Raw genomic sequence first — 115,108 nt, forward strand, 5'->3', positions numbered from 1 at the left:
AGGGCGGTGATGCCGGGCAGGTTGATGTCATCGGGGTATTTCCAGCGCGCATCGTATTCTCGAAAACCGGTGGGCGTGATCATGGCGTCACGCAGGAATTCCCAAGTGTTCTGGGAAACGGAAGGAGCGGGTTTTGTCACGATAAACGCCTCGCTTAGAATGTCAGGGGGTGGGTTTTGGCCAAGGCGTCGAACTTCATCAAAGTGGCGATGAGGTTAGGCATCTGGTCAAGATAGATAGAATTGGGCCCATCGCTAGGGGCGGTGTCCGGGTCTTCGTGGGTTTCAAGAAAAACCGCCGCCACGCCAATGGCGACTGCCGCACGGGCCATCACTGGGGCAAATTCACGTTGCCCGCCGGAAGAACCACCAAGACCGCCAGGCTGTGCGACGGAATGGGTTGCATCCATCACCACAGGATAACCTGTCTGGGCCATCTGTGGCAGGCTGCGCATGTCGGCGACCAGCGTATTGTAACCGAAAGCAGTCCCGCGTTCGGTCAATAGAATTTTTCGATTGCCGGTGCTTTCGATCTTTTCAACGATATTGCCCATTTCCCAAGGGGCAAGCCATTGACCCTTTTTCACATTCACTGCTTTGCCGGTATTGCCGGCGGCCAGTAACATATCCGTCTGGCGACAAAGAAAGGCAGGGATCTGCAGGATGTCGACCACCTCGGCGGCGATGGCGCATTGGGCTTCGGTGTGGACATCGGTGAGGACGGGCACAGCATTGGCGCGGGCCACAGAGTGCAGCACGCGCAAACCTTCGTCAATTCCCAGGCCACGCTTTCCTGCCAATGAAGTGCGGTTGGCCTTGTCGTAACTTGCCTTGAAAATATATTGTGCACCAACGGCTTGGCAGGCTTCTTTCATTTGGCCCGCGATCATTTGGGCATGATCCTCGGACTCTAGCTGGCAGGGGCCTGCAATGATCGTAAGCGGGCGGTCATTGCCAATGATAACATCACCGATTTTGACTTGGGTCATGAAGTTACCTGTTCTCTGAGGATCGACGCTGTCAGGGACAACATCAGGTAGATGCCTGCAAAGATCAGGAAAGCCAAGATCGTGTTTTCAAACTTTCGTGGGTAGGTGGGCTCTTCAGGGGCCACGGGTTGCACGGCGACGGTCAGGTAACGCACCTGGCGGTTGGCCTCGGTACGGGCTTGATCCATTGCTGTATGGGCGGATTGCAAGACCAGATCAGCGGCGGCCAGATCGGCTTGGGCCAGTTGCATCTTTACCGCCTGTTCCGCCAGGGAGTTATCACCGGTGGTGCTTGAGTTCATCTTGTCTTTCAACTTGTCGAGCTGTTCCTGCAGGCGGCGCACATCGCCGCGGACGCCATCAACCTTGGCGCGGTTGGGGCGGGCGTTGTCCATCAAGGCGGAGAGTTCGAGTTCTTTCTCGATCAGCAACCCCTCATAGGTCGTGATCTGGGTACGGATGGCGACGATTTCAGCTTGAGGGTCGACACCGTTTTCGACCTGTAGGCGGATCAATGCTTCCTGGGCGTCGCGGCGCTTTTGTTGTGCGGAGTCAAAACCGGCAAGCGCATCGCGCATTCCGTCTTCGCGCTTTTGTTTTGACAGATTGTTGACCCGTTCCTCGGCATATTGAATCAAGCTCGACGAGAAAGAAGCAGAAACATGTGGATCAGCCGCGACCACCTCCATACGGATGACGCCCTCGGTCGGGTCATAGCCAATTTTTACGTTTTTCTTGTATAGCTTAAAGGCTTCTTCATTGGTCGAACCTGCACCCAGTCGCTGGATCGGGTCGATACCTTCATCTGAAAAATGGTTTTTGAAACCAACATCCTGATCAAGGCGCAGCATCGCGTCCTTGGATTGCAGATAGGCTTGGGTTGCGATGCTATCAGCAGAGTTGGCGAACTGTGTGGGCAAGATATTGCCAAACGGGCTTGTGCCGCCGCCACCTTCGCTCTGGATGATCAGGAATTGGCTGTCCGTGGCATACATGGGGGTTGCCACGTTATAGAAATAATATCCGGCGGCAAAGGTCGGCAGCATGACAAAAAATGCGAGACGCACCAGCAACAAGCCCAGCTTGCGCCGCCTGCGGTTGGAAATGTCACGCTGAATGTCAGAGATTTCGCGCGCCCGGCGTGCGGCGGGGCTTGCTTCGGTAGAGGGGAGGTTCATGCCACCGGAAGGTACAGTCTGGGGCAATTGCACGCGTCCTGCAGGCGCGCCGCCCTGTGGTGTATCGCCGTCTTTGCCATCACCCTGCGGGACAACCAGTTCCAGCATGTTTGACCGCTGGAATGGGTCGATCCCCTTGGTTCGTAGCAGGCGCACCGCGTCAAAGTCCGATGTCGGTGCGAGCCCGTGTTTCTGCGCCACGCGCCGTGCCATGCGCAGTTGACGGCCTGTGAGCCCCTCGTGCCGTATGGCGTTTATATCGGTTTCACCTATCACTTCGGCCGCGGAGGACACCTGACCGTCGCGTCCAGGCTGGGAGGAGGAGGGTGCCTCGGCTTGAGTTGCCTGTGCACGCGCGGGTTCTGGCTGTGCTTGCGGGGGCACCGGTCTGGGTGCTGTGCGCACCGGCCTTTCGGTCGCGACCTCTGACTGCGTTGCAGTCTCGGTTTCAGTGGATGTTGTGGGCGTGTTCCGCTTGATACGGAATTTTCTAGCCTTGGGTTTGGTAGTCATACAACTGTTTCGCTTCTTCCAAGGTATCGAACATAATGAACTGGCCATCGATAAGAACGGCGGCAGAGCGGGCGAATTTTTCCAACGTCTCGGGCTGATGCGAAACGATGATGATCGTGGTGGTGCGGAGACGTTCTTGCAGGATTTCTCCTGCTTTTCGGTTAAATTCTACATCTGTTGTTGATGGCATGCCTTCATCAATGAGGTACATGTCAAAATCAAGCGCCAGCATCAAAGCAAAAGAAAAGCGTGACCGCATGCCTGCGGAATAGGTGCCAAGTGGTTGGTCAAAATATTCACCCAAATTGCACAGCCACCGACAGAAACTCTCGACATAGTCGGGATCGAGGCCGTAGAGCCGTGCAATATAACGGGCGTTTTCCATTGCCGACACTTTGCCGACGACACCGCCCATGAATCCCAGGGGAAAGGAAATATTGCACCCGCGCCGGATCTCACCCTCGTCGGGTTTTTCCAAGCCTGCCATCATGTTGATCAGTGTTGTTTTGCCCGTGCCGTTGGGTGCCAAAATGCCCAATGATTTGCCAAGCTCTACTCGGAACGACACTTTGTCCAGGATCACCTTGTGCTGGGTGCCTGTCCAAAAGGACTTTGAAACATTTTCGAATTCCAGCATGCCTGCTCCGGTTGCTGCTTGGGTGACTTGTGTCGCCCCCTTTTAATAGGGATCTGCCCGAGGTCTATATCGCGACTTTGGCGATATTATGTCCTATCTGGAAACAAATGTCCAAGCAGCGTTGGATCGGTCTAGGCAACGGCCTGCCAGGCCAGACCAGCGAAGATTGCGCCCGTCAAGGCAAAGCCCAGATAGGCAGCAAAGACACGTGGTTTGACCAAGGCCCATACGGCAATCGCGGCGGGAATGCAGCTGACGCCACCGGCTATGACAAAGGACATGGCGGCCCCGTTGCTCATGCCTTGCGCCAGCAGCGCGTCGACCAGTGGTACAGCCGCATAACCGTTGAGATATGCAGGTGCACCGACAAAGGCACCCAAAAGGATCGGCATGATTCCCGTGCCACCCAGCAGGCCTGCAATCCAATCGGCGGGGATATACCGCAGCATCAGGGCCTCGATGAGATAGGCAAGGGTAAGCCATTTTGTCAAAAAAATCGCATTGTCACGGGCGGTGTCAACGAAGGTGCCCAGACGATCACTCTGTTTCCAGAATTTCCAGACTGGTTTGCCAGAAAACGGTTTTGATGTTCCGCAACAACTGCTTGCAGCCGGAACTTTACGCAATGGATTAGCGAAAATGGGGGTGTTTGCCATTAACATGACGCTAAATCCCCCCATCATGCCGATGCTGACCGCGGCAAGGGTTTTTGCCAGCGCAAAGTCAAACCCAAGCGTGCCAGAGGTGATGGCGAACATCGCAGGATCCATCAAGGGAGACGCCAGCCAGAAGGCCATGACCGCACCCAGGGGGGCCCCAACCGCAAGCAAGGCAGCGATAAACGGGATGACTTCACATGAACAGAAGGGCGAGATCCCGCCAATCAAGGCCGCCATCACAATCATGCGCGCCGGGTTGCCCTCAAACGCTTTGGCCAACAGGTTTTCGGTGCCAGATGCCTTGAGGTAGGCCACTGCAGACACTGCAAAAAGAATGAAGGGGGCTGTGCCGCCGAGCGCTCTTAAGGTAAAAACGATTGTTTCTGTCAGCGTATCGGGAGCAAACAGTGCGATCGCGGCAAGGATAACGGCGATCACGCCCCATGCACCGGGGTTCCAACGCTTGAATTTTGCGGGGCTATGGGAATGGGTGGTATCAGCCATGAACGTGATCCTTGCAAGGAGCGCTTGCATCAGCGCAACATTCGGTGAGGAGAAAATTGGACAGCGCCTCGATTTCGGAATAGGCCACTGCTGCACAGATCGTGCTGCGGCCTCGGCGTTCCTGTTTCACCAGGCCCGCAGCGGTCAATAATTTCAGATGATGGGTCAGGGTCGAGCCGGTGACTTCCGCGCGTTCCCCCAAAATACCAATGCTCAACCCTTCCGGGCCGGCGCGTACAAGGCAGCGGAGAACAGCCAGTCGTTGTTCGGACCCAAGAGCCGCAAAGCTGGCGGCAGCTAGGGTAAGGGGCGGGATGTTGGGTGATTCTATTTTCATATTCGTAGAAATATAGAAATGATTGTGATCCGCAAGTTTTATTTCTATAATTATCGAAATGATCCTGTCGCAGTTGGGCATCTCAGGATCTGAGCGCAGGGGGCCGGCACATTGTAAATGCAGTAATGAGGGTTTGAGATGAAAGACATACGTGATGATTTGCGGGCTTGTACGATCTGTGCGGAACGCTTTGCTGCAACGGCAACCGGACATCGGCCGAACCCGATTGTCTGGTTTTCGCCCAAAGCCCGCATTCTGATCGCGGGGCAGGCACCGGGTATCAGGGTACATGAAACCCACAAACCTTTTAATGATGCGTCGGGTGATCGTTTGCGCGATTGGTTGGGTTTGGACGCCGTGCAATTTTATGACCAGGACACCCTTGCGATTGTACCGATGGCGTTCTGTTTTCCCGGATATAACGCCAGCGGAAGCGATCTGCCGCCACCTGCGATCTGTGCAAGAACATGGCGGGCAGAGGCCTTGGCAATGTTGCCGGATGTCCGGTTGACGTTGCTGATTGGCGGTTATGCAATGAAGTATCATCTGGACGGATTTACCAAAGTGGGTGATGCAGTAGCGGGTTGGCGGGACCACCCCGAAGGCGTGTTTTGCTTGCCTCACCCCTCGTGGCGCAATACCGGGTGGCTAAAGAAAAATCCGTGGTTCGAAGCAAAGGTGCTTCCGCGTCTACGGGCTGCGGTAAAAGAGGTGCTGAATGGCTGAAACGACTCCACTGGATGATGCACAGGCGGCTATGGTGGCCGCCGAACATGATGACACGGCCCGCTTGCGGTTTTACGAGCGGATTGCGGATGCCGAACTGTTCATGTTGCTTGAGGCGGAACCCGCCGGCGATCAAATCAATCCAGTGTTGTTGGAAGATGGCTATGTTCTGGTCTTTGACCGCGCTGAACGCCTTGCGGCCTATGTAGGTGCCCCAGCACCCTATGTCGCGCTGTCTGGACGTGCGATTGCAGGAATGTTGAATGGTCAGGACCTTGGAATGGCGGTGAACATCGGTGTGGCCCCATCAGAGATATTGCTGCCCGCGGGTGCGATGGCATGGCTGCGTGATACGCTTGCCCATGAGGCCGGGGAGGTCGAGGCACGGATTTCTCAGGTCCTGCCCCCCAAAGGACTTCCTGAAAGACTGATCACCGCGATCGACGCCAAGCTGGCAACCGCCACAGGCATGGCGGCCGGGGCATTTCTGGTTGCGGTAGAGTATCAGGAAGGCGGGCGTGGGCATCTGCTGGCATTTATCGGGGCAATTCCACGGGCTCAGGATGCGCTTGTGCGTGCGGCCTCCGAGGCGTTGACCTTTTCGGGGATAGAAGCGGGGGCGATGGATGTCGGTTTCTTCGATGGTAACGATCCCACGGTTGCGAAACTGGCCAAGGTCGGGCTGCGCTTTGATCTTCCCCAAGGAGAAGGTTTGCAACATACACCGCGGATGCCGCCAGGCTCTGACCCTGCGAAACCGCCAATTCTGAAATAAACTGTACTTTGACGGCTGCCTGGATCACCTGCTGTTCACGTCGGCGCGAGGTCACAGGCTCGTGGGGTGTCATGATGGTGCAACGCCCCTAGTCTCTTAGGTGATACAGCCCCAAACAGGAGTCCATGACATGAACCGTTTCACGCTGACCATTGCCGCCGCCGCAACCGCCCTTTCCCTGGCGGGTGAAGCCTTTGCGGGGGATCAATATATAGATGCGACGGGCTTTGCCGCCTCGGGCTTTGACGTGGTGGCCTATTTTGATCTGGATCCTAGCCCGATCGGGCAACCACAGCCTGCGGCCATTCCCGGAAAGGCTGCCTTTACCGCAGACTACAACGGAGCGACATTTGCCTTTTCGACCAAGGAAAACCGCGACAAATTTGTGGCAGACCCGGCGCAATATGCCCCGCAATATGACGGACATTGTGCCTATGGTGTCTCAAAGGGCGGGAAAGTACCGGGCAATCCGAACTTGTGGCGCATTGTCGACGGAAAATTGTATCTCAATATTACGAAAAATGTTGTGAGCTTTTGGGAGGAAGACATTCCCGGCAACATCAACCTGGCCGAGGGGAACTGGGCCTCGATCGAACCAGAAGCAGGATCGACCAGCCCGATCCCGCGGTACACGTCAACGGCACCCTTGAAGTAATGTCCCCTGCTGGTACCCCCCTGCCAACCGCAGAACCCCCGTCGCAGTCCACACGGCGGGGGCTATTGTTTGCGATGGCAGGAATTGTTGCCCTTGGTGGCATTGGCGCGGCGCAATGGTTCAATGTCACCGCGCAGATGGACCCAGGCGACCTGACCGCGCCCGAAGCGCTGGCAGCGGCAATTGCGGGTGAAATCAAGTTGATTGATATTCGCAGACCGGAGGAATGGGTGCAAACGGGGATTGGTCTTGGCGCGGTGCCGATTGACATGCGCGACGCAGCTTTCATCGATATATTGCTGGCACAAACAGACGGGCGCAGGGACGTGCCTGTGGCATTGATCTGTGCCCGAGGGGTGCGGTCCGCGGCGTTGTCGACGCGTCTGGTGCAGGCAGGGTTCACTCAGGTTCTGGATGTGCCTGAAGGAATGTCAGGGTCAGGCGCGGGGGCTGGGTGGATCAAGCGGGGATTGCCTGTGGTGCAGCCCTAGGTGTGCCTCGCCCGGCGACCTCGAACGGGCAGTGCTCTGCGGGCTGTCCTGTTGCGCCGGTCAACTTTAAGCTGTCCGATAGAAATAGATATGTGATCGACGCACAGACTCCGCTGTGCAGAAATGAAACCTGTCGCCATCGTTGGTCATGCGGCAGGGCGTTCTGCTGTCAGCAAGAGCTTGATCCGCGCCCTTGCAGCGATAGCACGGGTTACGATAGCGGGTTCGCGCAGGGTATAAGGACTGTTAATCGCCAGACGATGGGGTGCGCGGCGGGCTATATTGACGGCGGAGAGCGCTGAAAGCGGTACTGCCAGAAGCAGGCTGGCCGCGATGGGCAACAACCACATGGAAACAAGACCAGTCGCCAGACCCGCGGTCAGGACCAGGCCGATCACTGTTTCGCTCCAATGGAATTTGAACAATGTCGCAAGTGGATATTGCTGCGCATTACGCGATTGCGGTGCCCATGGCTCGGTTCGGGTAAAGGTCGCCCTGAGAACCGCCTTGGTCTGTTGGATCATCATCACTGGCGCATAAGCAACAGAGAGCAGGACCTCTATCACAAAGGCGGTCAGAAATGGTCCGCGACCGCCGAAGACACGAGTCGCTGCAGGCGTGCAGGCAATTATTGCTGCGGCGGCAATCTTGGGGGTGAGCAACATCGCATACATGATCACCAAAAATACGGCAGAATCGATATGGCTCATCGCGGGGGGCCAGTCAGGGAACAATGGATGCGCCTCGTTGAAGTAGCGGATTACATTTGTTTCGCTGTCTTTCCCAAGCAGGGCCCAGATCACCAGCAGCAGGAACCAGGCGGGCGACAGCAGATAGCTTACTGCGCCATGAAACAGATGAAACCGCGAGATGGGGTGTAGCCCACGTGTGGCAAGCAGTCGCAAGTGTTGCAGGTTGCCGCGGCACCAACGGCGATCCCGCAAGGTATAGTCGATCAAGGTGGCGGGTGTTTCTTCAAAACTGCCGGTGACACGCGGCAGGAACCGGACGCGCCAACCGGCACGGCGCAGCAATCCGGCTTCGACAAAATCGTGGCTGAGGATCAGATCATCGCGCCCGCGCCCTTTGAGGTGAGGCAAACCTGCGCTCTGGGCAAAGGCCTGTGTTCGGATGATGGCGTTATGTCCCCAATAGTTCCCTTCGGAACGCGACCAAAGCGCAAGGCCTTCGGCCAGAAGCCAGCCGTAAGCAATGTTTGAAAATTGCTGCAAACGCGCAAACAGGGTCTCCGCGCCGATCAACATTGGAAAGGACTGGATCAATCCTGCATCTGAATCCGCGCTGAGTTCACTGGTGAGCCGTTCAATGGCACGGCCCGACATCAGGCTATCCGCATCCAGAACAATCATACCCTCATAGGCCGCACCCCAACCGGTGATCCAATCGACCAGGTTGCCGACCTTCTTGTCAGTATTGCTGGCGCGACGGCGATAATAAACGGGGAAGGGGGCCGTCGCACGAAGCGCCTGATAGGCCTGCCATTCCTGCGTTGCGATCAATGTGTCGGACGTGTCGGACAAAATGAAAAGCGTATAGGCGTGGGTGCCCTTGCGTGCTGCGAGATCGTCCAGCATCGCAGCGGCGTTTCCAAAAACGTCCCAAGGCACCTCATTATAAACCGGGACCAGCAATGCGGCGCTGATCGGGGCGACATCTTTTGGTGCGCGTTTGTCGGCTTCTTCGCGGGCAAGGATGCCGGCAATGGCAATACCGACGGTACTGACCGACAAGGCGGCCCAGACAAATGTCGCGCCAATCATCAGCAACAATGCCCATTCAAGGCCGGTCATTCCAGCGCCGGAAAGCCATCTGTAGATGCCAGACATCAAGGAAAGCGTTGCAAAAAGGGCCGGGACAAAAACCGCAATACGCCACCGTGCGGCATGTTTTTCGGGCGGCGTGGCGACGCGGGACGCGGGTGCGCAGGCAAGATCCTGCACTTGCATTTCCAGTGGAGCAGCAGACGGCATGGCCATGAATGGAACGCTTGCACGGGTCATCAGCTGGTCCACCGATATAGCCAGACTTCGCTCAGCGGTTCGCCGTTCAACCGAAGCTGTGCCCGAAATTCGGCTAGGCTGGCACCTTCCGGCTGAAAGGTAAAGGCAAGGCGCGGTCCACCGGTTTCCGGGTTCTTTTGCACAATTCCCGGTGTCACGATGCCCATGTTCGTCCGCAGGATCACCTCGATGTTTCCGAGGTCGGTTGGAACGCGGTCTGACGGAGCAAAATCAATTGCGACGATCAGCCCGCCTTCGGGTCGCGCGCCCATGGCTGTGTTCAATACCTTTACAGGAATATCCGCGGTCACAGGCACCGGGTCAGCACCCCAATGCAAAGTATAGCTCATCCTGTGTTCGCTACCGGCGATGATCGGATCGGACGGACGCCAGTAGCTGACTATGTTGTCATAAATCTCAAGGTCGGCGGGGATCTCGACCAAGGTAATGCTCCCATTGCCCCAGTCTTCTCCCGGCGTGATCCAGACGGCCGGGCGGTTGTGATAAAGCGCTTCGAGATCGTTGAAATCCGAGAATTCCCGCTTTCTCTGGCAGAGGCCAAATCCTCGCGGATTGTTGTCCAGGAAAGCGCTGATTTGCAGCTTGGCAGGATTGGCAAGCGGGCGCCAGATCACCTCGCCTCCGCCATTGTGTATGAGCAACCCGTCGCTGTCATGAACGGCGGGTCGAAAATCCGAAAAACGCTGGCGCATGGTGCCATCAAACAGGAACATCGAGGTAAGTGGAGCAATGCCAACGTGGGTCAATTCTTCGCGGGCAAATAGTGTCGCAGAGATTTTCATTTCCAAGACAGTGCCATGCGTGATGTCGAACCGATATGCGCCGCTGCAGGACGGGCTGTCCAGCAGTGCGTGGAGGGTCATCATGTCACTGCCCGTTTTTGGCTCCTCCATCCAGAAAGCGGTGAAATCGGGGAACTCCTCACCCATGGGATCTGCGGTTTTCAAGGCAAGGCCGCGAGCAGAGAGGCCATAGGTTTCTCCCGTACCGATACCGCGGAAATAACTCGCCCCCTGAAAGACGGCGTATTCCTGAAAAATACCGGATTTTTCCAGTTCTGCGCGCAGCCGGATACCGGAATAGCCGAGGGTGTCGTCAATCTCGACATCGGGGAAGCTGTCAGTCGTGTCAAAAACTTGCCGGTCAAAAAGGATTGGCCGTGCAAAGCCGTCTTTGACGACGTTCAGCTCAACGGCTTGCGGAAAATAGAGACCGGGAGGAAAGACATCGATACGTTGCGGGGCATGCGTGTTTTCCCACAAGGCATTGCGCGCATCAAACCAGATTTTGCGGTATTGGTCATAGGAGAGGCTGCGCCAGCTTTCAGGAATTTGCGGGCGTGGCACAAAAGGCCGAGTTGCCAGTTCACGGGCGCGGGTGATGACGCTTTCGGCATCAAAGTGTGTTTGCAGGGGGCCAAGGCGCAGTCCCGGTTCTTTGGCCCAGGCTGCCGCCGGAACAGCGGCCAGTGCCGCAAGGGATCTTAGGACATCGCGCCGGATCATGCAGATACCCTGTCGCGCCATGGCTGTGCCTTGAACCAGCCTGCACAATAAGCGGCGGCTACCAGAACGACGAAGCCCAGGAGGTTGACCAAAAGGGTTATACCGATACTCCGGCCAAGAACATCCATCACGAAACCCATGATCCGCGCGATGAACATACTCGTGATAAAGACGGCAAGGCTTTGCTGGCCAACTTTGAGGATCACGGCAAGGATACATGCCCATGCACGCGATAAGCCACCAGAACCAACCCTTTGCAGATTGTTGCCGCGGTCGCCAGCCAAAACCCAAAAAATGTAGGCCAAGCTGAGGAAATGCAGATAGCGCAGGATGCCAAAGTCACTCTTGTCGATCAGCAGGGTATTGGCACTACGCCAGTCACGGGCCCAGTCCAGACCGAATTCACGCACACCAATATTGCTAAGTGGCACATTGGCGATCACCACAACGGCGGACAGGGCCAGCAGGGTGATGGTGACAGGTGGTTTTGGCAGCCAGCCACGCATGAAGGCGAAGCCGGTGAAAAAGATCAACTGCCAGCCGAAAGGATTGAAGAACCAAGGGCGCTCTGACCAGGGTTCGGCGGGAAATTCAAGGTGCAGATGGCCAAGGCCGAAGTGTTGCAGCAGTGCCGTTTGTCCCATGGTCCAGGTAGCGATGACGAATGCCGCGACAAGGCGCAGGTCAATGCGGGCCAGGGCCATCACCACAGGCATCATCAGCAGCACGACCATATACATTGGCAGGATGTCGAAGTAATTCGGCACATAGCGCAGCGTCATGAAGTTCAGCAGGATGTCGGGGTTTTCCCAGTTGTCGCTTTCGACGAAGATCATCCAGAGGTTAAGTTGGCCCCAGTAATTGCGCCCGGTGATCTGAAGGTCGGTCAGGAAAACGGTCAGGGCAAGGGTCGCGAAAAACAAACCTACATGGGCCCAATAAACCTGCCAGACACGGTACAGAACACGCGCCGTGCCAAGAATCCAGCCCGCACGTTGAAACGCGCCGCCAAAAGCGATGGCGCTGGCCATACCCGAGCAGAACACAAAAATTTCGGTTGCGTCGGAAAAGCCCCAGCGGGCGGGGATCCACGAAGTCAGGAAATTGCCCGGCGTATGGGCGACCAAGATGATGAACATCGCCAGACCGCGGAAAAAATCCAGCCTCAGATCGCGCACTCGATGCGCGCCTTTGGTTGCAGGAGTGGCAGGTGCGGCGATGGATGCGGCGTCGGCAAAGGTCATGAATGGTTGTCCTGAACCTTACTCAGCGGGAATGCGTCGCGCATGCGACAATTGATCAAAGCGGGTGGCGTTAAAACGGTCCTCATGCCCGGAACGCAGAGCCAGACGTTGACGCAGCATATCTTCGGCTGCGTCGAAATGACCTGCGCGCAGAGCTGCGTCAATGGTCATTCGCTCGAACACGTCGCGTTGCGCATGACTTCCGCCGATGCTTTGCATTTTTGGGCGGGCTTTCGCCAATTGCACAAAGGCATCGCCATATCTGCCTTCGGCAAAAGCATTCAGTCCGGCGAGCGCGGCAAGCCCCGGATCGAAAATACGCTGCGCCATGTCACCGGACTGGCGGGCGTCACGGGCAAAGCGTGCGCTCATGGCCTCGGCGGCTTCCCCCTTGGCCGCGCCGGCAAGGGCCAATTGATAGTGCAGGTCGGCAAAGACCACGCAACCATCGTCGATACGGTTTTCGGCCAATGCACCCAGTTCGTTCCAGCGGTCGCCGGTTTCGGTTCCCTCCAGTTCGAGCCGCATCAACAACGATGTTGCATTGGCAATGTCACGATAATCGTCGGTTCTGTCAGCACGGATCTGGCTGTCATAAAGGGCAAGCGCGACCTCATGTTCGCCACGATCCAGGTGCAGCAGGGCTTTGTGCCACCAGACGTGGTACCGAAAGTTGTTAGAGCCTTCCCATGCGCTCTTGTGGTCTTCAATCAAAGTGATGCCAGCATCTGGTTCAGCCCGCATGTCATGGACATGGGCCACGGCATGCAACCCCCAGGCGTCATCAGGCGCATAGCTGAGCCCGGCGCGTCCTGTCAGCTCCGCCTTGGCATAGTCGCCGGTTTCCTCAAGTGTGAAGGCATGACATCCCAGCATATAGCCGCGCAAAGGGTGATCCGCGCCATGTGCCGGCAACACCCTTTCGATGGAGACACGCATGCCGGTGGCATTGCCCAGAATAAAGTTGATCGCATGGCTGGTTTTGGCTGTCAGCGTATCCTGCGGGTAGGTGTCGAGCACCTGCTCAAGCGCAGCTACGGCAGCGGTCAGGCTGTCGGCAAGCCAGGCGTCAAGGGCGTTGAGCCAGAGCGTTTCCCGCGGGGATATTGCTTGTTGCGCGGCGGCGATATGGGCGGCGCTTTGGGCGTCCTGGGCGATCTGCCACATTTCGGCACGACCCATCATCAGCGAAAACAATCCGCGCGCAGCAAGGCCCATGACAAAGCCGGGTTCGGCCTCAAGGACGGCAGCCAGGTGTTGAGGGGTGCTTGGTTTATGCGCCAGAAATGCGCGGACCATGCTGTTCCAGTTTTCCAGGCTTGCGGGTTCATCCAGAGACACAGGCGCGTTACAGATGTCGTGTTTCATGGCGCAGGCCTTTCGCGTTAGGTCACAAACCGACCATCGGGTAACGCGCGTTTTGCCTGAGGTATCAGGCCGCGCCGAATGTCACCCGTCATTGGTCCCGGCATCAGGGCAAATGTTGACCATGACAGAGATACGCGGATTTCCGGCCCCGCAAAATGGGGATCGCGGAGGTCACACGTCAACGTGAAGCAGAAGAGAGACTTCGTGTAAGTTGTTTCAATTTTGCTGGGGTGAAAGCGTGAAATGATCCATGATCGTCCGCGCCTTCAGACAGTCATGGGTCGTTTTCACTGCCATCAGGGCCCCATGTTTCAAGAACTTCTGCGGTATCCTCGCCAAAACGCGGTGGCGGCCGGTGGTAGGTCACAGGGGTCGCAGAAAACTTGAGGGGATTACCTAAAAGGCTGACCCGGCCTGTATCAATGTCTGGTCGGGGCACATCGATCACGGCACCGCGGGCCTGTGCCTGAACCGACCTCAATGCATCACCGATTGTATTGATCGGGCCACAGGGGACACCGACGGCTGTCAGTCTGGCAAGCAAATCGTCCTTGGACAGCGCCTGCATGGCGGGGCGAATTAGGCGCATCAGGGCATCGCGGTTTTCAATCCGGGCAAGGTTGGTTCCAAAGCGAGGATCAGCCGCGGTTGCACCCAGGTCCAGCGCATCACAATAACGTGCAAACTGTGCATCGTTGCCAACGGCCAACAGAATGTGACCATCTGCACATTCAAAGGTGTCATAGGGCACGATGTTGGGATGGGCATTGCCGCGCCGTTCAGGGAGGCTGCCGGAAGTAAGGAAATTCGTACCCTCATTGATCAGCCACGCCATCGAGGTATCCACAAGCGAGAGGTCGATGTGCTGGCCTTCTCCCGTCTGGTCGCGATGGCGTATCGCTGCGAGTATGCCAATGGTCGCATACATGCCGCACATCACATCTGCGATGCCGACTCCCACTTTCATCGGCGCGCCATCGGGGGCGCCGGTGATCGACATGATTCCGCCAAACCCTTGCGCCATCAGGTCATATCCCGGCTTGTTGCGGTTTGGACCAGTCTGGCCATAGCCCGAGATCGAGCAGTAAACCAATGCCGGATGCGTCTTTCGCAAGGTAGCGTGATCCAGCCCGTATTTCATCAAGCCGTCGGGCTTGAAGTTCTCAATCACAATGTCAGCGCGTGCGGCCAGATGGCGCAGAATCCGCTGGCCTTCGGGATCGGCCATATCGACAGCGATGGAACGTTTGTTGCGGTTCGCCGCCATGAAATATGCGGACAGGTCTGATGCAGTACCGTCAATATCTCTGGCGTAGACCGGCCCCCAGCCACGGGTGTCATCACCGCCGGTTTTAGGGTTTTCCACCTTGATCACCGTCGCGCCCAAATCGCCCAAAAGCTGTGTGCAGGTCGGGCCGGCCAATATACGGCTCAGGTCGAGAACAAACAGGCCGTCCAAGGCCCCCTTAGAGACGGCCATCATAAGCCCCCGGATCTATGATGGCGGCGATGACTGTGAACCTGTCAGCCAGCAATGCATCCTGCAGTGCTGTTTCCAGCGCCTCGCGGCTGCGAACAGTGACGCCGGCTCCGCCAAAGGCCACCCCCATCGCGGCAAAGTTATGTTGTGCGAAATCCACCCCGATGTTGGCCAGTTGGCGCTCGCGCTGTTTCTTTTCGATCAGGGCAAGCGAGGAATCCACAAAAACCACAAAGATCGGAGCAAGGCCCAATTCGGCTGCTGTGGCGAGTTCGCCTGCGACCATCAGGAAACCCGCATCGCCGGAAAAGGACACAACCGGGCGGTCAGACGCGGCAAGTTTTGCGCCGATGGCCAGCGGAACCGCGCACCCCATTGTACACAGCGCAGATGATTGCATTAGGTCGCGGGGCGCATAGCTTTCCCACATCTGGGACAACAGGATCCGGTGGGCACCGCTGTCGACCGAGGCAATCGTATCGCGTGGCAGGATCTTGCGGCAAGTATCAATTATGGCGGCCGGTCCCCAGTCTTCGTCGGTTGGAAACGAAGACCGAAGGGCGCGCTTGAGTTTGTAAATCTCGCCTTCCGGCCAGGTTTCCTGAACATCCAGCCCATCACTGAGTGCATGCAACGTTGCAGCGCAATCCGCAACAAAGTTAAGTGTTGCCTGATGCATATGATGGTGGTTGGGCAGGGCGGTGATGTCGATCACGTTCTGTCGGGTTGGATCCCAGACGTCGCGCCAACCGGGGCGCATTTCTATGGGGTCATATCCGACACAAAGGATCAAATCCGCGGTTTGCACAAATGGCAGCAGGTGGCTGTCAGCCAAGGGTGACAGACCCGCGCCCCCCAAAGACAACGCATGATCTTCGGGCAGGATGCCCTTGGCCTTGTAGGTCGTGATAACGGGAATGTTGTGATCTTCAGCACAGGTGATCACAGCATTTTCGGCATGCTGGTTCAACGCGTCGATGCCGACGATCATCACTGGACGCCGCGCGGTTTCCAGCCATCCCCGTGCTGTGGCTAGGTCAGCACCAGAAGGCACCGTGACAGAAGCGGAAACCCGACAGATCGTTGGAGTTTCAGGCACTTGTGTCTCAGCGACCGAGATCGGAATGTCGATGTGGACAGGGCCCATGCGCCCTTCGGTTGCGATGCTGACGGCCTTGTCTGCAACGGTATGGGCGGCACCGGCATTCAGACTAAAACTGGCTTTGGTAATCGGACGGAATACAGCCTGTTGATTGACGACTTGGTGAGTATATCGCTCTTTCTCATCGGGATCCATGCAGCCTGACAATACGATCAAGGGTACCTGATCCTGCAAAGCATTGGCGACAGTGTTGACTGCGTTCAACGTGCCCGGTCCAATGGTGCCGACAAGAATCGCCGGGGCGTGATCGCGGTGGTGTACACCTTCGGCCATGAACCCTGCAGCATTCTCGTGTTTGGCGAGGACAAACCGGATGCCAGCCGCTTCAAGTGCATCTATCACTGTGAGGACTTCGCCTCCCGGCATGCCGAATGCCATACGACAACCGGCAGCATAAAGTCGGCGTGCCAGAGCGTCAGCGGCACGGATCATTTCTGGCATAGCAAGGCCTTTTCTGGTTGCCCCACAGATGAAGCACGCCTTTGGACAATGTGCAAATCATAGTCTTGTGGTAATGTTGCAGGCACAATCCGACCTTTGGCGCGGCCTGCATCAAGGCTGTCAGGGCATGTGTTGCCTGCATCTGTTCGCGGGCCGGGGTTTTACCCAAAGACCGAGCGCCGCTCATGTGAGGAAAATGCCCTCAGCGGCGACGGTCGCGACGTGACGACATTGGCTGGAAAGCGACGCCAACATGCGCTTCGCAATATGGCTTGCCTTGTTTTACAGGTAAGCCGCAGAACCAGAAATCTTCGGTCGCGGGATCGCCGACTGGCCATTTGCAGGTCCGTTCGGTCAATTCCATAAGGCCGATTTTTTTGGCCTTCTTCTCGACCTCGTTGACCTTGGCCAAGGCCTCTGGCGAAATTTCGTTGGCAGAGGGTTGCGGCGGCAGGGGTTGGCCGGCCGGGATGATTTGTTTGCGGGCGGGCAACGTCGATCTGGGCGGCGCAGCGGCCACGGTCTGCATGATCGGGCCGTCTTTCTTCGGCTCGGCCTTGGGTTTGGGCTGCTTTGTTTCGGCTTTTGGTGCCGGCTTGGCCTTGGGCTTGGTCTCTGCCTTGGCGGCAGTGCTTGTGGTGGCACGGTTGGACAGGCCCAAACGATGCACTTTGCCAATTACGGCGTTGCGCGTGACACCGCCCAATTCCTTGGCGATCTGGCTTGCGGACTGGCCTTCGCCCCACATTTTCTTCAGCGTTTCAACGCGGTCATCGGTCCAGGACATCTTGGGTCTTTCTTGTTAAAAAACGGCCCCCACCGAGGACCGCTCACGCAATTTCAAGTCCCCATACTAAACCTTCAGCGTCCACGCGCAAGGGAGGATACGTTATTGCGTGATCTTGGGCGCAGTGACGCCGGGTTTCAGTCGGGCCTCACGCAAGGCCAGCAGGACGGCGCCGGAAATGATCGTGCCGGCACCGAGATAGGTCACGGAATCGGGTATGACGGCAAAGAACAACACATCGTAAAGAGCGGCAAAGAGAAGTGTTGCATAGCTGAAGGGGGCGACGAAACTCGCTTCGGCACGTGCCATGGCGTTGACGAAAAAGGTCTGGGCTGTCGCCATGCACAGACCGATGGCGATCAGCAAAATCCACTGTGCAGCTGTTGGCGGTTGCCAGACCGGCAGCATGGCAAGACTGGCGATAATCAGACCCAACCCGTTGTTGAATAATAAGATCTGGAACGGATTTTCCTGTCCCGCCAGTTTCTTGATAAAGATCAGTTCAAGCCCCATGAGCGCGGCCGCCGCCAGGGCCAGCAAGGCTGCCGGCTGGAAACTGGCAGGCGTCGGGCGCAGCAGGACCAGCGCCCCGGCAAAGGCAAGAGCGGCTGCCGACCACCGGACCCGACCGACTTTTTCACCCAGCAGGGGAATTGCAAGGATCATCGCAAATACCGGGTTGAGAAATGTGATCGCTGTCGCATCAGCAAGCGGAATATAGGCAACCGAGGCAAACATCAGTGTCACGCCAGCCCAACCGCAAGAGGTACGCGCAAGATGCAAGGCCCAATGCGGCGCGTTGATGCGGGGGCGTAGAATCAGTGCGGCGCTGCACAACCCGGCAAAGGCGAACAGGAACCGGCCATGGCTGATTTGCAGTGGGTGTAGCGCGGGCCCCATTGTGTCGCTGCCCAAGGTTTTGGCGATCAGTGTCGTCGCAGCAATAAAACCGGTGGCGGCTGCAATCATCAGGGCAGCAGTTGCGTTGTCTTGGCTCTTGGGACGATACATGTGTCAGCTATGCGCCGATTGAAGGGGCGCTTCAAGACCCGCAAATTTTAGGCTATGCAAAAGAGCATCTTGACCCTATGTAGTCCGCATGATCACGCATAGACATATCCTGTCCCGACGACGTCAAGCCCGAGCCTGAAGTGTCGTGACCCGCAAGACGCAGGTCTGATCCCGGTGCATTGCACCATTCCTGAACCCACTTGACCCGACACGCCGCCCGTGGCCTCCTGCCCCTTTAGCGGCTCTTTAAAAGGATGATCCTGATGATCTCTTCCGTTCTGCCAACCTATTCCCGTGCCCCGATGACCTTTGTCTCCGGTGCAGGCTCGTGGCTGACAGAGGCGGATGGCCGACGTTTTCTGGATCTCGGTGCCGGCATTGCCGTCAATGCGCTGGGCCATGCGCACCCAGCATTGGTGGAGGCGCTTACGACGCAGGCAGGACAATTGTGGCATACGTCCAACCTTTATCAAATTCCTCAGCAGCAGGCGCTGGCGGATCGCCTGGTCGAAAACAGCTTTGCCGATACGGTGTTCTTTACCAACTCCGGCACCGAGGCCTGTGAGTTGGCCGTGAAAATGGCCCGGAAACACTTTTATGACAAGGAACAGCCAGAAAGGGTTGAGATCATCACCTTCGACGGTGCGTTTCACGGGCGCTCCGCGGCGGGCATCGCTGCGGCGGGTTCAGAGAAGATGACCAAGGGCTTTGGCCCGTTGCTGGGCGGTTTCGTGCATCTGCCCTTTGACGATCAAGACGCCCTGACTGCTGCAATTACGGACAAGACCTGTGCGATCATGGTCGAACCCATCCAGGGCGAAGGCGGCATCCGACCTCTGCCAGATGCCAGCCTCAGAGGGCTGCGCGATCTTTGCGATACACATGGCCTGTTGTTGATCCTGGACGAGGTGCAATGTGGGGTTGGACGCACAGGCAAATTGTTTGCTCACGAATGGACCGGCATCACGCCAGACATCATGATGGTTGCAAAAGGCATCGGTGGGGGCTTTCCGCTTGGCTGCGTGCTCGCTACCGAAAATGCCGCCTCCGGCATGACCGCCGGCACCCATGGCTCAACCTATGGCGGCAATCCGCTTGGATGTGCAGTGGGCTGCGCTGTGCTGGACGTGGTGACTGATCCAGCCTTCCTGACCGAAGTCACCCGAAAGGCAGGTTTGCTTCGTCAAAAGCTGGAAGGGCTTGTGGCGGGACATCCGGATGTTTTCGAAGAAGTGCGTGGTTCAGGCCTGATGTTGGGCCTCAAATGCAAGGTTGCACCCGGTGATGTGGTCAATGCGGGCTACGCTCAAGAAGTCATTACCGTGCCGGCCGCTGATCAAGTCGTGCGACTTGTGCCGCCGCTTACCATCTCCGACGATGAAATCGCCGAGGCTGTGAAACGATTGGACGCCGCCGCAGCGACGCTTTCCACTTCTTAACCTCTTTTTGGCCTAATATTCCGTAGTGCTGCCCGTCCGGCAGGCGTTACGGTGCAATTGAAAAGCAACCGATGACACATTTCCTGGATATTCATACCACGCCCGAAACCGACCTGCGCAAGATTATTGACGATGCACTTACCATGAAGGCCGCGCGAAAGGAGCGGCCCAAGGGTGCGCCAGATGATGATTTGCCGCTGAAGGACCACATGGTTGCCTTGATTTTTGAAAAACCCTCGACCCGTACCCGAGTGTCCTTTGATGTGGGGGTCCGTCAGATGGGTGGTCAGACAATGGTGCTGTCGGGTGCTGACATGCAGTTGGGCCACGGCGAAACCATTGCTGATACCGCGCGTGTGCTGAGCCGGTATGTCGATCTGATCATGATACGCACATTTGAGGAACAAACCTTGCTCGACATGGCTGAATATGCCAGCGTTCCGGTCATCAACGGGCTGACCAACCGTAGTCACCCCTGTCAGATCATGGCCGATATCATGACCTTCGAAGAACATAACGGTCCGATCAAAGGTAAAAAAGTCGTTTGGTCGGGCGACGGCAACAACGTTTTTGCCAGTTTTGCCCATGCCGCTCAGCAATTCGATTTTGAGTTGGTGTTCACCGGTCCGCCGCCGCTTGACCCGGAACCGGCGCTGCAAGGCATGTACTCGATCGAACGTGATCCTCATGCGGCAGTGCTGGGGGCGGATCTGGTCGTGACGGATACCTGGGTTTCCATGCATGATCCACAATCTGCCCGCGAACGGCGCCACAACCAGTTGCGGGGCTATCAGGTAAATGAATCCTTGATGGCCAAGGCCAAACCGGACGCGTTGTTCATGCATTGTTTGCCCGCCCACCGCGAGGACGAAGCGACATCGGCGGTGATGGATGGCCCGCATTCTGTGATCTTTGACGAGGCAGAGAACCGTCTGCATGCGCAAAAAGCAGTTATGCGTCACTGCCTTGGTAAATGACGACCCACATATCGTTGTTGCGGGCGCTGGCTCGGTCGGCTGTTTTGTGGGGGGGCTTCTTGCGGCTGCGGGACATGACGTCACGCTGTTGGTGCGCCCGCGAATCGCAGCGGAAATTCGTACCCACGGGCTGACCCTGACCGATCTTGAGGGGATGGCGGTGAATGTTGCTGCGGATGCAATTGGCATCAGCGAAGACCCGAAGTGTCTGGACTGTGCGGATATCGTGTTAGTGACCGTCAAATCACGCGATACCACAACGCTGGGCGACCTGATCGACCGCCATGCGGCCCGTGCCGCCAAGATCATCAGCCTGCAAAACGGTCTTTTCAACGGGACAAAGCTGCGCGAACTGCTGCCGGCCAGGGATGTACGCGCGGGGATGGTTCCTTTTAACATCGTGCCCATGGGGCAGGGGTGTTATCACCGCGCAGTTGAAGGCGATATTGTGATCGAGGCGGGACCGGGCGATCTGGCGCAACTCATGTCTGTGCCAGGATTGCCCTGTGCAGAAAGCCGCGAGATAGAGAACGTGCAATGGGGGAAGCTGCTGCTGAACCTCAACAATGCGTTGAATGCACTCAGTGGTTTGCCGCTGCAACGACAGCTCAGGGACCGCAACTGGCGCAAGCTGATGGCCGATCAATGGGTCGAGGCACTGACGGTTATTCAACGTCAGGGGATCCGGCCGGTGACTTCTACACCGGTTTCGGTGGCGATGATCCCATGGGTGTTGCGGCTACCGACGGGATTGTTCACCCGCGTAGCAGCAGCGATGCTCAAGATCGACCCGCAGGCACGTCTTTCGATGTCATATGACCTCATGGAGGGTCGATCCACCGAAATCGACTCGCTCCAGGGCGAGATCATGCGGATGGGGGCGGCGCAGGGTATGGCGACGCCAATCAATGCAATGGTGTATGATGTGATGCGCACGGCGGAACTGGCGGGAGAGGGTTTGCCCAACCTCACACCCCAGGCTTTGCGACGTGAGTTGGCAGAATACGAGCATCCCAAGGGTTAAGGTTCGGGCCTCTGGCCAAACGGATCATCAGGATAGGTTACATGTGCAAGATAGAGCCCATGTGGTGGGCTGACCGGTCCGCAGGCTGCCCGATCACGGGCCTCCAGTGCTGATTTCACATTCTGCGGAGTCCATGATCCGGTCCCGACCCGTTCAAGGGATCCGATAAAGCTGCGCACCTGGTTGTGCAGGAAGGAACGGGCGCGAACGTCAAAGTGATATTCGGTCCCCGCTGGTGTTTCGACCTGTTTAATGTCAAGCCGGTCAAGCGTTTTCACCGGACTTTCGGCCTGGCAAATGGTTGAACGAAAGGTGGTAAAGTCATGTTTTCCAACCAAAAACGATGCAGCTTCTTTCATGGCGTCAACATCCAGCTTCTTCTTGACCTGCCACACCAGTCCGGCCTGATGGGTGACAGGTGCGCGACGGCTGAGAATGCGAAAAAGATAGCGGCGTTCAGTGGCTGCGTATCTTGCGTGAAAGCTTTCGGACACAGCTGCACACTCCACAATTGCGATCGGTGCAGGCTTGAGATGATAGTTCAACGCCTCGGACAGGCGGAACACGTCCCAATTCCGTTGCAGATCACAATGGGCGACCTGCCCGAGGGCATGAACACCCTTGTCGGTCCGTCCGGCGGCGGCGATCATGTGCGGGCCCGGAGCAATCTTTGCCAAAGCGTCTTCGATGGTGCCTTGCACCGATTTCAGTTCCGTTTGACGTTGCCATCCCACATAGGGCGCGCCGTGGTATTCGATTTTCAGGGCAAAGCGATGCATGGCCAGCGCTCTAGCCTGCGTTATGGCTTCTGGCAATCCCCCAGTCGCGAACCTATGTTACAGGCAGAGACTGAAAAAGGCGGATACCGACTTGGTTATCACTCGCATTGCCGATGGCATCTGGCGTCAGATCGAAGCGGCGCAGGATACAATGTCCGAGACGTTGTTCGAGCCGGTGATCCGCTTGGGCGTCACGGGGCTTGCGCGGTCTGGAAAGACGGTATTCATCACCTCCTTGGTGGCGAATTTGTTGAACCGTGGGCGGATGCCGGGTCTGCTTGCGGCAAGTGAAGGGCGGATCGAAGCGGCCTTCTTGCAGCCCCAGCCAAATGACACCTTGCCGCGGTTCGATTATGAGACCCACCTCGCCGCACTGACGGGCAAATCTCCGCACTGGCCGGAAAGTACGCGTGCCATTTCCGAACTCCGGTTGTCGCTAAAGGTGCGACCCAATGGATTGCTTGCGGGTCTCAAGGGGCTGCGCACCGTGCATCTGGACATCGTTGATTATCCGGGCGAATGGCTGCTTGATCTGGGCCTGATGAACCAGAGTTATGAAGACTGGTCTGCTGAAACCCTTTCACGTATCAAGGACCGGAAATCTGCCAAAGAGTTCATGGAGTTGATTGGCAAAGTTAATCCTTTGCTTGAGCATGAGGAAAGTCTTGCCCAGGACCTGGCCAGACAGTTTGCAACCTATCTGAAAGCAGCGCGCGGCGAGGGGTTTTCGGACTGTACGCCGGGGCGTTTCTTGTTACCCGGTGACCTCGCGGGGTCGCCGGTGCTGACCTTTGCCCCAATTCCGGTTGAGGGAAGCGCCAGAAGGGGCAGTCTGCATCGCGAAATGGCGCGGCGCTTCGAGGCCTACAAACAACGTGTCGTACAGCCATTTTTTCGGGATCATTTTGCGCGGATCGACCGTCAGATTGTCCTGGTCGATGCGCTGGGTGCAATTCATGAGGGCCCGCAGGCTGTGGATGATCTGCGCCAGGCGATGCGCGAAATATTGAATGCTTTCCGGCCGGGCAGGAATTCTTTCCTGATGAATTTATTGGGTGGCAAAAGGGTTGAAAAGATCCTGTTCGCGGCAACCAAGGCAGATCATTTGCACCACAGTCAACATGGAAAGCTGAGTGCCATCATGGAAGCACTGATCCGTGAGGCACGCGACCACGCGCAATATGTCGGTGCCGGTACGGCCGCCATGGCGATCGCATCCTTGCGGGCAACGACCGAAGCTGTGATGGAACATGATGGCACCCCATTGAATGTGGTCCGCGGAACCTTGCTCGATACGGGGAAGGAGGCTGCGTTCTATCCTGGCGACTTGCCGTCGGACCCTGCGCATCTTCTAAATCCTGCACGGGGCGGCGCGATGAAATGGCTTGATCAGGATTATCAGGTCATGCGTTTTGCGCCGGCACCACTGGCCCTCAGACCGGGTGACGGGCCACCGCATATCCGGCTGGACCGGGCGGCGGAATTTTTGATTGGAGATCGGTTATGATCCAGCTTCGGGAAGCACGTAGCACGGATGCGGGCAAGGTCGGGGCGATCCTGACAGAGTTCGCCCAAGAGGCCGACTGGATGCCAAAGCTGCATACAGGGGCCGAGGACGTGGCCTATGCCGGTGTCATGATCGAACGCGGCTGGGTCAGCATTGCCATGCTTGACGGAGAGGTCGCGGGCTTTGCCGCCTGCGACGCTGGCGCGTTGGATGCCTTGTATGTCGCTGCAAAAGCACGCGGAAAGGGCCTGGGATCGACCTTGTTGCAGCACCTCCAGGGGGCCAATCCGGCGCTGACGTTGTGGACTTTTCAAGCCAATTTGCGCGCTCAGACTTTCTATGAAAAACACGGGTTTACTGAACAGGAGCGTACAAACGGAGCGCGAAATGACGAAGGTTTACCCGATATTCGCTTTCACTGGCGCAGGGAGGCGGAATAGTGGCGAGAGGACCGGTTCTTTTCGATCTTGAAGCCGATACAGCACCGCGTCCGGCGGTGACCGAGGCTCCGCCGGTGCCGGATGTACTCCAGTCGGTGCCACAGGGCCAGGCGATGCAGGCGGCAGCGAAGCTGGCCACAGGCAAGCCATCGCGTCTGATGCGTTGGTTCTGGAGGCTTCTTGCTACGTTGGTCGGGGCCTTTGTATCGATTGCGACCTGGAATTTCGTGACGGATTTGATGACCCGCACCCCCCTGCTGGGCTGGGTATTGGCAGGATTGCTGATTGCCTTTGTCGTGGTCTTGCTTTTGCTGTCAATGCGTGAACTGGCGGCTTTCAGCCGTCTGGCGCGCCTGGATGGATTGCGCCATGCGGCGGGTGAGGCGCGGGCGCAGAACGATCTGGGCGCAGCGCGGGCGGTTACGGACCGGCTCGTCAACCTGTACAAGGGACGGGAAGAAACCCGCTGGGCGCGTGACAGGCTGGCCGAACTGCGCGGTGACCAGTTGGATGCGGAGGGACTCCTTGCCTTGGCGGATGCGGAGTTGCTGGGACCGCTGGACAAGGCCGCGAAACGAGAAGTGGAAGCGGCTGCGCGGCAAGTCGCCTTGGTTACGGCTTTGGTGCCCCTGGCACTGGCGGATGTGGCGGCCGCGCTCACGGCGAATTTACGTATGATCCGCAGGATTGCCGAGATCTATGGCGGGCGATCCGGGTTTTTTGGCTCGTGGCGGCTGACTCGCGTGGTGTTGAGCCATCTGGTGGCAACTGGCGCGGTGGCCGTGGGTGATGATCTGCTGGAACCGATACTGGGCGGGACACTATTGGCCAAACTGTCGCGACGTTTTGGCGAGGGGCTGGTCAACGGGGCCTTGACCGCGCGAGTGGGTGTTGCGGCGATGGAAGTATGCCGGCCGCTGCCCTTTGCCGATGAAAAGAGGCCGAAGATACGCCGGATCATCAAGGAGGCCTTGGGTGGCCTGTTTAGCAAAGGCTGACCCAAAGGTGCAGGCAAGCCTGCATGCCACTATGATTTGAGGGCTCTGCCCTCAAACTCCCGCGGTATTTAAAGCCAAAAAGAGGAAGGGCTTGTGGCCTCAGTGGGCCAGGCCTATAAGCGCGGTATGACGCATCTGAGCTTCATCATTATTCGAATTATATCCCCGGCGCTCTGAGTTGATGAGACGCCGGGCAGAGGTGTTTGAGTTGCTCGCACCGTTTGAACCCTATTTATCCTCCTGTAATCCGAAGGACGCCTGACATGTGCGCCGATACGCCTGAAAGCCTTGACTATAAATCCACGCTGAACCTGCCAAAGACCGATTTCCCGATGCGGGCAGGATTGCCTAAACGCGAACCTGATTGGTTGGCGCGCTGGGAAAAGATCGGGGTTTATGAGCGTCTGCGCGAGAAACAGAACCGTGCGCCCTTTACGCTGCATGACGGGCCTCCTTACGCCAACGGGCATCTGCACATTGGTCATGCGCTGAACAAGACGATCAAGGACATGATCGTGCGTTCGCATCAGATGATGGGGCGTGATGCGCGATATATCCCGGGTTGGGATTGCCATGGTTTGCCGATCGAATGGAAGATCGAGGAACAGTACCGCAAGAAGGGCCGTGACAAGGACGAGGTGCCGATCAACGAATTCCGTGCCGAATGCCGTGCATTTGCGGCTGGTTGGGTCGACGTGCAGCGCGAGGAGTTCAAGCGGCTGGGCGTGCAGGGCAACTGGGCTGATCCGTATCTGACGATGGATTTCCATGCGGAGCGGGTGATTGCCGAGGAGTTCATGAAATTCCTGATGAACGGGACTTTGTATCAGGGGTCCAAGCCCGTGATGTGGTCACCGGTAGAGCAGACGGCGCTGGCCGAGGCTGAGGTGGAGTATCACGACAAGGAAAGTTTCACGATCTGGGTGAAATTCGAGGTGACCGATTTTGCCCTGCACGACTTGATGACGGGGGGGGAGGAAGGGTCCGTCGAGGACCGTCAGCCTGTCATAGAGGCAGAAGCGGAGGCGGCGAAGGATTTTGTTGGCGCAAATGTGGTGATCTGGACAACAACGCCCTGGACCATTCCATCGAACAAGGCGGTCGTGTTCGGAGAAAGCATTTCCTATGGTCTTTACGAGGTGACCGCGACGCCCGACGAATGTTGGGTGGTACCTGGGGAACGTTTCCTGTTGGCCGACAATCTGGCGGCGGATGTCTTTGCGCGGGCGCGGCTGGAAGAGGGTCAGTGGCGGCGGCTACGCGATGTCACGCCGGCGCAGTTGGCCGGGATGACCTTGAAGCATCCTTTGGCAGGCACCGAAGGCAGCAATAGCGAATGGGATGACAACCGTGATTTCCGTGCTGCCGATTTCGTGACGGATACAGAAGGCACGGGCTTTGTGCATTGTGCGCCGTCCCACGGCTTGGAGGAATACGAACTTTACCGCGATCTGGGCATGTTGGAGCAGGTTATCACCTACAACGTGAACCCTGACGGGCGATTCCGCGATGATCTGCCGTTTTTCGGTGGCAAGGCGATCCTCAAACCGAATGGCAAGGAGGGGAATGCGAACGCCGCCGTGATCGACAAGCTGGTCGAGGTGGATGGTTTGCTCGCCCGTGGCAAGATCAAGCACAGCTATCCGCATTCCTGGCGTTCCAAGGCACCGGTGATCTACCGCAACACGCCACAGTGGTTCGCCGCGATTGATAAACCTGTCGGCGACGGGCAGGATATGCACGGGACGACGATCCGCGAGCGGGCATTGAGAGAGATCGACAATGTGAACTGGACGCCGAAATCAGGGCGCAACCGGCTGCATGCGATGATGGAGGCGCGGCCCGACTGGGTGTTGAGCCGTCAGCGTGCCTGGGGGGTGCCGCTGACCTGTTTCACGCGCAAGGGAGTGTTGCCGACGGATGAAAACTTTCTTTTGCGCAATGCGGAAGTGAACGCCCGTATCGTCGAGGCATTCGAGGCCGAAGGTGCGGATGTCTGGTATGAGGACGGCGCGAAAGAGCGGTTCCTGAGCGGTATCGTTGATCCTGCGGAATATGACCAGGTAACAGACATTCTGGATGTCTGGTTTGACTCCGGCTCGACCCATGCGTTTACCCTGCGCGACCGCGAGGACGGCACCGAGGACGGTATCGCGGATGTCTATATGGAAGGCACTGACCAGCATCGCGGCTGGTTCCATTCCTCGCTGTTGCAATCGGTCGGCACCACCGGGCGTGCACCTTACCGCAATGTGGTGACGCATGGGTTCACGCTGGATGCGAAGGGCATGAAAATGTCCAAATCCATCGGCAACACCATCGTGCCGGAAAAAATTGTGCAGCAATATGGCGCGGATATTCTGCGGCTCTGGGTGGCGCAGACCGACTATACGCAGGATCAGCGGATTGGTGATGAGATCCTGAAAGGGGTGGCTGACAGCTATCGCCGTTTGCGCAATACGATGCGTTATATGTTGGGCTCTTTGAGCGACTTCAGCGAAGCGGACCGGGTGGAACCCCAGGATATGCCGGAACTGGAGAGGTTGATCCTGCACCGCGTGGCGGAGTTGGATAAGGTTGTACGGGATGGTTATGCCAAGTTCGACTTCCAGGGCGTATTCCAGGCGGTATTCACCTTTGCTACCGTTGATCTGAGCGCCTTTTATTTCGATATCCGCAAGGATGCGTTGTATTGTGACGGCGATACCCTGCGACGTCGTGCTGCGCGATCGGTGTTGGATATTCTGTTCCACCGACTGACCACATGGTTGGCACCGGTGCTGGTATTCACCATGGAAGAAGTCTGGCTGGAGCGGTTCCCAGGGGAGGGCAGCTCTGTTCATCTGGCGGATATTCCGGATACACCCAGTGAGTGGCTTAACCCAGATCTGGCATCGAAATGGGCCAAGGTTCGGGCGGCACGGCGGGTTGTTACCGCGGCACTTGAGGTCCAGCGGGTTGACAAGGTGATCGGTGCCTCCTTGGAAGCGGCACCAACTGTCTATGTCGCGGATGCGGAACAACGGGAAGCCTTGGAAAGCGTGTCCTTCGAGGATGTCAGCATCACTTCAGATGTGACAATCAGCGGCGATGCTGCGCCCGAGGGTGCCTTTGTGATGCCAGAAGTAGAGGGTGTTTCGGTGGTCTTTGGCAAGGCGCAAGGGGCGAAATGTGCACGTTGTTGGAAGGTTCTGCCGGATGTGGGGACGCATAAACACGAAGGCGTCTGCGGACGTTGTGATGCGGCGGTGTCCGACCTCAGCTCAGGGGAAAATGCGTAAAACCATAGTTCCCGCAAGTTTCGGATTGAGACCCTGTACCTGACGGTGCAGGGTCTTTTCATGTTGAAACGTACTGTCCCAACGCCCTTTGGCGATCTTACCCTTGTCGAAGAAGACGGGGCCATCACGGCGCTGGAATGGGCTTGCGTGGCGCATCTGGACCAATCTGACCTGCTGGACGAGGCCGCGGCACAGCTTGAGGCTTATGCCTGCGGAAAGCGCGAAGTGTTTGATCTGCCGCTGCGCGTCGCAGGATCGCGGTTTCAACAAGACGTATGTGACGTGATGTCTGTCATCCCCTTCGGTTTTACCCGTACCTATGGTGAAATCGCCAAGGAACTGGGCGTTCCGGCCCAGGCAGTTGGTCAGGCCTGTGGCGGCAATCCGATTCCGGTGCTCATTCCCTGTCACCGTGTGATGGGAGCCAAAGGGCTGACCGGATTTTCCGGGCGCGGGGGTGTTGAGACCAAGGTGGCCCTTCTGCGACACGAAGGGGCCGCGGGGCTGTTGATCTAGCAATCAGGCAAGAGGAGCGGTGTCGAGGCACCGGCGCGATATACGGCGGCGAGGTGACGCCTGTGTGGCGTTATGCCGATGTTTCCTTGGGTTCGGTCAATTGCTGCACAGCGCCGGCACCGACGAGATAGAGTGAGGTCATGACAAGGCCGAAATGTGCCCAGCTTTCGGGATGGAAATCGACAAGAGCGGCCCATCCTGCGAAAAATACCCATGCCAGGGCCATGGGCAGTGTGACCAGTCGCCAACGTTCGGTGCGGACCGGATGCACGAATTTGATCGGTGCGAACATTGTTACCGACAGGACGGTTACAATGATGAGACAGACCCACCAAACCGGCGACAGGGCAAAGAGTACAAGCACCAGCATGTTAAAACATCCGGGGAAACCCCAAAAGGAATTATCTTTTGTTTTCATGCGTGTATCGCAGAAATACATGGCCGAAGCAAAGGTCACGATGATGATCATCATCCAGCCGCTCCAGCCGTCCATCAACCCGGATTTGAACAGGGCAAAGGCAGGAATGAAAACATAGGTCAGATAATCGATGATCAAGTCCAGAAGGACACCATCGAACTGGGGTGCATTGGTTTTTACGTCATAGCGGCGCGCCAGCGGACCGTCGATGCCGTCAACAAAGAACGCGACGACCAACCAGAAAAACATCATGTCCCATTTTTCATCTACTGCGGCGAGCATTGCCAGCATGGCGAAAACTGCACCGGTGGCTGTGAACAAGTGAACGAGGAGGGCGCGCATCTGGACTGTCATGCGCCCTTATGTCGCAAATCTGGGGAGGGGATGGAAGAGGTGAAAAGTTGCGGGGGAACAAAGCAAGGATGCTCAATGCCAAACCTGTAAACAACCCTATCAACAAATTAATGTATTTTAATGTATGGTTGTCGACTCTGTCCGATCTTTTGAGCCTGCAAAACCTGCCGAGAATTATTGAGAGCGTCAGCATCTCTGGCGTGGATAGAAACCCTGCTTGATAGGCTTGTGATTTGCTGAATGATCGAATGTGCATTGGTGCCCTCTGCTTCGATCTTGATGTGCAGGACTGCAATGGCTATGACGCCGAACTTCTGTTCAATCAGGTTTTGTTGAAGGATGGCGCGATCACGCCGACGCTGGTCTAGGCAAAGATTGCAATCCGTTCTGAAAACACAATCAGATCGGCCGGGATCCTGCAAAGACCGTTTGAAAGCTCAGGTAGTGATTGGCGGTTTCATGATGATTGACAGGTCATCGCTTGTGGATCGTATCCCCACTATCACTTGACCCCTCCTGCGATTCCCACTAAAGCCAGCGAACAAGTTTCAGGGTCGCATTGCGCGGCCCCTTTTATGTGTTGCGCCGAGGGTCGGTTGTCACACCACTAAAGCAAAAGGATATGCGCCATGTCTCGCGTCTGCGAATTGACCGGAAAAGGCCCGATGACGGGCAACAACGTAAGCCACGCGAACAATAAGACGCGCCGTCGGTTCTTGCCCAACCTGAACGACACCACGCTTCAGTCCGAAGCATTGGGACGTTCCTTCAAGCTGCGCATTTCTGCCCATGCTCTGCGTTCGGTTGATCACCGTGGCGGTCTGGATAAATTCCTGGCCAAGGCAAAGGACACAGAACTGTCCGCCAACGCGCTCAAGATAAAGAAGGCAATTGCGAAATCCGGTTCAGAAGCTGACGCGCTGACCTGAACACCGCAAATATCCGATGTTACATGCAACCCCGGACCGGCGCGTCCGGGGTTGCGTCGTTTTGTCTCTCGTTTTCACGTATGGGTTTGGCTAAATCTTGCGCCATGATGCGGATCTTACTGTCTTTTTGTTTGATGCTGGTGCTGGTATCTACGTCACACGCGGCGGCCTTGGCAAAGGGCGCAGCAGTGGCAACAGGCCAGATGGTGATCTGCAACGGTAACGGCACGATACTTGTCTACACCGATGCAGATGGCGCGCCGACTGCCGCGCCGCTCATCTGTCCGGATTGCATCGCCAATGTGGCGCTGATTGAGGTTCCCGTAATCGCAAAAGCGCCTTCGCGCATTGTAACGTTGGTGATTTCCACCGCCCTTGGCGCGCAACTGGTACCGGTCTCGATACGCCTTGGACCACAACCGCGCGCGCCTCCCGTCTTTGCCTGATCTCATTTTGCAAATCAGACAAACAAGGAAAAACAGATGAAAGTTTCTCAAATTGTTGCGGCCGGCATTGCCGTGCTTGCGCTAGGCACTTCGGTTGCTTTGGCCGATGGTATCGAGATCAAAGACGCCTATGTGCGCAGTTCGACACCGACTTCCAAAACCGGTGCTGCATTTATGACGCTGATGAACAACGGCGATACGGATGATAGATTGGTTGCTGTTTCCAGCGCTGTGGCCAATAGGGTCGAATTGCACACACACAGACAAAGCGCGGATGGTGTCATGCAGATGATGGAGATCGAAGGTGGTATCGTGGTGCCTGCCGGCGGGATGCATCTACTCAAGCGTGGCGGTGATCATGTGATGTTCATGGGCCTGACTGCGCCATTGGTCCAAGGCGAAGATGTGGAGGTTATCATGACATTTGAACAGGCAGGTGACGTTGAAGTGACCATTCCCGTAGATCATGATCGCAAGCCTGAACACCGTGCCTTGGATCATTCAAAACAAGACTAAGGATTGGCGGTGGGCCGTTTGCCCACCGTCATTTGCCCAACAGTTCGTCCACCCATTTTCTGACCGTTTGGGATGCTGGACCGGTCCTGTGTTCCGCAAATTGATTTCCTACCGCCGATTCTTCTAGATTGAATTCAATGGTATGCGCTCCGTTGCTCCGCGCTTCGGCCACGAAACCGGCAGCAGGATAAACGTTGCCCGAGGTGCCGATCGCAGCAAAGATGTCGGCTTGGGCAAGATGATCGAACAGCCTCTCCATGTCGTAAGGCATTTCCCCGAACCAGACGATGTCAGGCCGTGCAGCGGGTGCCTTGCAAGAAGGGCAGGTATCACCGGCTTGCATAACCATGGGCGCTGGCCAGCGATGACCACAGGACGCACAGAGCGCACCTTTGAGATGCCCGTGCATGTGATAGAGAGTCTGGGTGCCGCCCCGTTCATGCAAGTCATCGACGTTTTGGGTGATGACCACAACCTCGCCGTCATATTCGGCTTCCAACTGAGCCAATGCCTTGTGAGCCGCGTTGGGCGAAACCTCGGCCGCCTGTGCACGTCGGGCGTTGTAGAAATTCACCACAAGTTCAGGATCGCGCATAAAACCCTCGGGCGTGGCCACATCTTCGACGCGATGTTGTGCCCAAAGCCCGTCTTCGGCGCGAAACGTTTCGATTCCGCTTTCGGCTGAGATGCCGGCACCGGTCAGAATAACGATCTTGCTCATGTGCAGGGGCTCCTTGCGGTATGGCGTTCAGATGCTTGGGCAGTCGTGACGGACCTGAAGTATGTGAAAGCATTGAGGCACTGCGTCAAGGGGCAGGTTTGTTGTGGCCTGGCCTTGCGGCGAGGCGCGTTTGATCGCAATTTGGGTGAACTATGGAGGGACCATCATGAAAATTGCCACCGCGGCCTATCCTTTGGATGTGCTCACATCCTGGGCGCACTATGAGGACAAGCTGGCCACCTGGGTTGCAGAGGCCGCGGCAGAGAGCGCGGAACTGCTGGTTTTCCCAGAATATGGCGCATTGGAACTGGCAACTCTTGATGGGCTGGACGTGGCCAGTGATCTGGAGAAATCACTTTTTGCGACTTCAGACAGGATCCCGGATACAGATGCTTTACATCTTCGACTGGCAGCAGAATATGGTGTGCACATCATTGCGGCGTCGGCTCCCGCAGCGACGACCTCGCGCCCGGTAAACCGGGCAAGGTTGATCACCCCCACAGGTCAGGTCGGGGTGCAGGACAAACAGATCATGACCCGTTTTGAAGATGAAGTCTGGGGTGTGACCCCCGGAAATGCCTTGCAGGTGTTTGATACGGTTCTGGGCAAGATCGGTATTCTGATCTGTTATGACAGCGAATTTCCTCTGTTGGGGCATGCACTTAGAGAATGTGATGTAATCTGCGTCCCCAGTGTCACCGAAACTTTGGGGGGATATTGGCGTGTGCGCATCGGATCGATGGCGCGGGCATTGGAAAATCAATGTGTCACGGCGATGTCATCGGTGGTCGGTCCGGCGAATTGGTCAGAGGCGCTGGGCAATTCTTTTGGTGCGGGCGGCATATTCACCCCACCTGACAAGGGCCTTCCACAGAATGGTGTGCTTGCCGAAGGTGTGTTAAACCAACCCGGCTGGACCTATGGCGAAATTGATCTGGGCCATATCGCAGAAGTGCGCCGCGACGGTATTGTGCTGAACCGCAACCACTGGCAACATCAAATCGGGCGTGATACCCCTGCGACACTCGTGCGATTGCGCTGAATAGCCCTTGAAAATTGCTGCGGATGCGCTCATTTAAGCGCGGAACCCCGAATTTCGGGGTGAGTCTGTTTAGGAGAGACCATGGCCAAGGAAGATACGCTCGAATTTCCCGGTGTCGTTAAGGAACTCCTGCCTAACGCGACGTTTCGGGTCGAGCTTGAGAACGGCCATGAGATCATCGCGCATACGGCGGGCAAGATGCGTAAAAACCGCATCCGCGTTCTGGCTGGCGACAAGGTACAAGTCGAAATGACCCCATATGATCTGACCAAAGGTCGGATCAACTATCGTTTCAAATAGGACGACAGCAGTCGTGATCCGCGCTGTTCTGGCGCGGATCGGGGCGGAGCACCCCGTATGATGCAATTTATCCTCGGTTCAGGCTCCCCGCGCCGACTAGAGCTTCTCGCCCAAATGGGCGTGGTGCCCGATGCCGTGCAGGCACCCGACATCGATGAAACCCCCGAAAAAGCGGAATTGCCGCGCCCCTATTGCGGGCGTATGGCACGAGAAAAGGTCGCGGCGGTGCCGGCCGGTCCGCAGGATATTGTGCTTTGTGCAGATACCACCGTTGCATTGGGCCGTCGTATCCTGGGCAAACCTTCGGATGTGATGGAGGCAGAGGCGTTTTTGCGAATGCTGTCAGGGCGGCGCCACAAGGTGATCACCGCCGTTGCCGTCAAAAAAGGTGACAAGATCTGGGAACGCGACGTGCAGTCATTCGTCAAGATGAAGTCATTGTCCGAGTTGGAGATCAAAGCCTATCTTGCCAGCAACGACTGGCAGGGAAAGGCGGGGGGATACGGTATCCAGGGGCCTGCCGGCGCGATGATCCCCTGGATCAGCGGTTCCTTCACCGGCATCGTTGGCTTGCCGCTCGCGGAAACTGCAAACCTGCTGGTTGCAGCAGGGTATCCCTTGCACAGAGGCACCATATGAAGGGGCGCACGATTATTCTGGACCATCTCGGCGAGGTCGAAGCTGCTGCCCTCATGGTCGATGGCAAGCTGGATGATCTCTTGGTCGACAGCGACGCACCGCGTCCAGGCACGGTGTACCGTGCGATTGCGGACCGTCCGGTAAAGGGACAGGGCGGCATGTTCCTGAAAACCCCGGATGGATCGGCGTTTCTACGTCAGATCAAAGGGCTGGCACCGGGGCAACCAATCCTTGTGCAGGTCTCAGGCTATGCCGAACCGGGCAAGGCGATCCCCGTGACGAATAAACTATTGTTCAAAAGCCGCTATGCCATAGTCACACCAGAGGCGCCGGGTCTCAATATTTCGCGCAGCATTCGCGACGAAGAGGAACGTGACCGTCTTTTGGAAATCGCCCATGACGTTGCGGGCGAAACCAGCTATGGTGTGATCTTGCGTTCATCCTGCCTTGGTGTAGACGGAGAAGAAATCGAATCCGATATCGCTGCGATGCTGGATCTCGCCGGAACAATTCTGGACGACAGGTCGGCGGATATGGACCTTTTGGTTCAGGGGGATGGTCCTCATGTGCTTGCGTGGCGCGAATGGACTGCGCCGGCCGAAGTCGTTACCGAGAGTGGCGGGTTTGACAGCCACGGGGTGCTTGACGCGCTTGAAGATGCCAAAGGCATTGCCGTGGGACTTAGCGGTGGTGCGTTCATGTATGTCGAAGCGACACGCGCCCTGATTGCCATTGATGTCAACACAGGCAACGACGCTTCGCTCGCAGCGGGGATCAAGGCGAATATGGCCTGCGCACGTTTGCTGCCACGCGCCCTGCGGGTGAGGGGTTTGGGGGGGCAAATCACACTCGATCTTGCCCCGATGCCCAAAAAGGAACGACGCCCTTTCGAAAACGCCCTGCGGGCCGCATTTCGCAGTGATGACGTGGAAACGACGCTGGTGGGCTGGACCCCTCTGGGCCATTATGAGCTTCAGCGAAAAAGATCCCGTGCAGCTTTGAATGAGGTCCTTGGATGAGCTGTCCTATGTGTCGCGCAACGACCAATCCCAAGTATCGCCCGTTCTGTTCGCGCCGTTGTGCTGATCTGGATCTTGCCAAGTGGTTTAATGGCTCCTATGCGACACCGTCGCGTGATCCCGAAGATATTGAGGCCGCGATCGAACTAACTGAAGCTGCTGAAGAGCCATTGCAGAAAAAACATTAAGTCGGCCATTTGGCCGTGGCTGGCACAGCCGTCATGAACATGCTCGGCCTGTCACTTGTAGGGTAGGGAAGCTGGGTGGCGTGATCGCGATGGCCCGTGCCCGATGAAGATCGCCAAACCCCTATAGCGATGCTTCGAAAAGTTGTTGGGTGTAGGGGTGGCGCGCATCCATTTTGCGTAGCGCGGCCACGCTCATGATTTCGACAATTTCACCGCTTTTCATCACGGCAAGACGATCACACATGTGGCCAACGACAGAAAGATCATGCGAAACCATCAGGTAGGTCAATCCACGCGCCGCGCGCAAATCAGTCAACAGGTTCAGGATTTCAGCCTGAACCGACACATCCAGAGCCGAGGTTGGCTCATCCAGCAACAGCAATTCGGGTTCGGGGGCAAGGGCACGGGCAATGGCGACCCTTTGGCGCTGCCCACCGGAAAGTTGATGCGGGTAGCGAAAGCGGAATTTCTGACCCAGCCCGACATCATCAAGTAGTTTCACCACCCGGTTGTCGATGTCCTGAAAGCCGTGCAAATGAAGGGTTTCTCCCAATACCTGATCGACAGAATGGCGTGGATGCAATGAAGCGTAAGGGTCCTGAAAAACCATCTGGACCTGCTTGTAAAAAGACTTGGGGCGCCTCTTGGAGATCGTTTGACCCTCAATGCTCAGAGTGCCGGACCAGTCAGGGGCCAATCCGGTGATGGCACGCAAGATGGTGGATTTACCTGACCCGCTTTCGCCTACCAAACCGAAACTTTCGCCCCGCGCCACGGCGAAGGTTGCGTTTTTAACCGCATCAACGCGCTGTTGATGTTTGCCGAACCAAACGTTCAGCCCGTCTACTTCCAACATACTCATATCCGACCACTCACACTTGGAGCTTCCGACCATTCAGGATCGCGTTGCAATACTTCCAACCGCTTGCTGGGAGCATCCAGACGAGGCAGAGAGTTCAACAAACCGCGGGTATAGGGGTGTTGCGCATCGTGCAGTTTGTCAGCATCGCATACCTCGACCACGCGACCTGCGTACATGATCAAGACGCGGTCGCAAAAATCGGCTACGAGGTTCAGGTCATGGCTGATAAAGATCAGGCCCATACCGCGTTCCTTGACCAGCTTGTCCATAATATCAAGTACCTGACGTTGCACCGATACATCCAAGGCCGAAGTCGGTTCGTCCGCAATGAGGATTTCGGGATTCGGGATCAACATCATTGCGATCATGATGCGCTGGCCCATGCCGCCCGACATTTCATGTGGATAGGCCCGCATCACCCGTTCAGGGCTGCTGATCGAAACCGCCTCCAGCATTTCTATGGATTTACGATAGGCGTCGCCCTTGGAAACGGCATTATGCAGGCGATAGGCTTCGATGATCTGGTCACCAATGGTCATTACGGGATTCAGGGAAAATTTGGGATCCTGCATCACCATGCTGATCCGTTGACCGCGCACGGCTCGCATTTCCTTTTCCGATTTTGTTTGCAGGTCAATACCGTCAAGTTTGATGTGATCTGCCTCGACGATCCCAGGCTTGCGGATCAGGCGCAAAATGGCGCGGCCGGTCATCGACTTTCCTGACCCGCTTTCGCCCACAATGCCAAGTCGTTCGCGCCCGAGCGTAAAGGATACACCGCGCACGGCGTCAAAGATGCCATGCCGCGAGGGAAATTTGACCCACAAGTTTTCTACATCAAGAAGGGTATTCATCATTCGCCTGCCTTTGGATCAAGTACGTCGCGCAGGCCATCGCCCAACAGGTTGAACGCCAGGGAGACCGTAAAAATGGCGAGGCCGGGAACCGTAGCGACCCACCAGTGATCAAGAATGAAGCGCCGTCCTTCTGAAATCATCGCGCCCCACTCGGGGCTGGGTGGCTGTGCGCCAAGCCCCAAGAACCCCAGCCCGGCCGCGGCAAGGATGATGCCTGCCATATCCAGCGTGACCCGCACAATCAGAGAGGAAATACACAATGGCCAGATATGTTTGGTGATGATGCGCAAGGCCCCGGCACCCTGCAATTTGATCGCGCTGATGTAGTCGGAGGATCGGATCGTCAGGGTTTCGGCTCTTGAAATCCGCGCATAGGGCGGCCAGGCCGTCAACGAAATTGCCAGAACGGCATTTTCGATGCCCGCCCCCAATGCCGCGACAAAGGCCAAGGCCAGAACCAACCGTGGAAATGCGAGGAAGATGTCGGTGATGCGCATCAGGATGGCATCGGTCCAGCCACCTACATAGCCCGATACCGTGCCGACCAGCAGCCCGACGATCGGGGCGATCAGAGCAACAAGTGCCACGATATAGAGGGTGATCCGCGTCCCGTAAATCAGACGGGACAATATATCGCGCCCAAGGCTGTCGGTTCCAAAGACATGGCCTTCTACTCCGAGAGGGGCAAGTCGGTTGCCCAGATCCTGTACAAAGGGATCGTAGGGGGCCAGCAGAGGTGCGGCCGCCGCAACAAACAACATCGCCACCAAGATGCCCAGACCGATCATGGCCATGGTGTTGGAACGCAAGGTCAGCCAACCTTTGTAGAATGCTGAAATTTTGGCATGCCGACGTGACGTCGGGGTTTCGGTGAGAAGCCACTGGCGTAGCGTTTGAGTCTCAGACATCTGGGAACCGCCCTTCTATTTCGCTCGGGGGTCAAAGATCTTGTAAAGAAGATCCGAAAATATATTGAGAAGGATAAAGATCAATCCAACGACCACTGTACCGCCCATCACGGCATTCATATCAGCGCTGAGCAAGGCGGTCGTGATGTAGCTGCCGATCCCCGGCCAGCTAAAGATGATCTCTGTCAGGACGGAACCTTCCAGCAGGCCTGCATAGCTCAGGGCGATGACGGTTATCAACTGCACTCGGATATTCTTGAAGGCATGTTTCCACACTACGTTCCATTCGGACATGCCTTTGACCCGGGCGGTGGTGACGTATTCCGCACTGAGTTGTTCCAGCATGAAGGATCGTGTCATCCGGCTGATATAGGCCAGTGAATAATACCCAAGAAGGGAGGCGGGCAATATGATGTGGCTGAAGGCGTCTTTGAAAACGGCCCAATTACCATCTATGATGGAGTCGACCAGGATCATTCCGGTGACGGATGGCACTACATCAACGTAAAAGATGCCGACACGGCCTGGTCCGCCGACCCAACCCAGAATGCCGTAAAAGATGAGCAAGCCGATAAGGCCAAGCCAAAAGATTGGCATGGAATATCCAATCAATGCCACCACGCGGGCGATCTGGTCGATCCATTTCCCCTGGTTGACGGCGGCGAGAACACCCAATGGCACACCTAAAACAATCCCGAAGAATATCCCAATGGTTGCCAATTCCAGCGTGGCAGGAAAGACGCGTGCGATGTCTTCCGCGACGGGTCTGGCGTTCAACAGGGAGGTGCCAAAGTCGAGATGGATCACGTCCCATAAATAATACAGAAATTGTACCAGCAGCGGCTTGTCCAGGCCAAGCTGCAGATAGACGGCATCATAATTCGCCTGCGAGGCGCGTTCCCCGACGATGGAGAGCACCGGGTCAATCGGCATGATGCGCCCGATGACAAAGGTGACCAGCAGTAACCCCAACAAGGTGACGATGATTGAGGTCAAGGTGCCGAGAATAACCTTTACCGTAGGTCCGAACCTATGAAAAAGAGGCGCCCGGATAGGGCGCCCCTCGCTGTTGTTTTCGCTCAGGGCCATTTACTTGGTGACCTGCCAATATGCAGCGGAAGAGACCGCCTGCCCGGTCGAGAAGTTCATCACATTGTCACGCATTGCGGATTGTTCGATCCGCTGGAACATCACGATGAACGGGGATGTCTCGCGAAATTCCTGCTGGATTTCCTGATACATCTGGATCCGCTTGTCACGATCTCCTTCGGTGACGGCCGCTTCGACCTTGGCGTTCATCTCATCGCTGACATCCCATGCGGTACGCCATGCCAGAAGGCCTGTCGCATTGGCTTCGTCAGAGTTGTCAGGGTTGTATGCAAAGGTACCGGCGTTGGTCTGTGGATCAGGATAATCCGGTCCCCAGATGCCGACATACATATCCAGTTCACGTGAACGGTAGCGTCCGAGAATTTGCTTGGCTGTACCAACTGTGATGTTCAGTTTGATACCAACCTGAGCCAAGGTGTTCTGCATGGTTTGCGCAATTTCGATCCGCTCTTGTGCTTCGCGGACGCCTGCTTCGATTTCCAGGCCTTCAACGCCTGCCTCAGCCAGAAGTTCTTTGGCCTTTTCGATGTTCAGCGAAAAGGGATTTTCCTTTGATGCGCCAAGATAGGTCGCAGGCAAGAAGTTCTGGTGTGTCGTATACTGACCTTTCAGAAAGCTGTCCTGCATGCCTGCATAATCGACAAGATACTTGAACGCCTGACGTACTTCGGGCTTGGATAGGACAGGGTGCTTGCCGTTAAGGGCAAGATACATCAATTGGCCTTTCAGTTCGTCTTCGACCTTGATTCCACCTGCAGCGGTTGCACCCGAGATGTCTTCCGGGTTCAGGTTGCGAGCGATGTCAATATCGCCACGCTCAAGCAGCAAGCGCTGCGAGGCACTTTCGGTGACGTGGCGCACGATGACCCGTTCCATTGTCGGCTTTTCGCCCGAATAGTTCGGGTTCAACGACAGTGTCACGCTGTCATTTGGCTTCCAGCTGTCCAATTTGTAGGGGCCGGAACCAGCAGAGTTTGTCTTGAGCCATGTGTTGCCCATGTCCCCGTCTACTTCGTTTGCCATTACGGTTTTCTTGTCGACAACCGCACCAATGGTTGCAGTCAGACAGTTCAGAATGAACGAAGTAGCGTATTTCTTGTCCGTTGTGATGGTAAGGGTGTTGCCATCGGCCTTGATTGTTTCTGCAACGTTTTCCGGCGTAAAGCCAAACTGCGTCAGAATGAAGGATGGCGTCTTGTTCAGAATCACCGCGCGCTGCAACGAGAATGCGGCATCTTCGGCTGTGACAGGGTTGCCTGATTCGAAAGTGTTGCCTTCTTTCATGGTAAAGGTGATGGACTTGCCATCTTCCGAAACGGTCCAGCTTTCGGCCAAACCCGGTTTGTATCCCGCATCCAGATCCAAAGGATCAAGGTAGACAAGACGGTTGTAAATATTGCGGCTGACGTCTGAGCCGGCAAATTCAAAACTCTCCGCGGGGTCAATCGTGATGATGTCATCAATCCGGTTGGCAATAACAAGCATGTTTGCGGGTGTTTCGGCATATGCCGCCAAGGACGACATGCTGACCGCAGCGCCAATCGCCACACCTGTCAATAGTCGGTTGAATACATTCATTTAAGAACCTCTCCTTTTCGTTGGTATTAATACACGTTTGGTCGGCGGGCTATTCCCCCCAGGTTTTTTCCAATACGCGCAGCCAGTTTTTGTGGCAGAGTTTGGCAATCAAAGCATCGTCGTAGCCGTGCCCTTTCATCGCATGCCGCAGTGTGGGCAGACCAGCACAGGAGGTCAAGTCTTGTGGCACGACTGCGCCGTCATAGTCCGACCCCAAGCCAACCCGATCTTCGCCCAACTGCTCCATCAGATGATCCAGATGCCGCAACATCTGTTCAAGTGGCACATCGGCAAGCATCTTTCCATCTTCGCGCAGGAATGCGACCGCGAAATTCAACCCGACCATGCCGTCACTCTCTTTGATCGCGGCGAGCTGCTTGTCGGTCAGATTTCTGCTGTGCGGACAAATCGCATGGGCATTGGAATGCGTTGCGACCAATGGTTTGGTTGAATGCCTGGCAACATCCCAGAATCCGGCTTCGTTCAGATGAGACAGGTCCACCATTATCCCGAGGTCGTTACACCGCTTGATCAACTTTCTACCATTTTCTGTCAGCCCGTCACCGATGTCGGGTGTGCTTGGATAGCGGAACGGGACACCATGTCCAAAAATGGTTGAACGGCTCCAGACCGGGCCGATAGAACGCAGCCCCGCTTGGTACAGTATGTCTAGCGTGTTGAGATCCGCATCTATCCCTTCGGCCCCTTCGATGTGAAAAATTGCCGCCATCTTTCCGGTCTTCAGGGTTTCATCCAACTGGGCGGCTGTCCGGCAAACTGTCAGCGCCCCGCGTCTTTCCAGATCGAACAGAATCGCCGCTTGCGCCATGACTACGGGAAATGCGTCCTGATAGGTGATGGGTGCAGGCAGGGGCAGATCATAGGCTGCTTTGGTCATCTCCTCCATTTTGTCGTCCAGATCGTAGGGAGAGGGCACATAGACAGCAAAGAAGCCACCACCAAACCCACCGGCAGTTGCCGAAACCACGTCTATGGCACCGGCACGTCCGGTCAGGAAACCATCACAAGCAGAGGTGCCGCCGGCCTGATATAGTTTCAAGAGAACATCGTTGTGCCCGTCAAAAACAACAGGTGAAGTAGGATCTTGCATGGATTGCTTCCTTCGCTTTTGGGCGCAGGTTAGATAGACGGTTTACCTTTTGCCAGAGCGTTGCAGAAAAATTTCCCCAGGCGAATGAGTTGGGATTTTAGTTCCCGTGCGTCGATCAGGACGTGCGAACAAACGATGTGGCACAGCGGGAAAGGCGCAGTTCGCTCATGACCGCCAGCCAAGCAGTCGGCGCTCGATCAGGCCGATCACCATACTGAGAATGACACCCAGTAGCGAGAGGATCACCACACCCGCAAAGAGCCGTTCCAAATCATATAATGAGCCAGCCTCAAGGATATAGGCACCAATCCCATATTCGGCTCCCAACATTTCCGCTGCCACCAGCAGAATAATGGCAATTGCCAAGGAAATGCGCAGACCCGACAGGATTCCGGGCATGGCACCGGGCAGCACGATCTTGCGCACGATTGAAAACCAGGACAGCCCAAAACTCTGGCCCATTCTGATCAGCGACCTGTCAACATTGTCGACCGCGCCATAGGTGGCAACAACCGTCGGCGTAAACGTCCCGAAGGCAATCAGCGCATATTTCGAGGCCTCGTCGATACCGAACCAGATCACAAATAGCGGCAGCAGCGCGATTTTTGGAATCGGGAACAATGCAGCGACCAGAGGAACAAGCCCGGCACGGATGTAAGAGAACAACCCGATCAAGACACCAACGCCAATGCCGACCGTTGCCCCGATTGACGCCCCCACGGCGAGCCGGCCCAGCGACGGCGCAAGATGTTTGTACAACAGCCCACTTTCCCAAAGTTCACCGAAGGTGGCCAGAACGTCAGAGGGTTTCGGTAGTGTCAAAGCAGAGATCCAACCAATGCGGGTGCCTATTTCCATTAGTGTGATCAGAACAATAAAGACGACGACACCAACCCACCGGCGCGGTTTTGGTGCAAAGCCGCCGCCGCGAAACCGGACCTCAATGGGGGCTTTGACGGGAGCGGGATCAGACATCTAGCAATTCCTCATCTGCCGCGCGGGCTTCTTCACGCATCAAGCCCCAGAGATGTTTTTGAATGCTCTCAAGATCGGTATCGCCATATGCACGATCGAGAAGGGGCTTGTCGATCTCGACAACTTCGCGAATTTCTCCGGGTCTGCGCGAGAGCACGACGATGCGATGTCCCAGGCGAACCGCTTCGGCCAGGTTATGTGTTACATAGGCTGCGGTGAAAGGTTGCCTTGTCCACAGTGCCACAAGGTCATCCATCAGCAACTCACGCGTTTGGCTGTCCAGTGCCGAGAGGGGTTCATCCATCAACATCACTGCCGGATTGACGATCAAAGCTCTTGCGATGGCGACGCGTTGCTTCATGCCGCCTGACAATTGTCGGGGCAGGGCGTGACCGAAATCACTGAGTTTGGTACGCGCCAATACATCTGAAATGATGCTGTCGGCCCGTGCACCGCGAATGCCGTGATCCTCAAGCACAAGCGAGATATTGCCGCGCACCGTGCGCCAGGGCAGCAATGCAAAATCCTGAAAGACAAAGGTCAATGGGTTGAGACACCCCTGCGGTGGTGCGCCCAGCTGCAGGACGCGGCCTTTGGTTGGGCGTTCCAGCCCGCCCATGAGGCGCAGCAAAGTGGATTTTCCGCAGCCCGAAGGCCCGACCAGACAAACGATCCGACCGGTAGGAACATCCAGGGAAATATCGCGCAACACTTCCGTGTCGCCGTAGGAATGACTGATTGCGTCCAGGCGAATATCCATCAAAGCGGTCCTTGAAATTCGGCGGACCGGCCGCGCCAATGGCAACGGCCGGCCAAAAGTGAAGACTAGGCTTTGAAGGTTTCGACGTAGCTCGTGTCGACAAAGGTATCCAGCGTGATCGAAGCATCGATCAGGCCTTCGGACTGAAACCAGCTCAGCTGATCCTGAACCGATGCGATGTTCAGGCGTGCTCCCTCGTTCAGACGCATCGTGCCATTGATGATGGAGGGCGCCGCTTTCTCGCGCGGGCGGTCTGTGTAGACATATTTATGAATCAGATCGACCATTTCGTTCACGCCTTCCTCACCGCCGGACTTGTCGATCATCGCCGCGTTATAGTCAGTGACACCCTTGCTAAAGGCACCCAGGAAATCGGTGGTTTGCTCACGTTCGTTGTCTGCATTCTGCGCCGAGGTAAAGACAGTGGTGACTTGATAGTTAGGCAAGTAATCCGACACATTTCCGATGATGTGGACTGCACCCGATCCTGCAAGCGGTTTGGCGATATGGGGGACGATGGACCAGGCGTCTATCTGACCGGATTTCAATGCGCCGATGATTGCGCCAACTTTCTGCAGGGGGGTAAAGGAAACTTCGATGCCTTCGGCCTGCGCAATTTTGGACCCCATGTAATGAAACGACGATCCGGCTGTTGAAATTCCGAACTTTTTACCCGCCAGCGCCGCAGGTGTGGTGAGACCGGCCTTGAACGCTGCATCCGAGGCCAGGATTTTTTGGCCGTCGATGCCCGGTTCCTCGCTCAATGCGCCACCAATGACTTTTATCGCGCCTTTGTCAGCCAAAGAGATTAGCCCGCCGGAAATGGCGGTAACCGCATAATCCACATCACCCGATGCAATGGCGACGGCCATAGGCTGTGCCGCCTGGAAAAACCGAAGCTCGACATCAAGACCGGCATCAGCGAAATAGTTACGCTCTGCCGCGATAAAGCTCGCCGCATGCGAAGTGAAACGCAGCGCGCCCACAACGATCTTTTTGTTTTGTGCAAGTGCCGGTGCGGCAAGCCCGGTTGCCGTTGCGGCCCCAATCAGCCCCATGGTCTGACGTCTGTTGAATTTGATCATTGGATCCTCCCTGAATGATCGGTGGTGCGCGACTTACCTTTGTAAATCCGCGTTGATTTCTTCTTCGAGGGCTTGCAGGGCCCGGCGTTCGTCGCGCGCCACAATTGCGTCGCGCAATCTGTGTTGCCGTGTTTTACGGGCCTTGAAATCGATCCGTCCCTCGCGCAAAAGGGCCAGCCGGAAACGGCGGGCTTGTCCGTAAAACTGTGCGGTCAGGCCAACCAGGCGTGGTGAGCCACTGGCCGCGACAAGCGACATGACCAATTCGCGGCATGCCTCGTCCCATTCCAGCGCCGTCAGGTCACCTGGGTCCTGTTGAACCGCGCCGTCCGCGTGGCTGACAAGGTGCAATGCTGCGATTACTCGGGATTCCCACGCCATGTCACCTTGTGCCAACGACCGTTTGAGGCCAAGCGTTTCAATCTCGCGTCGCATCAGGATGATGTCGCGCAGATCCTCTTCGGTGGCTGAGGTGACGCGAAAACCACGTTGGTTGGTCGCCTCGACCATGCCTTCGGACGTCAGCATCCTGAGGGTCTCTCGCATGGAATGGTTCGATCCTCCATAGGTCTGACGCAGACCCGCAATCTTGAGCTTTTGGTCGGGCCTGAGCACACTAAAGGAAATATCACGCCGGATCGCTGATGCGAGCATCTCCACCACTGTGTCATCTTCGGTTGTGCGTCTGCCCAGAAACATAGTGTCCATCATTTTCGGAAATGTTGGACATTTTTGTACGCGCTCACAATGTTTAGTCAAGCTGCCAATTCGGACCGGTAGACGCTTGCGGCCCCAGGCTTACCTGGCAGGGATGACTTTCATCGGTGCCGCGGCAGTCAAAGACAGGACAGCAACAGCTTTCTTGTGTTCTCTTTGGTCATCTCCACCGGATTGCCGCCGGTGCTTGGGTCGTTCAGCGCACCCGCAACGATGCGGTCAATGTCAGGGTTTTCGATGCCCAGTTCCGTCAGCGTTCCAGGAATACCCAGGCTTGCGTTCAACGCGTCAACATAGGCGCAAAATCCGTCAAATCCGCCTTCGATATTCAGGTAGCTGGCGGCCTGATCCATACGATCAGTGATGGCCGAGCGGTTGAACTGCAAAACAGCAGGCATGCAGACAGCGTTGGTCGTTCCGTGATGGGTGTGGTGGATCGCGCCAATAGGGTGCGACAGGGCGTGGATTGCGCCAAGCCCCTTTTGGAACGCGGTGGCACCCATCGCCGCAGCGGACATCATATGGGCGCGTGCCTCTAGATCGGTTCCATCGGCAAAGGCACGGGGCAGGTAGTCCTTGACCAGGCGCATACCTTCCAGGGCGATACCCTGCGACATCGGATGGTAATGCGGTGAACAGAAGGCTTCGACGCAATGGGCAAAAGCGTCCAGACCGGTGCCCGCAGTGATAAATGCAGGCATGCCGACGGTGAGTTCTGGATCACAGATCACGATCGTCGGCATGAACTTGGGGTGAAAAATGATCTTTTTCTCTTGGGTGAGCGAGTTGGTGATGACACTGGCGCGGCCAACTTCCGATCCTGTTCCAGCAGTGGTCGGTACAGCTACAATCGGGGCAATGGCCTCCGCATCGGCACGGGTCCACCAGTCGCCGATGTCCTCGAAATCCCACAGCGGGCGGGTTTGTCCAGCAAGGAAAGCGACCAGTTTGCCAAGGTCGAGACCGGAGCCGCCACCAAATGCGATCACACCATCATGACCGCCGTCGTTATAGGCTTTCACCCCCGCTTCGGCGTTTTTCTCGTTCGGATTCGGGTCCACATCCGCAAAGATGGCGCGGCCCAGGCCTGCGGTCTCCAGCAGATCAAGCGTGCGGTTGGTGATCTCCATCGTGGCTAGCCCGCGGTCCGTGACCAGCAGAGGATTACTGATACCGGCGGCGGCGCAGGCATCGGCAATTTCAGAAATGCGGCCAGCGCCAAAACGGATGGCGGTGGGGTAGGACCAGTTTGCAGTGATGCTCATGGGATCAGGCCTTCTTGAGGTGGTATGATTTGGGGCGGGTCAGGTTGTGATAGCCAATGACGGACAAACCGCCGCCGCGTCCTGTATCCTTGCACCCCGTCCAGCACAGTGCCGGATCAAGATAATCGGCGCGGTTCTGAAAGACGGTACCGGTTTCAATCTGATCTCCGATACGTTCTGCACGGGCGGAATCCGATGTCCAGATCGAAGCAGTCAGGCCAAAGGCGCTGTCGTTCATCAGTGCGACGGCTTCCGCGTCGTCCTTGACCGGCATGATGCCGACAACCGGACCGAAACTCTCTTCACGCATCACACGCATGTCATGGGTCACCTCCGTCAGAATTTGCGGCATGAGGTAGGCACCACCGTCCTGGGGGAACAGCGCAGGGTCGATATGTGCTGTCGCACCTGCCGCAATCGCTTCGGCAGTCTGGGCGCGGACATCATCGGCAAAACGCACCTGTGCCATCGGACCCAGGGTGGTTTCCGGATCCAGTGGATTGCCCAGTTTATAGGAACTGACAATCGAAACAGCCTTGGCAACGAAAGCGTCAAAGTGTTGTTCCGCTACATAGATCCTTTCGATGCCGCAGCAGCATTGACCGGAATTGAACATCGCACCGTCGATCAGGGTTTCTGCGGCCGCGTCAATATCCGCGTCATCACAGACATAGCCGGGATCTTTGCCGCCCAGTTCAAGACCAACTCCGGTAAAGGTGCCGGCTGCCGCCTGTTCGATGGTGCGGCCACCGCCAACGGAACCGGTAAAGTTAACATACCCAAAAGATTTCGCAGCGATCAAATCCGTGGTGGTCTGGTGATCCAGAAAGACATTCTGAAAAACATCCTCGGGCACGCCTGCGGCATAGAAAGCCTGCGCCATACGTTCGCCGACCAAAGGTGTTTGCGAGGCATGTTTCAACAACACGGTGTTACCGGCAATCAAGGCCGGGGCCACAGTATTGATCGCCGTCATATAGGGATAGTTCCAAGGGGCAACGACCAGAACGACACCATGCGGCACCCGTTTGATGATCCGGCGGAACTTGCCGCTGTCTTCTATCTTGATGTTGGCCAGCGCATCCTGGGCAATCTGCGCCATATAGGTGGCCCGTTCCTTGAACCCGCCGAATTCCCCGCCATAGCGAATGGGACGGCCCATCTGATGGGCCAGCTCCGGAACAATCTCTTCGTTCATTTTTCCGATGTTTTCGACACCTGCCATCACCAGGACAGCCCGTTCCTTGACCGTCAGCGCAGACCAGGCCGAAACGGCCTCTTTGGCCGAGGTCACAGCGGCATGGGCGGCATCAGCCGACAAGGGGCTCCGTTCGGCGTAGACCGAACCGTCAATCGGCGAGATACATCTGATCATGAGTTAAGCCCTTTCAAAGCCGCGTGCAATTTCCCAATCCGTCACCGTGCGGTCAAATTCTTCCTGCTCCCATTCGGCAGCGCGGGTGTAATGTGTGATCACGTCATCGCCCATCGCGTCGCGTAGAAAATTGGAATTGCGCAGGGTTTCGGTCGCGGCACGCAGGGTCTGCGGAATGTCCGCCGCCTTGGCGTCCTCATAAACATCGCCGCTGGTGGGGGGGGAGAGTTCCATCTTGTCCTCGATACCCTTGATCCCCGCGGCGAGCATTGCAGCCTGGGCAAGATAGGGATTGAGATCCGAGCCGCCGATACGGCATTCCACCCGCACACCTTTGGAGCCTTCGCCGCACAGACGGAAACCGGCGGTTCGATTATCCACGGACCAGACGGTCTTGGTCGGTGCAAAGGTGCCTTTCGCGAACCGCTTGTAGCTGTTCACATATGGCGCGAGAAAGTAGGTGTAGTCGGGCGCAAAGGCGATAAGACCAGCCATGTACTGGCTCATGATCTCAGATTTCCCAAGGTCCTTTTCTTTATCGTAGAAAACGGGCTGACCGTCTTTCCACAATGACTGATGCACGTGGGACGAACTGCCGACCCTATCCTTGTGCCACTTTGGCAAGAAGGACGCGGCATGGCCTTGCTGCCAGGCAATCTCTTTGACGGCGTGTTTTGCAATCGTGTGATGATCGGCACAATCAAGCGCGTCCGCATATCGAATGTTCAATTCTTCCTGACCGGCCTCTGCCTCGCCCTTGGTATTTTCGATCGGTAACCCGGCAGCAAACAGATGATTGCGGATCGGTCGCATCACATGCTCTTCTTTCGAGGTCTGGAGGATGTGATAATCTTCGTTATACCCACTTATCGGCGTCAAATCCCGAAATCCGCCCCTGCGGATCTCTTCAAAGGATTTTTCGAATAGGAAAAATTCAAGTTCGGTTGCCATCATCGCACCAAAGCCCAGGGAGTTCAGGCGTTTGACCTGTTTTTTCAACATTGCGCGTGGATCGTGAGGCACGGGGGCATGGCTGTGATGGTCCAATATATCGCAAAGTACCATTGCCGTGCTTTCCAGCCATGGCATCGGACGGATGGTTCCCAGATCCGGTGCCATGATGTAATCACCATATCCAGTTTGCCACGAGGTCGAGGCATAGCCATCGGGCGTCGCCATCTCAAGATCGGTGGCCAGCAGGTAATTGCAGCAATGAGTTTCCTTGAACGATGTCTCGACAAAGTTCACCGCGTGAAACCGTTTTCCCATCAGGCGGCCCTGCATATCGACAAAGCAAGCAAGAACAGTGTCGATCTCGCCGGATTTCACCGCTTTTTTCAAAGCGTCAAATGTCATGTTCGCGGTCATAGGAGCCATCCTCAGGGTTGACAAAGCGCCCCCTTGAGGCAGGGGCGCTTCTTGGTTTTGATCGGCAGTTTACTCAAAGTTATAGGGTGCGCCAGCTTGGTTAATTACCCCATTGTACTCTTTGAAAATATTGATGATTTTCTGATGAACCTCACCTTCCTGCGCAACTTCTTCCCAGAACTCCTTGGCGGCATTTTCGACCTCGGCCCATTCTTTCGGGGGCACGGAGCGCAGTTGCATCTTATCGCCGTTCGCGCGCAAGGCGGCCTCGCCGCCCCAATACCATTGGTTTCGATAGGTGTGGCCGGCTTCGGTTCCCGCCATCACCACAGCCTTGAGATGCTCAGGCAGATCGGCCCAGCGTTCCTCATTCACGAACCACGACCCGATCCAGGCACCCGAGATGTTGTTTGTCAGGAAATAGTCGGTCACATTGGCCCAGCCAACGGTGTAATCTTCGGTGATGCCTGACCAGGCCATGCCGTCAAGTTCACCCGTTTGCACGGCAACCTCGGCGTCTTCATAGGGGATGTTTACCGGCACCACACCGAATTTAGACAGGAAACGCCCAGCCGTCGGGAAGGTATAAAGCTTGAGCCCGTCAAGGTCCGCAACGCTGGTGATTTCCTTTTTTGTATTGAAGTTACAGGGATCTTGCCCTGCCGCGGAAATCCATTTCACGCCAACCTTGGCATATTCTTCTTCCCAGATCTCCTTGAGCCCATATTGGTTGAACAGAACCGGGACATCGAGGATGTGTTTCGTTGCAAACGGGAAGTAGCCGCCGAATTGCTGTAGCGGCGTGGGCGATGCCATTGAATCGTCGTCCGAATGTACGCCGTCGATGGTACCGCGTTGCAGGGCCTGGAACAATTCGCCGGTTGGCACGATCTGGTCGGCATAGAACAGTTCGACCTCCAGTTCGCCGTTGGACGCATTGTTGATATAGTCGATCACCGGCTTGGTGACATGCTCGCCCAAGGCGGCACCGGCATAGGTCTGGAACCGCCATTTGATCGCGGTCTGTGCAGTTGCAATGGCAGGTGCCGCGAGTGAGGCCGCGCCACCAAGGGCGGCGGTACGGATAAAGGAACGTCTGGTAGTCATGGTGTTCTCCTTGTCGAATTGAACATTTTGCTCCGTTGTCGGAGTTCTTGGGGTTAATTTCCGTAAATTAGATTGGGCAGCCAGAGAGCGATCTGCGGGAAGAGCATAACCGTTATCAGGGCGAAAATCATGACGAGAACGAAGGGGATGATGGACCGATAGATGTCCTGGATCGAAATCTCGGGGGGGGCCATCGCCCGCATGAGGAACAGATTATAGCCAAACGGCGGTGTCATATAGGCAATTTGACAGGTGATCGTATAAAGGATCCCGTACCAGATCAGATCGAAACCCAACGCCCCCACCAAAGGAACATAGAGAGGGGCGACGATGACCAGCATCGCGGTATCATCCAGGAAGGTCCCCATGATGATAAAGCTGAGTTGCATCAGGATGAGGATCACCCAAGGGTTGAGGTTCAACCGTTCGGTAAACAGGTTCTCGATTGCCTTGACCGCGCCCAGCCCGTCGAACACGGCACCAAAGGCAAGGGCGGCAAGTATGATCCACATGAACATGCAGGTAATGCCAAGGGTGTTGCGTACGGAATTCTCGAATACCACGCGTGTCATTCGGCCTTTGAAAACAGCGGCTGCAAATGCCGCCAGCGCACCGATGGCAGAACTTTCCACCAGCGATGTCCAGCCGTTGACAAAGGGTACCATCATCACGGCAAAGATCACCAGCGGCAGGACCCCGGCCCAGAGCAACCGCAACTTTTCGCCGCGGGGGATGTCGCGCTCTTGCGGTGGCAGCACTGGGCCTAGAGAAGGATTCAGGTGGCAGCGCACCGCGATATAGGCGATGAACATTGCGGACATCAACAGGCCCGGCACCACACCGGCCAGCCACAATTGGCCCACGGGTTGCCGAGCGATCATTGCGTAAAGGACCAGAACGACCGATGGCGGAACAAGGATACCAAGGCTCGATCCCGCCTGGATGACACCTGTGACCATTCGTTTGTCGTAACCGCGTTTCAACAGTTCGGGCAAAGCGATTGTGGCCCCGATTGCCATGCCTGCGACGCTCAGTCCGTTCATCGCGGAAATCAAGACCATCAGGCCGATTGTTCCAATGGCAAGGCCACCCCGCAGCCCCCCCATCCAGACGTGAAACATCTTATACAGATCATCCGCAATCTTGGATTCCGACAGCACATAACCCATGAAGATAAACATGGGCAGCGTCAGCAGGGGATACCATTTCATCAACTTCATCGAAGCTGCAAAACCGATGTCGAAACCGCCCTTGTCCCCCCAGAGCAGCAGCGCTGCGACCACAGCGACAAACCCGATTGCGCCAAATACCCGCTGTCCCGTCAATAGCATCAGCATCATGGTCGAAAACATCAGGGCAGCGATCATTTCATAGGGCATCAGATGTCCTCGCCCTTGAGCCGGAGTACGTCTTTGAACAACTCTGAAATGCACTGCATCAACATCAGGCAGAACCCGAAGATCATCAGCAGCTTGATCGGCCACAGATAGGGACGCCAGACAGATGATGATCGTTCAAGCGTGCCGATTTCCTCGCCGCCGGTGACAACGCCCAACAGGAACGAGAAGGGTTCGCTTTTCCAATACCCCAGTGAATAGGCAGTTGAACTGACGGCACCGTAAATCAGAACGCATAAATAGAAGATCAGAAAGCACACCGTCAGCAGATCAAACCAGGCTTTGCGCCTTACCGACCAATCGCCATAGAGGAGGTCCATGCGCACGTTTGATCCCATCTGGATCGAATAAGGTCCGCCAAGGATGTAGTAGCCGACCATCACAAACTGCGCCATTTCCAGGGTCCAGAGGGTGGGCAGGAAGAATGTCTTGCTGACCGATGACCACAACAGGATTCCCATCAACAGGAATATCCCGTACATCGCCACCCGTCCGACACGATAGTTTAGGGCATCCACGCCGCGAATATATCCGCGCATCACCCCTTGCATGTCGCGGCTCCTTTCATGCTGGAAATGGCCGCGTCCAACCAACCAGCCAGTTCCGCTGCGATGTTGCGCTGGGCCGTTTCGGTTTCAATCAGATCGTTGCGTATTTCGATCATTACATTTGCCCGGTCATGCGCGACACCGTGTTCTTGCAGCATATGTGTCACGCCATCCTGGGGGCCGTAGGGTTCGTTGCGCCTCACTTCGCGATGGGTGTGGTGTGCCGCCGCTGCCAGCATCGCATCCCCAAGGCGGGCATCGCTGTCATGCAGGATACCGATTTCGACTGGACGTTCCTTGCCGTGATAAACGCGGGTAAAGCTGTGGATCGTCACGAGAGTAACGTTCTCCTTGCTTGCCAGAACATCGGCAACGGCCGCATGGAATGGGGTGTAGTAGGTTGTGATACGCGCGCGACGTTCCGCATCGGTCAAGCGCGCGTTGCCGGGGATTTCGAAAACTTCGCTTTTGGATGGCATGGCATCAGGGGCCGTTGTCGCACGGTTGAGGTCATAGACCAGACGCGAGGTACAGGCAGCGACCAGCGGAGCATCGAGGCTTTGTGACAGATGCGTGGCCACGGCCAAGGCACCCGGATCCCATGCCGCGTGGCTGTCACGGGCCAATTGTGACAGGCCCAGGCCGTCAAATCGTGGTGGAATAAAAGCGCTGGCATGTTCACAGACCAGTACAATTCCCGCAGATCCTTTCGGGTTCACTACGTCAAATATCGGCTCGTTTTCTGTTATTTCACCCAGCGACATCGCACCCCCAATATGCACAAAGGTCTTGCCAGAACGAGATTCTGTCAACACAATTGTGAAAAATTTATCACAAACGACTATGTGTTGATAATTTAATAGGCAAACGCTGAGGATTCCATGTCCAATGACCAGCTGACAATCGCAGACCGCATTCAGCAAAAGCTTGAAGGCTTGACACGTGCCGAGCGCCAATTGGCCTTGTCGATCCTCGAGAATTATCCGGCCTCGGGTCTGGGGCCATTGACGGCTTTGGCAAAGGATGCGGATGTTTCGGTGCCAACGGTGGCGCGAATGGTGCAAAAACTGGGCTACAACGGCTATCCCGAATTTCAGGCAGAACTGCGTGAGGAGCTGAAGGCCAAGGCGAAAAACCCAATCGCCAAACATGACACCTGGGCCGAGTCTGCACCGGTGGGTCATATGCTCAACCGCTTTACCGATGCGGTGATCGACAACGTGCGCAATACATTGGGCCAGATTGACCCGGCTGTCTTTGATGCGGCCTGTGCATTGGCAGGTGATCCTGTACGCCATCTTTATATCGTGGGCGGGCGCGTCACCCATACGCTTGCGGAATATCTGTTCCTACATATGCAGGTGATCCGACCCAATCTGACTCATGTGCAGTCGACCTCGAATTCATGGCCGCATTATCTGTTGAATGCACAGGACGGTGACGTTTTCATCATCTTTGATGTGCGCCGGTACGAAAACAACACGCTGAAGCTGGCCAGGATGGCCCATGAACGCGGTGCCAAGATCATCCTGTTCACGGATCAATGGCGATCACCCGTGCAGCAGCTTGCCGATTACAGCTTTTCTGCGCGGATTGTGGTGCCTTCGGCCTGGGATTCCGCAACGACAACCATGTTGCTGATCGAAACAATGATTGCTGCCATTCAGAACCTGCACTGGGAACAAACCAAAGAGAGGATGGAAGAACTGGAAGACATGTTTGATCAGACGCGGCTGTTCCGAAAGTTCACCTAAGGTCGGTTTTCAGGCTTCGGTGGCGATCCTCTGTGCCGACAGGCGGCGCATGATCCGTTGCCGACGCACAAAGGCAATCAGGAAAATCGCAGTCATGATCAGAATGATCGTCGGGGCAGGGGCGGAATCCAGGAAAAAACTCGCGTAGGTGCCCAGCAGCATTGAGATCATGCAGACCAAGACCGACACCCATAACATCTTCTGAAACGTCCGCACCAGGAGGAACGCGATAGCGCCGGGTGCGATCAATAGCCCGATCGCGAGGATCAGCCCCGCCGCTGAAAGCGTCGCGACGATCGTCAGCGATAGCGCGGCCAACATCCCGTAGTGCAGCCAGTTGACCCAAAGCCCCGAAGCCTGGGCCTGCGCGGGATCAAAGCTGTGCAAAAGCCAGTCGCGCCATTTCAGCGCCAGCATGAGGCCGACACCCAGTGAGATCAGCCCCGCGGTCCATAGTTCTGCGGTATCCACGCCCAGCATATTGCCAAACAGGATATGATCCAGATGGGCGTTTGTCTCGATCGACACGTATAACACGATCCCCAGTCCAAACATGCCGGAAAAGACGACACCCATGATTGTATCCTGTTTTACCCGAGAGTTTGTCGCCAGATACCCGGTTGCAACGGCACAGGTCATGCCGGCTGCAAAAGCACCGATGATCAGGGGAAATCCCAGTATATATGCCAATACAATTCCCGGAAGCACCGCATGGCTGACGGCATCGCCCATCAAGGCCCACCCCTTCATCACCAGAAAACATGACAAAAGCGCGGTTGGAACCGAAACAATCATCGAGATCAGGAAAGCGTTCTGCATAAAGGCAAAACGGAACGGCAGCATGAGGGTTTCAATGTCCATCACATGGCTCTTTCTTGCTCTTGCTGGTTCCACCCTGCGCGCAATGCAAGGCGCGCCTTGCGCTTGGCCGCAAGCAATCCATGTTTGGGAGCAAGGATGAAGGCCGTGATAAAGATCAGGGTTTGCAGCACGACGATGATGCCGCCTGTGGCCCCGTCAAGGAAATAGCTGGCATAGGCTCCGATGAAACTGGTGACGGACCCGATAGCAACTGACAATGTGATAAGGCGGGGAAAGCGGTCGCACAGCAGATAGGCGGTGGCACCGGGGGTGACGACAAGGGCAATCACCAGGAATGCACCGACTGTCTGCATCGCCGCGACCACGCAAGCTGAAAGCAGGACAAAGAATACTGCCTTGAGCATGCCGGGCCGCAATCCGATGGTGCGGGCGTGGGTCTCGTCAAAGAAGGTGACCATGAGGTCCTTCCACTTTGCCAGCAAAACAGCCAGTGACACAAATCCGATAATGGCCAGTTGCAACGTATCTTGCGGTGTAATGGCCAGGATGTTTCCCATCGTGATGGTCTGGATCGACACCGACATCGGATTAATCGACACGATGAACAGGCCGAGCCCGAAAAAGGAGGTAAAGATCAAACCGATGATTACATCGACCTTCAAACCAGAGCGTTCGGATAGGAACAGCATTGCGCCAGCCGCCAGCCCCCCTGCGATAAAGGCACCCAAAGCAAAGGGGAGGCCCAGAAGATAGGCACCTGCGACTCCCGGTACGACAGAGTGAGACAATGCGTCACCGATCAACGACCAGCCCTTGAGCATCAGATAGGCCGACAGAAACGCACAGACTCCGCCGACCAATGCAGAAACCCACATGGCGTTGACCATGTAACCATACCCAAAAGGTTGCAGCAGGATCTCGATCATGTTCCCTGATCCGAGCGGTGGGTCTTGTCGTCATATTGCACAAAGGGGCGTTCATCGTCGGTAAAGATCGTGACAGCCCGCGCATCTTCATCATCATGCAAGGTGTCACCGCCAAGCGTTATCTGGCGCAGCACACCGCCAAAGGCCTCTTCCAGATTGCTCCGGGTAAATGTGGTTTCGGTCAACCCATGGGCAAGTACCGTGCCTTTTACAAGGATGGTCCGGTCACAGAATTCGGGGACAGAACCAAGGTTGTGGGTGGAAACCAGCATAACGCGCCCTTCATCGCGCAATTCGCGCAGCAGAGCGACGATCTGTTCTTCGGTCTTGACGTCCACACCGGTAAAGGGTTCGTCCAACAAAATGACCTGACCGTCCTGCGCGAGGGCGCGGGCAAGGAAGACACGCTTACGCTGGCCGCCCGACAATTCACCAATCTGGCGGTGGCGATAGTCCTGCATGTTGACCCGGTGCAGAGCCTGATCAACGGCGTCGTGATCTGACTGCTTCGGGCGGCGGAAGAAACCCATATGGCCATAGCGACCCATCATCACGACATCTTCGACAAGCACAGGAAAATCCCAGTCGACTTCCTCGGCCTGTGGCACATAGGCGACCAGATTGCGCGAAAGAGCGGTTTTCACATCCATGCCAAGAATGCTGATTTCGCCCTGTGCCGTGGGGACAAACCCCATAATGGCCTTGAACAGGGTGGATTTTCCCGCGCCGTTGATGCCCACCAGCGCCGTCACCGTGCCACGCGGAATGTCAAAACTTGCGTTCCAAAGGGCAGTATGCCCGTTGCGGTAGGTCACTGTCAGATCCCGCGCCTTCAGGCCGGCCCCGGCAGTTGTGGTCGCGCCTGGCGATTGATCTTTTTCGTCCAACATCATGGGGTCCTGCCGAATTCAGTTTGTTGCGGCGGTCAAGCCGTTGGTGACGGTACTTGTCGTCACGCGCAGCAGGTCAAGATAGGTCGGTACCGGCCCGTCCGGCCCGGAAAGACTGTCGACATAGAGGACTCCCCCGTAGGCTGCGCCGGTTTCCCGTGCGACCTGTTCGGCCGGGGAGGTGTTGACGGTGCTTTCGCAAAAAACCACCGGTATATCGTTGTCGCGCACCCCGTCGATGACGCTGCGCACCTGTTGCGGCGTCCCGACCTGGTCGGCATTCATTGGCCACAGGTACAACTCTTGCAGGCCCAAATCTCGGGCCAGATAGCTGAACGCGCCTTCACAGGTCACCAGCCAGCGCTTGTCAGCAGGAATCGCTTTCACGGCATCGCGCAGGGGTTCGATCGTGGCGCGCAGCTCAGCTTTGTAGCGGGCGGCGTTGGCAACATAGACCGTCGTATTCTCGGGATCGTTTTCGGCAAAAGCCTTTACGATATTATCAATGTATATCAATGCATTATCCAGCCCCATCCAGGCATGCGGATTGGGCTTGCCCTGATAGCTGCCGGCGGCAATCGAAATGGGGTCGATGCCATCGGTCAGGGTGGCTGCGGGCACTTCAGACATATTTGACAAAAATTGTTCGAACCACAGCTCTAGGTTCATGCCGTTCCACAGGATCAGATCTGCATCATGGGCGCGCACGATGTCTTGTGGTGTCGGCTCATAGCCATGGATTTCCGCGCCGGGTTTTGTGACCGAGACCACCTCGGCGGCATCTCCGGCGACGTTTGCGGCCATGTCGGCCAAGACAGTAAAGGTCGTGACGACTTTCATCTTGTCCTGTGCGGCGGCTGCATCTGCCAGCAGGATGCTCAATATCATTGCCGCCCCTGCCAATCTGGATCGCATTGCCATGTCAATCTCCTCGCTGGGTATCACCTGCGCCTACATGCAAGTCATTCGCAACAATTGTCAATGCTTTTGCGACTTATTCGCATTTAAGGTCTGAAACAGCTATTCTTACGTAGGAAACCGTCGGCCGAACAGATGGGAAAGGCCAGGGTGGGGCAGCAGGCATAGCCCTTGCAGCAGCCTTTGCTGGCCTGTCTTGCTTGACATCGCATTGGTCGTTGGGTCACCTGATGGTAACAATGGAGTATCCCCAATGATGAAAACACGTGCCGCCGTTGCCGTCGAGGCTGGTAAGCCGCTCGAAATTATGGAGGTCAACCTCGAAGGGCCAAAACGTGGCGAGGTCCTGGTTGAAATCAAGGCCACCGGCCTGTGTCACACTGATGAATTTACCCGTTCCGGCGATGATCCCGAAGGCATCTTTCCGGCCATTCTGGGCCATGAGGGCGCTGGGATTGTGTTGGAAGTGGGCGAGGGTGTCACCACACTTGAGCCCGGTGATCACGTGATCCCGCTGTACACGCCAGAGTGCCGCGAATGTGAGTATTGTCTTTCGGGTAAAACCAATCTCTGCCAGAAAATCCGCATCACGCAAGGGCGCGGGCAATTGCCTGATGGTACCACTCGGTTTTCGATGCTGGATGGAACGCCTATCCATCATTACATGGGCTGTTCCACCTTTGCCAATCATACGGTTGTCCCTGAAATCGCACTGGCCAAGGTCCGCAAGGATGCCCCGTTTGACAAGATTTGCTATATCGGTTGTGGCGTCACCACGGGTATCGGTGCCGTGATCAACACAGCCAAGGTCGAGATCGGCGCACGCTGCGTTGTCTTTGGCTTGGGTGGTATCGGCCTTAACGTGATTCAGGGCCTGCGTATGGCAGGGGCGGATCAAATCGTTGGCGTTGACCTGAACGACGACAAGGAAAAAACAGGTCGCTATTTCGGCATGACCGACTTTGTGAACCCGAAAAAGGTTGAGGGCGACATGGTCGAACATCTGGTCGAATTGACGGGTGGCGGTGCAGATTACACCTTTGACGCAACCGGTAACACGACTGTTATGCGTCAGGCCCTCGAAGCCGCCCATAAAGGTTGGGGCGAAAGCATTATCATCGGTGTTGCGGCCGCCGGTGCGGAAATCAGCACACGTCCCTTCCAACTGGTCACAGGCCGTGTCTGGCGCGGAACCGCGTTTGGCGGAGCCAAGGGGCGCACAGACGTGCCGAAAATCGTGGATTGGTACATGAGCGGAAAGATCGAGATCGATCCGATGATCACACACAAGATCAAGTTGGACGAAATCAATGACGGCTTTGCCTTGATGCACAAAGGCGAAGGTATCAGGATTGTCGTCGAATACTGATCGGCCAAAGACGGCCTATTGTGGGCTGACGTAAAGTCCACCTTGTCTATACGTGGCGTGGCCCTAATTTGAACCATAACGTTCAGTTGGGAGCCGCGCCATGAAGTTTACCGTAAACGGAAAAGATCACGAAGTGGAAGTCGAAGACGACATGCCGCTGTTGTGGGTTTTGCGCGATGAACTGGGCATAACCGGGCCGAAATACGGATGCGGCATTGCACAATGCGGGGCCTGTACTGTTCATGTTGACGGTGTTTCCGTACGCTCTTGCCAATTGGCGGCGTCTGATGTGGATGGCGAAATTACCACGATCGAAGGTCTGGGCGGACCCGGTGCGTTGCATGCGGTTCAAGCGGCTTGGGTGGACCATCAGGTCGCGCAATGCGGCTACTGTCAGTCGGGCCAGATCATGCAGGCAGCCTCGTTCCTTGATCTCAATCCAGATCCGACTGACGCTCAGATTGATGCGGCAATGAGCGGTAATCTGTGCCGCTGTGGCACCTATCCGCGTATCCGTGAGGCGGTGAAAACCGCCGCGAACCGATTGAAGGCATCCTGAACCATGAAAACGCTTAAAACGATTGCACGGCGCAGTTTCTTGGTGGGATCGGCCGCCGTTGTCGGGGGGGTGGTCTTTGGCACATATGTGTACAAACGCGACGTCGAAAACCCGCTGGAAGCCGGGCTGGCCGAAGGCGAAGTGACGTTTAATCCCTTTGTGAAGATTGATGCGGATGCAGTCACGCTGATCACGCCACGTGCGGATGTCGGGCAGGGTGCCTATTCGGTTCAGGCCCATCTGATCGCTGAGGAACTGGACGTTGATTTGACACAGGTGCGTATCGAGCCAGGTCCACCATCTGCGGCTTACTACAACGGTGTGGTTGCGGCCGAAGGCATGCCGATCGCGGCGACATCCGACACCTTCCTGGCCCGAACCGGGCGTGGTGCTGCTGATGTGGTGGGCAAAGTGATGGGGCTGCAACTCACCGGCGGATCCAGCACGGTGCCGGATATGTATGACCGGCTGCGCATGGCCGGCGCGGTGGCCCGTGAAACGCTGGTCGCCGCGGCCTCTATGCATACCGGTATTGCTGCACATCAACTGCGCACCGGGGCGGGGGCGGTGATACTGCCCGATGACACGCGGCTGGCCTATACTGATCTGGCTGAAATCGCAGCCGGGACCGATGTTGTTGACAATGTCGTTCTGCGTGATCCCGCGTCCTGGCGGCATCTGGGGCAGCCACATATGCGCACTGATATTCTGGCCAAATCCACCGGCACGCAAGTCTATGGCATTGATATGAAACTGGAGGGGATGGTCTATGCAACGACCCGGACAAACCCCGCGCTCGGCGGGGGTATCCTGGGCTTTGATGCAACTGCAACCGACGCGATGCGTGGCGTCAAGGCGGTCTTGCAGATTACCGGCGGCATCGCAGTAGTCGCAGACAATACCTGGCGGGCATTTCAGGCTGTACAGGCAGTGGAATGCGATTGGGGTCCTTCCCCCTATCCCGGTAGCTCCGCGCAGCAGTTTGCAGCGGTGGCCGCGTCGTTTTCACAAGACCATCAGGACAGTCAGTTCAAGGATGAAGGCGACGTGGAGGCGGCGGTTGAAGCGGCCAGCAATGTGAAACAAGCGGAATACCGCATTCCCTATCTCGCCCATGCGCCGCTTGAGCCAATGAGTGTTGTGGTCAAACTGACGAAGAACCGATTGGATATTTGGACCGGTACGCAGATCCCGCGATTTGTTCAGGATGGAGCCGCAGGCCTGACCGGTCTGGAAAAGGAACAGGTACATGTCCATGCGCTGATGTCCGGGGGCAGCTTCGGGCGCCGTCTGGAAGATGATTACGTCCGGCAAGCGGTGGAAATCGCGATGCAAATGCCCGATGTCGCGATCAAGATGGTCTGGAGCCGCGAAGAGGACATGACCCACGACTTTCCGCGTCCTCTGGCCATCGCCAGGGCGCGCGGCGTTGTTTCAGCGGATGGCGTGCAGGCGTTTGATCTGGCAATTGCGAGCCCTTCGGTGACGGAATCTTCGTTGGGGCGTCTGGGCCAGCCTGCGATCGGTCCGGATGTGGCAATCGTTGCTGGTGCCTGGGACCAGCCCTTTGCGATCCCTAACTACCGTGTCACGGGATACCGAGTGCCTGCAATGGTGCCGGTCAGCTCCTGGCGCTCGGTCGGGGCCTCGGGCAACGGTTTCTTGCATGAAAGCTTTATGGATGAACTTTGTTTCGAGGCAGGGATCGACCCGCTGGCAGAGCGGTTGCGACTGTGCACTCATGACTTGTCACGTGCGGTGCTTGAGGAAGTGGCCCGCATGTCGGATTGGGGCAGTGACCTGGGCCCTGGGCGCGGGCGTGGTCTGGCGTTCACGCTGGCTTTCGGGGTGCCCACGGCACAGGTGGTTGAAGTGAGCGATACCCGGGATGGGATCCGGATTGACAAGGTTTTTGTCGCGGCGGAAGTCGGGCGCCTGCTGGATCCGGTGAACTTTGAAGCGCAGTTGTCAGGCGGAGTGATCTGGGGACTGGGTCATGCGATGAACTGTGAACTTACCTATAAAGACGGGCGCGCGGAACAGGACAATTTCCACGCCTTCGAGGCTATGCGTCTGTATCAAACGCCACAGATTATGGTGCGCGGGTTGGAGAACGGCGACCAGATCCGCGGCATTGGCGAACCGGGTGTCCCGCCTGCGGCACCGGCCCTGGGCAATGCAATCTTTGCCGCGACGGGCATGAGGATCCGGGAACTTCCGTTCTCGAAATCGGTGGACTTTGTATGAGGGGGCTGGTTGTGGCGCTGCTTGTTGCCGGATCAGGCGTTTCGGCTCAGGGCGTGACCCGCGAAGAGGGGCTGGCTGCCTGGAACAGGATCTATGCGGTCGCGTCGCATCCGCGCTGTACGAACTGCCATGTCGGTGCCCAGGAGGTGCCGATGTGGGAGGGGCTGACCTATGGTGCGCAGGCAAGGCATGGCATGGGGGTGAGAGCAGATTCAAGCCGGATCGGGGCAGAGAGCATCCCGTGCCGAACCTGTCATGTGACCGCTGCCAAGCGCGCCGTGCCTGCGCCTTCAGCGCCTCAGATCGAAGAGGCCTGGCGCCTGCCACCCGTGGCACTGGACTGGTTGGGAGAGAGCAGTGCCACGCTTTGTGCGCAATTGCGTGATCCGGCGCTGAACGATGGCCATGAGATTGCCGATCTTGTTGCACATCTGACCAGCTCGCCTTTTGTTGCCTGGGGTTTCGCACCGGGAGAGGGGCGATCCAAGCCAGAAGGCAGCGCCGCCGAGATGGCGCAGGATGTGGCCGTGTGGGGTGCGGCGGGAAGCCCTTGTCAATGAAGGGCACCCGGCCGTGAGTGCGGACGGTATATAAGGCCAAAAAGAGTGAGGGTGATGGCGCATCACAAAGATGCCATTGCCTTGAAACAGGTCATTATTTGAAAATATCCGCATAGGTTTCCCGCATGATGTTCTTTTGTACCTTGCCCATCGTATTGCGGGGCAGCGCATCCACAACGACACATTTGCGCGGGCATTTGAAGCGGGCAAGCTGCGTGGCCAAGGTGGCAAGGATGGTTTCAACATCCGGTTCACCGCCTTTGCTGCGGGCAAGCACAGCCACGGGGGCCTCGCCCAGGTCGTCATGAGACACGCCGATCACAGCGGATTCCAGTACATTGGGTTGCTCATCCAGAAGGGTTTCGACTTCTTTTGGATAGATGTTATAGCCTCCTGAAATGATCAGATCCTTGCCGCGCCCTATAATCTGGACATAACCGGCATCGTCGATCAGGCCCAGATCGCCGGTGATGAAATACCCGTCGCTACGTAGTTCGGCCGAAGTCTTGTCAGGCATTTGCCAGTAGCCCTTGAACACGTTCGGGCCACGCACCTCGATCACACCAACCTCACCCTGGGGCAGGGTTGCGCCGGTCTTCGGGTCGGTGATCTTGAGTTCGACATCGGGTAATGGAAAACCAACGGTGCCCGCCCGTCGAAGGCCGTCGTAGGGATTGGACGTGTTCATATTCGTTTCGGTCATGCCATAGCGTTCAAGGATACGGTGGCCAGTGCGGGCTTCGAATGTCTTGTGGGTTTCGGCCAGCAACGGGGCGGAGCCGGAAATGAACAGGCGCATGTTTGCCGTGAGATCCCGCGTGAATTCAGAATGATCCAGCAAGCGCGTATAAAATGTCGGGACGCCCATCAACGTGGTGGCGCGCGGCATGAAGCGGATCAACTGATCCACGTCGAGGCCGGGCAAGAAGATCATGGCCCCCCCCGTCAACAGCATCACGTTTGTTGCTACGAACAATCCGTGTGTGTGAAAGATCGGCAGGGCATGCAGCAGGACATCCTTGTTGGTGAATTGCCACAGACGCGCCAGAGTCTGGGCATTGCTCAACAGGTTTGTTTGCGTCAGCATCGCGCCTTTGGATCGCCCGGTGGTGCCGGATGTGTACAGGAAGGCGGCGAGGTCCTCACCATCGCGTGCAATGGTGTCGAAGACCGTGGGTTTGTCCGCTGCCAGATCGCTGAGGCTGCCGTTACCCGCGGCATCCAGTGTTTCCAGCCGCGCAGACGCGGATGTGGCGACGGGCACAAGACTGCTGGCTTTGGCAGGATCAGCGACAAGCAGTTTCGCACCGGAGTTGGTGACGAAATATTCGATTTCGGCGGGAGTATAGGCCGGATTGAGCGGTAAAAACACCAAACCGGCCTGCACACATGCGCCGTAAAGCGCCAGAGCGTCCACAGATTTGTTGATCTGCAGGGCGACCCGATCCCCCGCAGTCAGGCCGCATTCGGACAGTGCATGCGCCAGTTGCGCGGCGCGGCACAAAAATGCTTCGTGGCTGAGCGTGGAGCCATCAGGCAGATGCAAGAACGTGGTGTCACGCCCCTTATGTTGACCAAAAAGGGTATCATAAAGTGGGTTCGCCATGTCACGTCCTTTGTCAGGTATTCTATCGGGTAATGTGAGGCATGACGTAGATGGGGTAAAGGGGCCGGTGCCGCGTTGTTTGTGCCTGTCACACGAGCTAGGGTCGGGCCGAAACGGAATTCGGAGAGTTGTCATGACACGTTTGGAAAAACTGCGCGAAATCATGCGGGCGCAGTCTGTTGATCTGGTTGCGCTTGGCCCGGGGGCGCATCTGGCGTGGCTGACGGGGGTACGCCCGCACGGGGACGAACGCCCGTTGTTGTTTTGTGTTTCCGGTACCGGCGCTGCCTTCTTGATGCCGGTTCTCGAGGCTGAAAGTGCGCGCCAGCAAACCGACCTGCCGTTTCACACCTGGAGCGATGACGAGGGGCCGCAGGCCGCGCTTGCCGCGGTTCTTGTGGGCCTCGGAGCAGAGAAGGCGCAAAGCATCGCGCTTGACGAAACGATGCGCGCAGACTTTGCCGGACTCGTCCAGGACGCCCTGCCGAAGGCCAGGCGACAATTCGGCGCTTCGACGGTCGGCGCGTTGCGTATGCGCAAGGATGCGGCGGAATATGCCGCGCTGAAAAAGGCCGCATTGGTGGATGATATTGCCATGCGACGGGCCTGGAGCGACATGCGTGCCGGTATGACCGAACGCGAGGTCGCCGACCTGGTGCGTGACAGTTTCAAGGCGCAGGGTGGCTCGGTTCTGTTTTCGATCATCGGGACCGGTGGAAATGGAGCATTCCCGCATCATCATACGGGCGATACGGTTTTGAAACCGGGGGACGCCGTGGTGATGGACATCGGCGGCAATGTGGACGGCTATCCCAGCGACATGACACGCATGGCCGTGATCGGTACGCCGCCTGAGGGCTATCTGGAGGTCCATGCCGTCGTCGAAGCGGCAGTACAGGCGGCATTGGCTACGGCCAAACCCGGGGTGAAGGCACATGAGGTCGATGACGCGGCCCGTGGCGTGATTGAGGCGGCAGGCTATGGTGACTATTTTACCCATCGTACGGGACATGGTCTGGGCGTCGAAATTCATGAACCGCCATATATTACTGCGACGGCTCAGGTGGTGCTTGAGGAGGGTATGGTGTTTTCGATCGAACCAGGGATCTACCTGCCAGACCGTTTTGGGATCCGTCTGGAAGATATTGTGATCTTGCGGGCTGACGGTGCGGAAATTCTGTCGGAACTGCCACGCGATTTACAAATCATTGCCGAGGCTTGAAAAGCTACGACACCGGGGCTTTGCCTCCTGCAGCGGCAGCACCGGTTCATCCAGCGAGTGTTGCGCGTTGAAGCTGGTGGAAATAGCCGTCAGCGTCCTGGCCCATCAACGTCACCGCATCGATCACCAGATGATCCGGTAAGACCGGCGCGCACAGCGATTGAACCAATGGCAGTACCTTGGGCAGCTCCTGCTGCCTCAGGCTTCGGGTGAGGGTCATGTGAAAATGAAAGTCCTCAAAAACATAGGGATACCCCCAGTCCAGCATATGTTGATCCTGCCTCGGCGACAGATGCGTCCTGCGCCGTCTTTCGATGTCCTCTTGACTGGAGGGGGCACGAAAGATGTCGAATTCTGTCACGACAGCCGCTGCGAGACTGTCTAAGGCCTTAGAGGCAATGCTGGCCCGAAGGGATATAAAACCATTGGCAGGACTTGCCTTGAGCGCGCCCAACGGGACAGGGGGATGGCCGTGGGCAAATGCCTGTAGGGCTTCTGTCAACATTCTGGGGGATTTGGTGTCGTGCAGATGAAACGGCGCTTTGAGCGTGCCATGAAATCCGTATTTTCGTGGCCTTGCGGTCAGGCGCGCCACATCGAGATCAGGCACAGTCGGGTGGGGCACAGACTTGCCAATAGCGGAATCCCAACCCAGCCAGGCGGCACCGAAATCAGCAAATGCACCAGGGGCGGGTGTGTAGAAAATGGCGTATCTCTCGAACATATTTTTCCTTCGGCTCTTGGCAGCCGGCGTCAAATCAGGATGATGGCCAAATGCGCCCAGACCTTATCCTTGCAAATGCCCGATTGATCCTCAAGGACAGTGTCATCTTTGGTGCCTTGTGTCTTCAGGATGGCAAGATTGTTGAAATTGAACAGGGCACTTCAATTCCGGCTGGGGCAATTGATTGTGAAAAGGATTTCATCGCTCCGGGTTTGGTCGAACTGCATACCGATAATCTTGAACGCCACCTGTCCCCGCGTCCCGAAACCAACTGGCCGCACCGTGCCGCGATATTGGCACATGACCGGGAATTGGCGGCAACCGGGATCACCACGGTATTTGATGCCGTGCGTGTTGGATCCATCGTGTCTGACAGGCGCAAACGCCTGATGAAATATGCCCGTGAGATCGCGACAGAGATCAGCGACATGCATAGGGCGGGTGCCCTCAAGATCAGCCATCGGCTTCATCTGCGCGCTGAAATATGTTCGGAAACGCTGATTGCCGAACTGGAAGAATTTTCCGCAGAAGATCGCATCGGGATCGTGTCGATGATGGATCACACACCGGGTCAACGACAGTTCAGCGATGAAGCAAAATTCGAATCCTACATCTGTGCGAAACATGATCTGGATAAGCGCGACTTTTCCGATTACATAACATTCCTCAAAGGCTTGCAGGAAGAACACGCAACGGAACACGAGGCTGCCGCGGTTGCGGCAGCGCAGCGGTTCGGTGCGAGGCTTGCCAGCCATGATGACACCACCGCAGCGCAGGTCGCCTTGAGCCACCGACACGGGGTAACGCTGGCCGAATTCCCGACAACACTTGAGGCGGCAGAAGCCTGTCACGGGCTGGGGATCGCCACCATCATGGGGGCTCCAAACATCGTGCGAGGGTCGTCCCATTCCGGCAATGTGGCGGCATTGGAATTGGCGCAACACGATTGGCTTGATATTCTGTCGTCTGATTATGTGCCGGCTGGATTGTTGATGGCGGCGTTGATACTGGGGGAACTTTGGGATGATCTGCCGCGCGGCCTTGCCACGGTCACGGCCAACCCTGCGCGGTCTGCCGGGCTTGACGATCGCGGCCAGATTGATCTGGACCAACGCGCCGATTTGATCCGGTTCGCACGGGTTGATGGTGATACCGTGCTCAAGGAAACCTGGGTGCAAGGCCGAAGGGTCGCCTGACACGGGATCCCGCTCTGGCCCGATGTCGGCATTGCGTCGACTTTCTGCCGTCCCGGATTTTGCGGATGTCGTGGCTCAACGTGTCGAAGACGGGCAATATGGTGTCGCTAAATGGCTTGCCCTTTTTCGGTTTTTTGGGCCAGAAGGACAAATGGGTCGGCGATGGCGTCGCCAGCATCTGCATGCACACCCACTCACCATCCTGAACGCCGGGACTTATCTTTGCCGCCTGCGCGGGATGGGGGTCCGCCTCCTTTCACATGTGCAGACGTCACATATTCGACAGGAGCCATTTACATGGATCGCCCAGAGTTTTACCGTTTTCACCAGGGGGAGAACATCCTTCCCTTCGCTTCTGATGAATATGAAGCGCGTCTTTCATTGCTGCGTGCTGATATGGCCGCCCTGGGCGTTAATGCCTGTGTTTTCACCTCGATGCATAACATCGCTTACTATTCGGGGTTCTTATATTGCGCCTTTGGCAGGCCCTACGGCCTGGTTGTAACCCAAACCGACAGCGTGACCATGAGCGCCGGCATTGATGCGGCGCAACCCTGGCGGCGCAGTCACGGGGACAGCATTACCTATACCGATTGGCAGCGCGACAACTATTGGCGTGCTGTACAATCTGTTACCGGTTCCAACCAAACAATCGGTTATGAAGCGGATCACCTGACACTGGCACAAAAGGCGTTGCTGGATGCCTTCCTGAGCCCCAAATCCTGTGTTGATATTGCCCCTGCCACCATGCGTCGGCGGATGCACAAGTCCGATGCGGAACTGAAGCTGATCCGCGCCGCTGCGCAGGTGGCGGATGTTGGCGGGTATGCGATCAAGGATGCCGTGCGCGCAGGCACCCGCGAGATCGATGTGGCGATGGCGGGCCGCGACGCGATGGAACTGGAAATCGCCAAACGCTTTCCCGATGCAGAATACCGCGACACCTGGGTCTGGTTCCAGTCGGGCATCAACACCGATGGGGCGCATAATCCGGTGACGTCACGGGTTCTGCAGTCGGGAGATATTCTCAGCCTCAATACCTTTCCGATGATCAGCGGCTATTATACCGCGCTTGAGCGCACGATGTTTGTGGAAACTGTGGATCCCGACAGCTTGAAAATCTGGGAGGCGAACGTCGCCGCGCACGAATACGGTATGAGCCTGTTGAAACCGGGTGTGAGTTGCGCCGAAGTCACGGAACAGATCAACACGTTCTTCGCGGAACGTGACCTGTTGCAATACCGCACCTTTGGCTATGGGCATTCGTTCGGGGTCCTGTCGCATTACTACGGTCGCGAGGCCGGGCTGGAACTGCGCGAAGACATCGACACTGTGCTTGAGCCGGGGATGGTGATCTCTATGGAGCCGATGTTGACGATACCCGAAGGCACTGCAGGGGCCGGCGGTTACCGCGAACATGATATTTTGATCATTAACGAAGATGGCAACGAGAACATCACTGGCTATCCCTACGGACCTTCCTTCAACGTCGTATGACCATCAAAGCAGGGGTGATTCCCCTGCTTCTTGGCTGAACCGATGCGCATTTCCGTTGCGATAGCTGTCTGCCAACCCTGTTTGTTCCCATATCCTATTGATCCCCTCGGCTTTTGATCAAAAACTTTGTCAAGGGGGCTATGTTTGACGACCGTTGTTATTCTAGACTGATTTCGGGGACGGTCTTCGAAACAGATTGCCCTGCGGAGGAAAAAATCGGGGGGACGAATTTTGACGACTGCGATTAGTGCGCGGAGTTTACGCAAGGTCTATCCTGGGACGCCACCTGTCGAGGCCTTGGCAGGGGCGGATCTAGACATACAAGACAACGAATTTTTTACGCTTCTGGGACCATCCGGATGCGGGAAAACCACACTTTTGAGAATGATCGCGGGGTTCGAACATCCCACCTCGGGAAGCCTGGACATGTTCGGGGCAAGCTTGCTGGATTTGCCGCCTTACAAACGTCCGATCAATACTGTTTTTCAGAGTTATGCATTGTTCCCGCATCTGACAGTGTCACAGAATATTGCATTCGGACTCGAGATGTTGGGCAAACCCAAGACCGAGATCAAGGAGACCGTGGCGCAAATGGTCGATCTGGTCCAGATGAGCGAATTGGCTGACCGCCAGACCGGACAGATTTCAGGTGGGCAACAACAGCGGGTTGCACTGGCGCGGGCCCTGGCACCCAAGCCGCGGGTTTTGTTGCTGGATGAACCGCTGAGCGCGCTTGATTTCAAGTTGCGCAAGGAAATGCAGCTTGAATTGAAACGCCTGCAGACCGAAACCGGCATCACCTTCATCTTCGTGACCCACGATCAGGAAGAGGCGCTTACCATGTCCGACCGCATCGCGGTGATGAATGCGGGCTCCATTCGGCAAATCGGGGCACCGCGGGACATCTACGATCATCCGGCGGAGCGCTTTGTTGCGGATTTTATTGGTGATACAAATTTTCTATCGGCGCAAATCACGTCAAGCAATGCAGACAGGGCGAGGGTTGATCTCAGTTCCGGAGAAAGCACTTCGGCACGCTTGCCCGAAGGCGGCGCGCGCGACGGCCAGGTTACCTTGGCGATCCGTCCCGAACATGCCAAACTGGTCATGCCCGACGACGGATTGTTGCGTGGCACCCTTGAAAACATTGTCTATTTCGGCACGGACACCCACATCCACCTGCGATTGACGGATGGAACACCGTTTACGCTGCGTCAGCAAAACAATTCCGAAACTGAACTGCAATTTGCCAAGGGCGATACCGCCGGCATCCGTTTTGCGCCCGATGTGGCGCAGGTGTTGAAGGATTGACGGCGTGACTGATCTTTCCCTTACCGCGGCCAAACGTGCATCGCGCAGACGCTGGATCCTGTTGGCGCCTGCACTGATCCTGTTGGTCTTTGCTGCCAGTGGTCCCCTGCTGATCACTGTGATCTTCTCACTGCTGACACCCGGTGATTATGGCGGGGTGGTCTGGAAATTCTCCACCGACGGCTGGTTCGGTGTTTTTGCCCAACGCGATATTTTTGATGGAACCTTCGGCTGGTCTGATGCGCACCTCAGTATCTTCTGGCGCTCGGTGAAGCTGTCTTTGATCACGACAGTTGCCTGTTTGTTCTTTGGGGTGCCAACGGCATATTTTATCGCAACACGCCCCAAAAAACAGCGTGGTTTCTGGATGTTGCTGATCATTATTCCATTCTGGACCAACCTGTTGATCCGTACCTTTGCCATTCTGGAACTGATCCGAAACGAAGGCACGGTCAACTCTCTTCTGATTTGGGCCGGGGTGATCGATGCGCCGATTCAGATCCTTTATACTGAGTTTTCCATTATTCTGGGGATGGTTTACGTGTACCTGCCACTGATGGTTTTACCGGTCTATGCCTCGATGGAACGGTTTGATTTCAGTCTGGTCGAGGCGGCCTATGACCTTTATGCCACTCGTTTCAGGGTATTGCGCCGTGTTATTCTGCCTTTGGTAAAACCGGGGATTGTGGCGGGGTCCATTCTGGTTTTTGTGCCTTCGCTTGGGGCCTATGTGACACCGCGCGTGATGGGCGGGGGCAACCAGTTGATGCTTGGTAATTTGATCGAATTGCAGTTCGGACAGGGGCGCAACTGGCCGTTAGGTGCGGCTTTGTCCATGACCTTGCTCGCGATCGTGATGGTTGCTCTGATAGTCTATGTGCGTGCTGCCGGAAACGAGGAGGTGCAGCATGGCTAGACAAGGCTTCAATATCCGCAAGCAAACAGGTTTCAGCCAGATCGCCATTGCCTGCTTTGTCATGCTTTACATGCCGATCATCCTGCTTGTGGTGTATTCCTTCAATGCGGGCACCTCGATTGCGATCTGGGAAGGGTTTTCATGGCGCTGGTATGTTTCGGCATGGGCGAATGACCAGGTGCAGGAGGCCACGGTGCGCTCTCTTATCATCGCGGTTTGGGCCTCTGCCATTGCGACCACGGTTGCGGTCCTTGCCGCGCTTGCCACCACCCGCACGCCCAAATTCAAAGGTCAGACCGCGGTATTTGCGATGATCAACCAGCCACTGATGGTGCCCGAGATCGTGACGGCTGTGGCGCTGCTGATCTTTTTTGCGATGATCAAGGTTGCGACAGGGTACACCGGATTGTTGTATCTGATCGTAGCGCATTCGGCCTTTTGTATTCCTTTTGCCTATCTGCCGATACGGGCGCGACTGCAGGGCATGGATTTGAGCCTGGAACAGGCAGCGGCGGATCTCTATGCTTCGCCGTTCAAAGTGTTTACCCGTATTACGCTGCCGCAGCTTTGGCCGGGGATCGCAGCCGGGGCGATGCTGGCATTTGTCATCTCGCTTGATGATGTGGTCATCACCGAATTTGTGAAATCCGCCGGCCAAGATACGTTACCCACCTATATGTTGGGCCAGTTGCGCCGTGTGATGACTCCGGAGATCAACGCGATTTCCACCGTGCTTTTGGCGATTTCGGTTACAATGGTCATCGCCTTTACAGTGCTAACAAAAGTACGAAACTAACCAACAGGAGAAAACAAAATGAAAAAGACACTTACGGCATTAACCCTTGTTCTGGCTGGCCCTGCCTTCGCCGAGGGTGAGTTGAACATCTATAATTGGGGAAACTACACCTCACCTGAAATGATCGAGAAGTTCGAGAAAGAGACCGGGATCAAGGTCACTATCACGGATTACGACAGTAACGACACCGCTTTGGCCAAGATCAAGGCAGGCGGTCACGGTTTTGATATTGTTGTTCCTTCGGGAACTTATGTGCCGATTTTTGTCGGCGAGGGGCTGCTGATGGAAAGCAACCCGAACCAGATGGAAAACTTCAAGAACATGGACCCGCAGTGGGTTGATGTGGAATTTGATCCAGGCCGCAAATACACCGTACCTTGGCAGTGGGGAACAGTTGGGGTCACGGTCAATACCGCAGTCTATAGTGGCGACATCAACACCTCGGCGGTGATCTTTGATCCGCCGGAAGAGTTGAAGGGCAAGATCAACGTTGTACCGGAAATGAATGATGTGATGGGCATGGCGATCAACTATGTCGGGGGGGAGCAGTGCACAGACGATCTTGAGGTGCTGAAAAAGGTGCGTGACACCCTGACAGCGGCCAAACCGAACTGGCTGTCGATGGACTATGGCAATATCGAAAAATACGCCAAGAATGATCTCTCTGCCGGTGTGAACTGGAATGGTGCGTCCTTCCGCGCACGTAACAAGAATCCCGACATTGCCTTTGGCTATCCGCAAGAGGGTTTCCCGGTCTGGATGGACAATGCCGCGATCCTGAGCGATGCGCAGAACGTCGAAGAGGCCAAAACCTTCCTCAATTTCATCATGGACCCGGTGAATGCCGCGATGTTGTCAGAATTCGCACGTTATGCGAATGGCATCAAGGGGTCGGAAGAATTCATGCCCGAAGACATGAAGACCGCTCCCGAGGTGGTGGTGCCCGACGACTTGAAAGGCGCGGCCTATGTGTCCAAGACCTGCCCGCCTTCAGCGACCAAGCTTTACACAGCAATCTGGACCGAACTTCAAAAGTAAATTGCCGAACGGCCCCGCGGGATCTCGCGGGGCCGTTTTTCGTTTGGAGAACTACCATGACGACTGCCCCCGAAATCATCATCCACAATGGTGCATTGATTACTTTTGATCCCGATCAGCCGGCGGCGCAGGCCTTGGCGATTACAGATGGAATACTTGTTGCCATCGGATCGGACGCCGAAATCACTGCTTTGGCCGGGCCAAAGACCCGCATTATTGATGCCTCGGGCGGTACTGTGATGCCTGGTCTCATCGACAGCCATGTTCATTTGTTCGGCGGCTCGGTCGAACTGGATTGTCTGAGCCTCTACGGCGTTGAAGGTCTGGACCAGATGGCACGGCTGATCCGTCCCTATGCTGATGCCAACCCTGATGACGAACTGGTTTTTTGCGTTTCGGCTGATTACAGCATCCTTGGCACCGGCAAGACCCCGACCCGTCATGATCTGGATCAGATAATAGCGGACCGACCGCTTGCGATGTTTGCCCCCGACCATCACACCATTTGGGCCAATACCGCCGCACTAGAGGCCACTGGGTTGATTGATGTTCCAGTGGTGGATTCAGGATCTATCATTGTGAAGGGGGCGGATGGCAAGGCCAACGGCGAACTTCTGGAGCCGGGTGCCTATGGGCCAATACTGGAAATGACGCGCCACAGGGGACGCGAGATGCTGGGGCTTGTCACAGGGCGTGACCCTGACCCCGCTGCAACGCCGGCAGAGCGTGAAAAGGACAAGAATGTGATTGAAGCGGGCCTGCGCCATTGCGCAGCCCAGGGGATCACCGGGCTTCATTTGATGGATGGAAATCTCTATCAACTGGAATTGCTGAACGAGCTTGAGGCAGAGGGCCGCTTGCACTGTCGCACCATGGTGCCGTTCCATTTCAAAGGCACGGATGACATCGCCCGCATAGCTGACGAGGGTGTCCCGATGCGTGACCGGTTCCAGGGTGACAAGGTCTGGTGTGGTCATATGAAAATGTTCATCGACGGCGTGATCGAAAGCGGTACGGCATTGATGCTGGAACCTTATCCTGGCGAGATGGGTGCAAACGATAACATGGGGGATGAAGTGTTCGCTCAGGCACATTTCGTCGCTGCTGCTGTCGAAGCGGACCGGCACGGTTTTCAGATTGCGGTACATGCGATCGGCGATGCGGGGGTACGCCGCACGATTGATGCTTTCGAAGCCGCGAAGAAAGCCAACGGAAAACGCGACAGCCGGCATCGGATCGAACATCTTGAGGTCATGCACAAGGGCGATATTCCGCGCCTCGCCGCATTGGATATTGTTGCCTCGATCCAGCCCGGACATGCCCCGCGTGGCCATATTTTTCCATCCGAAGGAGTCGGTAAATATCTGCACCCGCATCAGATCGAAGGGGCCTATGCCTGGCAGACAATCCGCGATTCCGGTGCCAGGATGATCTTTTCAACAGATTGGCCGGTGATCCCTGTTGATGTGATGCTCAATATCAAGTCGGCAATCGCGCCACTTGATCTTGGGCCTGAATGGGTGGACCAGACACAATCGCTTGACGATACGCTCTCCAGTTACACCCGTGACAACGCCTGGGTAGAATTTAACGAAGACAAGAAAGGTATGCTGCGTGCCGGTATGATGGCTGATGTTGTTGTGATGAGCCATGACCTGCACAAACTGCCACCGAGCGAGGTTACCAAGGCCCATGCGGTCACCACGATCTGTGATGGAAAGGTCAGCTTTTCCATCGGGTGATACTGCGCATCTTCACAAAGCAGGTCAAACGCTGGATAACCCTCTGAAATCTTCAAGACGGAGCAGGCAATGGCACATGGTGCAGGCGGCAATGATGGCGGAACAGGTAGCTTTCTGATCGGCCTGGCGATGATGATCGGTGGCGGTTACCTGCTGTTGAATGGCATTGTGGTCCGACCCAACTTCAGCATGGGTTCACGCGTTTTCGGCATTGGCGGCGTGAGCATCACTTCGGGCATGGTGTTGATCCCTTTCATGTTTGGCGTCGGCATCATTTTTTACAATGCGCGCAAGTGGATCGGCTGGCTTCTGGCGGGTGGGTCGTTGATGGCGCTGATCTTTGGCGTCATTGCAAACATGACATTGCAACTGGCGAGGATGAGCGCCTTTGATCTGATCGTCATCCTTGTGCTGCTGGTTGGCGGTATCGGATTGTTTTTGCGTTCTTTGCGCAATTCGAATTAATGACCCAACTGAAAACGCGGGCTTCTTGCACTTGACCCTCTACAAAGGCTGACATAGACAAACATTCAGCGCGCGGGCGTTGTGTAATGGTTAAGACCTCAGTTTTCCAAACTGAAGATGAGGGTTCGATTCCCTCCGCCCGCTCCACCCTTTCCAAATGTACTCCTGCATGTGACATCCTCGACGCTTGACCCTGAGGGCAACTCGCGCCATCACGCATTGACGTAAAAAAGGATGACCCATGGCCGCCGAACCGATCCGCGCCCCGAACGGAATCAAAGAACGTGAGAAGTCACGCAATTTCGGGTCGTTGCGGGCTCTGATGCCGTTCATGATGCCGTACCGTTTGTTGATGGGGGGGGCGCTGCTTGCACTCATCAGCACGGCGATGGTCTCTCTTGCCATGCCGATGGCCGTGCGCCGTGTCGTTGATAATTTCGACAGTGCGGAAGGGGCGTTGCTGGATCAGTATTTCCTTGCCGCACTTGTCATTGCGGCTTTGCTGGCGGTTGGCACTGCCTTGCGGTTTGCCCTTGTGACGCGCCTGGGAGAGCGCGTGGTTGCGGATATTCGCAAGGCGGTTTTTAACCGTGTGATCGGAATGAGCCCGGCGTTTTTTGAAAAGGTCCTTACCGGAGAGGTGTTAAGCCGGATCACCACCGACACAACATTGATTCAATCGGTGATCGGTTCTTCGGTTTCAATTGCACTGCGCAATGTGTTGCTTTTCATTGGCGGGTTGATCCTGATGCTGGCGACATCGGCCAAACTCGCAGGATTGGTTCTGTTGGTGGTACCTGCTGTTGTTATCCCGATCCTCACCTTGGGGCGGCGCATGCGCAAGCTGAGTCGCGAAACCCAAGACTGGATCGCTGAGTCTTCTGGAAAGGCTTCCGAAAGCCTTTCTGCCGTTCAGACCGTACAGGCCTTTACCCATGAAACCGCCAGCCGGAAACAATTTTCCGATGTGACGGAATCTTCTTTCCATGCAGCGCAACGGCGGATCAAGGTGCGTTCGCTGATGACGGCCATCGTGATCTTTCTGGCCTTCTCCGGCGTTGTTTGCGTTTTGTGGGTCGGCGCGCGGGATGTGCGGGCTGGCGAGATGACAACAGGTGCTCTGGTACAGTTCGTGATCTATGCGGTGATGGTGGCGGGGGCGGTGGCTGCCCTGTCCGAAATCTGGGGTGAACTGCAACGCGCGGCAGGCGCGACAGAGCGATTGGTCGAATTGTTGCAGACAGACGATACCGTTCAGGACCAGGCCGAAGCGCTGGGTCTGCCTGTGCCGGTGCGTGGTGATATTTCACTGGAGAATGTCAGCTTTACCTATCCGGCCCGTCCTGATGCCATCGCGCTTGATCAGGTGTCACTTGACATCAAGGCAGGCGAGACCGTGGCCTTTGTCGGTCCGTCAGGGGCAGGGAAAACCACGATCATTCAATTGATCTTGCGTTTCTACGATCCCCAATCGGGGCGTATCCTGCTGGACGGGATTGATTTGCGCGATCTGCCCCGCGAAGCCTTTCGGCGGGCAATTGCCCTGGTGCCGCAAGACCCTGTGATCTTTGCCGCAAGCGCAGTGGACAACATCCGGTTCGGGCGTCCCGATGCCACGGATGACGAAGTGCGCGTCGCCGCGAAAGCAGCCGCCGCCCATGACTTTATCGCAGCCCTTCCGGAAGGGTATGACAGTTATCTGGGTGAACGCGGTGTGATGCTCTCGGGTGGGCAGAAGCAGCGCATTGCGATTGCCCGCGCCATCCTGCGCGATGCACCGGTCTTGTTGCTGGATGAAGCAACAAGCGCTCTGGATGCAGAAAGCGAAGGTTTGGTGCAACAGGCGGTGGATCAACTGAGCCGGGATAGGACTACCCTGATCGTCGCGCACCGTCTGGCCACCGTGAAAAAGGCGGACCGTATTATCGTTCTGGACGCGGGGCGGGTCGTTGCAACTGGCACTCATGAGGAATTGGTTGCCAAAGAGGGCCTATATGCGCGTCTGGCAAGGCTGCAATTCACTGATGGCATCGCTGCCGGTTAATTCCCCCTTTTGTTTTCGTCTGATTAGGGGGCATACTTCCCGCGAACACACAAGAGGAGAAAACCAACATGGGTTTGTGGAGTTTTGTTAAAGGTGCCGGCAAGAAGGTCTTTGGCGGCGATGACGACGCCGAAGTATCCGGTGCAGCGCTTCAGGATGAATTGAAAGATCTTGGTCTGGACGCCGAAGGTCTGGACATCACGGTTGAAGGGGACAAGGTCAAGGTGAGCGGCACAGCCGTCAGCCAGGAAATGAAAGAAAAGGTCATTCTGGCTGTTGGTAACGTCGAAGGCGTATCTGCAGTGGATGATCAAATCGCAGGTGGCGAGGGCGAGCCGGTGTTCCATACCGTAGAACGCGGCGACACCCTGTCGGCGATTGCACAGAAAACTTTGGGCAAAGCATCCCGTTATCCTGAGATTTTCGAGGCCAACAAGCCGATGTTGACCCACCCTGACAAGATCTATCCAGGTCAGGTTCTGCGCATTCCCGTAAGCTGAACCGTAGCGCGCAGGCAACCGCGCCACCCCTGAAATCTAGCCAAGCCGCCGCACATTCCCTTGTGGCGGCTTTTTGCTGCGTCATTTACCCCGATGACGCCGCGTTCCTATTGCAGCAATGCTTGCGGTGCAGGCGATTTAGCCGCATCCTGTTGCAAATGAAGATATGGCTCGCAAAGGGCTTTAGGGGAGGAATGAATATGCCATACGCCGGGATGGAAGACCGCAACGCAATCGAGGCACAAATGCCTTGGGCCGACCGTGACGTGCCTGTCACACTCTATGGTCAGCTATCTCAAACCACGCAGAAATTCCCCAATCACAAGGCCATTTCCTATCAGATCCTCTCTGGCCCCAAGGACAAGACCGAGACATTCACCTGGAAACAGCTGCTTGATTCTGTTTCGCAGACAGCCAACCTGTTTCGCAGTCTGGGCATCGGAGCGAAAGATGTTGTTGCCTATGTACTGCCCAATTGTAACGAGGCGGTTCTGTCGTTGCTGGGCGGGGCGGTAGCGGGTATCGCCCAGCCGATCAACCCCCTGCTTGACCCTGAACAGATCGGATCAATCCTGCGTGAAACGGGGGCTTCGGTCGTTGTGACCCTGCGGCCCTTCCCTAAAACCGACGTTGCCGAAAAGACGGCGGAAGCGGTCAAGCTTGCCCCCGGTGTGCATACAGTTCTTGAAGTCGATCTTGTGCGCTATTTGACCCCGCCAAAGTCATGGATCGTGCCCTTGATCCGGCCCAAGGGTCTGGTCGGCAATCAGGCCAAATATCTGAATTTCAACAGCGAGATCGCAAAGCACCCAACAACATTGTCATTCGAGGATGTTCAGGAAGACCGCGTCGGATTCTATTTCCACACCGGGGGTACGACTGGCACACCCAAGGTGGCACAGCATTTGTATTCCGGTGCCATTTACAACGGTTGGGTCGGGGCTGAAACGCTTTTGACGCCCGAGGATGTGATGCTTTGTCCTTTGCCGCTTTTCCATGTGATGGCCTGTCATGTGATGCTTATGGGGGCCGTGGCCTCGGGCGCGCATGTCGTGTTTCCGACCCCGCAGGGCTATCGCGGCGATGGCGTTTTTGCCAATCTCTGGAAGCTGGTCGAACGCTATCGGGTGACCTTTGTGGTTTCGGTGCCCACGGCCCTGGCTGCGACGATGCAAGTGCCTGTGAACGCGGATATTTCAAGCGTGAAGACCGCCTTTTCCGGATCTGCCCCCCTACCGTTGGAATTGTTCCGCCGGTTTGAGGAAACCACAGGCATGACCATCGTTGAGGGTTACGGCATGACCGAGGCCACCTGCCTGGTGTCGGGCAATCCGGCCGATGGCCTCAAGAAAGTCGGCTCGATCGGGATTTCGTTCCCCTATACGGATGTCAAGATCGTGGCGAATGGCAAGGAGGTTGCCATCGATGAAGTTGGCGAAATTTGTGTCTCCAATCCCGGCGTCTATGTGGGCCATACTTATACGGAGACAGAGAAAAACAAGGATCTCTACTACGACGACAAGTACCTGCGCACCGGCGATCTGGGTCGTGTCGACAGTGACGGCTATCTTTGGATTACCGGACGTTCCAAAGACCTGATCATCCGGGGGGGGCACAATATTGACCCTGCCGACATCGAAGAAGTGCTGCTGGGTCACGAGGCTGTCGCTTTTGCCGGCGCGATTGGCCAACCCGACGCCCATGCGGGCGAGGTGCCATGTGCCTTTGTGGAGCTGGTCGATGGGGCCTCGGTTACACCTGAGGAACTGCTGGCCTATTGCCAGAAACACGTCAAGGAACGCGCGGCCCATCCCAAACATATCAAGATCATGGATGAACTGCCAAAGACGGCGGTTGGCAAGATTTTCAAACCGGATCTGCGCAAGGATGCGATCATCCGTATCTATGACGCCGCTCTGGCCGAGGCCGGCGTTACGGCGCGGGTCGATCATGTCATTGATGACAAGAAACGCGGTTTGGTGGCAAAGCTGGCAATGAAAGGCGCTTCGGCGGCTGATGTGGGCAATGTGCTGGGGGTCTTTAACACGCCTTGGGACCCGGTGTGAGTGAACCAGATTACCAAGCCCTGATCGACGCAGAAACCTGGGCCTATATCGCGCGTCTTGATGCCTCCTATCCACCTGATGCGGTGGGCATGTCGATTGCCGATCAACGGGCCGCCTATGACAGGATGTGTCGTGTATTTCATGCGGAGCGTCCCGAAGGCGTGACTTCGCAGGATGTGGATTTTGGCGGCGTGAAGTGCCGTCATTATACCACCGGCACCGGTCACGTTACCGTGGTGTACTATCACGGTGGCGGTTTTGTTGTCGGGGGGCTGGAAAGCCATGATGACATCTGTGCTGAGATCTGCAAACGCAGCGGTTTGGATGTCATATCCGTGGATTATGATCTCGCCCCAGAGGCGGTTTTCCCACAGTGCTTTGACACGGCATGGAGCGCCTTCGAAGCGGTGGCGGCAGGGCGTTCAGGTGACATCGTTCTGTGCGGGGATAGCGCGGGGGGCAACCTTGCCGCTGCGGTGGCGCATCACGCGCGCGGCCGCGTAGATGGACGGATCGTGGGACAGGTGTTGATTTATCCCGGGCTTGGTGGCGATCAAAGCAAAGGGTCCTATGTGACCCACGCCGAGGCACCCCAACTGACCATGGCTGACATTGCGTTTTACAAGACCCTGCGCTTTGGCGGCAAAGAGCCGCCCTTGAATGACCCGCGGGCAGCACCGCTGAGCGATACTGATTTCACCGGTTTGCCGCCAACGGTTCTGGTCACGGCGCAATGTGATCCCCTGTCCAGCGACGGCGAAAGCTATCGCGATGCGCTGCTCGCGGCCGGAGGGCAGGCTGTCTGGTTTGATGTCGACGGCATGGTGCATGCCTGTCTACGCGCCCGTAACATGAGCACCCGTGCGGCCGGGTTCTTTGACCATGTGGTCAGAGGTGTTCGCGCCCTGGGACAACGCAACTGGCCGTATTGAGCCGGGATCAAACGCTGGGACAGGGTGTATATTGCACCGTCACAGGCAAATCTGCACGACAAGAAAACACAGTTTCTAGGTCAGGAAACTCTTGGCTTTCATCGTGTCGGCCACCGGCGCGCCCAGACGCTTCAGGATGGTTGGTGCCAATTGCAACTGGTCGATCACGGTTTCCTCTGAGGGGCCTTCTGCATCGCCGAAATAATACAGTGCAGTCTCTTGTTGCAGGGCACCGCGACCGCCGTGGTGGCCGCGTTCATCCTGCCCGTGATCTGCGGTGACGATCACCTCGTATCCTGCGGCGCGCCATTTGGGAATGAAGGGGGCCAGCATCTCGTCCATGACGTGGCAGGCATGGTCCATTTCCTGACTTTCGTGAAAGAAACGGTGGCCCATGCTGTCCAATGTACAGGTGTGCAGCACGCCGTAATTCAGCCCGTGTTTCAGACAGAGATTGGTGAGCGTGGCAAAGAGATCAACGTCTGACGGAGTCATTTGATTGACCGACCCATAGCCCGTCATCGTATGGAAGCGGCCATGGTTTATCGTGTCGCTCTGTGGTTCATCGTATTCGATGTCACGCACATAATCAAAAGGATGGCGGTTGAAGAACTCTGACCAGAAGGAATGGGCGACGGCCCCCGTGACACCCCCGGCGGCGCGGGTTTGGGCAAAGACGTCCTTGTGCTTGAGCCTGAACACATTGCCATTGCCGGTACAGCCGTGTTCGGACGGCGGGACGCCGGTATGGATGGTGGCATAGCAGGAAGCAGAGATTGAAGGCAGTGTCGCACGGTGTTTCCAGACGCGGGCATCGCCGCTGTCCACCCAGCCTTCGAGGTTGCCAAAAAGGCGGCGGAAATTGCGGTGCGGCACACCGTCGAGAATGATCAGAAGCAGTTTGTTGTCCATGATGCGGCTCCGGTTTGGATGGTCCTATGGTGGCTGAGCGCGCGCGCGGGCGCAACGGTTAACGAAATGTGATCCGGTGTTGGGCGAAAGGGGCGTTAACACCTTTGTTTTATGGCGCAATGGCGTGTCACCCCCATACACCCCCCGTACACCTGGAGTGCACCGGAAAGTGCATGATATTGAGGAAATCTCATGGTGAACGCAGCGCATGCGAAGGTGGCGCCAAACGCCACCATGGGGGGGGATTGGTAGGGGGCATTCCCTCTGCGCCTGGTCAGTTTCCGGCGCTTTCCATCTTGCGGTGTGCTATCACCTCTTCGAGCCAGCCCAGTTTCATTTCCGGTACAGAGGAGAGCAACAGATCGGTGTAATCGTCGAAGGGAGGTGCCAGCACCTGAGACTTGGGCCCATAGCGCACGACCTCGCCCTGGAACATCACCGCGATGGAGTCAGCGATGGCTTTGACCGTCGCCAGATCGTGGGTGATGAAGAGATAGGAAACATCTTCGATCTTCTGCAGCTTCAACAACAATTTCAGAATGCCGTCTGCAACAAGCGGATCCAACGCCGACGTTACCTCGTCGCAGATGATCAGCTTGGGTTTTGCCGCAAGTGATCGGGCGATGCAGACACGTTGCTTTTGACCGCCGGAGAGTTCGGCGGGATACCGGTCCTGAAAGCCGTCGCCGAGTTCGATTTCGTCAAGCAGTTCCTGAATGCGCTTCTGTTTGGCCTTGCCTTTGAGACCAAAGTAGAATTCCAGCGGACGCCCAATGATCGTGCCAACGGTCTGGCGCGGATTCATCGCGGTATCGGCCATCTGATAGATCATCTGCAGCTCACGCAGATCGTCCAGAGGCCGGGTGGCAAGGTCAGGGGTGAGTGTGCGCCCATCAAAGGTGATGGTCCCTTCGGAAGGCGGGAGCAAGCCGGTTATGACGCGGGCAAGTGTGGATTTGCCGGAGCCGGATTCGCCCACGATTGCAAGCGTTTGGCCGGGATGCAATTCGACATTCACGTTCTTGAGAACATCAAAATCAGTGCCGCGGTAGCGGGCGGTGATGTTTTCGACCTTCAGCAGTGGGGTGTCGGTTGGTTCTTTCTCGATATGTTTGATCGAGCGGACCGAGACAAGCGCCTGTGTGTATTCCTCTTGTGGATTGTTGATGATCTGATCGGTGGTCCCGTATTCGACCATCGCGCCCTGTTGCAGCACCATGATGTGATCAGAAACCTGGGCCACGACGGCGAGATCATGGGTGATGTAAAGGGCTGCCACACCTGTATCGCGGATCGCTTCCTTGATTGCGGCCAATACGTCGATTTGCGTTGTCACGTCCAGCGCGGTCGTCGGTTCGTCAAAGACCACGAGATCCGGCTGCGGGCAAAGCGCCAATGCCGTCATGCAGCGCTGAAGCTGTCCACCTGAGACCTGATGAGGATAGCGTGACCCGATGTTTTCGGGGTCAGGCAGGCCGAGCTTGGCAAAGAGTTCGACGGCGCGCTGTTCGGCATCGCTCTTGCTGAATTTTCCCTGTAGTATCGCGGCTTCTGTGACCTGCTCAAGAATTTTCTTGGCAGGGTTGAAGGAAGCAGCGGCAGATTGGGAAACATATGTCACTTCGGCCCCGCGCAGGCGGCGCACGTCGCGCAGGCTGGCTTGCAGCATGTCGCGGCCGTTTACCCAGACTTCGCCGCCGGTCAGTTCAACGCCACCTCGCCCATAGGCCATCGCAGCCAGACCGATGGTCGATTTGCCGGCACCGGATTCACCAATGAGGCCCAGCACCTTGCCCGCTTCGAGGTCGAAATCAACGCCATGCACGATTTCAATGTCGCGGGGACGTTCTCCGGGTGGATAGATTGTAGCGCCGATTTTCAGTCCACGCACTTTCAGGAGGGGTTCTGACATTAGCCGCGTCCTCCTTTGAGGGAAGTTGTTCGGTTCAGGATCCAATCGGCCACCAGGTTGATCGAGATACAGAGAGTGGCGATGGCATAAGCGGGATACAGGGCAGCCTGGATGCCGTAATTGATCCCTTCCTTGTTTTCTTTCACGATGCCGCCCCAATCTGCCAGTGGCGGTTGTACACCCAGGCCAAGGAAGGACAGGGTTGAGATGAACAGCACCATAAAGATAAAGCGCAGACCCATTTCGGCAACCAGTGGTGACAAGGCATTGGGTAGGGTTTCGCGAAAGATGATCCAGCCAATTTTCTCCCCCCGCAGACGGGCCGCCTCGACGTAGTCCATTACCGTGATGTCAACAGCGACGGCACGCGCAAGACGGAAGACGCGGGTGGAATCCAGCAATCCCATCAGCAGGATGAGGATCGTTGTCGTGGTCGGCATGACAGAGAGCACGACCAGGGCGAAAATCAGCGACGGGATGGACATGATCAGATCGATGAAACGGCTGATCAGTTGATCGACCCAGCCACCAGACACAGCTGCAAAGAAACCAAGGACGGACCCGATGGTGAAGCTGAGGACGGTTGCCATGGTGGCGATAAAGATCGTTGTGCGCCCGCCGTAAATCAACCGGGTAAGCAGGTCACGACCGATGCTGTCGGTCCCAAGCAGAAATTGCGCCGAAGAAGGTTCCCAGACGTCGCCGACGACTTCGGCCATCCCATAGGGAGCGATGAGAGGGGCGAACAGCGCGGTCAGGAAATAGAGACCGGTAAAGAACAACCCGATGAGTGCGGAAATGGGAATATTCTTCATTTTGGGTGCCTCAACCTTGGGTTTGCAAGGATCGATACAATGTCAGCAACCAGATTGAGGCCGATGTAGACGGCGGCAAAGATCAGGCCACAGGCCTGTACCACCGGCACGTCGCGTTTGCTGACGTGATCCACCAGATATTGCCCCATGCCGGGATAGGCAAAGACCACTTCGATCACCACAACCCCGACAACGAGATAGGCAAGATTGAGCATGACGACGTTAACGATGGGGGCAATGGCGTTTGGAAAGGCATGTTTGCGGATGATTTTTAGCATCCCCATGCCCTTGAGTTCAGCGGTTTCAATATATGCCGACTGCATGACGTTCAGAATCGCAGCGCGGGTCATGCGCATCATATGGGCCAGAACAACCAAGGTCAGAACGATGATTGGCAGGGTGATGGATTTGATTTTTTCGATCAAGGTCATGCTGTCATTGATCAGGGCCACTGACGAAAATTTCAGGTTCGCAAGCAGCCAGGACTGAACCGGGTCGCCGAGAAAATCCATCGACTGAATCAACTGCGGCAGTTGGATCGCCAGAAAAAAGATAAGGACGTAGCCGATCATGAATTCCGGGATCGAGATGGTTGTGAGCGTGATCGCGGAAATCAGCTTGTCCGGCCAGCGGTCCTTGTATCTGACCGCGAGCAGGCCAAGAGTTATTGCCAGCGGGACCGAGATGAGGGCAGCCCAGAAGGCAAGGAAAAGCGTGTTGGAGAGTCGGAAGCCAAGGCTTTCGGCGATGTCGCGGCCATTGGTCAGGGCAACGCCAAGGTCACCTTGTAAAAAGCCTGCAAGCCATTGAAAATAGCGGGTCATGGGAGGATCGTTCAGACCCAGACTTTCGCGCATGTTGGCGAGGCTTTCAGGGGTCGCAGACTGGCCAAGTATTTGCTGGGCCACGTCGCCGGGCAACATCATGGTGCCGCCAAAAATCAGGATGGATGCTGCGAAGAGGAGCATCAAGCCCAGCGCAATGCGCTGAGCTATGAGTTTCAGGATTGGGTGCATGCGAATGGCGCCTTAAGCGTCCATCAACCAACATTTGACGTGTGAATAGTTGTTCATCACAGGGCCGTTCGGGTCATTTGACCAGCCGCCAATATTGTTGGAAACACCAGCGACAAAGTCGTTGAACATCGGCAGGATCAATCCGCCTTCCTCGTTCAGCATGCGACCCATCTTGGAATAGATTTCCTTGCGCTTGGCATTGTCCAGCTCGGCCTTGGCGGCGTTGAGCATGGCGTCAAACTCCGGACGTTTCCAGCGCGTATCGTTCCAGTCCGCAGTCGACAGATAGGCGGTCGAATACATCTGGTCCTGTACCGGACGGCCGCCCCAGTAGGATGCACAGAAGGGCTGGACGTTCCAGACTTCAGACCAGTAGCCGTCGTTCGGTTCACGCTTGATTTCCAGCGGGATACCGGCGGCTTGCGCGGATTGCTGAAACAGGGCGGCGGCGTCAACCGCGCCGGGGAAGGCACCGTCGGAAACGCGCAGGATGATGGGCGAACCGTCATGTCCGGACTTGGCGTAATGTTCCTTGGCTTTCTCGATGGAGTGTTCGCGCTGGGGAATGGTGTCGTCAAACAGCGGATAGGCGGCGTTGATCGGCATGTCGTTGCCCTTGGTGCCATATCCGCGCAGGATTTTGTCGACCATTTCGTCGCGATCAATGGCGTATTTCAGCGCCAGCATCACGTCGTTGTTGTCGAAAGGTGCGGTGTCCTTGTGCGCGATGAAGACATAGTGGCCACGGCCTGCAACGGATTCAACACGCAGGTTTGGTGCCCGGTCCAGCAGGGCGGCGACCTTGGGATCGACGCGGTTGATGATATGTACCTGACCAGACTGGAGAGCCGCGGTGCGTGCGGTTGCGTCATTCAAGACCAGTTGTTCGATTTCATCCGCGAAACCGCGGTTTTCCGCATCCCAATAATCATCACGACGTTTGAAGGCATGGCGCACGCCGGGTTCGTCAATCTCGACCGTATAGGCACCAGTGCCGATGGCGGCACCTGGGTCGTCCATTCCGCCACCGGGCTGGATCATCAGGTGATAGTCGGCCATCAGAAACGGCAAGTCCGCATTGGGTGTATCCAGATCGACCACAAAGTTGTCACCGTCGACTTTCATGCCCGCGATGCCCTTCATGATGCCCAGGGCACCTGATTGGCTTTCCTCGTTGGAGTGACGCTGCATGGTTTTGAGAACATCGTCCGGCGTCATGTCCTTGCCGTTGGAAAAGGGGATGCCCTTGCGAATTTTGAAAACCCATTGCTTGGCATCGGAGGAAGCTTCGACGCTTTCAGCCAAGCGGTAATCGATCTCGCCTTTGTCGGTGACTTCGACCAGGGTTTCACCCCAGGCGCGCAGGTTGTTCAGTGGCACTTCGGAGGCCGTCAGTGCCGGATCCTGGGTGTTTGTGCTTTCGCCGCCGGAGGAGGCGATCTTGATCATCCCGCCGCGAACCGGTGTGGCATGGCCGTCTGCTGCGGCGCTTTGCGCCAGCATTGAGTTGGCGACCGCGGCGGTCACACCCAGAGCAGCGGCGCGTCCGACAAATTCGCGGCGTGTCATCACGCCTTTTGCGACATCGCCTGACATAAGTTTGAGTTGTTCGTTCATTGGTGGTCTCCCGGTTGGTGTCGCCACTTTGCACGGCGTTTTATTGACTGATGAATCAAGGGTAAGCATTTCACGGCCTCTCGCAAGCGTTAATGCGCCCGTGTTTGTAACGACCCGATTACATTTGATCACGCTCAATGCTGTCGATAACGTCACGTTCATAGACTGGTTTGTCGTTCTCAAAGGCTACGATACGGGCCTTGAGGTGGAAATGGGTGGCATCGCATGTCATCGCGCACCTTGCCTCTGTGCGCAGACGAATTCCGTCGCGTTCAATCTCGTCTGTCCAGTGACATTCGCCCCGTGCCGAACAGGGATCATCGGGGTGGATCGACCAGCGTTCGCGTGCGATCGATCCGTTGATCAATCCGTGATCGGCGTCACGCACCTTGCCGAAATCGTCTTCGATGATCAGGGTGACGATGCCGGTGACAAGGTCGGTTTCCTGGCGACGTACATGATTTTCCGGTCGAATCTCAATGGTTTCCCATGGGTCGGCCGCGGTGGGAGGCTCGAACCTGTATTCGTCTTTCTGACCGGAGGGACGTTGGGGCAGGGTGATTTCACCTTGGGAAAGAAGGAGTGTGCCCGGCTGGGGGGAGGGCCAGATCAGCGGCCAATAGGCGTTCGAGATCGACACCCGCAGGCGGTGACCCGCGGGCACGTGGTAGGCGATGTGATCCAGGGTTAGTGTCACCTGCTGGCTTTCACGAGGCATCTGTGTGGGCACTTCTGCCGAGATGCGATGACTCAGGTTCAGGACACCATAGGTGATGCGCGTCGAGGCCCCGTCGGGGTGAATGTGATTCAGCCGCACGGCAATTTGCGCCTGTGGCCTGTCGCTGGTCAGGCATAACGAAACACGGGGCGCACCGACGATGTCCATATCATTTGCCAGCGGGGCACTGTCGAAAGTTGTGGACAATCCGTCATCCGAGCGTTGGTCACCGGGCATTTCCGGTCCTAGCCAAATCGCGCAGTATTCCCCCGCTGCCGCGCCGGTATGGGCCGGAGAGGATATGGTTTGCCCGAGCGGGGCGGGATCGGTTGCCAGACCTGCGTCTGTCAGGTGCAACGTCCGGGTTTCCAGATGTGAGGTTGCGCCCGAGTTTTCGGCAATCCATCGGCCGGGGCGTTGCCTGTACCAGGTGGCGGGTCGCACACCATCCATCAGATAGGCGCGGTAATCGGGGTCATTTTCGACATTGTTGGTGTCGTTTTTCAGCCAGCGATCCCACCAGCGCAGGGCTTCTTGCAGGAATCCGATACGTGGTTCGGGCACAGCGAAATGCGGGTACTTATGTACCCAGGGGCCAACGATACCCTTGGCATCCGGCAAGGCTTCAACCAATTGGGGAACGGCGTTTTTATAGGCATCGCCCCAGCCGCCGATGGCCAGCACCTTGGCTTTGATCGCGGCATAATCCTCGATCACGGATCCGTGTTTCCAATAGGCGTCGCGGCGTTGATGGCGCAGCCAGACGGAGGGGAGGAAGGGTTCCGCCTCTAGCCGCTCCAGCCACATCTTGCGCCAGTCGCTGCGCAGGGCTGGATCGGGCGCACGTGAGGAATAGGACCACATCGTCGCCCCCCAGCCGAGGTTTTCGTTCAGCAAACAGCCGCCTTTGTAATGGATGTCGTCGGCAAATCGGTCCACTGTCGAGCAAAGCGTGATCACGGCTTTCAGCGGTTCCGGGGCCAAGGCAGCGACCTGCAATCCGTTGAATCCACCCCAGGAAATTCCCATCATTCCCACAGAACCGTTGCACCAGGGTTGCGCAGCGAGCCAATTGATCACCTCGACGGCATCAGCCTGTTCCTGGGGCGCATATTCGTCATGCATGAGGCCTTGGCTATCGCCGTTGCCGCGCATATCGACGCGCAGACAGGCATATCCGCGCGCGGCGAACCAGGGATGGGTGAGCGCATCGCGCGCTGTTGTGCCGTCGCGTTTGCGATAGGGCAGGTATTCCAAAATTACTGGCACGGGGTTTTCGTTCGCATCCGCGGGTTTCCAGATTCGGGCGGAAAGGCGGCAGCCGTCCGAGAGATGGATCCCCAGATCGGGGTCTTCGGTGATGTCGCGCAGGGCGTTTTGGGGTATTTTCATGGCGCCAAGCGTTGGCATTGCAGGATTTTTTGTCAACTGTTGCTTTGCTGCCATCTTGACCTAGGGGAAGGCGTAAAAGCCTTGAAAAGAATCGGTTTCCGGACTCTCGCATTGGAGAAAAAGCGAAGCAAAATAACACGTATAGGTAGAAAATTCGAATCGCCGGAAAAAAGCCTCTAGTCAAAAAGCCAATTCCAAGATACCAAAAATACGAGAAAAATTAGGCACGGGACGCTCGAACGGACCGGCCTTGGTAAAAAACGAAAAGTCCCGCGTAGAACGGGTGCTTTGAGGTAGAGTGGTGGTGTTATGAAGGCGATTGATTTCGTCGTCCGCGATAATGCGGGCGGTTTGCAGCGTGGTACGGTTCCGAACGGGGCCAAAACCCACGTGATCCAGGCTGGCGCAGGTCAGGAAATTTCTCTTAATCTGAGACAGGTCGATCTTTCGAAACAGACCCGTGAAGGCAGTGATCTGGTGATCACCCTGACCGATGGTCGCGAGATCACGATCGACAATTATTTCAATTCTGCGGGCACTCCGAATCGGCTGTTCATCTCGGCAGACGGCTATCTCAACGAAGTGGCGTTTGTAGATACAGGGTCGGGTGAACTCTATGCCCAGTTCGGACCGACCGAGCAGTGGGGCAAGTGGAGCCCCTCTGATGATCTGATCTATCTCGGGCGCACTGAATTGGCTGCGGCTGGATATGCAGATGACGAAGTATCCCTGTTCCCCGCACCCCTTTTGGGGGCGGCAGGCCTGTTGGGTGGCAGCGGTGCTGCAGCGGCAGCAGCTGTTGTGGGCGGTGCAGCGATCATCGGTGCTGGTGGCGGCGGTGGCGCTGAGGGCGAAGAAACCACAGGTGGTGGTGACGGCGGCGGTAGTGGCGGCGGTGGCGAGGGCGGTGAGCCTGATCGCAACAATACCCAGGATCCCTACGTCAATGACCCCGATCTGACCACCAACATTGGCGGTGATAACTCCGAGCCGCATACAGCGACGGTAACCGGTGGCGGCAACCCCGGCGATACTGTGATCGTCACGCTTGGCGACCAGCAGATCGAGACTGTTATCACCACCGAAGGGTTCTTTAGCTGTACTTTTGAAGGCGCAAACTTCCCACCGGATGGCACCTATGAAACCGTTGTCACGGTGATCACCGGCGATGGCGAAGTTGTGCTGGACGGCCCTGGCTATGTTATCGATACGACGCCCCCGATGATCGAGGTGTCCAGCGGTACCGAGTCAGTTGGCGATTTCTTTAACGCCGTCAGCTTTGCCGACGGAGTAACCCTTACCGGGCGCGGTGAGGCAGGGGCTTCTATCCTGGTGACAATCGCCGGGATCGAGCAAACCACAACCGTCAGCGAGAATGGCACCTGGTCTGTCACCTGGGCGGCAGGTACGCTTGAAGGCGGCGAATATGCAACCGGTGTGACGATTGTAAGCGCGGATGCCTTTGGCAATACGACCACAGTCACCGATACGCTTGTCGTGGATACGTTGGCGATGATTACCATCGATACGGCAAATGTCGAAACCGACGGGATCGTGAATGCGGTCGAACGCGAAGACGGCGTGACGCTGACCGGCACGGCGCAGGCGGGGTCAACCGTTGTTGTGACCTTTGGCACAGGATCGCATCAGGCCACGGTCGATGCGAACGGCAATTGGTCGGCAGATTTCGCCATGAGCGAGGTTCCCACCGGCGAACAACAGGCCGAAGTTACCGCAGTGGCAACAGATGCCCTGGGCAACTCCAGTACCGCAACGGGCATGGTCGACATTGACACCCTTGTCCGCGACTTTGCCTTTACCGGGACGACGGGTGGCGCTGACGGTGTGATCAACAACACAGAGGCATCGCAAAGCCTGGTCATGACCGGCACGACCGAGCCTGGTTCCTCTGTCATGGTTTCTTTCGGGGGTACTTCGCAAGCGGCGACAGTTGCCGCCAACGGCACCTGGAGCGTCAGCTTTGCCCCCAGCACGATACCAACAGGCGAAGTGACGGCAGTCATGACCGCGGTTGCAACTGATATTGCGGGCAATACCGACACCATCACGCGCAATGTGGAAATCGACCGGGACGGCGGCATCCTGACAATCAGCCCGGCACCGGTCGAAGGCGATGACATTATCAATGAGGCTGAGGCCTCTGACGGTGTTGTGCTAACAGGGACATCCAACCCTTTTGCAGTGGTCACCGTAACCATGGGTGGCGTGGCCAAAACGGTGAATGCGGACGCAGCGGGCAACTGGACAGCGCATTATTCGAACGCAGATGTGGCACCGGGAGTTTATACGGCGCAGATCACCGCAACCACGACAGACAGTGCCGGCAATACGTTGAATGCCTCTGACAGTGTTCAGGTGGACACGCGGGTGGATAACCTTGGTGTGCAGGCCAACCTCGTCGAAGGTGATGGCACCATCAACGGTGCCGAACGTCTGGACGGCGGCGGTGTACAGGTCACCGGTACCACCGAAGTCGGGTCGACATCGGTTGTCGTCACGCTGAACGGTGTGGCGGTCAACGCGGTTGTGGCCGCTGACGGGACATGGACGGCAAACTATGCTGCCAGCCAGGTCTCTGAAGGAACCTATACAGCGACCGTATCGGTGCAGGCGACAGATCGCGCCGGCAATACGGCAACCGTGTCCGATGTGGTGAATGTTGACACCGAAGTCGTACCGCTGAACATGGATGACGATGCGGGCGGACGCGACAAGATCGTGAACGTCGCGGAAGCGGCCACTGGTATTGATCTGGGCGGTGAAGTCGAGATCGGCAGTTCGGTTGTCGTGAACTTTGACGGCACCAATTACACGGCAGTTGTGGACAGCGCAGGTAACTGGAGCGTGACCATTCCACCATCTGCCATTCGTGTCGGCGAGTATAACGCCGCCATCACGGTAACGGCCACCGATGCGGTGGGCAACGTGGACACCATCAACGACACCTTGGCGGTTGATACATCCGCACCCTCTGGCCCTGCGATCGAATCGCTGAACGAAGGGCGTGTCGGCTTTCGCGGGATGTCCACGGAACAGACCGACGATGACCTGTCCGTCTATCAGGTTCAGAACAACGGCACGATCACCGAGGTTGCATCGCAAAGTCAGGACAGTACCCTGCGCGATGAAACGGATATTGTGTTCAACAGCGATGTTCCCGACGGCTCGCACCTTGTGATTACCGCCACGGACGGCGCGCAAAACACCACTGGCACCTATGTTGTGCTTGATGATGGTGCGCCGAATTCGACGGTGGCGGTCAATAATCCGGCCTTGGGCAATTACAACATCGAAACCATCGACCTCAGCTTTGCCGAAGAAGGTAATCTGACGATCGACGAAGCAACGCTTCTGGCCTTGTCCGGAAATTCCAACGAATTGCGGATCCTGGGTGGTGCAGATGATACCGTTACCATCGCGGGCGCCTCGCGGGCGGGTACGGATGCCGCGGGCAACGCGATTTACACGCTGGGAAGCGAAGGTACGATCATCATCGACGATCAGGTGGATGTGATTACCTAAACCACAAGCAGACCACGGAGAGGCGCGGGCGCCAAATGACCCGCGCCCCCAATAAATATCGGCACGTTTTGAGGCAGGATATGGGGCAAGGTGTAAAAAGGGCTATCGGAGTGTGTGCTGCGGCATTCACGCTTGCGGGATGTCTTTCAGATGCGGGCAGTGGCGCGGGCGATTTTGTCGCGCGGTTGAAATCACCGGATGCAAATTCGGTTGCGCGGCCCAGTCACGCGCAAAAGGTAAATTCGGAAAGTGCGATCATTCAGGGGCTTGCGGCGCGTAAATCCGCCTTGCCCTCCGGAAGCAGTTTTGAACGCGTCGCCTCTGCGGTGCTTGCTGCCAATTCGCGTGCTGCGGAATCCGAGTTGCGTTCAGCGCGTTTGCGGTCCGAAGCGGCGAGCAAGAACTGGTTGCCCAAGATCGGTCCCAGCATCAGTCTGACCTCGCTTGGGTCCCTGGTGGCCAATCTGGTCGTGGATCAGGTGTTGTTTGACAATGGTCGCCGCAAGGGCGAGCGTGAATTTGCGATTGCCGATGTCGAAGTTGCCGCGGTCAATCTGGCCCAGGACACCAATGATCGAGTGCATACAGCGCTAGAGCTTTATGTCGCGGCCTCTGAAGGGCGCGAGAAAGCAGCGCTGTCCGAGGCATCACTGCGCGATATGGGCCAGTTCGAATATATCATGTCCGAACGCGTCAAGGGCGGTGTATCCGATCGTTCCGACCTGAATGTGCTGCGCCAGAAGCTGGCCGAGATCAAAGCGGACCGTTCCGCAAATATAGAAGCGGCGAATACCGCCATGGCCGAGTTGAACGCGATGTCGATAGAGCCGCTTGGCGGTCTGCACGGGGTTCCGGCGTTGCGTGTTTCGTCCAATGCTGCGCAACCATTGACGGTGGTGCTGGCCGAGGCGGAAAAAACCCGTGCAATTGCTGCTGCCAAGATTGATCGTGCCGATCAGCTTCCCGGATTGTCGGCAGGGGGCACGATTGGCGAAGAGTCCGATCTGGGTCTACGGGTCAGTGCGGACACATTGCTGGGGTTCGGCACCGGCGCGACCTTGCGCGCAATCGAAGAGGCGAAAGAAGCCGCCGGGCGCAGAGTCGCCCAGGCCAATGAAGATTCAAACCGCAAGTTGCGCAAACTTGAAGGCCAGATTGCCGCAAAGTCCCGTCAGGCCAGCGAAGCTGCGGGACTGACCAGACAGGCCAAGCGCAACCTTGACCTGTTTCAGGAACAATATGATGCCGGTCAGCGTCAGGTTCTGGATGTAGTGAGTGTATATGAAACCTTTGCCCGCCAGCAACAGGCCGAGGTCACATTAAAGTATGAAGCTGCACAGTTGCAGATCGATCTGGCCCGCCTGTTGGGTGTGCTGGCCGATGGGGATGAGATTTGAGCCAGAAACGCGCGTTCACCTTGAAAATCAGCAATGGCAATCAGGGACGTCTTGCGGCGGCCAATACGGCTGATCGTCCTGCTGACGACAAGAAGATCAACAGCTTTGACGAACGCATCGCGGTGCGGGCCCAGTTGGCGGCGACCTACGCCGGATTGTTGGGCGTCGAAGCGGTGCGCCGCGATCTGTTCGAGGCCATTGGCGGTGCGACCCGTGAAGGGGCGGCTGACAAGGACGAAGCAAACGCAATTGCGCATGGGATGCGGTCGATCGGGCTTTTGGCGCAGGTTGCAAGGGTGCGCGGCCTTACTGCGGATCTCTGGCCTGCATTGGCCTATATGACCTCCGGACAGGTGTTGTTGGTCATGGGACAGTCGCGTGGCGATCTGGTGATTTTCGACAAGACCTGTCCTGACAACCGTGCCTTCGTACCGGTTTCCGATTTCAAGCCGTTTTTCACCGGTCTGCTGGTGCGCGCCGAAGCCCCTTTGGCCAAGGTTGCAGAGACCCACAAGACCGAAAGCGCCAAGCCTCACTGGTTCTGGGGGCATTTCGGCCGGTTCAAGCGCCAGATGGCCGAAGTGGCGCTGGGTTCTTTTGTGGCGAACCTTCTGGCGGTGGCAGTGGCGTTGTTTTCCTTGCAGGTTTATGACCGGGTCATTCCACATCAATCGGAAGCGACGCTATGGGTGTTGGCCATCGGCGCGGGCCTTGCCCTGTTGATGGAGGCTTTCATCAAGGTTGCGCGCGCGCGCCTGATGGATGGGGCAGGCCGTCAGATCGAGGTGTCGGTGCTGCAGATCCTGATGAACCGTATTCTTGGCATGCGTTCGGATACCAAGGGACAGGCACCCAATCAGGTGTTTTCCAGCATGCGTGAGTTTGGCTCTGTGCGTGAGTTCTTTACCGCGTCGACCATCGGGACGATTGCTGACGTTCCCTTTATTTTTGTGTTCCTGTTTCTGGTCGCCAGCATTGCAGGCAATGTGGTCTGGGTTCTGGTTGCGGGGGGTATTCTCATGGTGATCCCGGGGTTCATCATGCAAAAGAAGATGATCCGCCTGACACAGGAAACCCAAGGGGCCTCGGCCAAGTCGTCGCGGCTGCTGCACGAAACGATCTTTGAACTCGACACGCTCAAGACCCAGCGCGGTGAAGACCGGGTTGCGCGGTTGTGGCAGGAATTGAACATGCTGCAGGCGATGAAATCCTCCGAGCAACGCAAACTGGCCTCGACGCTGACCTTCTGGTCACAGGGGGTACAACAAGGAACCTATGTCGCAGCAGTGATCACCGGTACCTATCTGGTGTTTGCCGGTGAATTTACCGTCGGATCGATCATCGCTGTAGGGATATTGACGGGACGGACGCTTTCACCGCTGACCCAGCTTGCGGGGACACTCGCGCGTTGGGGCAATGTCAAATCCGCGCTGGACGGGTTGGAAATGATTGCCAGTGCAGAGCAAGATACAGATGCCAACCGGAGCTATCTGCGCCGCGAACAGTTGAAGGGGCATTTCGAACTGCGTGATGTGACGTTCCGCTATGAAGAGGACGGCGCGCCGACACTTGATATCAAGGGCATGGCGATCCTGCCTGGGCAGAAGATTGCCGTGCTGGGGGCGAATGGTTCGGGCAAATCCTCGTTGTTGAAATTGCTCAGCGGACTTTATGCGCCGGAAACCGGCCGCGTGATGCTTGACGGGACCGAGATGAGCCAGATCGAACCGCGCGATCTGCGGCGTCTGATCGGCTATCTGGGACAGGATGTGCGGCTGTTTGCAGGCTCGTTGCGCGACAATCTGAACCTCACGATGCTGGAACGCGACGATGACCGGTTGTATGCGGCACTGGATTTTGCCGGACTTGGCCCCTTTGTCAAAGCGCATCACAAGGGGCTGGACCTTGAGATCAAGGACAATGGCGCAGGTTTGAGTATCGGTCAGCGGCAGTCCATCGGCTGGGCGCGTTTGTGGTTGCAAGACCCCAAGGTTTGCCTGCTGGACGAACCGACGGCGGCGCTGGACCAAACGCTTGAGGCGACGTTGGTGAGCCGCATGGAAAGCTGGCTGGAGGGGCGCACCGCCATCATTGCAACCCATCGTGCGCCGATTCTCGCGCTGACGAGCCGTACCCTGGTCTTGCAAGGTGGACGCATGACGATTGATGGCCCAAAGGACCAGGTGCTGGGCCATATCGCCACAATGAGAGGGCAGGCTGCATGACCTTTGTGAACCCGACCACCATGGACGCACAAATGGGTCGACAGATGCGCGGCCCTTCGGCTGTGATCTGGATGTGCGGTGTTGCGGTGTTGGTGTTTCTGACCTGGGCCGCCTTTGCATGGGTTGATGAAATTGTGCGCGCCGAAGGTTCGATGATCTCATCCTCGCGCCCGCAGATCATTCAAAACCTCGAAGGTGGTATTCTGGCAGAGCTTGAAGTGGCTGAAGGCGATATTGTGGAGCGCGGTGACGTTCTGGCCCGGTTGCACGGGACGCAGTTCCAGTCCTCTGTGGATGATTTGCGCAACCAGATTTCGACATTCGAGATTCGCCGTTTGCGTCTGGAGGCGGAGCTCGCCGGACAGTTCGATTTTGACGTTCCGAATGAATGGGCAATGCGCACACCGAACATTGTCGATTCAGAACGTTCTCTTTTGCGGGCACGCCAGTCTGATTTCGTTTCGCGTTCCGATGGTGCCAAGCGCGTGCTGATCGAGGCAGAGCGCGAAGCCAACCTGATGAATGACCTGTTGGAGCGTAACATTGTATCGCTGATCGAGGCGACCCGTGCGCGAAAATCATTTGCCGATGCCCAGATCAGGTTTGACGAGGTGACAACCCAGACAGAACTGGAGCGGGCCCAGGAATATTCCGATGTCCTAAAGGAACTGGCAACACTGCGCCAGAATCTGAAATCCAGCACCGACCAATTGAATCGTACCGTGCTGACAAGCCCGATGCGCGGGATTGTGAATAATTTGTCCGTTACCACGATTGGCGGGGTGGTGCGCCCCGGTGAGGAAATTCTGCAGATCATCCCCTTGGACGAGGAATTGTTTGTCGAGGCGCGGGTGCGTCCCGAAGATATTGCAGGGGTGCGCCCCGGTCAGGAAGCGACGGTAAAACTGTCGGCCTATGACTATACGATCTATGGTACACTCAAGGGGAAGGTTACCTTGATCTCGGCGGATACATTCAAGGACGAACGCGCCCGTGATCCAGATGGCAACCCCCATTACAAGGTGACACTGCAAGTGGACACCGAGCATCTTACCGAGCGTCAGGCCTCGTTGCGGATCAGACCGGGGATGCAGGCATCGGTTGAATTGCATACGGGGTCAAAGACGGTGATGCAATATCTGCTCAAGCCCTTGTACAAGAGCAAGGAAGCCTTTCGCGAACCCTAAGGCGGATCCGTTGTATCGTATTCCTTCGAGTGCTTCTACCGTTGATCTATGGCGATAGTTGCCCTGCCGTCAAATGGGGGCGTTGCTATTCCTCGGTATCCAGCCAGATTGTAACCGGACCATCATTGGCCAAGGCCACCGACATGTCCGCGCCGAAACGCCCGCGTTGCGTGGGAATGTCCAGACTGGAAAGGTGGTGCACAAAATGTCTGTAAAGTTCTTGTGCGACAGCGGGTTTTGCTGCCTTTGAAAAGCCGGGCCGCGTGCCGCGTCTGGTGTCGGCGGCCAGCGTGAATTGGCTGACCACAAGGGCGCTGCCCCCTGTTTGGGCAAGGTTCAGGTTCATCTTTTCTGCGTCATCTTTGAACAGGCGCAGTTTGGCGATCTTGTTGGCAAGGGTTTCGGCCGTTGCGGGCGTATCCTGGGGCATCGCGCAGACGAAAATCAACAAACCGTTGGCAATTTCGGCAATAACGGTGCTGTCGACTGTGACGGATGCCGCGCTGACCCGCTGCAGGAGGGCCCGCATCAGGATTTCCAGTCGATGATACTGTCTGGTGTGACGCGCTCGGTCCTGAAGCTGTTTGCGGGATGGTCGGTATCCGCATAGCCAAAGGAAATGGCACAGAGCACCAGACGGTCATCGCCAATACCAAAATGGTTTCGCACTTGTGGTGCGTATGCGGCGATGGCTGCCTGTGGGATTGTTGCCACCCCGAGGGCGGTTGCCGCCAGCGTAAAAGCGGTGACAAAGCCACCCGTGTCCATTGCCCCATAGGGGCCAAGCTCTGTAGGAGAGTGGATGATTGCCACATGAGGCGCGTCAAACAGGGTATAATTGCGCAACATCTGCGCGGCACGGCCGGCGCGGTCTGCCTTTTCGATGCCGACAGCATCATAAAGCTGGAATCCACAAGTGCGGCGGCGGGAAGCGTATTCGTCCGTATAGCTGGAGGGCCAGTCGAGGTCCGGTGCCGGAGTTACGCCCTGGGTGGCAAGGTCAGTCACCATTGCGCGAAAGGCATCGGTTGCCGCCCCCTTGGTAATCGTGACCTGCCAGGGTTGGGCATTGCACCAAGACGGGACATGTCGGGCGGCATCGATGATCCGGGTGATGGTTTCGTCGGGAACGGGATCCGCGCGGAAGGCGCGACAAGAAAAGCGCGCCGTCAAGGTTTCGCTGAGCGTGTCATATTGAGTCATTGTTGTGCTGCCAGATAACCGATGAGTCCCGCGGCAAGCAGGCCGAAGATCACCGCAATTGTGATTTTGATTGCTGAGAAGGGGCGTTCGCCCTGTACCCGACCGCTGCGGCCGTTCACGACAAAACGATAGGTCTTGCCACGATATTTGTATGCCGCCAGCCAGACGGGCAGCAGAATATGTTTGAAAGTGAGGTCGGATAATTGGGTATCAATGTTATGAATGCGCTGACGGTCGCCGCCGATGTCGAATTTCACATCGCGTTCGATGACACGGTCCATATGAGCACGGGCTTCGGCAAACCCTTCTTCGAGCGATAGGGCGTAGGCTTCGGCGCGAAACCCGGCAAGGTATTCGGGCGCATAGGGTTCGAGGGCGGACAAATCCCAGGGCTGCAGCGCATCTGTGTATTTCTTTGGCAGTGATTTCGAGGCCAGAACCAGCACATCGTCAAAGAAGCGTGCCACACGTCCTGAAGCAGAGCGCCAGCGTATTTTGGCAACCTGTTGCGTCGTGCGTTTGCCGTCACGCATGACGGTTTTTGTGACGTAGTAAACAGTGCCGCGCTGGCCTGTGTAGCTGCTACGCGTATTGGCGTCATAGGTCCAATAGGGAACATAGATGCCTTGCATGCGGCGCCCCTTGCGGGCGTATTCCTGCAGCCCGTTTGGTGCAAACCACAGCGCGCCGAGCCAATCGTTCATTGCGTCCCGTGCGGTTTCCTGAGTAAGGGCAAAGGGCAAAACCGCGCGGGGTTTGATATGGCGGTTGGTGCCCGTATCCACGACCACAGGTGTTGCGCAAAAGGGGCATTCCGTGGCGTGTTTGCCAGTGGCGAATTCAACCTCGGCGGCGCAATTAGGGCAGGTCGTGACGCGCGTTTCTTCCATCTGATCCGCAGGTAGATCCGCCCGCAAGCCCGCATGCAGATCAAGTTCGGCGATCGGTTGCATCCGAAAACCGGCACCGTCAATGGATTCAGTGTTGCCACAATGATCACAGGTCAACTGCCCCGTGTCCGGCGCAAATCGCAGGTCGGACCCGCAGGTATCGCAGGGAAAGCGATGCTCTTTGAGGGGCGCTTCGGGCGTGGTTTCAGGTGGCATGTGTTCGGGCATAAGCCAGACATAGCCTCCTTTGTGATGACCCTCAAATGTTCAATTACAAATAACGGTGCAAGGCTCTGGGGGCCATGATCCGCAGGGCATTATCTCGTAGCTTGAGATGTCTCCAGATATGAAATCCAGCGTGCACCAGGGCAATCAGGGCGAGCAGGTAAAATTCGAAAACGTGGATTTGGCCGATGATCTGATTGGCCTGAGCCATGTTCATCGGTGGTGCAATTGGCAGAAAACCACCTGCCTTCAGCAAGACGGCCGAGGTGAGACCGAGAAGGAAGCCGGTAACAGCAACTCCGAACAAACCCCAGATAAGCAATTTGTGCAGGGCCTGATGCATGATGCGCGCCCACGGCGCGAGCTTTGGCCCTGGCCGGCTGGCCAATCCCCGACGCAAATAGTCAGCCGTCCAGATCAGGCACATGGTCACGAATATCAGCGCAAGGAAGGAATGGGCCTGAAATGCCTTGGGTCCGAAGGGCAACACGTCATCAGGTGTCACGAGAAGGAACCAGACCAGCATTGGGACCATGGCCCAATGCAATACCTTTAGGGCACTACGGCGTTTCGGAAGGCGTAACATGACAAAGTCACGCAGGCAGGGACGAAAGAGTTTCGCCCACCTTTTCTTTGCGGTGCGGGGGGTCACCCCGGAACAGGCTTCATGTGCCAGGTGGCGGCGGCGGCAGAATGGTAAAGAGCTGCGCCAGTTCGGTTACATGCTCTGCCTTTTGCCATCCGTCCTGACCAGCGGTCCAGACATAGGTTTCGCGGGTCAAGGTCCCGTCCGAGACCTTGCGCCCCATGGCGGCCTTGGAAAACGGGCCGGTGGTTTCGCCGTTTTCGGCAATGTGCCAGACATGTTCTACCGGCGGCGGCGGCGGGGCCATCGAAGCCGGAGCGGCAGGGCGCGCACCCCAGGGGCCAGCCTGAACCGCGGCCGCCTGACCCATCTGCATGCCCAGGCCCGCGCCCAGGCCAGTCTGGATCGCAGCCGCCCCCGCGCCGTCACGGCCCAAGGATTCGGCGGCCTGAAATTGCATGTATTCACCCAGATTACCGATCACGCCCATGGCAGAGCGTTTGTCCATCACCTCTTCGACGGCGGGAGGAAGCGAGATGTTTTCGATATAGAGTTCTGGCAGGGCCAAACCGTATTCGGCCAATTGGGCAGCGATTTCCTTGCCTACCAGCTTGCTTAACTCGCGGGTGTTCGCCGCCATATCCAACACGGGAATATGTGCCCGTGCAATTGTACGGGAAAATTCCTGAACGATGATGTTGCGGATCTGATAACTGATTTCGTCCATGGTGAATTCACCGTCGGTGCCGACAATCTCGGTCAGAAAACGCGCCGGATCGCTGACCTTGACCGAATAGGTGCCATAGGCGCGCAGGCGCACGGGGCCGAATTCGGGGTCACGGACGATGATCGGGTTCTTGGTGCCCCATTTCAGATCGTTGAACCGTGTTGTATTGACGAAATAAACTTCGGATTTGAACGGACTCTTGAAGCCATGATCCCAGTGCTGCAAGGTTGTGAGGATGGGCATATTGTTGGTTTCGAGCATGTAGAGGCCGGGCGTGAATACATCGGCCAATTGGCCTTCATGTACAAACACTGCCGCCTGTCCTTCGCGCACGGTCAGCTTGGCCCCGTATTTGATCTCGTGGGCTTCGCGTTCGAACCGCCAGACCATGGTGTCACGGGTGTCGTCCACCCAATGGATAACGTCAATGAATTCACCTGAGAGGAAGTCGAAAATACCCATGGTTCTGGTCCTTTACGTCAGTTGCCTTGCGTGAAATTTTTGGCAGGCGTCACAGCGGCCCCCCAACAAGTTCACGCGCGATTATTCGGGCTATGGGGCCTGCTTGTTCGGCGCTCATTCCGGGGCGCAGGCGGGGGTCATACAGCATCTTTAACAAGAGTTCATCGTGGTTGGTCAGCAGCGCAAATTCGTCGTCGTCGTTAAAGATCGAGGGGCGTGCAGCCGGGCTGTCATTGGCCAGGCCAAGCCCTTGCGCCAGTTCTTCGTGGATGCAGGACAGACGCAGAAGATCTGGATTTTCAGAGCGGATCACCGCCACGGCTGCGGTGTAGGTGCTGGGGTCGGGCCCAGCCGCATAGGCCGCAACCGCGCAATAGGTGTCGCGGCGCAGGTCACGAAAGGCATCAAGTGAGGCGGGTGAAATGTCCGAAACGCGGGCTGCGGCCTGTGCAAGGGCGGCACCACGATCATCTTCAGAAGCGATGATCACCACGAAATTCGGCGGTGTGCTGACGGAAATCGGATGACCTGTCACGCGCGCCAAGCGGTTGGCATAGCTTGTGACGGCGGCGAGATCCGACTTGCGTTGGGACGGGGGCACGCCATTGCCGAAAACCACCTGCATACGCACTGGTTTGGCCCAGCGGCGCAGCGGGCTGGCACCGCCACGACCTGAGAAATTGCCATTATATTCGTTGAAAAACGCAATTTGTTCGAAGTTGCGCACCAGAGTGTCGGCAGTAAAGGGCGTGTCAACACCACCGCCATCCTGACGCAACAGGCCTTGACTGGTCTGGGCGCGCTCCACCTGATTCAGGTATTGTCGCAAGCGCGCGCTTCTTTGCGAGGTGGGTTGCGCGACTACGGGGGGCGGTGCGGCAACAACCGGCCGCGCCTGTGGTTTTGCCACGGGGACAACGGGCGGTTCGACCGTGCAAGCGGTGAGCGTGGCCAACATTGCCGCCACGCCCCAGCGTCGGATGAAATGGACCTGCGCCGCCATATCCTTATCAGCCCGGGACAGCGCCGGATGCGGTTTCGCCCAGGCCGGTCTTTTTGGCCTTGGCCGCGGCCAATGTGTCGCGCAATTTGGCTTCCATGTCCTTCAGCTCGATCTCGGCGGCGGCGCGTTTGGCCTTGCCTTCGTCGGCGATCTGGAGGCTTTCCTGTATTGTGCCGATCAGGTCCGCATTTGCCTTTTTCACCGCTTCGATGTCAAAGACGCCGCGTTCCATTTCCTGACGAATGATCTTGTTGCTGTCGCGCAGGTTCTTGGCGTTCGAGGTCAGCAATTCATTTGTCAGATCATTGGCTTCGCGGACGGCAGAGGCTGCTTCGGCGGAACGTTGGATCGTTACGGCCTGGGCCAGTTGGGTTTCCCACAAGGGTACCGTGTTGACGAGGGTGGAGTTTATCTTGGTGACCAGGGATTTATCATTTTCCTGCACCAGCCGAATTGAGGGCAAGGACTGCATCGTGACCTGTCGCGTGAGTTTCAGATCATGCACACGGCGTTCAAGATCATCCCGCGCCGCTCGCATGTCGCGCAGTTCCTGAGCGATCATCACGGCGTTTTCTTCGGAGGCGTTCTGAACCGCCTTTTCCTTTGCGGGGATGGTGGTGGCATCGAGTTCGGCCAGCTTTGCCTCGCCAGCAGAGATATAGAGGGCCAGTTCGTCATAGAACTGCAGCGTTTTTTCGTAAAGCTTATCAAGCGACTTGATGTCTTTCAGCAGGGTATGTTCGTGGCTCAACAGGTTGTCGGTGATATTGTCGATCTGGCTTTGAACCTCTTCGAACTTGGCGGTGAATTTGGCGAAAGGCGCGGCGCGGCCCAACAGTTTTTCCCACCAGCTGCGTTCACGGCGCACGTCCAGTTCCGAGATTGAAAATCCGCGAATCGTGGTCACGATGCTGCGCAGTGAATCGCCTGCGGGGCCTACGTCCTTGTTGCGTACGTCGGCCAGCATGCTCTGGCTGATTTCCTGTAATTCCGCCTGCGCGGCGGAGCCGAAAGAAACGATTGACTGGGTATCCTCCATGTCGATTTCACCCATCCGGCGCTTGATCTCGTCACCCAGCGGCTTGTCGGCTTTTTCAAGCGGCACGATGGCGTTGGCCTCTGCCGGTTCGGGCAGCACGACGGCGGTTACTTCTTCGACCAAAGCGAGAGATTGATTGGCTTTTTCACGTACAGTGTCAGACATTTAATAGGGTCCCTTGAGTTTTAGGAGAAGTGCGTTCATTTACCAAGTTGCACGCCTTCGCGCGCCAGACGGTCGCGCAATACGTCGATTTCGATGGTCAGATCGCTGCGGTCATCCAGCAGTGACTTCTGAGTGCGGGCGGCAAAGTTCTGTTCCAGATCGTCGAGCAAGGCAAAGTAGTCCTCCCGCGCTGCCTTGTCCTGTGTCCGGTCGTAAATCTCGGTGAATTTGATCGTCGCATCCCGTGCGCCCTGCAGATACACGCCAAGATATTTTCGCGCCGCGGTCAGGTCACGGGGGTCTTCTTCTACGGTGCGGATCAATGTGCGTGCAGCATCCTGAAAGTCTTCCAGTTTGGCAACGGCCTGTCGGTCGCCGATACGGGCGATGGCGCTGGTCATCGCGCTGAGATGTTTTTCGGCTTCGTCGACAACACGGGCAACCCGGTCTTGTTGAAAACTGTCGATGCCTTCCATGCCCTTTGATTTCAACGGGTCAATGCCAAAGGCCGCGAGATGCAAAGCCGTGGTACTTACACCAAAGATCAGCGCGGCAAGGAGGCCGCCGGATTCTTTATGTGCGCTGACGGCCAAAGCGGTGCCGATGCCAAAGCCGAGCGCTGCAAAAATCTTGCGTGGTACGGCGGGGCGATGGGCGACCTTGCGGTCCTGGAATGCGGCTTCGGCAAGCAATCCTTCGCGCAACAGCCAGGCTGATAACGTCCAGAGGGCCGCACCGCCCAGTCCGAGTGCCATGGGAATCGCCCCGGCCCACAGGGTCGTCGCCACCAACGGGATCGCGGGGATAAACATGATGTTGCTGCGCCCACCTGCTGGCGTCACCTGAATGCGGCGGGACGATTTGCGCGGTGCCTGGGGGCTTTTTCCATCGGGGCTGAACTTGCCGCCATAGCGTTGTGCCATCGCTCAAAGTCCCCCGAGGATGCCGGAGGCAGCGCCAAAAAGCACGACGATCAGCGCGATGTATGCTGCTTTCTGAATGCCGGATGGTGCCATATCTTGTCCTTTGATCTCTCCCCTTGCAGGGTGCAGGCGTTGGCGACCTGCCTCTACTATGCTGGTCCAGAGTGCGTGTAAAATGACCGCGAAGGCAACTATGGCTGCAATTGCGATCAGAATTATTAACAAACGGCCCATGTTACCTCTCTGACGCTAACATATGCGCTCCGGTGCCGCTGCGCTAGTGACGTGAACTGGTGCGGCGCTCGGCGTTGAGCTTGCGGGTATATCCCGATTGGATCACCTCTACCGCGACGAGAACGACAACCGAGAAATAGAAGGTTGTTTTTGACATCGGGATCACTTCGTAGCCGAAGAAGCGCAAAGCCAGTTCAGGGTCATGCATGGCATGAGCGGCCGCTTGTCCCGCTTCGCCCAAAAGAACGATGCCGACAATCAAAAGGATGAACAGGCCCAGCACCTCGTACATTCGGTTTGCTTCAAGAAAGCGGGTGACGCTGTCCGCCAGCAACAGCATGGCAATGCCGGAAAGGATGATCGCAATGGCCAGAACGACAAAGACATCGGTGATCGCCAGCGCAGAAAGCACGGAATCAAAAGAGAAAATCAGGTTCATCATCACGATAAGCATCACAACCTGTGTGGCGCTTTTGCCGGATTTTCCTTCCAGATCCGTATCCAAATGTTCAATGGATAGCATGTGACCGATTTCCTTGACCGCTGTATACATGATGAAAATACCACCGATGATGAACACCAGCGTGGCAAAGTTGACGCCGCCAGTGATCACGCCTTCCCATTCCAGGACAAAGAAGGGGTCTGCCATGGCGTCGATCAGCCTGATCATCACGAAAAGCAGAACAACACGCAGGGCCACCGCGATGATGATGCCCCAGCGGCGTACGGCGGCTTGTTGCGCGACGGGCGCGCGCTGGCTTTCGATCGAGATATAGAGAAGGTTGTCAAATCCGAGAACGGCCTGCAGAAAGCAGAGCACCAGCAGATTGCCAAGGTTTTCGAGTGTGAGCAGGTCGGTCATCAGATCCCCCATTTTTCGCGTTGTGCATGCTCATAGGGGGCAAATGGTTCAATGTGAACGGGGTGTGAGGGGGAATTATGCAGGATCGGTTGCTTTGCATGTCGGAATTTTCGAAAAAATCCGGTGCATTTTTGCGAACCAACCGGTTTAGCGCCGTGGTTTCATAGGCTTTCGCGGCGGGCGTTTGACCATTTTCGGTTTTTTCGCAGCCGTGCCGCTGTTGTCTTCCAACACCAGGCCCAATTGGTCACGCACGACCTTGCGGCGCAATTCCTCGACTTCGCCCTGCTTCAGCTCTCCCAGTTGGAAAGGCCCATAGCTGATGCGGATCAAACGGTTGACGGAAAGCCCGACGGCCTCCATGGCGCGGCGGATTTCGCGGTTCTTACCTTCGCGCAAGCCAATGGTCAGCCAGGCATTTGCGCCCTGTTGGCGATCAATTGTCACGGCCATCGGTTGAAAACTTTCGCCGTCCAGGGTGATGCCCTTGCGCAGTGGTTCCAGAATTTCGTCCGAAGGACGGCCGTTCACCCTTGCGCGATACCTACGCAACCAGCCGGTGCTGGGCAATTCCATTTTCCGCTTGAGCGCGCCGTCGTTGGTCAACAGCAACAAGCCTTCGGAATTGAGGTCAAGGCGTCCCACGCTCATCACCCGGGGCATATCCGCTGGCAGGTCATCATAGATGGTGCCACGCCCTTTTTCATCGCGGTTGGTTGTGACCAGACCTGATGGTTTGTGATACAGCCAAAGCCGTGGCGGTTCCGGTTCTGCCAGGGGTTTGCCGTCGACCTCGATCCTGTCGGTCGGGGTCACATTCAGGGCAGGCGAGACTATCTGTTCGCCGTTCACACGGATGCGGCCCGCTTCGATCATGCGTTCGGCTTCGCGGCGCGAGGCGACGCCAGCGCGGGAAAGAACCTTGGCGATCCGGTCGCCCTTGGGTGTGTCGTTGTTTGGCTGTGTTGTCATGTCTGTGGCTTAACTGCTTTGGCGGACTTGCGAAAGGGCGGCATTTGCGGGCATGTGACGGATATGGTGTTTCGGTCTTACATGGAGGTGGCTTTGGCTGAAGCCAAGACTGCAGCGGCCCGCGGCGAGGTGCCGGTGGGTGCCGTGGTGGTTGATGCCGCCGGACAGGTGGTGGCGCAGGCAGGGAACCGGACCCGTGAACTGAATGATCCGACGGCCCATGCAGAGATGCTTGCGATCCGCGCGGCCTGTGCCCGGGTGGGATCGGAGCGGTTGATTGATCATGATCTATACGTCACGCTCGAACCCTGTGCGATGTGCGCCGCCGCCATTGCCGCAGCGCGGGTGGCGCGGTTGTATTATGCGGCTTCTGATCCCAAATCGGGCGGTGTGGCACAGGGGGCACGGGTGTTTTCCCATCCGCAATGCCATCACGCGCCCGAGGTCTACGACGGGATCGGCACCGCCGCCGCCGAACTGCTGTTAAAGTCGTTCTTTGCGGGCAAGCGGCGCTAGATTTCAATCGCTTGCAAAACCTGCGGTTCAACCACATCGACCTCTGGCAAGCCCTCCGCCAACACTTTTGCGGATTGTTCCAGCAAGGGGAATGTGCGGTAGTGGCAGGGGATCACGGTCTTGAAGTTGAAATACCGTTTTGCGGCATAGGCGGCTTCTTTCATACCCATTGTATAGTGCCCGCCGGCAGACAGAATGCCGATGTCGGGTTTGTAAAAATCCCCGATCCAGTCCATGTCCGCCATGATGCCCGTGTCACCCGACACATAGATTGTATGACCCTCACCGCGCAGGATGAATCCGGTCTCCGATCCCATGTATCGGCGCATATCACCCACATCAGCAGCCGAGGAATGGGAGGCGGGCACCATGCTGACGGTGACCTTGTCGCCCAGAGAGATGGTGCCGCCGATATTGAAGGCGTCACCCTCAACCGCGCCCTGGGCATGTAGGTACTGCGCCAGTTCATAGATTCCCGACACCGGTGCGCCGGTTTTCTTGGACAGTGCGACAACATCGGTGATGTGGTCAAAATGGCCATGGGTCACATGGATTTGGGTCGCACCTTTGGTCGCCGCTTCATGTTGATCTTCGGTCATCATCGGGTTGCCGGTGAGCCAGGGATCCACCAATAGCACCTGATCTTCGATTTCGATGCGGAAAGAGCCATGTCCAAGCCAGATGATTTTCATTTTTCTTCTCCTGTGTTTTCCAGAGAGTTTAGCGTCTTTACGATGATGCACCAGCCTCCCCTTGCGAGGCGCAGCGTAGGGCGGTATTGGCAGGAAAACGAGATGACCGCGAAGGAAGCCCCATGTCGATTGATGAAAATACCGCCGCCCGCGTGGCGAAACTGGCCCGCATCAAAGTCGAGCCTGAGGCCTTGCCTGCCTTGGCGCAGGAATTCAACGGCATCCTCGGCTTTATCGAACAGTTGAGCGAAGTGGATGTAGAGGGCGTTGAACCGATGACTTCTGTAACACCGCAGCGGCTGAAGCGCCGCGAGGACGTGGTGACGGACGGGGATCAGCAGGACAAGGTTCTAAAGAACGCGCCCGATGCGCGTGAGGGTTTTTTTGCGGTGCCAAAGGTGGTGGAATAATGAGCGATCTGAACAAATTGGGACTGGCCGAAGCCCGCGATGCTTTGCGTGCCGGGGAAACCACCTCCAAAGAACTGACCGAAGCCTGCCTCACCGCGATCGACGGGGCAGGGGCCTTGAACGCCTTCGTGCATCGCACGCCCGAGATTGCGATGGAACAGGCGACCCAGGCCGATGCGCGCTTGAAAAGCGACAAAGAGGCCCCCGCCATGTGCGGCTTGCCCATTGGTATCAAAGATCTGTTCTGCACTAAGGGCGTGCCTTCACAGGCAGGCTCACGCATCCTCGAAGGGTTCCTTCCGGAATATGAATCCACCGTCAGCCAGAACCTGTTTGATGCGGGCGCGGTCATGCTGGGCAAGCTGAACATGGACGAATTCGCCATGGGATCGTCCAATGAAACCTCCGTCTATGGCAATGCGGTCAACCCCTGGCGGCGCGGCAATGACGATGTGGCGCTGACACCGGGTGGTTCCTCTGGTGGTTCCGCCGCTGCGGTTGCAGCCGACCTTTGTCTGGCGGCCACCGGCACCGATACCGGCGGCTCCATCCGCCAGCCCGCCGCTTTCACGGGCATCACCGGCATCAAACCGACCTACGGGCGCTGTTCCCGCTGGGGCGTCGTTGCCTTCGCTTCCTCGCTCGATCAAGCTGGCCCGATGACGAAATCCGTGCGCGATGCGGCGATCATGCTCGAAGCCATGTGCAGCTATGATGCCAAGGATTCGACCTCGGCAGAGTTGCCCGTTCCGAATTTCGAAGCCGCTCTGACAGGCGATGTCCGAGGCAAGAAAATCGGCATCCCCAAAGAGTATCGTATGGAAGGTATGCCCGAGGAAATCGAAACCCTTTGGGCCGACGGCATCGCGATGATGAAGGATGCAGGGGCGGACATCGTCGACATTTCGCTGCCGCATACGAAATATGCGTTGCCCGCCTATTACGTCATTGCCCCTGCCGAAGCCTCATCCAACCTCGCGCGCTATGACGGGGTGCGATATGGCCACCGTGCCAGGCTGGATCACGGGGATGGCATCACTGAGATGTACGAAAAGACCCGCGCCGAAGGGTTCGGCCCCGAAGTGCAGCGACGCGTGATGATAGGGACCTATGTGCTTTCGGCGGGCTTTTATGACGCCTATTACAACCGCGCGCGCAAGGTGCGCAGCTTGATCAAAAAGGACTTTGAGGATGTCTTTGCCCAGGGTATCGACTGTATCCTGACCCCTGCCACACCATCTGCGGCCTTTGGGTTGGGTGAAATGGCTGATGCCGATCCGGTGCAGATGTATCTCAATGATGTCTTTACGGTGACGGTCAACCTTGCCGGGTTGCCGGGTATTGCGGTGCCCACGGGGACCGACCGTCAGGGATTGCCGTTGGGGCTGCAACTGATTGGGCGTCCCTGGGAAGAGGCCGATTTGCTGTCTTCCGCCTATGCGCTTGAGACAGCCGCCGGTTTTGTAGCCAAGCCGGACAAATGGTGGTAAAAGCCCCGCAAGAAACAGGTCAAAAGACAGAGCAGCTTCATGATGATACGTCTCCCCCTCGTTCTCGCCGCTGGCGTGGCGCTTCCCGCATGTCAACCTGCCGTGCCTGATTCGGGGCGCGGTGTCGGGTTCGGTGATGATTTTGTTCAGCAACAACGCGCTCGTGACGCAGCGCTTGCACAGGGGACCAGCCTGCCGGCACCCGCGCAGGTTTCAGCGACCCCGCTTGGGTCGGCACCCGCTGACGGTTCTGCCGAAGCAACGGCGGCTGAAACTGCCCGGGTTCTGGCGGCAACGCGCAGTGGCGCAAGCAATGGGCTTGGCAATACTGCCGCCACCAATTCCGGTGTCGCACCCGTCATTGCCAGCCCGACCAACGCACCGCCACCGGTCCTGAATGCTGCGGGGATCTCGAATGAAAACAACTTTGACGCGGTTTCGGGCCAGCGCAGCATTGATGCAGATGCCGCACGTCTCGCCTCCAACCGGTCACAATATCAGGTGATTCAGCCCGAAGCCCTACCGGATCGGACCAATAGCGGGCCCAACGTAGTGGCCTATGCGCTGCAAACGACGCATCAGCGGGGCGTTCAGAAATACCGCCGTACCGGGTTTAACAAACAGGCGAAATATGAACGCGCCTGTGCCGAATTTGCGACAGATGACGAAGCCCAGATCGAATTCCTGTCCCGCGGCGGCCCTGAAAAGGATCGCAAGGGCATGGACCCCGATGGCGACGGCTTTGCCTGCCGCTGGGATCCGACACCCTACCGGCGGGCGGCGCAACAGGGATAACCTGTGCAAACCCTTGAGATAGCTCAGCGTCCTTCGCCCAATTGCGGGCCGCGTCGCGCAGGGTTGAAGCCCCAACTGATCGTGATCCACTATACGGCGATGGATAATGCCGAAGTTGCGATCCAGCGGTTGTGCGATCCGGTGGCGGAAGTCTCGGCACATTACCTCATAGCTAACAACGGCGCGATCACCGGCCTGGTGCCCGAGGACCAACGGGCATGGCACGCCGGCGCGGGCTCCTGGCAGGGGCAGGATGATGTCAACTCCCGCTCGATCGGCATCGAGTTGGACAATCGCGGCACGCATCCGTTTTCAGAACCCCAGATGAGCGCCCTCGAAGGGTTGCTGGCGCAGGTCATTCAGCGGTGGTCGATCCCTGCAACCGGTGTGATCGGTCATTCGGACATGGCCCCCGGTCGCAAAATGGATCCCGGTCCGCATTTTGACTGGGCGCGGCTCGCCCGTCTCGGGCTGGCGGCCGATGTCTGTCGACAACGCGTCCCGCTTTCTCTCGATCCGGACAGTTTCATGCGGACAGCCCAGGCTGCGGGATATCCTGTTGATCTGCCCTTCGAAACCCTCCTCGCGGCGACGCGGTTGCGTTTTGCCCCCTGGCGCAGGGGCCCGTTGGTCCCGGCTGATTACAATTTGCAGGCCTGATCCCTGGACGATCCCTTCTTCTCTTTTTGGCCTTATATACCGTAGCGCCCCATCTGCTGCATTGACGACAGACCCGTTCACGCGCTAGGCCCGCCTCACATGCGGAAGGCTGGATGGCCGCGGTGCCCTTCGGGGTGTCGAGGAAAGTCCGGACTCCAAAAAGAGACGGTGCCGGGTAACACCCGGGCGGGGCAACCCGACGGAAAGCGCCACAGAAAACAGACCGCTTTTGTGCTTGCATGAAAGTAAGGGTGAAACGGTGGGGTAAGAGCCCACCACGCTTCTGGCAACAGCGGCGGTACGGCAAGCCCCACCGGGAGCAATGCCAAATAGGAACCGCGTGTCGCGGGCTTTCGGGCCAGTGACAGGGCTGCTTTTGCCCCAGCAGGTTCGGGTTGGCAGCTATAGCCACTGTGGCAACACAGTGGTCAGAGGAATGGTCATCCAACGTCAGCGGGTTTTCCCGGTGACGGGGACAAAATCCGGCTTACAGGCCTTCCGCATGTGTTCGTCGGGTCTTTCTGGCGTCGGGGAGACCCGGATATTCTGCAGGCACCGTTTACTGTAGCGGGGCCTGCGACAGCAAAGGGATGAGGCATATGGAATTGCGCAACAAAACGGCACTGGTCACAGGGGCCAGTGATGGCATCGGGCGTCACATCTGTCTCAAACTGGCACAGGCGGGCTGCGGTATCGCCGCGCTGGGCCGTGATCAGGCGCGGCTTGCGGCCGTCACGACTGCCAGCACCGAGGCTGGGGCACCCTGGGCAGAGAGCTTTGTCTGTGACATGCGCGATCCGGATGCGATCAGGGAGACAACAGCCGCTCTGCAAGCAGCCTCGCGCGCTCTTGATATTGTGATCAACAACGCTGGGATCTGGCACAAGACGGGACCGCTTGATTCGATTTCTTCTGAGATGATCGAGGATACGGTCGCCACCAATCTTACCGGAGCGATACATCTGACCCGCAGTCTGTTGCCGGGATTGCGTGCGCAACCCGAAGCGGCGATTCTGAATGTTGTATCAAAGTCCGGTGTTCTGGCCGAAGAGGGGCAATCGGTCTATGCCGCGACCAAACATGGCATGCGCGGCTTTACCGACGTGCTCAAGATTGATGAAGCGCAAAGCGGTGTCAGGGTGGCTGGCCTGTACCAAAGTGGCACCAATACGGGTATGTTTGCCAAAGCGGGGCAGGATGTGCCCAATCACATTTTTACCGAACCCGATGATCTGGCGGATGTGGTGGTATTCATGCTCTCGCGGCCTGCGAAACTCTGGATGCATGACGTACGGGTCGAGTTGTAAGAAAACCCCGCCTTTGGTGTTGACTTGGGGTGGCATCCCGTTAAAAGCCAAACTTCAGAATACACGCGCCAGCCTTTGTGCCGATGCGCAGCAGGAGAAGACAAAATGGCAAAGCCAACCACGATCAAGATCCGTCTGAACTCGTCCGCGGGCACAGGCCACTTCTACGTCACCAAGAAAAACGCTCGCACCATGACCGAGAAAATGGTCATTCGTAAATACGACCCCGTTGCGCGCAAGCACGTCGAGTATAAAGAAGGCAAGATCAAGTAAGATCTGACTTTCGTTTTATGCAGGGCCGCGCAGTTTGCGCGGCTTTTTGCGTTTAGGGACAAAGGCAGGGGATGTGATGACACCTGAAGTCTCAATGAATCCTGTGCGGTCCATGAAACGCACCATGATCCTTGGCGGGCCGGGTTCCGGCAAATCCACCTTGGCGCGTTTGCTGGGGCCGCGATTGGGCTTGCCGGTTTTTCACATGGATCAGATTCATTGGCAGGAAAACCGGGTTGAGCGTCCGATGGCCGAGAAACTTCCCATGGCGCAAGCCGTGGAAGAACAGGACAGCTGGGTGTTTGAGGGCGGCATGTCCGTGACCTATGGCAGTCGAATGGAACGGGCGGATCTGCTGATCTGGCTGGATTTGCCGGTGGGGCTGCGTCTGTGGCGGGTGACCAAACCTCTGTTCCGCTATCTGGGCAAGGCGCGGCCGGATCTGCCGCAGGGCTGTGTGGAACGGCTGCACCCGGAAACGCTGACGTTTTACAAATTTATCTGGCAGTCACGGCATATTGCGCGGGCGAAGGTTGCCAAGCTGGTTACAGAGGCACGGGACGAATTGGTTGTGGTCCATCTGCGCCGCCCGCGTGAGGTACAGGCCTGGCTGGCGGGGTTGTCCTGACGCCGCCGCGTTAACGCTGCTCTGGCAGTATGTCCTTGGTCGCGGTAACCAGTGCCTTGATATTATCCATATCGTGTTTCAACCTGCGGCGCTTGTCGCCTGGTGATTGATGCAGGCGGCTGGTGCCGGGACGGCGGGCGGTTGCCGGGCGGATCGGGCGCGGTACAAAGCCGCCTGCGCAATTGGGGCAGACGTTATATGCAACACTGTGTCCACACAGGAAGCGCAAAAGGTGCATTCATAGCTACAGATGCGGGCATTTGTGGCCTCTGGCGGCAGGTCGCAGTCGCACATCTCGCAGTTGGGGCGCAGTTCAAGCATCAGATTTCTCCCGAGATGGATTTGGCTTGTGAAAAGAAAAAGGCCGATCCATGGGACCGGCCTTTCAAAACGTTCTGGCGAAAGCCGCTTATTCGCGGTTGCCGAAGAGCTGCAGCAGCATCATGAACATGTTGATAAAGTTCAGATAAAGGCTCAACGCGCCCATGATGGCGGCCTTGCCCAGCCACTCCGTGTCGCCGTGATGCGCATGGGAGATATAGTCGGTTTTGATCCGCTGTGTGTCATAGGCTGTCAGACCGGCAAAAATCAGCACGCCGATGGCAGAGATGGCGAACATCAGGGCACCGGATTGCAGGAAGATATTGACGATAGACGCCACGATCAGACCAATCACTCCCATGATCAGGAAGCTGCCCCAACCGGAGATGTCCCGCTTGGTCGTGTAGCCATAGAGCGACAGACCGGCAAAGGCGATTGAGGTGACCAGGAAAACCTGAGCAATAGAGTTATTGGTATAAACCAGAAAGATCGAACTGATCGAAACACCCATAACAGCGGCAAACAGGTAGAATACCGTCTGTGCTGTGGCGGCAGACATCCTGTTGATCGCCGCGCCGAACCCGAAAACAAAAGCAAGCGGGGCGAAAATCACGACCCATTTAAGGGGCGAGGCATAAAGCGCATACCCGAGACTCGTCAGATATTTATCCGCACTCAGTTGTGCTGAAGCACCGGCAGGGTCGCTGGTGACAGCAAGTCCCGCAAGCGCCCAGGCAGCGGCGAAAGTGATCAACATGCCTACAGACATTGTGCTGTAGACCTTGTTCATATGGGCGCGCAGCCCCGCATCTATATCGGCGGCGCGGGTTCC

Annotated in this window: 111 protein-coding genes, 1 tRNA gene, 1 other RNA gene and 1 pseudogene (2 of these 114 running past the window's edge); 53 read left to right on the forward strand and 61 right to left on the reverse strand. The window is 56.9% G+C overall.

Annotated features, from left to right (window positions below):
- The 6 genes from OS190_RS05290 to OS190_RS05315 form a co-directional block, all read right to left on the reverse strand.
- Positions 1-83: the start of a phosphomannomutase/phosphoglucomutase gene (locus OS190_RS05290; RefSeq protein WP_416237383.1), read on the reverse strand. It extends 1,357 nt beyond the left edge of the window; 83 of the gene's 1,440 nt are visible here — the first part of the coding sequence; it begins with the start codon at positions 81-83; the stop codon falls past the left edge of the window.
- A gap of 71 nt (positions 84-154) precedes the next feature.
- Positions 155-988, reverse strand: a complete 834-nt coding sequence (gene kdsA / locus OS190_RS05295) for a 3-deoxy-8-phosphooctulonate synthase (RefSeq protein WP_267157624.1) — start codon at positions 986-988, stop codon at positions 155-157.
- Positions 985-2,679 carry a KpsE/RkpR family capsule polysaccharide export protein gene (locus OS190_RS05300; protein ID WP_267157625.1) on the reverse strand — a complete coding sequence of 565 codons (1,695 nt, stop codon included), beginning with the start codon at positions 2,677-2,679 and terminating at the stop codon, positions 985-987. Before OS190_RS05300 ends, kdsA begins: the two co-directional genes overlap by 4 nt.
- A complete protein-coding gene (locus OS190_RS05305) occupies positions 2,657-3,316 on the reverse strand; it encodes an ABC transporter ATP-binding protein (RefSeq protein WP_267157626.1) in 660 nt (219 codons plus the stop codon). The genes OS190_RS05300 and OS190_RS05305 overlap by 23 nt, the downstream gene beginning before the upstream one ends.
- A gap of 131 nt (positions 3,317-3,447) precedes the next feature.
- Positions 3,448-4,479 carry a permease gene (locus tag OS190_RS05310; RefSeq protein WP_267157627.1) on the reverse strand — a complete coding sequence of 344 codons (1,032 nt, stop codon included), beginning with the start codon at positions 4,477-4,479 and terminating at the stop codon, positions 3,448-3,450.
- Positions 4,472-4,816, reverse strand: coding sequence for an ArsR/SmtB family transcription factor (locus tag OS190_RS05315; RefSeq protein ID WP_267157628.1), 345 nt, complete (start codon positions 4,814-4,816; stop codon positions 4,472-4,474). Before OS190_RS05315 ends, OS190_RS05310 begins: the two co-directional genes overlap by 8 nt.
- 138 nt (positions 4,817-4,954) lie before the next feature.
- On the opposite strand from OS190_RS05315, the gene OS190_RS05320 reads away from it, so the two are divergent.
- The 4 genes from OS190_RS05320 to OS190_RS05335 all read left to right on the forward strand — a co-directional run bounded on the left by OS190_RS05320 (position 4,955) and on the right by OS190_RS05335 (position 7,463).
- Positions 4,955-5,542 (forward strand): uracil-DNA glycosylase family protein, encoded by a 588-nt coding sequence (locus OS190_RS05320; protein WP_267157629.1) that lies wholly within the window; start codon positions 4,955-4,957, stop codon positions 5,540-5,542.
- Positions 5,535-6,317, forward strand: a complete 783-nt coding sequence (locus OS190_RS05325; RefSeq protein WP_267157630.1) for an SseB family protein — start codon at positions 5,535-5,537, stop codon at positions 6,315-6,317. The genes OS190_RS05320 and OS190_RS05325 overlap by 8 nt, the downstream gene beginning before the upstream one ends.
- A 130-nt stretch (positions 6,318-6,447) precedes the next feature.
- Positions 6,448-6,972, forward strand: coding sequence for a YHS domain-containing (seleno)protein (locus OS190_RS05330; protein WP_267157631.1), 525 nt, complete (start codon positions 6,448-6,450; stop codon positions 6,970-6,972).
- 74 nt (positions 6,973-7,046) lie between these two features.
- A complete protein-coding gene (locus OS190_RS05335) occupies positions 7,047-7,463 on the forward strand; it encodes a rhodanese-like domain-containing protein (protein ID WP_267157632.1) in 417 nt (138 codons plus the stop codon).
- 146 nt (positions 7,464-7,609) lie between these two features.
- Here OS190_RS05335 and mdoH read toward each other — a convergent pair whose 3' ends face one another.
- The 8 genes from mdoH to OS190_RS05375 form a co-directional block, all read right to left on the reverse strand.
- Complete coding sequence (mdoH, locus tag OS190_RS05340; protein ID WP_267157633.1) at positions 7,610-9,484, reverse strand: glucans biosynthesis glucosyltransferase MdoH; 1,875 nt, start codon at positions 9,482-9,484, stop codon at positions 7,610-7,612.
- Complete coding sequence (locus tag OS190_RS05345) at positions 9,484-11,010, reverse strand: OpgD/OpgG family glucan biosynthesis protein (protein WP_267157634.1); 1,527 nt, start codon at positions 11,008-11,010, stop codon at positions 9,484-9,486. Before OS190_RS05345 ends, mdoH begins: the two co-directional genes overlap by 1 nt.
- Entirely contained in the window at positions 11,007-12,254 is a 1,248-nt protein-coding gene (locus tag OS190_RS05350; protein ID WP_267157635.1) for an OpgC family protein, read from the reverse strand. Before OS190_RS05350 ends, OS190_RS05345 begins: the two co-directional genes overlap by 4 nt.
- Before the next feature lie 18 nt (positions 12,255-12,272).
- Entirely contained in the window at positions 12,273-13,622 is a 1,350-nt protein-coding gene (locus OS190_RS05355; protein WP_267157636.1) for a tetratricopeptide repeat protein, read from the reverse strand.
- A 274-nt stretch (positions 13,623-13,896) separates the two neighbouring features.
- Complete coding sequence (locus tag OS190_RS05360; protein WP_267157637.1) at positions 13,897-15,102, reverse strand: CaiB/BaiF CoA transferase family protein; 1,206 nt, start codon at positions 15,100-15,102, stop codon at positions 13,897-13,899.
- Positions 15,089-16,705 carry a thiamine pyrophosphate-binding protein gene (locus OS190_RS05365; protein WP_267157638.1) on the reverse strand — a complete coding sequence of 539 codons (1,617 nt, stop codon included), beginning with the start codon at positions 16,703-16,705 and terminating at the stop codon, positions 15,089-15,091. Before OS190_RS05365 ends, OS190_RS05360 begins: the two co-directional genes overlap by 14 nt.
- Before the next feature lie 202 nt (positions 16,706-16,907).
- Entirely contained in the window at positions 16,908-17,492 is a 585-nt protein-coding gene (locus tag OS190_RS05370; protein WP_267157639.1) for a GcrA family cell cycle regulator, read from the reverse strand.
- 102 nt (positions 17,493-17,594) lie between these two features.
- Positions 17,595-18,503, reverse strand: coding sequence for a DMT family transporter (locus OS190_RS05375; protein ID WP_267157640.1), 909 nt, complete (start codon positions 18,501-18,503; stop codon positions 17,595-17,597).
- 263 nt (positions 18,504-18,766) lie between these two features.
- On the opposite strand from OS190_RS05375, the gene OS190_RS05380 reads away from it, so the two are divergent.
- The 3 genes from OS190_RS05380 (at position 18,767) to OS190_RS05390 (ending at position 21,943) form a co-directional block, all read left to right on the forward strand.
- A complete protein-coding gene (locus OS190_RS05380; RefSeq protein WP_267157641.1) occupies positions 18,767-19,942 on the forward strand; it encodes an aspartate aminotransferase family protein in 1,176 nt (391 codons plus the stop codon).
- Between the two features lie 71 nt (positions 19,943-20,013).
- A complete protein-coding gene (argF, locus tag OS190_RS05385) occupies positions 20,014-20,919 on the forward strand; it encodes an ornithine carbamoyltransferase (protein ID WP_267157642.1) in 906 nt (301 codons plus the stop codon).
- On the forward strand, positions 20,879-21,943 hold the full coding sequence (locus OS190_RS05390) for a 2-dehydropantoate 2-reductase (protein ID WP_267157643.1): 1,065 nt from the start codon (positions 20,879-20,881) through the stop codon (positions 21,941-21,943). The genes argF and OS190_RS05390 overlap by 41 nt, the downstream gene beginning before the upstream one ends.
- On the opposite strand, the gene truA is transcribed toward OS190_RS05390, so the two are convergent.
- Positions 21,940-22,722: a tRNA pseudouridine(38-40) synthase TruA gene (gene truA, locus OS190_RS05395; RefSeq protein ID WP_267157644.1), complete on the reverse strand. Its 783-nt coding sequence runs from the start codon at positions 22,720-22,722 to the stop codon at positions 21,940-21,942. The genes OS190_RS05390 and truA overlap by 4 nt on opposite strands.
- 91 nt (positions 22,723-22,813) lie before the next feature.
- Here truA and OS190_RS05400 point away from each other — a divergent pair, with 91 nt between their 5' ends.
- The 5 genes from OS190_RS05400 to OS190_RS05420 all read left to right on the forward strand — a co-directional run bounded on the left by OS190_RS05400 (position 22,814) and on the right by OS190_RS05420 (position 29,464).
- Entirely contained in the window at positions 22,814-24,229 is a 1,416-nt protein-coding gene (locus OS190_RS05400) for a YcjX family GTP-binding protein (RefSeq protein ID WP_267157645.1), read from the forward strand.
- The gene (locus OS190_RS05405) at positions 24,226-24,669 is read left to right on the forward strand and encodes a GNAT family N-acetyltransferase (protein ID WP_267157646.1); all 444 of its coding nucleotides are present in this window, start codon (positions 24,226-24,228) and stop codon (positions 24,667-24,669) included. The genes OS190_RS05400 and OS190_RS05405 overlap by 4 nt, the downstream gene beginning before the upstream one ends.
- Positions 24,669-25,667: a YcjF family protein gene (locus OS190_RS05410; RefSeq protein ID WP_267157647.1), complete on the forward strand. Its 999-nt coding sequence runs from the start codon at positions 24,669-24,671 to the stop codon at positions 25,665-25,667. Before OS190_RS05405 ends, OS190_RS05410 begins: the two co-directional genes overlap by 1 nt.
- A 263-nt stretch (positions 25,668-25,930) precedes the next feature.
- Entirely contained in the window at positions 25,931-28,948 is a 3,018-nt protein-coding gene (gene ileS / locus OS190_RS05415) for an isoleucine--tRNA ligase (protein WP_267157648.1), read from the forward strand.
- 60 nt (positions 28,949-29,008) lie between these two features.
- On the forward strand, positions 29,009-29,464 hold the full coding sequence (locus OS190_RS05420) for a methylated-DNA--[protein]-cysteine S-methyltransferase (protein WP_267157649.1): 456 nt from the start codon (positions 29,009-29,011) through the stop codon (positions 29,462-29,464).
- A 70-nt stretch (positions 29,465-29,534) separates the two neighbouring features.
- Here OS190_RS05420 and OS190_RS05425 read toward each other — a convergent pair whose 3' ends face one another.
- The gene (locus tag OS190_RS05425; RefSeq protein ID WP_267157650.1) at positions 29,535-30,236 is read right to left on the reverse strand and encodes a CDP-alcohol phosphatidyltransferase family protein; all 702 of its coding nucleotides are present in this window, start codon (positions 30,234-30,236) and stop codon (positions 29,535-29,537) included.
- Positions 30,237-30,469: 233 nt separating this feature from the next.
- Here OS190_RS05425 and OS190_RS05430 point away from each other — a divergent pair, with 233 nt between their 5' ends.
- The 4 genes from OS190_RS05430 (at position 30,470) to OS190_RS05445 (ending at position 32,127) form a co-directional block, all read left to right on the forward strand.
- Positions 30,470-30,604, forward strand: a complete 135-nt coding sequence (locus OS190_RS05430) for a hypothetical protein (protein ID WP_267157651.1) — start codon at positions 30,470-30,472, stop codon at positions 30,602-30,604.
- 261 nt (positions 30,605-30,865) lie between these two features.
- On the forward strand, positions 30,866-31,165 hold the full coding sequence (rpmB, locus tag OS190_RS05435; RefSeq protein WP_267157652.1) for a 50S ribosomal protein L28: 300 nt from the start codon (positions 30,866-30,868) through the stop codon (positions 31,163-31,165).
- 104 nt (positions 31,166-31,269) lie between these two features.
- A complete protein-coding gene (locus OS190_RS05440) occupies positions 31,270-31,611 on the forward strand; it encodes a hypothetical protein (protein ID WP_267157653.1) in 342 nt (113 codons plus the stop codon).
- A gap of 36 nt (positions 31,612-31,647) precedes the next feature.
- Entirely contained in the window at positions 31,648-32,127 is a 480-nt protein-coding gene (locus OS190_RS05445) for a copper chaperone PCu(A)C (RefSeq protein ID WP_267157654.1), read from the forward strand.
- 28 nt (positions 32,128-32,155) lie between these two features.
- On the opposite strand, the gene OS190_RS05450 is transcribed toward OS190_RS05445, so the two are convergent.
- Positions 32,156-32,848 carry an NAD-dependent deacylase gene (locus OS190_RS05450; protein ID WP_267157655.1) on the reverse strand — a complete coding sequence of 231 codons (693 nt, stop codon included), beginning with the start codon at positions 32,846-32,848 and terminating at the stop codon, positions 32,156-32,158.
- A gap of 166 nt (positions 32,849-33,014) precedes the next feature.
- Between OS190_RS05450 and OS190_RS05455 the strand changes: the two genes are divergently transcribed.
- From OS190_RS05455 to OS190_RS05475, 5 genes are all read left to right on the forward strand, one after another.
- Complete coding sequence (locus OS190_RS05455; protein ID WP_267157656.1) at positions 33,015-33,890, forward strand: carbon-nitrogen hydrolase family protein; 876 nt, start codon at positions 33,015-33,017, stop codon at positions 33,888-33,890.
- An 81-nt stretch (positions 33,891-33,971) separates the two neighbouring features.
- Positions 33,972-34,190 carry a translation initiation factor IF-1 gene (gene infA, locus OS190_RS05460; RefSeq protein WP_005978431.1) on the forward strand — a complete coding sequence of 73 codons (219 nt, stop codon included), beginning with the start codon at positions 33,972-33,974 and terminating at the stop codon, positions 34,188-34,190.
- A gap of 60 nt (positions 34,191-34,250) precedes the next feature.
- Positions 34,251-34,829 (forward strand): Maf family protein, encoded by a 579-nt coding sequence (locus tag OS190_RS05465; protein ID WP_267158302.1) that lies wholly within the window; start codon positions 34,251-34,253, stop codon positions 34,827-34,829.
- Positions 34,826-35,848, forward strand: coding sequence for a ribonuclease E/G (locus tag OS190_RS05470; RefSeq protein ID WP_267157657.1), 1,023 nt, complete (start codon positions 34,826-34,828; stop codon positions 35,846-35,848). The genes OS190_RS05465 and OS190_RS05470 overlap by 4 nt, the downstream gene beginning before the upstream one ends.
- Positions 35,845-36,036, forward strand: a complete 192-nt coding sequence (locus OS190_RS05475) for a DNA gyrase inhibitor YacG (protein ID WP_267157658.1) — start codon at positions 35,845-35,847, stop codon at positions 36,034-36,036. The genes OS190_RS05470 and OS190_RS05475 overlap by 4 nt, the downstream gene beginning before the upstream one ends.
- Before the next feature lie 121 nt (positions 36,037-36,157).
- Here OS190_RS05475 and OS190_RS05480 read toward each other — a convergent pair whose 3' ends face one another.
- The 17 genes from OS190_RS05480 to OS190_RS05560 all read right to left on the reverse strand — a co-directional run bounded on the left by OS190_RS05480 (position 36,158) and on the right by OS190_RS05560 (position 53,823).
- Positions 36,158-36,898: an ABC transporter ATP-binding protein gene (locus OS190_RS05480; RefSeq protein WP_267157659.1), complete on the reverse strand. Its 741-nt coding sequence runs from the start codon at positions 36,896-36,898 to the stop codon at positions 36,158-36,160.
- Entirely contained in the window at positions 36,895-37,752 is an 858-nt protein-coding gene (locus tag OS190_RS05485) for an ABC transporter ATP-binding protein (RefSeq protein ID WP_267158303.1), read from the reverse strand. The genes OS190_RS05480 and OS190_RS05485 overlap by 4 nt, the downstream gene beginning before the upstream one ends.
- Positions 37,752-38,663, reverse strand: coding sequence for an ABC transporter permease (locus tag OS190_RS05490; protein ID WP_267157660.1), 912 nt, complete (start codon positions 38,661-38,663; stop codon positions 37,752-37,754). The genes OS190_RS05485 and OS190_RS05490 overlap by 1 nt, the downstream gene beginning before the upstream one ends.
- 15 nt (positions 38,664-38,678) lie before the next feature.
- Positions 38,679-39,752, reverse strand: a complete 1,074-nt coding sequence (locus OS190_RS05495; protein WP_267157661.1) for an ABC transporter permease — start codon at positions 39,750-39,752, stop codon at positions 38,679-38,681.
- On the reverse strand, positions 39,753-41,351 hold the full coding sequence (locus tag OS190_RS05500) for an ABC transporter substrate-binding protein (protein WP_267157662.1): 1,599 nt from the start codon (positions 41,349-41,351) through the stop codon (positions 39,753-39,755). It lies immediately after the preceding gene.
- A 49-nt stretch (positions 41,352-41,400) separates the two neighbouring features.
- Entirely contained in the window at positions 41,401-42,462 is a 1,062-nt protein-coding gene (locus OS190_RS05505; RefSeq protein ID WP_267157663.1) for a dipeptidase, read from the reverse strand.
- Positions 42,463-42,627: 165 nt separating this feature from the next.
- Positions 42,628-43,437 (reverse strand): ABC transporter permease, encoded by an 810-nt coding sequence (locus OS190_RS05510; RefSeq protein WP_267157664.1) that lies wholly within the window; start codon positions 43,435-43,437, stop codon positions 42,628-42,630.
- On the reverse strand, positions 43,430-44,197 hold the full coding sequence (locus tag OS190_RS05515) for an ABC transporter ATP-binding protein (protein WP_267157665.1): 768 nt from the start codon (positions 44,195-44,197) through the stop codon (positions 43,430-43,432). The genes OS190_RS05510 and OS190_RS05515 overlap by 8 nt, the downstream gene beginning before the upstream one ends.
- A gap of 65 nt (positions 44,198-44,262) precedes the next feature.
- On the reverse strand, positions 44,263-45,282 hold the full coding sequence (locus OS190_RS05520) for an ABC transporter substrate-binding protein (protein ID WP_267157666.1): 1,020 nt from the start codon (positions 45,280-45,282) through the stop codon (positions 44,263-44,265).
- A gap of 33 nt (positions 45,283-45,315) precedes the next feature.
- On the reverse strand, positions 45,316-45,981 hold the full coding sequence (locus OS190_RS05525; RefSeq protein WP_267157667.1) for a GntR family transcriptional regulator: 666 nt from the start codon (positions 45,979-45,981) through the stop codon (positions 45,316-45,318).
- Between the two features lie 137 nt (positions 45,982-46,118).
- Complete coding sequence (locus OS190_RS05530; protein ID WP_267157668.1) at positions 46,119-47,264, reverse strand: iron-containing alcohol dehydrogenase; 1,146 nt, start codon at positions 47,262-47,264, stop codon at positions 46,119-46,121.
- Between the two features lie 4 nt (positions 47,265-47,268).
- Positions 47,269-48,639, reverse strand: coding sequence for an aldehyde dehydrogenase family protein (locus OS190_RS05535; RefSeq protein WP_267157669.1), 1,371 nt, complete (start codon positions 48,637-48,639; stop codon positions 47,269-47,271).
- A gap of 3 nt (positions 48,640-48,642) precedes the next feature.
- The gene (locus OS190_RS05540; protein ID WP_267157670.1) at positions 48,643-50,007 is read right to left on the reverse strand and encodes a glutamine synthetase family protein; all 1,365 of its coding nucleotides are present in this window, start codon (positions 50,005-50,007) and stop codon (positions 48,643-48,645) included.
- Positions 50,008-50,076: 69 nt separating this feature from the next.
- Positions 50,077-51,114 (reverse strand): TRAP transporter substrate-binding protein, encoded by a 1,038-nt coding sequence (locus OS190_RS05545; RefSeq protein WP_267157671.1) that lies wholly within the window; start codon positions 51,112-51,114, stop codon positions 50,077-50,079.
- A 53-nt stretch (positions 51,115-51,167) separates the two neighbouring features.
- Complete coding sequence (locus OS190_RS05550; protein WP_267157672.1) at positions 51,168-52,493, reverse strand: TRAP transporter large permease; 1,326 nt, start codon at positions 52,491-52,493, stop codon at positions 51,168-51,170.
- Positions 52,493-53,062 carry a TRAP transporter small permease subunit gene (locus OS190_RS05555; protein WP_267157673.1) on the reverse strand — a complete coding sequence of 190 codons (570 nt, stop codon included), beginning with the start codon at positions 53,060-53,062 and terminating at the stop codon, positions 52,493-52,495. Before OS190_RS05555 ends, OS190_RS05550 begins: the two co-directional genes overlap by 1 nt.
- Positions 53,050-53,823, reverse strand: coding sequence for an N-formylglutamate amidohydrolase (locus OS190_RS05560; protein WP_267157674.1), 774 nt, complete (start codon positions 53,821-53,823; stop codon positions 53,050-53,052). Before OS190_RS05560 ends, OS190_RS05555 begins: the two co-directional genes overlap by 13 nt.
- 117 nt (positions 53,824-53,940) lie before the next feature.
- On the opposite strand from OS190_RS05560, the gene OS190_RS05565 reads away from it, so the two are divergent.
- Complete coding sequence (locus OS190_RS05565) at positions 53,941-54,813, forward strand: MurR/RpiR family transcriptional regulator (RefSeq protein ID WP_267157675.1); 873 nt, start codon at positions 53,941-53,943, stop codon at positions 54,811-54,813.
- Between the two features lie 9 nt (positions 54,814-54,822).
- Here OS190_RS05565 and OS190_RS05570 read toward each other — a convergent pair whose 3' ends face one another.
- The 4 genes from OS190_RS05570 to OS190_RS05585 are packed head-to-tail and all read right to left on the reverse strand — an operon-like array spanning position 54,823 to position 58,366.
- Positions 54,823-55,674 carry a metal ABC transporter permease gene (locus tag OS190_RS05570; RefSeq protein WP_267157676.1) on the reverse strand — a complete coding sequence of 284 codons (852 nt, stop codon included), beginning with the start codon at positions 55,672-55,674 and terminating at the stop codon, positions 54,823-54,825.
- The gene (locus OS190_RS05575; RefSeq protein ID WP_267157677.1) at positions 55,674-56,561 is read right to left on the reverse strand and encodes a metal ABC transporter permease; all 888 of its coding nucleotides are present in this window, start codon (positions 56,559-56,561) and stop codon (positions 55,674-55,676) included. Before OS190_RS05575 ends, OS190_RS05570 begins: the two co-directional genes overlap by 1 nt.
- Complete coding sequence (locus OS190_RS05580) at positions 56,558-57,451, reverse strand: manganese/iron ABC transporter ATP-binding protein (protein WP_267157678.1); 894 nt, start codon at positions 57,449-57,451, stop codon at positions 56,558-56,560. Before OS190_RS05580 ends, OS190_RS05575 begins: the two co-directional genes overlap by 4 nt.
- Before the next feature lie 18 nt (positions 57,452-57,469).
- Entirely contained in the window at positions 57,470-58,366 is an 897-nt protein-coding gene (locus OS190_RS05585; RefSeq protein WP_416237384.1) for a metal ABC transporter substrate-binding protein, read from the reverse strand.
- Between the two features lie 259 nt (positions 58,367-58,625).
- On the opposite strand from OS190_RS05585, the gene OS190_RS05590 reads away from it, so the two are divergent.
- The 4 genes from OS190_RS05590 to OS190_RS05605 all read left to right on the forward strand — a co-directional run bounded on the left by OS190_RS05590 (position 58,626) and on the right by OS190_RS05605 (position 63,104).
- On the forward strand, positions 58,626-59,738 hold the full coding sequence (locus OS190_RS05590) for an S-(hydroxymethyl)glutathione dehydrogenase/class III alcohol dehydrogenase (protein ID WP_267158305.1): 1,113 nt from the start codon (positions 58,626-58,628) through the stop codon (positions 59,736-59,738).
- 100 nt (positions 59,739-59,838) lie between these two features.
- Positions 59,839-60,297, forward strand: a complete 459-nt coding sequence (locus OS190_RS05595) for a (2Fe-2S)-binding protein (protein WP_267157679.1) — start codon at positions 59,839-59,841, stop codon at positions 60,295-60,297.
- Positions 60,298-60,300: 3 nt separating this feature from the next.
- Positions 60,301-62,544 carry a xanthine dehydrogenase family protein molybdopterin-binding subunit gene (locus tag OS190_RS05600; protein ID WP_267157680.1) on the forward strand — a complete coding sequence of 748 codons (2,244 nt, stop codon included), beginning with the start codon at positions 60,301-60,303 and terminating at the stop codon, positions 62,542-62,544.
- Positions 62,541-63,104 (forward strand): hypothetical protein, encoded by a 564-nt coding sequence (locus tag OS190_RS05605; RefSeq protein ID WP_267157681.1) that lies wholly within the window; start codon positions 62,541-62,543, stop codon positions 63,102-63,104. Before OS190_RS05600 ends, OS190_RS05605 begins: the two co-directional genes overlap by 4 nt.
- Before the next feature lie 94 nt (positions 63,105-63,198).
- On the opposite strand, the gene OS190_RS05610 is transcribed toward OS190_RS05605, so the two are convergent.
- Positions 63,199-64,710 (reverse strand): malonate--CoA ligase, encoded by a 1,512-nt coding sequence (locus tag OS190_RS05610; RefSeq protein ID WP_267157682.1) that lies wholly within the window; start codon positions 64,708-64,710, stop codon positions 63,199-63,201.
- A gap of 133 nt (positions 64,711-64,843) precedes the next feature.
- Between OS190_RS05610 and OS190_RS05615 the strand changes: the two genes are divergently transcribed.
- Positions 64,844-65,932: a M24 family metallopeptidase gene (locus tag OS190_RS05615; protein ID WP_267157683.1), complete on the forward strand. Its 1,089-nt coding sequence runs from the start codon at positions 64,844-64,846 to the stop codon at positions 65,930-65,932.
- A 46-nt stretch (positions 65,933-65,978) separates the two neighbouring features.
- On the opposite strand, the gene OS190_RS05620 is transcribed toward OS190_RS05615, so the two are convergent.
- Positions 65,979-66,656, reverse strand: a complete 678-nt coding sequence (locus tag OS190_RS05620) for a DUF1045 domain-containing protein (protein WP_267157684.1) — start codon at positions 66,654-66,656, stop codon at positions 65,979-65,981.
- 50 nt (positions 66,657-66,706) lie between these two features.
- Between OS190_RS05620 and OS190_RS05625 the strand changes: the two genes are divergently transcribed.
- The 13 genes from OS190_RS05625 to OS190_RS05685 all read left to right on the forward strand — a co-directional run bounded on the left by OS190_RS05625 (position 66,707) and on the right by OS190_RS05685 (position 81,159).
- Positions 66,707-67,852, forward strand: a complete 1,146-nt coding sequence (locus OS190_RS05625) for an alpha-D-ribose 1-methylphosphonate 5-triphosphate diphosphatase (RefSeq protein WP_267157685.1) — start codon at positions 66,707-66,709, stop codon at positions 67,850-67,852.
- 297 nt (positions 67,853-68,149) lie between these two features.
- A complete protein-coding gene (locus OS190_RS05630) occupies positions 68,150-69,349 on the forward strand; it encodes a M24 family metallopeptidase (RefSeq protein ID WP_267157686.1) in 1,200 nt (399 codons plus the stop codon).
- Between the two features lie 231 nt (positions 69,350-69,580).
- On the forward strand, positions 69,581-70,660 hold the full coding sequence (locus tag OS190_RS05635) for an ABC transporter ATP-binding protein (RefSeq protein ID WP_416237373.1): 1,080 nt from the start codon (positions 69,581-69,583) through the stop codon (positions 70,658-70,660).
- Positions 70,661-70,664: 4 nt separating this feature from the next.
- Complete coding sequence (locus OS190_RS05640; RefSeq protein ID WP_267157687.1) at positions 70,665-71,576, forward strand: ABC transporter permease; 912 nt, start codon at positions 70,665-70,667, stop codon at positions 71,574-71,576.
- Positions 71,569-72,372 (forward strand): ABC transporter permease, encoded by an 804-nt coding sequence (locus OS190_RS05645; protein ID WP_267157688.1) that lies wholly within the window; start codon positions 71,569-71,571, stop codon positions 72,370-72,372. Before OS190_RS05640 ends, OS190_RS05645 begins: the two co-directional genes overlap by 8 nt.
- A gap of 18 nt (positions 72,373-72,390) precedes the next feature.
- Complete coding sequence (locus OS190_RS05650) at positions 72,391-73,410, forward strand: ABC transporter substrate-binding protein (protein WP_267157689.1); 1,020 nt, start codon at positions 72,391-72,393, stop codon at positions 73,408-73,410.
- Positions 73,411-73,466: 56 nt separating this feature from the next.
- Complete coding sequence (locus OS190_RS05655; protein ID WP_267157690.1) at positions 73,467-75,152, forward strand: amidohydrolase; 1,686 nt, start codon at positions 73,467-73,469, stop codon at positions 75,150-75,152.
- A gap of 69 nt (positions 75,153-75,221) precedes the next feature.
- Positions 75,222-75,617, forward strand: coding sequence for a hypothetical protein (locus tag OS190_RS05660; RefSeq protein ID WP_267157691.1), 396 nt, complete (start codon positions 75,222-75,224; stop codon positions 75,615-75,617).
- A gap of 72 nt (positions 75,618-75,689) precedes the next feature.
- A tRNA-Gly gene (locus OS190_RS05665) sits at positions 75,690-75,764 on the forward strand.
- Positions 75,765-75,858: 94 nt separating this feature from the next.
- On the forward strand, positions 75,859-77,661 hold the full coding sequence (locus OS190_RS05670; protein WP_267157692.1) for an ABC transporter transmembrane domain-containing protein: 1,803 nt from the start codon (positions 75,859-75,861) through the stop codon (positions 77,659-77,661).
- Positions 77,662-77,729: 68 nt separating this feature from the next.
- Positions 77,730-78,161, forward strand: coding sequence for a peptidoglycan-binding protein LysM (gene lysM / locus OS190_RS05675; RefSeq protein WP_267157693.1), 432 nt, complete (start codon positions 77,730-77,732; stop codon positions 78,159-78,161).
- A gap of 200 nt (positions 78,162-78,361) precedes the next feature.
- Entirely contained in the window at positions 78,362-80,227 is a 1,866-nt protein-coding gene (locus OS190_RS05680) for an acyl-CoA synthetase (RefSeq protein WP_267158307.1), read from the forward strand.
- Complete coding sequence (locus tag OS190_RS05685) at positions 80,224-81,159, forward strand: alpha/beta hydrolase (protein ID WP_267157694.1); 936 nt, start codon at positions 80,224-80,226, stop codon at positions 81,157-81,159. The genes OS190_RS05680 and OS190_RS05685 overlap by 4 nt, the downstream gene beginning before the upstream one ends.
- Positions 81,160-81,234: 75 nt before the next feature.
- Here OS190_RS05685 and OS190_RS05690 read toward each other — a convergent pair whose 3' ends face one another.
- From OS190_RS05690 to OS190_RS05715, 6 genes are all read right to left on the reverse strand, one after another.
- Positions 81,235-82,071, reverse strand: coding sequence for an alkaline phosphatase family protein (locus tag OS190_RS05690; protein WP_267157695.1), 837 nt, complete (start codon positions 82,069-82,071; stop codon positions 81,235-81,237).
- A gap of 274 nt (positions 82,072-82,345) precedes the next feature.
- Positions 82,346-83,983: an ABC transporter ATP-binding protein gene (locus tag OS190_RS05695; protein WP_267157696.1), complete on the reverse strand. Its 1,638-nt coding sequence runs from the start codon at positions 83,981-83,983 to the stop codon at positions 82,346-82,348.
- Positions 83,983-84,798, reverse strand: coding sequence for an ABC transporter permease (locus OS190_RS05700; RefSeq protein ID WP_267157697.1), 816 nt, complete (start codon positions 84,796-84,798; stop codon positions 83,983-83,985). The genes OS190_RS05695 and OS190_RS05700 overlap by 1 nt, the downstream gene beginning before the upstream one ends.
- Entirely contained in the window at positions 84,795-85,814 is a 1,020-nt protein-coding gene (locus tag OS190_RS05705; RefSeq protein ID WP_267157698.1) for an ABC transporter permease, read from the reverse strand. Before OS190_RS05705 ends, OS190_RS05700 begins: the two co-directional genes overlap by 4 nt.
- Before the next feature lie 12 nt (positions 85,815-85,826).
- A complete protein-coding gene (locus OS190_RS05710; RefSeq protein WP_267157699.1) occupies positions 85,827-87,431 on the reverse strand; it encodes an ABC transporter substrate-binding protein in 1,605 nt (534 codons plus the stop codon).
- 118 nt (positions 87,432-87,549) lie between these two features.
- The gene (locus OS190_RS05715) at positions 87,550-89,541 is read right to left on the reverse strand and encodes a CocE/NonD family hydrolase (RefSeq protein ID WP_267157700.1); all 1,992 of its coding nucleotides are present in this window, start codon (positions 89,539-89,541) and stop codon (positions 87,550-87,552) included.
- Positions 89,542-89,850: 309 nt separating this feature from the next.
- On the opposite strand from OS190_RS05715, the gene OS190_RS05720 reads away from it, so the two are divergent.
- From OS190_RS05720 to OS190_RS05735, 4 genes are all read left to right on the forward strand, one after another.
- The gene (locus tag OS190_RS05720; RefSeq protein ID WP_267157701.1) at positions 89,851-93,084 is read left to right on the forward strand and encodes an Ig-like domain-containing protein; all 3,234 of its coding nucleotides are present in this window, start codon (positions 89,851-89,853) and stop codon (positions 93,082-93,084) included.
- Positions 93,085-93,194: 110 nt separating this feature from the next.
- Complete coding sequence (locus OS190_RS05725; protein WP_267157702.1) at positions 93,195-94,481, forward strand: TolC family protein; 1,287 nt, start codon at positions 93,195-93,197, stop codon at positions 94,479-94,481.
- Entirely contained in the window at positions 94,478-96,706 is a 2,229-nt protein-coding gene (locus OS190_RS05730) for an ATP-binding cassette domain-containing protein (RefSeq protein WP_267157703.1), read from the forward strand. The genes OS190_RS05725 and OS190_RS05730 overlap by 4 nt, the downstream gene beginning before the upstream one ends.
- Positions 96,703-97,893, forward strand: coding sequence for an HlyD family type I secretion periplasmic adaptor subunit (locus OS190_RS05735; RefSeq protein WP_267157704.1), 1,191 nt, complete (start codon positions 96,703-96,705; stop codon positions 97,891-97,893). Before OS190_RS05730 ends, OS190_RS05735 begins: the two co-directional genes overlap by 4 nt.
- A gap of 85 nt (positions 97,894-97,978) precedes the next feature.
- Here the strand turns inward: OS190_RS05735 and dtd are convergent, their stop codons facing one another.
- The 11 genes from dtd to OS190_RS05790 all read right to left on the reverse strand — a co-directional run bounded on the left by dtd (position 97,979) and on the right by OS190_RS05790 (position 107,184).
- On the reverse strand, positions 97,979-98,422 hold the full coding sequence (dtd, locus tag OS190_RS05740) for a D-aminoacyl-tRNA deacylase (protein ID WP_267157705.1): 444 nt from the start codon (positions 98,420-98,422) through the stop codon (positions 97,979-97,981).
- On the reverse strand, positions 98,422-99,096 hold the full coding sequence (locus tag OS190_RS05745; RefSeq protein ID WP_267157706.1) for a nitroreductase: 675 nt from the start codon (positions 99,094-99,096) through the stop codon (positions 98,422-98,424). Before OS190_RS05745 ends, dtd begins: the two co-directional genes overlap by 1 nt.
- A complete protein-coding gene (locus tag OS190_RS05750; protein WP_267157707.1) occupies positions 99,093-100,214 on the reverse strand; it encodes a TFIIB-type zinc finger domain-containing protein in 1,122 nt (373 codons plus the stop codon). Before OS190_RS05750 ends, OS190_RS05745 begins: the two co-directional genes overlap by 4 nt.
- A gap of 43 nt (positions 100,215-100,257) precedes the next feature.
- A complete protein-coding gene (locus OS190_RS05755; RefSeq protein ID WP_267157708.1) occupies positions 100,258-100,797 on the reverse strand; it encodes a cytochrome B in 540 nt (179 codons plus the stop codon).
- Between the two features lie 79 nt (positions 100,798-100,876).
- Positions 100,877-101,986 carry an SPFH domain-containing protein gene (locus OS190_RS05760; RefSeq protein ID WP_267157709.1) on the reverse strand — a complete coding sequence of 370 codons (1,110 nt, stop codon included), beginning with the start codon at positions 101,984-101,986 and terminating at the stop codon, positions 100,877-100,879.
- A 49-nt stretch (positions 101,987-102,035) separates the two neighbouring features.
- A complete protein-coding gene (locus OS190_RS05765; RefSeq protein ID WP_267157710.1) occupies positions 102,036-102,989 on the reverse strand; it encodes a DUF2927 domain-containing protein in 954 nt (317 codons plus the stop codon).
- 7 nt (positions 102,990-102,996) lie between these two features.
- Positions 102,997-104,193 (reverse strand): toxic anion resistance protein, encoded by a 1,197-nt coding sequence (locus tag OS190_RS05770; RefSeq protein WP_267157711.1) that lies wholly within the window; start codon positions 104,191-104,193, stop codon positions 102,997-102,999.
- A 35-nt stretch (positions 104,194-104,228) separates the two neighbouring features.
- The gene (locus OS190_RS05775; RefSeq protein WP_267157712.1) at positions 104,229-105,116 is read right to left on the reverse strand and encodes a 5-bromo-4-chloroindolyl phosphate hydrolysis family protein; all 888 of its coding nucleotides are present in this window, start codon (positions 105,114-105,116) and stop codon (positions 104,229-104,231) included.
- A 3-nt stretch (positions 105,117-105,119) separates the two neighbouring features.
- The gene (locus tag OS190_RS05780; protein WP_267157713.1) at positions 105,120-105,350 is read right to left on the reverse strand and encodes a hypothetical protein; all 231 of its coding nucleotides are present in this window, start codon (positions 105,348-105,350) and stop codon (positions 105,120-105,122) included.
- A gap of 43 nt (positions 105,351-105,393) precedes the next feature.
- Positions 105,394-106,212, reverse strand: a complete 819-nt coding sequence (locus OS190_RS05785) for a TerC family protein (RefSeq protein WP_267157714.1) — start codon at positions 106,210-106,212, stop codon at positions 105,394-105,396.
- 147 nt (positions 106,213-106,359) lie between these two features.
- Positions 106,360-107,184 (reverse strand): pseudouridine synthase, encoded by an 825-nt coding sequence (locus OS190_RS05790; RefSeq protein ID WP_267157715.1) that lies wholly within the window; start codon positions 107,182-107,184, stop codon positions 106,360-106,362.
- Between the two features lie 63 nt (positions 107,185-107,247).
- On the opposite strand from OS190_RS05790, the gene OS190_RS05795 reads away from it, so the two are divergent.
- On the forward strand, positions 107,248-107,700 hold the full coding sequence (locus OS190_RS05795) for a nucleoside deaminase (RefSeq protein ID WP_267158308.1): 453 nt from the start codon (positions 107,248-107,250) through the stop codon (positions 107,698-107,700).
- Here the strand turns inward: OS190_RS05795 and OS190_RS05800 are convergent.
- Positions 107,697-108,392 carry a metal-dependent hydrolase gene (locus OS190_RS05800; RefSeq protein ID WP_267157716.1) on the reverse strand — a complete coding sequence of 232 codons (696 nt, stop codon included), beginning with the start codon at positions 108,390-108,392 and terminating at the stop codon, positions 107,697-107,699. The genes OS190_RS05795 and OS190_RS05800 overlap by 4 nt on opposite strands.
- A 122-nt stretch (positions 108,393-108,514) precedes the next feature.
- On the opposite strand from OS190_RS05800, the gene gatC reads away from it, so the two are divergent.
- From gatC to OS190_RS05840, 8 genes are all read left to right on the forward strand, one after another.
- Positions 108,515-108,802 (forward strand): Asp-tRNA(Asn)/Glu-tRNA(Gln) amidotransferase subunit GatC, encoded by a 288-nt coding sequence (gene gatC / locus OS190_RS05805; RefSeq protein WP_267157717.1) that lies wholly within the window; start codon positions 108,515-108,517, stop codon positions 108,800-108,802.
- Complete coding sequence (gene gatA, locus OS190_RS05810; protein ID WP_267157718.1) at positions 108,802-110,292, forward strand: Asp-tRNA(Asn)/Glu-tRNA(Gln) amidotransferase subunit GatA; 1,491 nt, start codon at positions 108,802-108,804, stop codon at positions 110,290-110,292. Before gatC ends, gatA begins: the two co-directional genes overlap by 1 nt.
- Before the next feature lie 39 nt (positions 110,293-110,331).
- Positions 110,332-111,087, forward strand: coding sequence for a hypothetical protein (locus OS190_RS05815; RefSeq protein ID WP_267157719.1), 756 nt, complete (start codon positions 110,332-110,334; stop codon positions 111,085-111,087).
- 3 nt (positions 111,088-111,090) lie between these two features.
- On the forward strand, positions 111,091-111,747 hold the full coding sequence (locus OS190_RS05820) for an N-acetylmuramoyl-L-alanine amidase (RefSeq protein ID WP_267157720.1): 657 nt from the start codon (positions 111,091-111,093) through the stop codon (positions 111,745-111,747).
- 101 nt (positions 111,748-111,848) lie between these two features.
- An RNA gene (rnpB, locus tag OS190_RS05825) (RNase P RNA component class A) lies at positions 111,849-112,253 on the forward strand.
- A gap of 93 nt (positions 112,254-112,346) precedes the next feature.
- On the forward strand, positions 112,347-113,054 hold the full coding sequence (locus OS190_RS05830) for an SDR family NAD(P)-dependent oxidoreductase (RefSeq protein ID WP_267157721.1): 708 nt from the start codon (positions 112,347-112,349) through the stop codon (positions 113,052-113,054).
- 105 nt (positions 113,055-113,159) lie between these two features.
- Positions 113,160-113,327 carry a 50S ribosomal protein L33 gene (gene rpmG / locus OS190_RS05835; protein ID WP_013961079.1) on the forward strand — a complete coding sequence of 56 codons (168 nt, stop codon included), beginning with the start codon at positions 113,160-113,162 and terminating at the stop codon, positions 113,325-113,327.
- 76 nt (positions 113,328-113,403) lie between these two features.
- Positions 113,404-113,955, forward strand: a complete 552-nt coding sequence (locus OS190_RS05840) for a P-loop NTPase family protein (RefSeq protein ID WP_267157722.1) — start codon at positions 113,404-113,406, stop codon at positions 113,953-113,955.
- Positions 113,956-113,965: 10 nt separating this feature from the next.
- Here the strand turns inward: OS190_RS05840 and OS190_RS05845 are convergent, their stop codons facing one another.
- The 3 genes and pseudogenes from OS190_RS05845 to OS190_RS05850 form a co-directional block, all read right to left on the reverse strand.
- Positions 113,966-114,193: a DUF1272 domain-containing protein gene (locus OS190_RS05845; RefSeq protein WP_267157723.1), complete on the reverse strand. Its 228-nt coding sequence runs from the start codon at positions 114,191-114,193 to the stop codon at positions 113,966-113,968.
- Between the two features lie 17 nt (positions 114,194-114,210).
- A pseudogene (locus tag OS190_RS20560) lies at positions 114,211-114,276 on the reverse strand (DUF1272 domain-containing protein); the annotation flags it as partial.
- Between the two features lie 88 nt (positions 114,277-114,364).
- Positions 114,365-115,108, reverse strand: the 3' portion of a protein-coding gene (locus tag OS190_RS05850) for a Bax inhibitor-1/YccA family protein (RefSeq protein WP_267157724.1). The gene runs 33 nt beyond the window's last position; the window shows 744 of its 777 coding nt (coding positions 34-777); the start codon falls outside the window, past its right edge; its stop codon occupies positions 114,365-114,367.

The sequence above is a fragment of the Sulfitobacter sp. F26204 genome (assembly GCF_026410305.1).
In the GTDB taxonomy this organism is placed as follows: domain Bacteria; phylum Pseudomonadota; class Alphaproteobacteria; order Rhodobacterales; family Rhodobacteraceae; genus Sulfitobacter.

Coding starts and splice junctions, on each gene's coding strand:
- OS190_RS05505 (WP_267157663.1), bottom strand. CDS start 42,462: ATGCAAGATCCTACTTCACCTGTTGTTTTTGACGGGCACAACGATGTT.
- OS190_RS05555 (WP_267157673.1), bottom strand. CDS start 53,062: ATGCAAGGGGTGATGCGCGGATATATTCGCGGCGTGGATGCCCTAAAC.
- OS190_RS05560 (WP_267157674.1), bottom strand. CDS start 53,823: ATGTCGCTGGGTGAAATAACAGAAAACGAGCCGATATTTGACGTAGTG.
- OS190_RS05420 (WP_267157649.1), top strand. CDS start 29,009: ATGTTGAAACGTACTGTCCCAACGCCCTTTGGCGATCTTACCCTTGTC.
- OS190_RS05530 (WP_267157668.1), bottom strand. CDS start 47,264: ATGAGCATCACTGCAAACTGGTCCTACCCCACCGCCATCCGTTTTGGC.
- lysM (WP_267157693.1), top strand. CDS start 77,730: ATGGGTTTGTGGAGTTTTGTTAAAGGTGCCGGCAAGAAGGTCTTTGGC.
- OS190_RS05570 (WP_267157676.1), bottom strand. CDS start 55,674: ATGGACATTGAAACCCTCATGCTGCCGTTCCGTTTTGCCTTTATGCAG.
- OS190_RS05480 (WP_267157659.1), bottom strand. CDS start 36,898: ATGAGTATGTTGGAAGTAGACGGGCTGAACGTTTGGTTCGGCAAACAT.
- OS190_RS05700 (WP_267157697.1), bottom strand. CDS start 84,798: ATGAAGAATATTCCCATTTCCGCACTCATCGGGTTGTTCTTTACCGGT.
- OS190_RS05305 (WP_267157626.1), bottom strand. CDS start 3,316: ATGCTGGAATTCGAAAATGTTTCAAAGTCCTTTTGGACAGGCACCCAG.
- OS190_RS05515 (WP_267157665.1), bottom strand. CDS start 44,197: ATGGATATTCGCCTGGACGCAATCAGTCATTCCTACGGCGACACGGAA.
- OS190_RS05690 (WP_267157695.1), bottom strand. CDS start 82,071: ATGGACAACAAACTGCTTCTGATCATTCTCGACGGTGTGCCGCACCGC.
- OS190_RS05720 (WP_267157701.1), top strand. CDS start 89,851: ATGAAGGCGATTGATTTCGTCGTCCGCGATAATGCGGGCGGTTTGCAG.
- OS190_RS05375 (WP_267157640.1), bottom strand. CDS start 18,503: ATGTATCGTCCCAAGAGCCAAGACAACGCAACTGCTGCCCTGATGATT.
- OS190_RS05620 (WP_267157684.1), bottom strand. CDS start 66,656: ATGTTCGAGAGATACGCCATTTTCTACACACCCGCCCCTGGTGCATTT.
- OS190_RS05800 (WP_267157716.1), bottom strand. CDS start 108,392: ATGAAAATCATCTGGCTTGGACATGGCTCTTTCCGCATCGAAATCGAA.
- OS190_RS05580 (WP_267157678.1), bottom strand. CDS start 57,451: ATGTTGGACGAAAAAGATCAATCGCCAGGCGCGACCACAACTGCCGGG.
- OS190_RS05380 (WP_267157641.1), top strand. CDS start 18,767: ATGATCTCTTCCGTTCTGCCAACCTATTCCCGTGCCCCGATGACCTTT.
- OS190_RS05595 (WP_267157679.1), top strand. CDS start 59,839: ATGAAGTTTACCGTAAACGGAAAAGATCACGAAGTGGAAGTCGAAGAC.
- argF (WP_267157642.1), top strand. CDS start 20,014: ATGACACATTTCCTGGATATTCATACCACGCCCGAAACCGACCTGCGC.
- OS190_RS05630 (WP_267157686.1), top strand. CDS start 68,150: ATGGATCGCCCAGAGTTTTACCGTTTTCACCAGGGGGAGAACATCCTT.
- OS190_RS05525 (WP_267157667.1), bottom strand. CDS start 45,981: ATGTTTCTGGGCAGACGCACAACCGAAGATGACACAGTGGTGGAGATG.
- OS190_RS05565 (WP_267157675.1), top strand. CDS start 53,941: ATGTCCAATGACCAGCTGACAATCGCAGACCGCATTCAGCAAAAGCTT.
- OS190_RS05785 (WP_267157714.1), bottom strand. CDS start 106,212: ATGACCGACCTGCTCACACTCGAAAACCTTGGCAATCTGCTGGTGCTC.
- OS190_RS05715 (WP_267157700.1), bottom strand. CDS start 89,541: ATGAAAATACCCCAAAACGCCCTGCGCGACATCACCGAAGACCCCGAT.
- ileS (WP_267157648.1), top strand. CDS start 25,931: ATGTGCGCCGATACGCCTGAAAGCCTTGACTATAAATCCACGCTGAAC.
- truA (WP_267157644.1), bottom strand. CDS start 22,722: ATGCATCGCTTTGCCCTGAAAATCGAATACCACGGCGCGCCCTATGTG.
- OS190_RS05770 (WP_267157711.1), bottom strand. CDS start 104,193: ATGTCTGACACTGTACGTGAAAAAGCCAATCAATCTCTCGCTTTGGTC.
- infA (WP_005978431.1), top strand. CDS start 33,972: ATGGCCAAGGAAGATACGCTCGAATTTCCCGGTGTCGTTAAGGAACTC.
- rpmG (WP_013961079.1), top strand. CDS start 113,160: ATGGCAAAGCCAACCACGATCAAGATCCGTCTGAACTCGTCCGCGGGC.
- OS190_RS05790 (WP_267157715.1), bottom strand. CDS start 107,184: ATGACAACACAGCCAAACAACGACACACCCAAGGGCGACCGGATCGCC.
- OS190_RS05815 (WP_267157719.1), top strand. CDS start 110,332: ATGATGATACGTCTCCCCCTCGTTCTCGCCGCTGGCGTGGCGCTTCCC.
- OS190_RS05310 (WP_267157627.1), bottom strand. CDS start 4,479: ATGGCTGATACCACCCATTCCCATAGCCCCGCAAAATTCAAGCGTTGG.
- OS190_RS05650 (WP_267157689.1), top strand. CDS start 72,391: ATGAAAAAGACACTTACGGCATTAACCCTTGTTCTGGCTGGCCCTGCC.
- OS190_RS05345 (WP_267157634.1), bottom strand. CDS start 11,010: ATGATCCGGCGCGATGTCCTAAGATCCCTTGCGGCACTGGCCGCTGTT.
- OS190_RS05780 (WP_267157713.1), bottom strand. CDS start 105,350: ATGGGCCGTTTGTTAATAATTCTGATCGCAATTGCAGCCATAGTTGCC.
- OS190_RS05625 (WP_267157685.1), top strand. CDS start 66,707: ATGCGCCCAGACCTTATCCTTGCAAATGCCCGATTGATCCTCAAGGAC.
- OS190_RS05840 (WP_267157722.1), top strand. CDS start 113,404: ATGACACCTGAAGTCTCAATGAATCCTGTGCGGTCCATGAAACGCACC.
- OS190_RS05390 (WP_267157643.1), top strand. CDS start 20,879: ATGCGCAAAAAGCAGTTATGCGTCACTGCCTTGGTAAATGACGACCCA.
- kdsA (WP_267157624.1), bottom strand. CDS start 988: ATGACCCAAGTCAAAATCGGTGATGTTATCATTGGCAATGACCGCCCG.
- OS190_RS05605 (WP_267157681.1), top strand. CDS start 62,541: ATGAGGGGGCTGGTTGTGGCGCTGCTTGTTGCCGGATCAGGCGTTTCG.
- OS190_RS05585 (WP_416237384.1), bottom strand. CDS start 58,366: ATGCGATCCAGATTGGCAGGGGCGGCAATGATATTGAGCATCCTGCTG.
- OS190_RS05470 (WP_267157657.1), top strand. CDS start 34,826: ATGAAGGGGCGCACGATTATTCTGGACCATCTCGGCGAGGTCGAAGCT.
- OS190_RS05660 (WP_267157691.1), top strand. CDS start 75,222: ATGGCACATGGTGCAGGCGGCAATGATGGCGGAACAGGTAGCTTTCTG.
- OS190_RS05670 (WP_267157692.1), top strand. CDS start 75,859: ATGGCCGCCGAACCGATCCGCGCCCCGAACGGAATCAAAGAACGTGAG.
- OS190_RS05765 (WP_267157710.1), bottom strand. CDS start 102,989: ATGGCGGCGCAGGTCCATTTCATCCGACGCTGGGGCGTGGCGGCAATG.
- OS190_RS05455 (WP_267157656.1), top strand. CDS start 33,015: ATGAAAATTGCCACCGCGGCCTATCCTTTGGATGTGCTCACATCCTGG.
- OS190_RS05325 (WP_267157630.1), top strand. CDS start 5,535: ATGGCTGAAACGACTCCACTGGATGATGCACAGGCGGCTATGGTGGCC.
- OS190_RS05755 (WP_267157708.1), bottom strand. CDS start 100,797: ATGTTACGCCTTCCGAAACGCCGTAGTGCCCTAAAGGTATTGCATTGG.
- OS190_RS05535 (WP_267157669.1), bottom strand. CDS start 48,639: ATGATCAGATGTATCTCGCCGATTGACGGTTCGGTCTACGCCGAACGG.
- OS190_RS05355 (WP_267157636.1), bottom strand. CDS start 13,622: ATGAAACACGACATCTGTAACGCGCCTGTGTCTCTGGATGAACCCGCA.
- OS190_RS05475 (WP_267157658.1), top strand. CDS start 35,845: ATGAGCTGTCCTATGTGTCGCGCAACGACCAATCCCAAGTATCGCCCG.
- OS190_RS05735 (WP_267157704.1), top strand. CDS start 96,703: ATGACCTTTGTGAACCCGACCACCATGGACGCACAAATGGGTCGACAG.
- OS190_RS05425 (WP_267157650.1), bottom strand. CDS start 30,236: ATGACAGTCCAGATGCGCGCCCTCCTCGTTCACTTGTTCACAGCCACC.
- OS190_RS05545 (WP_267157671.1), bottom strand. CDS start 51,114: ATGACTACCAGACGTTCCTTTATCCGTACCGCCGCCCTTGGTGGCGCG.
- OS190_RS05450 (WP_267157655.1), bottom strand. CDS start 32,848: ATGAGCAAGATCGTTATTCTGACCGGTGCCGGCATCTCAGCCGAAAGC.
- OS190_RS05405 (WP_267157646.1), top strand. CDS start 24,226: ATGATCCAGCTTCGGGAAGCACGTAGCACGGATGCGGGCAAGGTCGGG.
- OS190_RS05575 (WP_267157677.1), bottom strand. CDS start 56,561: ATGATCGAGATCCTGCTGCAACCTTTTGGGTATGGTTACATGGTCAAC.
- OS190_RS05445 (WP_267157654.1), top strand. CDS start 31,648: ATGAAAGTTTCTCAAATTGTTGCGGCCGGCATTGCCGTGCTTGCGCTA.
- OS190_RS05465 (WP_267158302.1), top strand. CDS start 34,251: ATGCAATTTATCCTCGGTTCAGGCTCCCCGCGCCGACTAGAGCTTCTC.
- dtd (WP_267157705.1), bottom strand. CDS start 98,422: ATGCGGGCCCTCCTGCAGCGGGTCAGCGCGGCATCCGTCACAGTCGAC.
- OS190_RS05645 (WP_267157688.1), top strand. CDS start 71,569: ATGGCTAGACAAGGCTTCAATATCCGCAAGCAAACAGGTTTCAGCCAG.
- OS190_RS05315 (WP_267157628.1), bottom strand. CDS start 4,816: ATGAAAATAGAATCACCCAACATCCCGCCCCTTACCCTAGCTGCCGCC.
- OS190_RS05710 (WP_267157699.1), bottom strand. CDS start 87,431: ATGAACGAACAACTCAAACTTATGTCAGGCGATGTCGCAAAAGGCGTG.
- OS190_RS05550 (WP_267157672.1), bottom strand. CDS start 52,493: ATGCCCTATGAAATGATCGCTGCCCTGATGTTTTCGACCATGATGCTG.
- OS190_RS05510 (WP_267157664.1), bottom strand. CDS start 43,437: ATGTCTGATCCCGCTCCCGTCAAAGCCCCCATTGAGGTCCGGTTTCGC.
- OS190_RS05795 (WP_267158308.1), top strand. CDS start 107,248: ATGGTGTTTCGGTCTTACATGGAGGTGGCTTTGGCTGAAGCCAAGACT.
- OS190_RS05300 (WP_267157625.1), bottom strand. CDS start 2,679: ATGACTACCAAACCCAAGGCTAGAAAATTCCGTATCAAGCGGAACACG.
- OS190_RS05370 (WP_267157639.1), bottom strand. CDS start 17,492: ATGTCCTGGACCGATGACCGCGTTGAAACGCTGAAGAAAATGTGGGGC.
- OS190_RS05610 (WP_267157682.1), bottom strand. CDS start 64,710: ATGGCGAACCCACTTTATGATACCCTTTTTGGTCAACATAAGGGGCGT.
- rpmB (WP_267157652.1), top strand. CDS start 30,866: ATGTCTCGCGTCTGCGAATTGACCGGAAAAGGCCCGATGACGGGCAAC.
- OS190_RS05335 (WP_267157632.1), top strand. CDS start 7,047: ATGGCAGGAATTGTTGCCCTTGGTGGCATTGGCGCGGCGCAATGGTTC.
- OS190_RS05330 (WP_267157631.1), top strand. CDS start 6,448: ATGAACCGTTTCACGCTGACCATTGCCGCCGCCGCAACCGCCCTTTCC.
- OS190_RS05485 (WP_267158303.1), bottom strand. CDS start 37,752: ATGAATACCCTTCTTGATGTAGAAAACTTGTGGGTCAAATTTCCCTCG.
- OS190_RS05615 (WP_267157683.1), top strand. CDS start 64,844: ATGACACGTTTGGAAAAACTGCGCGAAATCATGCGGGCGCAGTCTGTT.
- OS190_RS05500 (WP_267157662.1), bottom strand. CDS start 41,351: ATGAATGTATTCAACCGACTATTGACAGGTGTGGCGATTGGCGCTGCG.
- OS190_RS05750 (WP_267157707.1), bottom strand. CDS start 100,214: ATGCCCGAACACATGCCACCTGAAACCACGCCCGAAGCGCCCCTCAAA.
- gatA (WP_267157718.1), top strand. CDS start 108,802: ATGAGCGATCTGAACAAATTGGGACTGGCCGAAGCCCGCGATGCTTTG.
- OS190_RS05845 (WP_267157723.1), bottom strand. CDS start 114,193: ATGCACCTTTTGCGCTTCCTGTGTGGACACAGTGTTGCATATAACGTC.
- OS190_RS05655 (WP_267157690.1), top strand. CDS start 73,467: ATGACGACTGCCCCCGAAATCATCATCCACAATGGTGCATTGATTACT.
- OS190_RS05705 (WP_267157698.1), bottom strand. CDS start 85,814: ATGCACCCAATCCTGAAACTCATAGCTCAGCGCATTGCGCTGGGCTTG.
- OS190_RS05745 (WP_267157706.1), bottom strand. CDS start 99,096: ATGACTCAATATGACACGCTCAGCGAAACCTTGACGGCGCGCTTTTCT.
- OS190_RS05440 (WP_267157653.1), top strand. CDS start 31,270: ATGATGCGGATCTTACTGTCTTTTTGTTTGATGCTGGTGCTGGTATCT.
- OS190_RS05350 (WP_267157635.1), bottom strand. CDS start 12,254: ATGACCTTTGCCGACGCCGCATCCATCGCCGCACCTGCCACTCCTGCA.
- OS190_RS05520 (WP_267157666.1), bottom strand. CDS start 45,282: ATGATCAAATTCAACAGACGTCAGACCATGGGGCTGATTGGGGCCGCA.
- OS190_RS05540 (WP_267157670.1), bottom strand. CDS start 50,007: ATGACCGCGAACATGACATTTGACGCTTTGAAAAAAGCGGTGAAATCC.
- mdoH (WP_267157633.1), bottom strand. CDS start 9,484: ATGACCCGTGCAAGCGTTCCATTCATGGCCATGCCGTCTGCTGCTCCA.
- OS190_RS05320 (WP_267157629.1), top strand. CDS start 4,955: ATGAAAGACATACGTGATGATTTGCGGGCTTGTACGATCTGTGCGGAA.
- OS190_RS05365 (WP_267157638.1), bottom strand. CDS start 16,705: ATGCCAGAAATGATCCGTGCCGCTGACGCTCTGGCACGCCGACTTTAT.
- OS190_RS05360 (WP_267157637.1), bottom strand. CDS start 15,102: ATGGCCGTCTCTAAGGGGGCCTTGGACGGCCTGTTTGTTCTCGACCTG.
- OS190_RS05490 (WP_267157660.1), bottom strand. CDS start 38,663: ATGTCTGAGACTCAAACGCTACGCCAGTGGCTTCTCACCGAAACCCCG.
- OS190_RS05600 (WP_267157680.1), top strand. CDS start 60,301: ATGAAAACGCTTAAAACGATTGCACGGCGCAGTTTCTTGGTGGGATCG.
- OS190_RS05695 (WP_267157696.1), bottom strand. CDS start 83,983: ATGTCAGAACCCCTCCTGAAAGTGCGTGGACTGAAAATCGGCGCTACA.
- gatC (WP_267157717.1), top strand. CDS start 108,515: ATGTCGATTGATGAAAATACCGCCGCCCGCGTGGCGAAACTGGCCCGC.
- OS190_RS05590 (WP_267158305.1), top strand. CDS start 58,626: ATGAAAACACGTGCCGCCGTTGCCGTCGAGGCTGGTAAGCCGCTCGAA.
- OS190_RS05830 (WP_267157721.1), top strand. CDS start 112,347: ATGGAATTGCGCAACAAAACGGCACTGGTCACAGGGGCCAGTGATGGC.
- OS190_RS05680 (WP_267158307.1), top strand. CDS start 78,362: ATGCCATACGCCGGGATGGAAGACCGCAACGCAATCGAGGCACAAATG.
- OS190_RS05495 (WP_267157661.1), bottom strand. CDS start 39,752: ATGGCCCTGAGCGAAAACAACAGCGAGGGGCGCCCTATCCGGGCGCCT.
- OS190_RS05760 (WP_267157709.1), bottom strand. CDS start 101,986: ATGGGTATTTTCGACTTCCTCTCAGGTGAATTCATTGACGTTATCCAT.
- OS190_RS05775 (WP_267157712.1), bottom strand. CDS start 105,116: ATGGCACAACGCTATGGCGGCAAGTTCAGCCCCGATGGAAAAAGCCCC.